General features: G+C 71.1%; 92 protein-coding genes, 1 tRNA gene and 3 pseudogenes (2 of these 96 cut by a window edge). 65 read left to right on the forward strand and 31 right to left on the reverse strand.

The genetic code is table 11. From position 1 onward, the window contains the following. The 3 genes from trpA to lgt form a co-directional block, all read left to right on the forward strand. On the forward strand, nt 1-22 hold the 3' end of the coding sequence (trpA, locus tag ACFYOP_RS09155) for a tryptophan synthase subunit alpha (protein ID WP_356891965.1). Its footprint begins 794 nt before the window's first position; only the last 22 of its 816 coding nucleotides appear in the window; its start codon lies off the left edge, out of view; the stop codon is at nt 20-22. A gap of 33 nt (nt 23-55) precedes the next feature. Further along, nucleotides 56-940: a thioredoxin domain-containing protein gene (locus ACFYOP_RS09160; RefSeq protein ID WP_356891963.1), complete on the forward strand. Its 885-nt coding sequence runs from the start codon at nt 56-58 to the stop codon at nt 938-940. 126 nt (nt 941-1,066) lie between these two features. Continuing rightward, entirely contained in the window at nt 1,067-1,996 is a 930-nt protein-coding gene (gene lgt / locus ACFYOP_RS09165) for a prolipoprotein diacylglyceryl transferase (RefSeq protein WP_356891961.1), read from the forward strand. Nucleotides 1,997-2,080: 84 nt separating this feature from the next. Here the strand turns inward: lgt and ACFYOP_RS09170 are convergent, their stop codons facing one another. From ACFYOP_RS09170 to ACFYOP_RS09200, 7 genes are read right to left on the reverse strand one after another with little or no spacing between them, the layout of a single operon-like run. Beyond that, the gene (locus tag ACFYOP_RS09170; protein WP_356891959.1) at nt 2,081-2,881 is read right to left on the reverse strand and encodes a CoA ester lyase; all 801 of its coding nucleotides are present in this window, start codon (nt 2,879-2,881) and stop codon (nt 2,081-2,083) included. Then, complete coding sequence (locus ACFYOP_RS09175) at nt 2,878-4,083, reverse strand: CoA transferase (RefSeq protein ID WP_356891958.1); 1,206 nt, start codon at nt 4,081-4,083, stop codon at nt 2,878-2,880. Before ACFYOP_RS09175 ends, ACFYOP_RS09170 begins: the two co-directional genes overlap by 4 nt. After that, the gene (gene rbsK / locus ACFYOP_RS09180) at nt 4,080-4,967 is read right to left on the reverse strand and encodes a ribokinase (protein WP_356891956.1); all 888 of its coding nucleotides are present in this window, start codon (nt 4,965-4,967) and stop codon (nt 4,080-4,082) included. Before rbsK ends, ACFYOP_RS09175 begins: the two co-directional genes overlap by 4 nt. Continuing rightward, complete coding sequence (locus ACFYOP_RS09185; protein ID WP_356891954.1) at nt 4,964-6,367, reverse strand: ADP-ribosylglycohydrolase family protein; 1,404 nt, start codon at nt 6,365-6,367, stop codon at nt 4,964-4,966. Before ACFYOP_RS09185 ends, rbsK begins: the two co-directional genes overlap by 4 nt. Further along, nucleotides 6,364-7,566 (reverse strand): ADP-ribosylglycohydrolase family protein, encoded by a 1,203-nt coding sequence (locus tag ACFYOP_RS09190; protein WP_356891952.1) that lies wholly within the window; start codon nt 7,564-7,566, stop codon nt 6,364-6,366. The genes ACFYOP_RS09185 and ACFYOP_RS09190 overlap by 4 nt, the downstream gene beginning before the upstream one ends. Before the next feature lie 56 nt (nt 7,567-7,622). Further along, on the reverse strand, nt 7,623-8,990 hold the full coding sequence (locus tag ACFYOP_RS09195; protein ID WP_356891950.1) for an ADP-ribosylglycohydrolase family protein: 1,368 nt from the start codon (nt 8,988-8,990) through the stop codon (nt 7,623-7,625). After that, the gene (locus ACFYOP_RS09200) at nt 8,987-10,012 is read right to left on the reverse strand and encodes an ADP-ribosylglycohydrolase family protein (protein WP_356891948.1); all 1,026 of its coding nucleotides are present in this window, start codon (nt 10,010-10,012) and stop codon (nt 8,987-8,989) included. The genes ACFYOP_RS09195 and ACFYOP_RS09200 overlap by 4 nt, the downstream gene beginning before the upstream one ends. Nucleotides 10,013-10,227: 215 nt before the next feature. Between ACFYOP_RS09200 and ACFYOP_RS09205 the strand changes: the two genes are divergently transcribed. The 4 genes from ACFYOP_RS09205 to ACFYOP_RS09220 all read left to right on the forward strand — a co-directional run bounded on the left by ACFYOP_RS09205 (nt 10,228) and on the right by ACFYOP_RS09220 (nt 18,544). Further along, on the forward strand, nt 10,228-10,956 hold the full coding sequence (locus ACFYOP_RS09205; RefSeq protein ID WP_356891946.1) for a VIT1/CCC1 transporter family protein: 729 nt from the start codon (nt 10,228-10,230) through the stop codon (nt 10,954-10,956). A 406-nt stretch (nt 10,957-11,362) separates the two neighbouring features. Further along, nucleotides 11,363-15,934: a glutamate synthase large subunit gene (gltB, locus tag ACFYOP_RS09210; RefSeq protein WP_356891944.1), complete on the forward strand. Its 4,572-nt coding sequence runs from the start codon at nt 11,363-11,365 to the stop codon at nt 15,932-15,934. Beyond that, nucleotides 15,927-17,387 carry a glutamate synthase subunit beta gene (locus tag ACFYOP_RS09215; RefSeq protein ID WP_356891942.1) on the forward strand — a complete coding sequence of 487 codons (1,461 nt, stop codon included), beginning with the start codon at nt 15,927-15,929 and terminating at the stop codon, nt 17,385-17,387. Before gltB ends, ACFYOP_RS09215 begins: the two co-directional genes overlap by 8 nt. Nucleotides 17,388-17,827: 440 nt before the next feature. Next, nucleotides 17,828-18,544, forward strand: a complete 717-nt coding sequence (locus ACFYOP_RS09220) for a VWA domain-containing protein (RefSeq protein ID WP_356891940.1) — start codon at nt 17,828-17,830, stop codon at nt 18,542-18,544. Nucleotides 18,545-18,568: 24 nt separating this feature from the next. On the opposite strand, the gene ACFYOP_RS09225 is transcribed toward ACFYOP_RS09220, so the two are convergent. Beyond that, a complete protein-coding gene (locus ACFYOP_RS09225) occupies nt 18,569-18,871 on the reverse strand; it encodes a hypothetical protein (RefSeq protein WP_356891938.1) in 303 nt (100 codons plus the stop codon). Here ACFYOP_RS09225 and ACFYOP_RS09230 point away from each other — a divergent pair. The 3 genes from ACFYOP_RS09230 (at nt 18,870) to ACFYOP_RS09240 (ending at nt 21,553) form a co-directional block, all read left to right on the forward strand. Then, a complete protein-coding gene (locus tag ACFYOP_RS09230; protein ID WP_356891936.1) occupies nt 18,870-19,343 on the forward strand; it encodes a pyridoxamine 5'-phosphate oxidase family protein in 474 nt (157 codons plus the stop codon). The two genes, ACFYOP_RS09225 and ACFYOP_RS09230, sit on opposite strands and share 2 nt — an antisense overlap. 251 nt (nt 19,344-19,594) lie before the next feature. Beyond that, a complete protein-coding gene (locus ACFYOP_RS09235; protein ID WP_005318814.1) occupies nt 19,595-19,798 on the forward strand; it encodes a cold-shock protein in 204 nt (67 codons plus the stop codon). A 102-nt stretch (nt 19,799-19,900) separates the two neighbouring features. Next, complete coding sequence (locus ACFYOP_RS09240; RefSeq protein WP_356891934.1) at nt 19,901-21,553, forward strand: DEAD/DEAH box helicase; 1,653 nt, start codon at nt 19,901-19,903, stop codon at nt 21,551-21,553. A 78-nt stretch (nt 21,554-21,631) separates the two neighbouring features. On the opposite strand, the gene ACFYOP_RS09245 is transcribed toward ACFYOP_RS09240, so the two are convergent. Together ACFYOP_RS09245 and ACFYOP_RS09250 are read right to left on the reverse strand one after the other, a co-directional pair. After that, a complete protein-coding gene (locus tag ACFYOP_RS09245) occupies nt 21,632-22,186 on the reverse strand; it encodes an ankyrin repeat domain-containing protein (RefSeq protein WP_388451218.1) in 555 nt (184 codons plus the stop codon). 69 nt (nt 22,187-22,255) lie between these two features. After that, nucleotides 22,256-23,164, reverse strand: coding sequence for a hypothetical protein (locus ACFYOP_RS09250; RefSeq protein ID WP_356891932.1), 909 nt, complete (start codon nt 23,162-23,164; stop codon nt 22,256-22,258). Nucleotides 23,165-23,468: 304 nt separating this feature from the next. On the opposite strand from ACFYOP_RS09250, the gene ACFYOP_RS09255 reads away from it, so the two are divergent. The 5 genes from ACFYOP_RS09255 to ACFYOP_RS09275 all read left to right on the forward strand — a co-directional run bounded on the left by ACFYOP_RS09255 (nt 23,469) and on the right by ACFYOP_RS09275 (nt 30,573). After that, a complete protein-coding gene (locus ACFYOP_RS09255) occupies nt 23,469-24,236 on the forward strand; it encodes a serine protease (RefSeq protein WP_356891930.1) in 768 nt (255 codons plus the stop codon). Between the two features lie 178 nt (nt 24,237-24,414). Then, a complete protein-coding gene (locus ACFYOP_RS09260; RefSeq protein ID WP_356891928.1) occupies nt 24,415-24,747 on the forward strand; it encodes a chorismate mutase in 333 nt (110 codons plus the stop codon). 54 nt (nt 24,748-24,801) lie between these two features. Then, a complete protein-coding gene (gene pepN, locus ACFYOP_RS09265) occupies nt 24,802-27,330 on the forward strand; it encodes an aminopeptidase N (RefSeq protein ID WP_356891926.1) in 2,529 nt (842 codons plus the stop codon). A gap of 445 nt (nt 27,331-27,775) precedes the next feature. Beyond that, on the forward strand, nt 27,776-29,161 hold the full coding sequence (locus ACFYOP_RS09270) for a pyridoxal-dependent decarboxylase (protein WP_356891924.1): 1,386 nt from the start codon (nt 27,776-27,778) through the stop codon (nt 29,159-29,161). Further along, nucleotides 29,158-30,573 (forward strand): SidA/IucD/PvdA family monooxygenase, encoded by a 1,416-nt coding sequence (locus tag ACFYOP_RS09275; protein WP_356891922.1) that lies wholly within the window; start codon nt 29,158-29,160, stop codon nt 30,571-30,573. The genes ACFYOP_RS09270 and ACFYOP_RS09275 overlap by 4 nt, the downstream gene beginning before the upstream one ends. A 55-nt stretch (nt 30,574-30,628) precedes the next feature. Here ACFYOP_RS09275 and ACFYOP_RS09280 read toward each other — a convergent pair whose 3' ends face one another. Then, nucleotides 30,629-32,440, reverse strand: coding sequence for a 5'-nucleotidase C-terminal domain-containing protein (locus ACFYOP_RS09280; protein ID WP_356891920.1), 1,812 nt, complete (start codon nt 32,438-32,440; stop codon nt 30,629-30,631). Nucleotides 32,441-32,630: 190 nt separating this feature from the next. On the opposite strand from ACFYOP_RS09280, the gene ACFYOP_RS09285 reads away from it, so the two are divergent. From ACFYOP_RS09285 to ACFYOP_RS09310, 6 genes and pseudogenes are all read left to right on the forward strand, one after another. Then, the gene (locus ACFYOP_RS09285) at nt 32,631-33,347 is read left to right on the forward strand and encodes an SIMPL domain-containing protein (protein WP_356891918.1); all 717 of its coding nucleotides are present in this window, start codon (nt 32,631-32,633) and stop codon (nt 33,345-33,347) included. A gap of 138 nt (nt 33,348-33,485) precedes the next feature. Next, on the forward strand, nt 33,486-34,931 hold the full coding sequence (gene pyk, locus ACFYOP_RS09290) for a pyruvate kinase (protein WP_356891916.1): 1,446 nt from the start codon (nt 33,486-33,488) through the stop codon (nt 34,929-34,931). 378 nt (nt 34,932-35,309) lie between these two features. After that, on the forward strand, nt 35,310-35,813 hold the full coding sequence (locus tag ACFYOP_RS09295; protein WP_356891914.1) for a MarR family winged helix-turn-helix transcriptional regulator: 504 nt from the start codon (nt 35,310-35,312) through the stop codon (nt 35,811-35,813). 145 nt (nt 35,814-35,958) lie between these two features. Then, nucleotides 35,959-37,216: pseudogene (locus tag ACFYOP_RS09300) on the forward strand (IS701 family transposase). 2,039 nt (nt 37,217-39,255) lie between these two features. Beyond that, the gene (locus ACFYOP_RS09305; RefSeq protein ID WP_356891912.1) at nt 39,256-39,426 is read left to right on the forward strand and encodes a hypothetical protein; all 171 of its coding nucleotides are present in this window, start codon (nt 39,256-39,258) and stop codon (nt 39,424-39,426) included. A 371-nt stretch (nt 39,427-39,797) separates the two neighbouring features. Then, nucleotides 39,798-40,265 (forward strand): annotated as a pseudogene (locus ACFYOP_RS09310) (transposase); the annotation flags it as partial. Nucleotides 40,266-40,431: 166 nt separating this feature from the next. Here ACFYOP_RS09310 and ACFYOP_RS09315 read toward each other — a convergent pair. Further along, nucleotides 40,432-40,514: transfer RNA gene (locus ACFYOP_RS09315), tRNA-Leu, on the reverse strand. A 93-nt stretch (nt 40,515-40,607) separates the two neighbouring features. On the opposite strand from ACFYOP_RS09315, the gene ACFYOP_RS09320 reads away from it, so the two are divergent. The 6 genes from ACFYOP_RS09320 (at nt 40,608) to ACFYOP_RS09345 (ending at nt 47,314) form a co-directional block, all read left to right on the forward strand. Next, a complete protein-coding gene (locus tag ACFYOP_RS09320; RefSeq protein ID WP_356891910.1) occupies nt 40,608-41,273 on the forward strand; it encodes a response regulator in 666 nt (221 codons plus the stop codon). 531 nt (nt 41,274-41,804) lie between these two features. After that, entirely contained in the window at nt 41,805-42,962 is a 1,158-nt protein-coding gene (locus ACFYOP_RS09325) for a branched-chain amino acid ABC transporter substrate-binding protein (protein ID WP_356891908.1), read from the forward strand. Nucleotides 42,963-43,096: 134 nt separating this feature from the next. Further along, on the forward strand, nt 43,097-44,020 hold the full coding sequence (locus tag ACFYOP_RS09330) for a branched-chain amino acid ABC transporter permease (RefSeq protein ID WP_356891906.1): 924 nt from the start codon (nt 43,097-43,099) through the stop codon (nt 44,018-44,020). Next, complete coding sequence (locus ACFYOP_RS09335; RefSeq protein WP_356891904.1) at nt 44,017-45,375, forward strand: branched-chain amino acid ABC transporter permease; 1,359 nt, start codon at nt 44,017-44,019, stop codon at nt 45,373-45,375. The genes ACFYOP_RS09330 and ACFYOP_RS09335 overlap by 4 nt, the downstream gene beginning before the upstream one ends. 80 nt (nt 45,376-45,455) lie before the next feature. Continuing rightward, nucleotides 45,456-46,550 carry an ATP-binding cassette domain-containing protein gene (locus ACFYOP_RS09340; RefSeq protein WP_356891902.1) on the forward strand — a complete coding sequence of 365 codons (1,095 nt, stop codon included), beginning with the start codon at nt 45,456-45,458 and terminating at the stop codon, nt 46,548-46,550. Continuing rightward, nucleotides 46,547-47,314: an ABC transporter ATP-binding protein gene (locus ACFYOP_RS09345; protein ID WP_356891900.1), complete on the forward strand. Its 768-nt coding sequence runs from the start codon at nt 46,547-46,549 to the stop codon at nt 47,312-47,314. Before ACFYOP_RS09340 ends, ACFYOP_RS09345 begins: the two co-directional genes overlap by 4 nt. A 107-nt stretch (nt 47,315-47,421) precedes the next feature. On the opposite strand, the gene ACFYOP_RS09350 is transcribed toward ACFYOP_RS09345, so the two are convergent. Together ACFYOP_RS09350 and ACFYOP_RS09355 are read right to left on the reverse strand one after the other, a co-directional pair. Continuing rightward, entirely contained in the window at nt 47,422-47,883 is a 462-nt protein-coding gene (locus ACFYOP_RS09350) for a hotdog fold thioesterase (protein ID WP_356891898.1), read from the reverse strand. Between the two features lie 71 nt (nt 47,884-47,954). Beyond that, nucleotides 47,955-50,234 (reverse strand): FdhF/YdeP family oxidoreductase, encoded by a 2,280-nt coding sequence (locus ACFYOP_RS09355; protein WP_356891896.1) that lies wholly within the window; start codon nt 50,232-50,234, stop codon nt 47,955-47,957. 135 nt (nt 50,235-50,369) lie between these two features. On the opposite strand from ACFYOP_RS09355, the gene polA reads away from it, so the two are divergent. Next, nucleotides 50,370-53,078, forward strand: a complete 2,709-nt coding sequence (gene polA / locus ACFYOP_RS09360; RefSeq protein ID WP_356891894.1) for a DNA polymerase I — start codon at nt 50,370-50,372, stop codon at nt 53,076-53,078. A gap of 138 nt (nt 53,079-53,216) precedes the next feature. Here the strand turns inward: polA and ACFYOP_RS09365 are convergent, their stop codons facing one another. Next, nucleotides 53,217-54,074 (reverse strand): DUF4184 family protein, encoded by an 858-nt coding sequence (locus ACFYOP_RS09365; protein ID WP_356891892.1) that lies wholly within the window; start codon nt 54,072-54,074, stop codon nt 53,217-53,219. 211 nt (nt 54,075-54,285) lie between these two features. Here ACFYOP_RS09365 and ACFYOP_RS09370 point away from each other — a divergent pair, with 211 nt between their 5' ends. The 3 genes from ACFYOP_RS09370 (at nt 54,286) to ACFYOP_RS09380 (ending at nt 57,314) form a co-directional block, all read left to right on the forward strand. Further along, a complete protein-coding gene (locus tag ACFYOP_RS09370) occupies nt 54,286-56,040 on the forward strand; it encodes a lytic transglycosylase domain-containing protein (protein WP_356891890.1) in 1,755 nt (584 codons plus the stop codon). A 137-nt stretch (nt 56,041-56,177) separates the two neighbouring features. Continuing rightward, the gene (locus ACFYOP_RS09375; protein ID WP_356891888.1) at nt 56,178-56,315 is read left to right on the forward strand and encodes an SPW_0924 family protein; all 138 of its coding nucleotides are present in this window, start codon (nt 56,178-56,180) and stop codon (nt 56,313-56,315) included. Nucleotides 56,316-56,324: 9 nt separating this feature from the next. Next, entirely contained in the window at nt 56,325-57,314 is a 990-nt protein-coding gene (locus ACFYOP_RS09380; RefSeq protein WP_356891886.1) for a DUF3068 domain-containing protein, read from the forward strand. A gap of 106 nt (nt 57,315-57,420) precedes the next feature. Here the strand turns inward: ACFYOP_RS09380 and hrpB are convergent, their stop codons facing one another. Further along, the gene (gene hrpB, locus ACFYOP_RS09385) at nt 57,421-59,922 is read right to left on the reverse strand and encodes an ATP-dependent helicase HrpB (RefSeq protein ID WP_356891884.1); all 2,502 of its coding nucleotides are present in this window, start codon (nt 59,920-59,922) and stop codon (nt 57,421-57,423) included. Nucleotides 59,923-60,077: 155 nt separating this feature from the next. Beyond that, nucleotides 60,078-60,902 (reverse strand): class I SAM-dependent methyltransferase, encoded by an 825-nt coding sequence (locus ACFYOP_RS09390; protein WP_356891882.1) that lies wholly within the window; start codon nt 60,900-60,902, stop codon nt 60,078-60,080. Between the two features lie 365 nt (nt 60,903-61,267). Between ACFYOP_RS09390 and rpsA the strand changes: the two genes are divergently transcribed. From rpsA to ACFYOP_RS09410, 4 genes are all read left to right on the forward strand, one after another. Further along, a complete protein-coding gene (gene rpsA, locus ACFYOP_RS09395) occupies nt 61,268-62,770 on the forward strand; it encodes a 30S ribosomal protein S1 (protein WP_356891880.1) in 1,503 nt (500 codons plus the stop codon). A 319-nt stretch (nt 62,771-63,089) separates the two neighbouring features. Next, nucleotides 63,090-64,028: a PAC2 family protein gene (locus tag ACFYOP_RS09400; RefSeq protein ID WP_356891878.1), complete on the forward strand. Its 939-nt coding sequence runs from the start codon at nt 63,090-63,092 to the stop codon at nt 64,026-64,028. Between the two features lie 49 nt (nt 64,029-64,077). Beyond that, nucleotides 64,078-64,695, forward strand: a complete 618-nt coding sequence (coaE, locus tag ACFYOP_RS09405; RefSeq protein ID WP_356891876.1) for a dephospho-CoA kinase — start codon at nt 64,078-64,080, stop codon at nt 64,693-64,695. Nucleotides 64,696-64,744: 49 nt separating this feature from the next. Further along, entirely contained in the window at nt 64,745-65,107 is a 363-nt protein-coding gene (locus ACFYOP_RS09410; RefSeq protein WP_356891874.1) for a tetratricopeptide repeat protein, read from the forward strand. A gap of 43 nt (nt 65,108-65,150) precedes the next feature. Here ACFYOP_RS09410 and ACFYOP_RS09415 read toward each other — a convergent pair whose 3' ends face one another. After that, nucleotides 65,151-65,411 carry a DUF6343 family protein gene (locus ACFYOP_RS09415; RefSeq protein WP_356891872.1) on the reverse strand — a complete coding sequence of 87 codons (261 nt, stop codon included), beginning with the start codon at nt 65,409-65,411 and terminating at the stop codon, nt 65,151-65,153. 205 nt (nt 65,412-65,616) lie between these two features. Here ACFYOP_RS09415 and ACFYOP_RS09420 point away from each other — a divergent pair, with 205 nt between their 5' ends. The 3 genes from ACFYOP_RS09420 (at nt 65,617) to ACFYOP_RS09430 (ending at nt 70,326) form a co-directional block, all read left to right on the forward strand. Continuing rightward, nucleotides 65,617-66,063, forward strand: a complete 447-nt coding sequence (locus tag ACFYOP_RS09420) for a DoxX family protein (protein ID WP_356891870.1) — start codon at nt 65,617-65,619, stop codon at nt 66,061-66,063. 151 nt (nt 66,064-66,214) lie between these two features. Beyond that, on the forward strand, nt 66,215-69,049 hold the full coding sequence (locus ACFYOP_RS09425; RefSeq protein WP_356891868.1) for a DEAD/DEAH box helicase: 2,835 nt from the start codon (nt 66,215-66,217) through the stop codon (nt 69,047-69,049). After that, a complete protein-coding gene (locus ACFYOP_RS09430; RefSeq protein WP_356891866.1) occupies nt 69,046-70,326 on the forward strand; it encodes an SWIM zinc finger family protein in 1,281 nt (426 codons plus the stop codon). Before ACFYOP_RS09425 ends, ACFYOP_RS09430 begins: the two co-directional genes overlap by 4 nt. An 18-nt stretch (nt 70,327-70,344) precedes the next feature. On the opposite strand, the gene ACFYOP_RS09435 is transcribed toward ACFYOP_RS09430, so the two are convergent. Then, a complete protein-coding gene (locus ACFYOP_RS09435; protein WP_388451182.1) occupies nt 70,345-70,857 on the reverse strand; it encodes a DUF3574 domain-containing protein in 513 nt (170 codons plus the stop codon). Between the two features lie 302 nt (nt 70,858-71,159). Between ACFYOP_RS09435 and ACFYOP_RS09440 the strand changes: the two are divergent. From ACFYOP_RS09440 to ACFYOP_RS09455, 4 genes and pseudogenes are all read left to right on the forward strand, one after another. Continuing rightward, nucleotides 71,160-71,537, forward strand: a pseudogene (locus ACFYOP_RS09440) (class I SAM-dependent methyltransferase); the annotation flags it as partial. A 16-nt stretch (nt 71,538-71,553) separates the two neighbouring features. Beyond that, nucleotides 71,554-71,730 carry a hypothetical protein gene (locus tag ACFYOP_RS09445; protein WP_356892161.1) on the forward strand — a complete coding sequence of 59 codons (177 nt, stop codon included), beginning with the start codon at nt 71,554-71,556 and terminating at the stop codon, nt 71,728-71,730. Between the two features lie 238 nt (nt 71,731-71,968). After that, the gene (locus tag ACFYOP_RS09450; RefSeq protein WP_356891864.1) at nt 71,969-73,339 is read left to right on the forward strand and encodes an amidohydrolase; all 1,371 of its coding nucleotides are present in this window, start codon (nt 71,969-71,971) and stop codon (nt 73,337-73,339) included. A 157-nt stretch (nt 73,340-73,496) separates the two neighbouring features. Further along, nucleotides 73,497-74,207 carry a chaplin family protein gene (locus ACFYOP_RS09455; RefSeq protein ID WP_356891862.1) on the forward strand — a complete coding sequence of 237 codons (711 nt, stop codon included), beginning with the start codon at nt 73,497-73,499 and terminating at the stop codon, nt 74,205-74,207. A 15-nt stretch (nt 74,208-74,222) separates the two neighbouring features. On the opposite strand, the gene ACFYOP_RS09460 is transcribed toward ACFYOP_RS09455, so the two are convergent. Continuing rightward, complete coding sequence (locus tag ACFYOP_RS09460; RefSeq protein ID WP_356891860.1) at nt 74,223-74,885, reverse strand: DUF2293 domain-containing protein; 663 nt, start codon at nt 74,883-74,885, stop codon at nt 74,223-74,225. 371 nt (nt 74,886-75,256) lie between these two features. Between ACFYOP_RS09460 and ACFYOP_RS09465 the strand changes: the two genes are divergently transcribed. Together ACFYOP_RS09465 and ACFYOP_RS09470 are read left to right on the forward strand one after the other, a co-directional pair. Continuing rightward, nucleotides 75,257-75,580, forward strand: coding sequence for a cupin domain-containing protein (locus ACFYOP_RS09465; RefSeq protein ID WP_356891858.1), 324 nt, complete (start codon nt 75,257-75,259; stop codon nt 75,578-75,580). 18 nt (nt 75,581-75,598) lie between these two features. Beyond that, nucleotides 75,599-76,237 (forward strand): uridine kinase, encoded by a 639-nt coding sequence (locus ACFYOP_RS09470; RefSeq protein ID WP_356891856.1) that lies wholly within the window; start codon nt 75,599-75,601, stop codon nt 76,235-76,237. 55 nt (nt 76,238-76,292) lie between these two features. Here ACFYOP_RS09470 and ACFYOP_RS09475 read toward each other — a convergent pair whose 3' ends face one another. From ACFYOP_RS09475 to ACFYOP_RS09495, 5 genes are all read right to left on the reverse strand, one after another. Continuing rightward, entirely contained in the window at nt 76,293-77,174 is an 882-nt protein-coding gene (locus ACFYOP_RS09475; RefSeq protein ID WP_356891854.1) for a PfkB family carbohydrate kinase, read from the reverse strand. Next, entirely contained in the window at nt 77,171-78,082 is a 912-nt protein-coding gene (locus ACFYOP_RS09480) for a pseudouridine-5'-phosphate glycosidase (protein WP_356891852.1), read from the reverse strand. The genes ACFYOP_RS09475 and ACFYOP_RS09480 overlap by 4 nt, the downstream gene beginning before the upstream one ends. A gap of 67 nt (nt 78,083-78,149) precedes the next feature. Next, nucleotides 78,150-79,436, reverse strand: coding sequence for an MFS transporter (locus tag ACFYOP_RS09485; protein ID WP_356891850.1), 1,287 nt, complete (start codon nt 79,434-79,436; stop codon nt 78,150-78,152). Between the two features lie 40 nt (nt 79,437-79,476). Continuing rightward, a complete protein-coding gene (locus ACFYOP_RS09490; RefSeq protein WP_356891848.1) occupies nt 79,477-80,007 on the reverse strand; it encodes a methylated-DNA--[protein]-cysteine S-methyltransferase in 531 nt (176 codons plus the stop codon). Between the two features lie 45 nt (nt 80,008-80,052). Next, entirely contained in the window at nt 80,053-80,931 is an 879-nt protein-coding gene (locus ACFYOP_RS09495; RefSeq protein WP_356891846.1) for a glycerophosphodiester phosphodiesterase family protein, read from the reverse strand. Nucleotides 80,932-81,227: 296 nt separating this feature from the next. On the opposite strand from ACFYOP_RS09495, the gene ACFYOP_RS09500 reads away from it, so the two are divergent. The 6 genes from ACFYOP_RS09500 (at nt 81,228) to ACFYOP_RS09525 (ending at nt 89,347) form a co-directional block, all read left to right on the forward strand. Continuing rightward, nucleotides 81,228-82,103, forward strand: a complete 876-nt coding sequence (locus ACFYOP_RS09500) for an MHYT domain-containing protein (RefSeq protein WP_356891844.1) — start codon at nt 81,228-81,230, stop codon at nt 82,101-82,103. 60 nt (nt 82,104-82,163) lie between these two features. Next, complete coding sequence (gene uvrB / locus ACFYOP_RS09505; protein ID WP_356891842.1) at nt 82,164-84,290, forward strand: excinuclease ABC subunit UvrB; 2,127 nt, start codon at nt 82,164-82,166, stop codon at nt 84,288-84,290. A 154-nt stretch (nt 84,291-84,444) separates the two neighbouring features. Continuing rightward, entirely contained in the window at nt 84,445-85,023 is a 579-nt protein-coding gene (locus tag ACFYOP_RS09510; RefSeq protein ID WP_005318943.1) for a TerD family protein, read from the forward strand. A 170-nt stretch (nt 85,024-85,193) separates the two neighbouring features. Then, nucleotides 85,194-87,146 (forward strand): TerD family protein, encoded by a 1,953-nt coding sequence (locus ACFYOP_RS09515; RefSeq protein ID WP_356891840.1) that lies wholly within the window; start codon nt 85,194-85,196, stop codon nt 87,144-87,146. Between the two features lie 270 nt (nt 87,147-87,416). Continuing rightward, nucleotides 87,417-88,421 (forward strand): TerC family protein, encoded by a 1,005-nt coding sequence (locus ACFYOP_RS09520; RefSeq protein ID WP_356891838.1) that lies wholly within the window; start codon nt 87,417-87,419, stop codon nt 88,419-88,421. 215 nt (nt 88,422-88,636) lie between these two features. Continuing rightward, nucleotides 88,637-89,347: an alpha/beta family hydrolase gene (locus tag ACFYOP_RS09525; RefSeq protein WP_356891836.1), complete on the forward strand. Its 711-nt coding sequence runs from the start codon at nt 88,637-88,639 to the stop codon at nt 89,345-89,347. A 15-nt stretch (nt 89,348-89,362) separates the two neighbouring features. Here the strand turns inward: ACFYOP_RS09525 and ACFYOP_RS09530 are convergent, their stop codons facing one another. Both ACFYOP_RS09530 and ACFYOP_RS09535 read right to left on the reverse strand, forming a co-directional pair. Further along, on the reverse strand, nt 89,363-90,019 hold the full coding sequence (locus ACFYOP_RS09530; protein WP_356891834.1) for an MBL fold metallo-hydrolase: 657 nt from the start codon (nt 90,017-90,019) through the stop codon (nt 89,363-89,365). Between the two features lie 20 nt (nt 90,020-90,039). After that, complete coding sequence (locus ACFYOP_RS09535; protein WP_356891832.1) at nt 90,040-90,723, reverse strand: maleylpyruvate isomerase family mycothiol-dependent enzyme; 684 nt, start codon at nt 90,721-90,723, stop codon at nt 90,040-90,042. Nucleotides 90,724-90,919: 196 nt separating this feature from the next. Here ACFYOP_RS09535 and uvrA point away from each other — a divergent pair, with 196 nt between their 5' ends. Together uvrA and ACFYOP_RS09545 are read left to right on the forward strand one after the other, a co-directional pair. Then, nucleotides 90,920-93,874: an excinuclease ABC subunit UvrA gene (gene uvrA / locus ACFYOP_RS09540; RefSeq protein ID WP_356891830.1), complete on the forward strand. Its 2,955-nt coding sequence runs from the start codon at nt 90,920-90,922 to the stop codon at nt 93,872-93,874. A gap of 409 nt (nt 93,875-94,283) precedes the next feature. Continuing rightward, nucleotides 94,284-94,718 (forward strand): Rieske (2Fe-2S) protein, encoded by a 435-nt coding sequence (locus ACFYOP_RS09545; protein ID WP_356891828.1) that lies wholly within the window; start codon nt 94,284-94,286, stop codon nt 94,716-94,718. Between the two features lie 30 nt (nt 94,719-94,748). Here the strand turns inward: ACFYOP_RS09545 and ACFYOP_RS09550 are convergent, their stop codons facing one another. Beyond that, entirely contained in the window at nt 94,749-95,687 is a 939-nt protein-coding gene (locus ACFYOP_RS09550) for a hypothetical protein (protein ID WP_356891826.1), read from the reverse strand. A gap of 348 nt (nt 95,688-96,035) precedes the next feature. Here ACFYOP_RS09550 and uvrC point away from each other — a divergent pair, with 348 nt between their 5' ends. The 13 genes from uvrC to ACFYOP_RS09615 all read left to right on the forward strand — a co-directional run bounded on the left by uvrC (nt 96,036) and on the right by ACFYOP_RS09615 (nt 112,140). Continuing rightward, nucleotides 96,036-98,021, forward strand: a complete 1,986-nt coding sequence (gene uvrC / locus ACFYOP_RS09555; protein WP_356891824.1) for an excinuclease ABC subunit UvrC — start codon at nt 96,036-96,038, stop codon at nt 98,019-98,021. Next, nucleotides 98,018-98,974 (forward strand): RNase adapter RapZ, encoded by a 957-nt coding sequence (rapZ, locus tag ACFYOP_RS09560; RefSeq protein ID WP_356891822.1) that lies wholly within the window; start codon nt 98,018-98,020, stop codon nt 98,972-98,974. The genes uvrC and rapZ overlap by 4 nt, the downstream gene beginning before the upstream one ends. Next, nucleotides 98,971-100,005: a uridine diphosphate-N-acetylglucosamine-binding protein YvcK gene (gene yvcK, locus ACFYOP_RS09565; protein WP_356891820.1), complete on the forward strand. Its 1,035-nt coding sequence runs from the start codon at nt 98,971-98,973 to the stop codon at nt 100,003-100,005. Before rapZ ends, yvcK begins: the two co-directional genes overlap by 4 nt. After that, entirely contained in the window at nt 99,996-100,985 is a 990-nt protein-coding gene (gene whiA, locus ACFYOP_RS09570; RefSeq protein ID WP_005318962.1) for a DNA-binding protein WhiA, read from the forward strand. Before yvcK ends, whiA begins: the two co-directional genes overlap by 10 nt. 188 nt (nt 100,986-101,173) lie before the next feature. Further along, a complete protein-coding gene (locus ACFYOP_RS09575; RefSeq protein WP_356891818.1) occupies nt 101,174-104,122 on the forward strand; it encodes a M14 family zinc carboxypeptidase in 2,949 nt (982 codons plus the stop codon). A gap of 231 nt (nt 104,123-104,353) precedes the next feature. After that, nucleotides 104,354-105,364, forward strand: a complete 1,011-nt coding sequence (gene gap / locus ACFYOP_RS09580; RefSeq protein ID WP_356891816.1) for a type I glyceraldehyde-3-phosphate dehydrogenase — start codon at nt 104,354-104,356, stop codon at nt 105,362-105,364. A gap of 117 nt (nt 105,365-105,481) precedes the next feature. Continuing rightward, nucleotides 105,482-106,693 carry a phosphoglycerate kinase gene (locus ACFYOP_RS09585; protein WP_356891814.1) on the forward strand — a complete coding sequence of 404 codons (1,212 nt, stop codon included), beginning with the start codon at nt 105,482-105,484 and terminating at the stop codon, nt 106,691-106,693. A 5-nt stretch (nt 106,694-106,698) separates the two neighbouring features. Then, nucleotides 106,699-107,475 (forward strand): triose-phosphate isomerase, encoded by a 777-nt coding sequence (tpiA, locus tag ACFYOP_RS09590; RefSeq protein WP_356891812.1) that lies wholly within the window; start codon nt 106,699-106,701, stop codon nt 107,473-107,475. 134 nt (nt 107,476-107,609) lie between these two features. Beyond that, nucleotides 107,610-107,840 carry a preprotein translocase subunit SecG gene (gene secG / locus ACFYOP_RS09595; protein ID WP_356892142.1) on the forward strand — a complete coding sequence of 77 codons (231 nt, stop codon included), beginning with the start codon at nt 107,610-107,612 and terminating at the stop codon, nt 107,838-107,840. Between the two features lie 135 nt (nt 107,841-107,975). Then, nucleotides 107,976-108,311 carry an RNA polymerase-binding protein RbpA gene (locus ACFYOP_RS09600; RefSeq protein WP_003957010.1) on the forward strand — a complete coding sequence of 112 codons (336 nt, stop codon included), beginning with the start codon at nt 107,976-107,978 and terminating at the stop codon, nt 108,309-108,311. Nucleotides 108,312-108,483: 172 nt separating this feature from the next. Beyond that, nucleotides 108,484-110,133 (forward strand): glucose-6-phosphate isomerase, encoded by a 1,650-nt coding sequence (pgi, locus tag ACFYOP_RS09605; RefSeq protein WP_356892140.1) that lies wholly within the window; start codon nt 108,484-108,486, stop codon nt 110,131-110,133. Between the two features lie 4 nt (nt 110,134-110,137). Next, a complete protein-coding gene (locus tag ACFYOP_RS09610; RefSeq protein ID WP_356891810.1) occupies nt 110,138-110,638 on the forward strand; it encodes a PH domain-containing protein in 501 nt (166 codons plus the stop codon). After that, a complete protein-coding gene (locus tag ACFYOP_RS09615) occupies nt 110,635-112,140 on the forward strand; it encodes a PH domain-containing protein (RefSeq protein WP_356891808.1) in 1,506 nt (501 codons plus the stop codon). Before ACFYOP_RS09610 ends, ACFYOP_RS09615 begins: the two co-directional genes overlap by 4 nt. A gap of 425 nt (nt 112,141-112,565) precedes the next feature. Here the strand turns inward: ACFYOP_RS09615 and pgl are convergent, their stop codons facing one another. The 3 genes in view from pgl to zwf are tightly spaced (each overlapping or abutting the next) and all read right to left on the reverse strand, a layout consistent with a single transcriptional unit that may run on beyond the window. Then, on the reverse strand, nt 112,566-113,351 hold the full coding sequence (gene pgl, locus ACFYOP_RS09620; RefSeq protein WP_356891806.1) for a 6-phosphogluconolactonase: 786 nt from the start codon (nt 113,349-113,351) through the stop codon (nt 112,566-112,568). After that, nucleotides 113,348-114,367 (reverse strand): glucose-6-phosphate dehydrogenase assembly protein OpcA, encoded by a 1,020-nt coding sequence (opcA, locus tag ACFYOP_RS09625; RefSeq protein WP_356891804.1) that lies wholly within the window; start codon nt 114,365-114,367, stop codon nt 113,348-113,350. The genes pgl and opcA overlap by 4 nt, the downstream gene beginning before the upstream one ends. Then, on the reverse strand, nt 114,364-115,343 hold the 3' portion of the coding sequence (gene zwf, locus ACFYOP_RS09630; protein WP_388451221.1) for a glucose-6-phosphate dehydrogenase. 544 nt of this gene lie beyond the right edge of the window; 980 of the gene's 1,524 nt are visible here — the last part of the coding sequence; its start codon lies off the right edge, out of view — the gene reads right to left on this strand; its stop codon occupies nt 114,364-114,366. The genes opcA and zwf overlap by 4 nt, the downstream gene beginning before the upstream one ends.

A 115,343-nucleotide genomic window follows, 5' to 3' on the forward strand; every position in this document is an offset into this window, starting at 1 on the left:
GGGTGTGCGCGGGACGGCGTAGCTCGTACGAGTGGATCAGGGACCGGGGAGGCGCATGGGCGCCTCCCCGGTTCGTTTGCGGGGTGTGAGCGAGAACCAAGAGCCAAAGCGGGTCGCCCGCGAGCGACTCCAGCAGGAACGGGCGCGGGAGAAGGCGCGCGAGAAGCGACGCAGGACCCTGATCGTGGCGTCGGCCGTCGTGGCGGTACTCGGCCTGGCCGCGGTGATCGGCCTGGTCGCCGCCAACAGCGGCAAGGACGACGACGGTGCGACGGAGGCCGGGCCGCTGCTCGCGCCGAGCGGTGCGCAGGGGGAGGAGCAGCTCGCGATCCCCGTCGGCGCGACCGACGCCCCGTCCACCCTCACGGTGTGGGAGGACTTCCGCTGCCCGGCCTGCGCCCAGTTCGAGAACGCTCTGCGGGAGCCGATCCACGAGCTGGAGCAGGCCGGCCAGATCAAGATCGAGTACCACCTCGCCACCATCATCGACGGGAACATGGGCGGCAGCGGCTCCCTGCGCGCGGCGAACGCGGCGGCGTGCGCGCAGGACGCCGGAAAGTTCGTCGAATACCACGACGTGCTGTACATGAACCAGCCGCCGGAGCCGGACGACGCCTTCGCCGACAACGGCAGGCTGATCGAGCACGCGGGGAAGGTCGAAGGGCTCGACACCCCGGCGTTCCGCAGCTGTGTCGAGGAGGGCAAGCACGACGCCTGGGTCGAGAAGTCGAACGCGGCGTTCCAGGCCGGCGGCTTCCGGGGCACGCCGACCGTGCTGCTCAACGGAGAGTCGATCTTCCCGACGAAGGGCAAGGAGCAGATCTCCGTCGCCAACTTCAAGAAGTGGGTCAAGGAGGCCAACATGAACAAGCCGCCGGGCAGCCGGCGTCCGGCGACGCCGGGTACGGACGACGCGAGCCCGTCGGCCCCGGCCTCCTGACGCCCGGCCGCGCTCGGCCCGCCGTGGTCAGGGCGGCCCCGCCCCGGACAGGCACGGGCTCGTTACCCAGAAGTTGCCGGGCGGGTTGCCGTCGGTCCCGCCCGGCAGGGTAGCGTCGGACCTGCCATGGACATCGCCTACATTCCCAGTCCGTCGACCGGAGTGATCCATCTTGGACCGCTTCCGCTGCGCGGCTACGCGTTCTGCATCATCATCGGCGTCTTCGTAGCCGTCTGGTACGGCAACCGGCGCTGGGTCGCCCGGGGCGGCAAGGCCGGGACGGTCGCCGACATCGCCGTCTGGGCCGTGCCGTTCGGCCTGGTCGGCGGTCGCCTCTACCACGTGATCACCGACTACCAGCTGTACTTCAGCGAGGGTGAGAACTGGGTCGACGCCTTCAAGATCTGGGAGGGCGGCCTCGGTATCTGGGGCGCCATCGCGCTCGGCGCGGTCGGCGCCTGGATCGGCTGCCGCCGGCGCGGCATCCCGCTGCCCGCGTGGGCCGACGCGCTCGCTCCCGGTGTCGCCTTCGCACAGGCCATCGGCCGCTGGGGCAACTGGTTCAACCAGGAGCTGTACGGCCGCGAGACCGACCTGCCCTGGGCGCTGAAGATCACCGAGGGCGCGAACCGCGAGCCCGGCCTCTACCACCCGACGTTCCTGTACGAGTCCCTGTGGTGCATCGGCGTCGCCCTGCTGGTCATCTGGGCCGACCGGCGCTTCAAGCTGGGCCACGGCAGGGCGTTCGCGCTCTATGTCGCCGCGTACTGCGCGGGCCGCGGCTGGATCGAGTACATGCGCGTCGACGACGCGCACCACATCCTCGGCCTGCGGCTGAACGTCTGGACGTCCATCCTGGTCTTCGTCCTGGCGGTCACGTACATCGTGATCTCGTCGCGGCTGCGGCCGGGGCGCGAGGAGATCGTGGAGCCGGCGGCGGTGGAGTCGTCCAAGCGTGAGGATGACGACGCGTCTTCTTCGGAGGCGGACGAGGCCGGTACGGCGGAGTCCGAGGACGCGCCTGCGGACGCGGCGGAGTCCCCCGGCAAGCCGTAACGCCGGCGGGGGTCCGGGGGCAGCGCCCCCGGTTCGGGAAGGGGCGGGTAGGGGACAAGGCTCGCGCAGCGGACCCGCCCCCCGTCACCCCGCCTCCCGTTCCGCCAGCGCCAGCGTCCGCCGCGCCGTCGCGACCACCGCCGCGTCCACGAAGCGCCCGTCCGGCAGCGCCAGCGCACCCGCGTCGGACGCCGCCGCCTTGATGATCTCCTCGGCCGCCTGGATCTCGTCCCGTGTCGGCCGGAAGGCCCGTTCGATGACCGGCAGCTGACGTGGGTGGATGGCCGCGCGGCCCAGGAAGCCGAGGGACCGGCCGTGGGAGCAGGAGGCGTAGAGGCCGTCGAGGTCGAGGATGTCGGGGAAGACGGACTGGGACGGCGGCGCGAGACCGGCGGCCCGGGCAGCCATCACCGTGCGGGTGCGCGGCCAGTCGAGACCGGCGTCGCCGCGCAGACCGAGGTCCGCGCGGAGGTCGGACTCGCCGAGCGCGATGCCGGCGACCGCCTCGTGCGCGGTGGCGATGGCGTACGCGTGCTCCACCCCGAGCGCCGACTCGATCAGTGCGTACAGCGGGACGCCCGGCGCGCGGCCCGCGATCTGCTGGATGTCAGTGGCGTATGCGACCTTGGGGATACGCAGTGCACTGAGGCCCGGCAGCTCCGCGAGGGCCTCGACGTCATGGGGGGAGTTGATGCGGACATGGACGGGGAGAGGCTGCGGGTCCGACAGCAGTTCGACGGTGGCGTCCAGGGCGTAGGGCTTGCGCCCCTGGGCGACGGCGTCCTCCAGGTCGACGATGACGATGTCGGTCTCGCAGGCGAGCGCCTTGCGCACCGTTTCCGGGCGGTCGCCGGGGGCGTAGAGCCAGGTGAGAGGGATGGTCACAGCGCTCCCTGGGTGCGTAGCGAGGCGATGTCCGAGGGGGTCATACCGAGTTCGGCCAGGACGTCCTCCGTGTCGGCGCCGTGCGACCGGCCGGCCCAGCGGATGGAGCCGGGCGTCTCCGACAGCCGGAAGAGCACGTTCTGCATACGCAGCGGGCCCAGCTCCGGGTCCGGGACCTCGGTGATGGTGCCCAGCGCGCGGTACTGGGGATCGTCCATGACGTCGCGGATGTCGTAGACGGGAGCGATCGCGGCCTCCGCCTTCTCGAAGGCACAGGTCGCCTCCTCGCGGGTGCGGCGGGCGATCCAGCCGCCGACGGCGGCGTCGAGTTCGTCGGCGTGCTCCGCGCGGCCGCTGCCGGTGGCGAACCAGGGTTCGTCGACGAGCTCGGGCCGGCCCACCAGGCGCATGACGCGTTCGGCGACGGACTGGGCGGAGGTGGAGACGGCGAGCCAACTGCCGTCGGCGGTGCGGTAGATGTTGCGCGGGGCGTTGTTGCGGGAGCGGTTCCCGGTGCGCGGCTGCACATATCCGAGCTGGTCGTACCAGAGCGCCTGTGGTCCCAGCATCGCCAGGATCGGTTCGATGATCGCCATGTCGACGACCTGGCCGCGGCCGGTGGCGGTGCGGGCGGCGAGCGCGGTCATGACGGCATAGGCGGAGGCGAGCGCGGCGACGGAGTCGGCGAGACCGAAGGGCGGCAGGGTCGGCGGGCCCTCCGGTTCCCCGGTGGCTGCGGCGAAGCCGCTCATCGCCTCGGCGAGCGTCCCGAAGCCGGGCCGGTGGGAGTACGGGCCGAACTGCCCGAAGCCGGTGATCCGGGTGAGGACCAGCCGGGGGTTGGCCGCGCTCAGCTCGTCCCAGCCGAGCCCCCATTTCTCCAGGGTGCCGGGGCGGAAGTTCTCCACGACCACGTCCGCGGTCGCCGCGAGCCGCAGCAGCGTGTCCCGGCCGCCGGGGGCGGACAGGTCGAGGGTGATGGTCCGCTTGTTGCGGCCGAGGACCTTCCACCACAGGCCGATCCCGTCCTTGGCGGGGCCGTGGCCGCGGGAGGGATCCGGGCGGGTGGGGTGCTCCACCTTGACGACGTCGGCGCCGAAGTCGCCGAGCATCGTGGCGCACAGCGGGCCGGCGAAGAGGGTCGCGAGGTCGAGGACGCGCAGTCCTTGCAGCGGAAGGGAGGAGGACGACGGCGCGGTCATGAGGCGGCGTCGATCTCGGACCGGTACGGCATGGAGGAGGACGCTCCCGGGCGCTGCACGGACAGGGCGGCGGCCGTGCATGCCCAGGCCAGGCACTGCGCGACGGGCCTCTTCTCGCCGAGCGCCACGGACAGGGCGCCGACGAAGGTGTCACCCGCCGCGGTGGTGTCCACGGCGGTCACGGAAGGGGCGGGCACGGTGATGGGTCCGCTGCCGCGCGCCGCGTACAGACAGCCCGCCGCGCCCAGGGTGATCACCACCTCGGGGACCTGCCGCAGCAGTTCCTGCGCCGCGGAGTGCGGGTCGGCGACGCCGGTGAGGGTGGCCGCCTCGTGCTCGTTGGGGACGAGGAGATCGGTGACGGCGAGGAGTTCGGGCGGCAGCGGCTGCGCGGGGGAGGGGGTGAGGACGGTCCGCACCCCGTGGCGGCGGGCGGCCTCCGCGCCGTCGAGCACGGCGCTGAGCGGGAGTTCGAGCTGGAGGAGGAGGGTGTCGCCGCCGGCGATGAGGGCCTCCTCCCCGGGGGCGAGGGAGGTGACGGTGCCGTTGGCGCCGGGGATGACGACGATCGCGTTGCCGCCCTCGTCGTCGACGACGATGTGCGCCGTGCCCGAGGGGCCCTCCGCGGTCCTGAGCAGGTCGGTGTCGATGCCGCAGGATTCGAGCGTGTGCCGCAACTGCTGGCCGAACGGGTCGGAGCCGATCGCCCCGATCATGGCGACCTCGCCCCCGGCACGGGCCGCGGCGACGGCCTGGTTGGCGCCCTTGCCGCCGGGGATCGTGCGGAACTCGCGTCCGGTGACGGTCTCCCCGCGCTGCGGCGCGTGCGCGACGAAGGCGACGAGGTCCATGTTGGTGCTGCCGAGCACCACGATGCCGGTCATGGGCGGAGGGCCTCCTTGAGCGTGAGTCGGGCGAGGGCGTCGAAGCCGGCGCCGTCGAAACCGGCGACCGAGGTCGACAGCCGGTTCTTCAGCGGGGCGGTCCAACGGTCGGGCAGGGCCTCGGGGTGTCCGGCCAGCAGCCCCGCGAGGGAACCGGCCGTCGCGCCGTTGGAGTCGGTGTCGAGTCCGCCGGAGACGGCGCGGCAGATGGAGCCGGTGAAGTCCCCGTCGGCGTGGCTGAGGGCGGCGACGAGGAGCGCGGCGTTCGGCAGGACGTGCACCCAGTGGTACGCGCCGTACGCGCGGTGGACGCAGTCGACGGCGTCGGCGAAGTCCGTGTGCGTTCGGGCCGCTTCGACGCCGAAGCGTACGGCCGCGGCGAAGCGCGAGCGGGGCGGGACGACGGTGAGGCCCGTGGCGATCGCCGCGTGGACGTCCACGCGGCCGGTGGCCGCGGCGGCGAGGGCGGCCGCGGTGAACATGGCGCCGTACACCCCGTTCGCGGTGTGGGTGAGCGCCGCGTCCGGGTACGCCTGGGCGGCGGCGGCCGTCGGGTTGCCGGGATTGGTCCAGCCGTGGACGTCGGCGCGGATGGCGGCGCCGATCCACTCCCGGAACGGGTTGCGGTGAGCGGCGGTGAGCGGAGGCTCGATGCCGCTGAGCAGGTTGCGGTAGGCGACGCGTTCGGCGGTGAACGTCCGCCCGGCGGGCAGCTCGTCCAGCCAGAGCCGGGCGAGATCGGCGGTGGTGAAGTCCCTGCCGTGGCGCCGGAGCAGCAGCAGACCGAGCAGGGGGTGGTTGAGGTCGTCGTCCTCCGGCATCCCGTCGATGTTCTCGGCGAGCGAGTTCCCGGCGCTGCGCCGGTTCCAGGGGTGCGCGGCCGCCAGGTCCGCGGGCAGGCCCCTGGCGGTGAACCAGGTGGTGAGCGGCCAGTTACCGGTGGCGCGGGCGATGTCGCGGATCGCGTGCAGCGGCAGTTTCTCGACGGGCTTGCCCAGCAGGCAGCCGGCGGCGCGCCCGAGCCAGGCGGCGTGCAGCGCGTCCTGCGACACCGGAAGCGTGTCCGGGTCGGGCCGCATCCTCTCCGCCGGCAGCCCGTCGGGCGCGGCCGCCCAGGCGGGGGCGGCGTCCTCGATCGCGGACAGCGACGTGGGCTCGTCGCGGGCCAAGGGGGAGGGAAGGGCGTCCAGTTCGGACAGCAGCGTCTCCGCCAGCGCCCGCAGCGCCGGGGCCGCCCCGGCGGGCGAGGCGCCCGCGCGCTCCGGAGCGGGTGCGCCGCCCGCCGCCAGCCAGCGGTCGCGGACGGCTGCCGCGTCCCTGCCGTCCTCCTCGGCCTGGCGCAGTTCGTGGCCGATCAGATCCTCCGGCTGCACCCAGGTCACCCGCAGCGCGCCGGTCATCGCGCGGTGACCGTCAGGGACGCGAACGCCGCCTCGTGGGCCCGGCGGCGTTGCGTGTCGCGGGCGTAGATCTCCCTCGTCACCGCCGCCAGTTCGGCCGCCGGCGCGTGCAGGTCGACGCGGCTCGCCTCCGCGACCCGCTCCGCCCACTCCGCGGGCACGGCCGCCGCGCCGTGCAGCGCTCCGGCGATCGCGCCCGCCATCGTCGCGATGGAGTCGCAGTCCCGGCCGTAGTTGACGGACGACAGGACCGTACGCCGGTAGTCGCCCTCGCCCACCAGCAGCATGCCGAGCGCGATGGGCAGTTCCTCGATGGAGTGGAGGCGCGAAGGGCGGCGGGCGCCCAGCGACGGGGTCCGGTAGTCCGGGCCCACGGTGTCGAAGGGCGCGACCGCCGCCCGCAGCGGCGTCAGCGCCGACTCGAAGTCGGTGTACCGCGCGGCCGTTTCCGCGACCGACTCGATCGCCGCCTGGGTGCCGTCCTTCGCCAGCGACGCCGCCGTCTCGACGACCGACGCGGGCGTGGCGCCCGGCAGGCACGCCGCGGCGACGGCCGCCGCGAACACGCCGGCCGCCTCCCGCCCGTACGACGACTGGTGCGCGCCCGCGATGTCGACGGCCTCGGCATACGCGGCCGCCGGGTTGGCCGCGTTGACCAGACCCACCGGCGCCATGTACATCGCCGCGCCGCAGTTGACGATGTTGCCCGAGCCCGCCTCACGCGGGTCGTGGTGCCCGTAGTGCAGCCGGGCGACGAGCCACTTCTCGGCGAGGAACAGCCGCTGCAGCGGGATCGCCGCTGCCTCGAGCTCCGGGATCCAGCGGGGGTTGGCGATGAGGTCGGGGACGAGATGGTCGGCCACGGCGTACGCGTCGAGGTGGTCGCGGACCGTGGCGTACACCCCGATCAGCGCGTGCGTCATCAAGGTGTCGTCGGTGATGTGGCCGTCGCCCTTGTGGTACGGGGCGATGGGGCGGGCGGTGCGCCAGTCGTCCCCGTGCCAGGGGCCGACGATGCCGGTGATCCGCCCGCCGTGGCGCTGAAGGATCTGCTCGGGCGAGTAGCCCTCGACGGGGCCGCCGAGAGCGTCACCGACAGCCGCTCCGACCAGGCTGCCGGTGATCCGGTCGTCGAGGGGGAGAGTCGGGGAGGCCGCCGCCTGCGCTGCCGTGCCGGGCGCCGCCGTAGTCGTCGTCATGCCCGAATTGTCCACCTGGGGCGGCCGTGTTCGGCGTACCGCGCGCCGGGTTTCTGCTAACCGGTGCCCGGCGGCGGGCTGCTCGCAGGTTCGGCCGCATGTCCGGTCGCGGGGCGCCGGAGCGCGGCGTCGAGCTGTGCCGCGAGTTCGACGAGATCCGTTCCGGCGAGGCGGGGCAGGGCGCAGCCCGCGAGCGTTCGGCAGGCGTCCCGCCAGGTGGCGGGCAGGGACGCGCCGCCGCCGAGCGCCCCGGTCAGCGCGCCCGCGAGAGCGGGCGCGGAGTCCGCGACACGCGAGAGGCACACGGCTGCCGGGACCGCCTCCGCGACCCGGCCGCGCGCGGCGGTGGCGAGGGCGAGCGCGACCGGCACGGTCTCCGCGGCGGCGATGCCGTAGCTGTAGACGTGGTCGACGATCTGGTGCTCGAGCAGCGGTACGAGTTCGAAGGCGCCCGCCGCGTCGTGGGCCAGCTTGACCGCGTGGTGCGCGTTGCGCCCGATCTCGGTGGCCTCGGGGAGTTCGGCGAGCGCGGCGTCGACGGCGTCGTCCACGTCCGCGCCGCCGAGCGCGGCGGCGACGGCGGCGGCCATGGCGCGGGCGCCGTGCACCCCGTCGCCGTCCTGCGTGTACCGCGCGTCGAACTCGGCGAGCACGGCGGCCCCGAGCGGGTCGCCCGGATGGACCGCGGCGAGCACGACGGCCCGCACACAGGCGGCGTCGTCGAAGTAGTGCGGGTTGTCGTGACCGGTCGCCGGGGGCCGCAGACCGGTCGCCAGATTGCCGAGCCCTGCGTGCACGGAGATCCGGGCCCGCAACGGCAGCACGGCGGACTCGACCTCGGGGGCGCGCTCGGCGGCCGCGGCGACCTGCCTGGCGAGGGAGTTCCACGCGAGGTCGATCGCGGCGCGCATCCGGCGGGCCGGGGGCAGATTCCGGAACGGCTCGCCGGTGGCGGCGAGCACGGTCCGGGCTGCGAAGGCCGCCCATTCCGCGTCGTCGGAGGGGCCGAGCCGCAGCGGCTCCGGCGGCTGGTTGAGCGCGATGGGGACGGGCAGCGTCGTCGTGGCGTTCTGCTCGGCGAAGGTGTCGAGCTCACGGGTGAGACGCCGGGTCCACTCGGGCATACGCGCGGCGCGGTGCCGGGCGGCCGGCCACCCGGCGGCGTCACCGGCGGCCAGCCCGAGGAGCAGCCCCTCGATCCGGCGCGGACCGCCCGCGGTCGCGGACTCCGCCAGGCCGGCGCCGCGCGTGGTGGGCCGGGCGGTCGGGGAGCCCCCGACGGCCCGGTCCGCGAGTGTCCGGTGTCCGGTCGCGGCGGTCCCGGCGCTGGGGCGGTCGTGGGTCGCCGTGTGCGTGAGTCGTGTTCCGGCGTCGGCGGTGGCGGCCTCCGCGTCGCCCGGCGCGGGGCCGGGGCCGGGCGTCATGGTGTGCCGCCCGGGTCGTCGTCCGGGGTCAGCAGGTCCGCGACGTCCAGGACGTGGTAGCCGCGCATCGACGGGAGGCAGCTGCCGCGGACCGGCGCGATTGCCGACGCCCAGCTCTCGGGGATCGCCGCCGAGCCGGCGACCGAACCGGCCAGCGCGCCCGCGACCGCCGCGGTGGTGTCCGCGTCGCGGCCCATGTTGACCGCCGTCAGCACCGACGTGCGGAAGTCGCCCCGCGCCGCCGCGAACGCGCCGAACGCGAGGCCGACCGCCTCCGGCGCCAGGTCCGTCCACGGATAGCCGCCGATGACGACCGCCGAGCGGACCGCCCGCTCCATGGACAGGGTGTCCGGATACGTCCGCCCGGCGGCGACGATCGCGCGGCGCATCGAGCGAGCGGTCCAGGAGTCCATGGGGACGACGGACAGCGCCGCCCCGATCACCCCCGCCGGTCCCGCGCCGCCCATCGCCGCCGCCACTCCCGCCGCCACGGCGCGGCCGCCGTAGATGCCCTCGCCGTCGTGGCTGACGCTCCCGTCGATCGTGACCAGCCGTGCCGCTTCGGCGGGCCGGCCGGCCGCGAAGACGCCGAACGGGGCCGCGCGCATCGCCAGGCCGTCGCTCCAGGCGTGCCGGTGCTGGGCGGAGATCGGGGCGGCGAGGCCCCGTCGGAGGTTCTCCAGGGTGCCGCGCTCGCTGAAGCCCGCGCCCCGGAACGGCCCTTCGTCCAGGTCCGCGATCCAGTGGTGCCAGGCCGCCTCGACATGGGCCACGGTGAGCGCGGAGCCGTGCCGGGCGAGCAGCAGGCCGGAGAAGATCGCGTACTCGGTGTCGTCGGTGCCCGCGGGGTCGTCGCTCACGAAGCCCTCGATACGGCCCCACCGGCGGCGGATCTCCGAGGGCCGCATGTTCTCCGCGGGGGCGCCGAGCGCGTCGCCGACCGCGAGGCCGAGGAGTGCGCCGCGGGCCCGGTCGGACCGGGTGGTGACGGGACCGGAACCGGATGCTGTCAGCACTGCCATGAAGGTCCCTTCGCGCGCGCGAGCCTTGTTTCCGGATCTGTGCCACGAGCCGCCCGACCTGAGCCGAAGAAACGTTTCTGTCACTCGCTTCGCCCATCCCTCGGGCCCAGGTAAGTAAAGCCTGCCTTGCTGGTACGCCCCTTACATTCGGCGTATCTTCGAGGACGTCGAAGGGGGGCGGGGCCGACCGGGCGCCGCCGGAGAAGGGGAGAGCCGTGTCCATCATCGAAACCGAGGCCGCACTTCACGTGGCGCACCGCGACAACCACACCCACCGCGATGTGAGCGGCGGCTGGCTGCGCCCGGCGGTCTTCGGGGCGATGGACGGACTGGTCTCCAACCTGGCGTTGATGACCGGTGTCGCGGGCGGTGCGGTCTCGCAGCAGACCATCGTGATCACCGGCCTCGCCGGTCTCGCCGCGGGCGCGTTCTCGATGGCCGCCGGCGAGTACACCTCCGTGGCCTCACAGCGCGAGCTGGTCGAGGCCGAACTGGACGTGGAGCGCCGCGAGTTGCGCAAGCACCCGGTCGACGAGATGGAGGAGCTCGCGGCGCTGTACGTCGCCCGGGGCGTGGAGCCCGCGCTCGCCCGCGAGGTCGCGATGCAACTGTCGAGGGACCCCGAGCAGGCGCTGGAGATCCACGCCCGTGAGGAGCTCGGGATCGACCCCGACGACCTGCCCTCCCCGGTCGTCGCCGCCGTCTCCTCCTTCGGGGCGTTCGCCCTCGGTGCGCTGTTGCCCGTGCTCCCGTATCTGCTCGGCGCCGGCGCGCTGTGGCCCGCGGTGCTGGTGGCTCTGGTCGGTCTCTTCGCCTGCGGCGCCCTGGTGGCGAAGGTCACGGCCCGCAGCTGGTGGTTCAGCGGGCTGCGTCAGCTGGCCCTCGGTGGTACGGCCGCCGCGGTCACCTACGGCCTCGGCACGCTGATCGGCGCCGCCGTGTAGGCCATCGCGTCCTTCCTCCCCGCGCCGCACCGGCTCTCCGCGAGCCGGTGCGTTCGCGTTTTCCGGCCCGGTCGCGGACCCTGTGACGTACGCCCTGCCGCGAAATGGCCCTTGGGTGAGACACTATGCAAGGCGCAACATAAGTAGCCGTTACTCGGTGGTTTCGATTCCGAAACCCCGGGGCATGAGCCGTAAGCGCTGTGGGCAACGAAGCCTGTTCTGCGCAGGTCCTCCGGATGCCGATCTGTCCGTTGCGGCCCATTGCACCGCCTGTGCGGTGTCCGCATGCTGGAATGAGCTATCCGCTTTCCGAGAAGCACTCCATCATGTAACCTGCACGAAATTTCGCGGAGGGCCAACGTCGTCCCTCGGCACTGCACATGCCACGACGACGACGGGAGAGCCAATGCGTTCCGACGCCTGGTCGCCCATGGACGGTCGCCCCGCCCCCCAGGGGATGTACGACCCCCGTAACGAACACGACGCCTGTGGTGTCGGGTTCGTGGCCACCCTCACCGGTGTTGCCAGCCATGAGCTGGTCGAGCAGGCGCTGACCGTACTGCGGAACCTCGAGCACCGCGGCGCAACCGGCTCCGAGCCCGACTCCGGCGACGGCGCGGGCATCCTGCTCCAGGTCCCGGACGCCTTCCTCCGCGAGGTCACCGACTTCGAACTGCCCGCGGCCGGCTCCTACGCCGTCGGCATCGCCTTCCTCCCGCCCGGCGCCGAGGACACCGACGCCGCCGTCTCGAAGATCGAGACGATCGTCGCCGAAGAGGGCCTGACCGTCCTCGGCTGGCGCGAGGTCCCCGTCACCCCGGACCTGCTCGGCAACGGCGCCCGCGCCACCATGCCCGCCTTCCGTCAGCTCTTCGTGGGCGACGGCAGCAGCGAGGGCATCGCGCTGGACCGCAAGGCGTTCGTGCTGCGCAAGCGCGCCGAGCGCGAGGCCGGTGTCTACTTCCCGTCGCTCTCCGCGCGCACCGTCGTCTACAAGGGCATGCTGACCACCGGCCAGCTCGAGCCCTTCTTCCCGGACCTCTCCGACCGGCGCTTCGCCACGGCCGTCGCGCTCGTCCACTCGCGGTTCTCCACGAACACCTTCCCGAGCTGGCCGCTGGCCCACCCGTACCGCTTCGTCGCGCACAACGGCGAGATCAACACGGTCAAGGGCAACCGCAACTGGATGCGCGCCCGTGAGTCGCAGCTCGCCTCCAAGCTCTTCAACTCCGGCGCCGGCAAGATCGACCGGATCTTCCCCGTCTGCACGCCGGACGCCTCCGACTCCGCCTCCTTCGACGAGGTCCTGGAGCTGCTGCACCTCGGCGGCCGTTCGCTGCCGCACTCGGTGCTGATGATGGTCCCCGAGGCGTGGGAGAACCACGACTCCATGGACCCGGCCCGGCGCGCCTTCTACCAGTACCACTCCACGATGATGGAGCCCTGGGACGGCCCTGCCTGCGTCACCTTCACCGACGGCGTCCAGGTCGGCGCGGTCCTCGACCGCAACGGACTGCGCCCCGGCCGCTACTGGGTCACCGACGACGGACTCGTCGTCCTCTCCTCCGAGGTCGGCGTCCTCGACATCGACCCCGCCAAGGTCGTCCGCAAGGGCCGCCTCCAGCCCGGCAAGATGTTCCTCGTCGACACCGCGGAGCACCGCATCATCGAGGACGACGAGATCAAGTCGGCCCTCGCCGCCGAGAACCCGTACCAGGAGTGGCTGGAGGCCGGCGAGATCGAGCTCGAGGACCTTCCCGAGCGCGAGCACATCGTCCACACCCACGCGTCCGTCACCCGCCGCCAGCAGACCTTCGGCTACACCGAGGAGGAGCTGCGCGTCATCCTGGCGCCGATGGCCCGCACCGGCGGCGAGCCGCTCGGCTCCATGGGCACCGACTCGCCGATCGCGGCCCTCTCCGAGCGCCCCCGGCTGCTCTTCGACTACTTCACCCAGCTGTTCGCGCAGGTCACCAACCCGCCGCTGGACGCCATCCGCGAGGAACTCGTCACCTCGCTGCACTCCTCGCTCGGTCCCCAGGGCAACCTGCTGGAGCCGACCGCGGCGTCCTGCCGCAGCGTCACGCTGCCCTTCCCGGTGATCGACAACGACGAGCTGGCCAAGCTCATCCACATCAACGCCGACGGCGACATGCCCGGCATGAAGGCCGCCACGCTGTCCGGCCTCTACCGGGTCTCCGGCGGCGGCGACGCGCTGGCCGCCCGTATCGAGGCCATCTGCGGCGAGGTCGACACCGCCATAGAGGGCGGCGCCCGTCTGGTCGTCCTCTCCGACCGGCACTCGGACGCCGAGCACGCGCCGATCCCGTCGCTGCTGCTCACCTCCGCCGTGCACCACCACCTCATCCGCACCAAGCAGCGCACCCAGGTGGGCCTGCTGGTCGAGGCCGGCGACGTCCGCGAGGTCCACCACGTCGCGCTGCTCATCGGCTACGGCGCCGCCGCGGTCAACCCGTACCTGGCGATGGAGTCGGTCGAGGACCTGGTCCGCGCCGGCACCTTCATCGAGGGCCTCGAGCCCGAGCAGGCCATCCGCAACCTGATCTACGCCCTCGGCAAGGGCGTCCTGAAGGTCATGTCCAAGATGGGCATCTCCACGGTCGCCTCCTACCGCGGCGCGCAGGTCTTCGAGGCCGTCGGTCTCGACGACGCCTTCGTCGACAAGTACTTCAACGGCACCGCCACCAAGATCGGCGGCGCCGGCCTCGACGTCGTCGCCAAGGAGGTCGCCGCCCGGCACGCCAAGGCTTACCCGGTCTCCGGCATCGCCGCCACGCACCGCGCGCTGGAGATCGGCGGCGAGTACCAGTGGCGCCGCGAGGGCGAGCCTCACCTGTTCGACCCGGAGACCGTCTTCCGCCTGCAGCACGCCACGCGCAACAAGCGGTACGACATCTTCAAGAAGTACACGGACCGCGTGAACGAGCAGTCCGAGCGGCTGATGACGCTCCGCGGCCTCTTCGGCTTCAAGTCGGGCCGCGAGCCGATCTCCATCGACGAGGTCGAACCCGTCTCCGAGATCGTCAAGCGCTTCTCCACCGGCGCCATGTCGTACGGCTCCATCTCCCAGGAGGCGCACGAGACGCTGGCCATCGCGATGAACGAGCTGGGCGCCAAGTCCAACACCGGCGAGGGCGGCGAGGACCCGGAGCGCCTGTACGACCCGGCGCGACGCTCGTCCATCAAGCAGGTCGCCTCCGGCCGCTTCGGCGTCACCAGCGAGTACCTGGTCAACGCCGACGACATCCAGATCAAGATGGCCCAGGGCGCCAAGCCCGGCGAGGGCGGCCAGCTGCCCGGCCACAAGGTCTACCCGTGGGTCGCCAAGACCCGGCACTCCACCCCGGGCGTCGGCCTCATCTCCCCGCCGCCCCACCACGACATCTACTCCATCGAGGATCTGGCCCAGCTGATCCACGACCTCAAGAACGCCAACCCGGCCGCCCGCATCCATGTGAAGCTGGTGTCCGAGGTCGGCGTCGGCACGGTCGCCGCCGGTGTCTCCAAGGCCCACGCGGACGTCGTCCTCATCTCCGGCCACGACGGCGGTACGGGCGCCTCCCCGTTGACCTCCCTGAAGCACGCGGGCGGCCCCTGGGAGCTCGGCCTCGCCGAGACCCAGCAGACCCTGCTGCTCAACGGCCTGCGAGACCGGATCGTCGTCCAGACCGACGGCCAGCTCAAGACCGGCCGCGACGTCGTCATCGCCGCGCTGCTCGGCGCCGAGGAGTTCGGTTTCGCGACCGCGCCGCTCGTCGTCTCCGGCTGCGTCATGATGCGCGTCTGCCACCTGGACACCTGCCCGGTCGGCATCGCCACCCAGAACCCGGTGCTGCGCGAGCGGTTCTCCGGCAAGGCCGAGTACATCGTGAACTACTTCCGCTTCATCGCGGAGGAGGTCCGCGAGATCCTCGCCGAGCTGGGCTTCCGCAGCGTCGAGGAGGCCGTCGGCCACGCCGAACTCCTCGACACCGAGCGGGCCGTCGACCACTGGAAGGCCCAGGGCCTCGACCTCGAGCCCCTCTTCCACGTGCCCGCGCTGCCCGACGGCGCCGTGCGCCACCGGACCGTCGAGCAGGACCACGGACTGGAGAAGGCCCTCGACAACGAGCTGATCGAGCTCGCCGCGGAGGCGCTGAGCGCCGCCACCGCCGAGGACGCCCAGCCGGTCCGCGGCCAGGTCGCCATCCGGAACATCAACCGGACCGTCGGCACCATGCTCGGCCACGCGGTGACGAAGAAGTTCGGTGGCGCGGGCCTGCCCGACGACACCATCGACATCACCTTCACCGGCTCCGCCGGCCAGTCCTTCGGCGCGTTCGTGCCGCGCGGCATCACGCTGCGCCTCGAGGGCGACGCCAACGACTACGTCGGCAAGGGCCTGTCGGGCGGCCGGATCGTCGTCCGCCCCGACCGGGGCGCCGACCACCTGGCCGAGTACTCGACCATCGCGGGCAACACCATCGCCTACGGCGCCACCGGCGGCGAACTGTTCCTGCGCGGTCGCACCGGCGAGCGCTTCTGCGTCCGCAACTCCGGTGCGCTGGTGGTCTCCGAGGGCGTCGGCGACCACGGCTGCGAGTACATGACCGGTGGTCACGCGGTCGTCCTCGGCGAGACCGGCCGCAACTTCGCGGCAGGCATGTCCGGTGGCATCGCGTACGTGATCGACCTCGACAAGGACAACGTCAACTCCGGCAACGTCGGTGCGATCGAGGCCCTGTCGGACAGCGACAGGCAGTGGCTGCACGACGTCGTGCGCCGCCACTTCGAGGAGACCGGCTCGACCGTCGCAGAGAAGCTGCTGGCCGACTGGACCGTGAACGCGGAACGGTTCAGCAAGATCATCCCGACCACGTACAAGGCCGTGCTCGCCGCCAAGGACGCCGCTGAGCTCGCCGGTCTCTCCGAGCAGGAGACCACCGAGAAGATGATGGAGGCGGCGACCAATGGCTGACCCCAAGGGCTTCCTGACCACCGGGCGCGAGGTCGCCGAGACCCGCCCCGTCGAAGAGCGCGTCAAGGACTGGAACGAGGTCTACGTCCCCGGCTCCCTGCTGCCGATCATCAGCAAGCAGGCCGGCCGGTGCATGGACTGCGGCATCCCGTTCTGCCACAACGGCTGCCCGCTCGGGAACCTCATTCCCGAGTGGAACGACTACGCCTACCGCGAGGACTGGGCCGCCGCCTCCGAGCGGCTGCACGCCACGAACAACTTCCCGGAGTTCACGGGCCGCCTCTGCCCGGCTCCCTGCGAGTCGGCGTGTGTCCTCGGCATCAATCAGCCGGCCGTCACCATCAAGAACGTCGAAGTCTCGATCATCGACAAGGCATGGGACACCGGCGACGTCACTCCGCAGCCGCCCGAGCGCCTCTCCGGCAAGACCGTCGCCGTCATCGGCTCCGGCCCGGCCGGCCTCGCCGCGGCCCAGCAGCTCACCCGCGCCGGCCACACCGTCGTCGTGTACGAGCGCGGCGACCGCATCGGCGGACTGCTGCGGTACGGCATCCCCGAGTTCAAGATGGAGAAGGTGCACATCAACCGGCGTATCGAGCAGATGCGCGCGGAGGGCACCAAGTTCCGCACCGAGGTCGAGATCGGCCGTGACATGCCGGCGGACGCGCTGCGCCGCCGCTACGACGCGGTCGTCGTCGCGGCCGGTTCGACCGTCTCCCGCGACCTGCCCGTGCCGGGGCGTGAGCTGAACGGCATCCACTTCGCGATGGAGTACCTGCCGCTCGCCAACAAGGTGCAGGAGGGCGACTTCGTGTCCCCTCCGATCACCGCGGAGGGCAAGCACGTCGTCGTCATCGGCGGTGGCGACACCGGCGCGGACTGCGTCGGCACCGCCCACCGGCAGGGCGCGGCGTCCGTCACCCAGCTGGAGATCATGCCCCGGCCGGGCGAGGAGCGGAACGCCAACCAGCCGTGGCCGACCTTCCCCATGCTCTACAAGGTCACCTCCGCGCACGAGGAGGGCGGCGAGCGGGTCTACTCCGTCTCCACCACCCACTTCGAGGGCGACGAGGACGGCAACGTCCAGGCCCTGCACCTGGTCGAGGTCGCCTTCGAGGACGGCAAGCTGGTCCAGAAGCCCGGCACCGAGCGGAGGATCCCGGCGCAGCTCGTCACCCTGGCGATGGGCTTCACCGGCATCGACCGGTCCAACGGCATGGTCGAGCAGTTCGGACTCGACCTCGACGAGCGCGGCAACGTGGCGCGGGACGCGGACTTCGCGACCAACGTCGACGGCGTCTTCGTCGCGGGCGACGCGGGCCGCGGCCAGTCGCTGATCGTGTGGGCGATCGCCGAGGGCCGCTCGGCGGCGCGCGGCGTCGACCGCTACCTGACGGGCGCGAGCGCCCTGCCGGCACCGATCCGCCCGACGGACCGGGCGCTGACGGTCTGACCGTCCGCCCCCTCTATACGTCCCGTACAACGGCGTGCGGAACTGAACACGGCGCCTGCCATGTCCCCGACCGGACCGGCAGGCGCCGTGGCGCGTCCGGACGCGGGACGGCGCGCGGTGTCTGGGTGCCGGGCCCGGTGATCGGCTCGGGTCGTCCCGGACCCGGTACGGCGCTCCGCGCGGTGGCCTCAATGTCCCCCTACGGCCTGGCGGCCGTGGGAGGCGCCCTCCGGCTGCGCTGGATACGCCGCTGCCCGGCGACCAGCGGGCTTGGCCCTGCCCCCGGGGGCTGGTGTGGCGGCAACTTCGGCCTCGCCGGCGTTTGAGGCGCGGGGTTCGGGGCGGAGCCCCGACGAGACCGGTGCGTTGCAAGCCCTCCGACGAACCACCCCGGGGGGATATCGTCGGACCGCTCGTACGGTCCGACGAACGGAGCCCGCATGCCCGTCAGCCTCCACAAGCTCGAGCAGACCGCCCCAGCCCTCGTCAGCCTCTACAAGACCGCCGGCGTCTCGCTCCAGAAGCACGGGCTGCACGGGCAGCGCGCCGCCGTCTATCTGGTGGTCGACTACTCCGGGTCGATGAGGGAGTACTACAAGGACGGCAGCGTCCAGGCCCTGGCCGACCGGGTCCTCGGGCTCTCGGCCAATCTCGACGACGACGGTACCGTGCCCGTCGTGTTCTTCTCGACCGACGTCGACGCGGTCACCGACATCGCGGTGGAGAACCACCGCGGCCGGATAGACGAGATCGTCTCCGGCCTCGGGCACATGGGGAAGACCAGCTACCACCTGGCGATGGACGCCGTCATCGACCACTACCTGGACAGCGGCGCCACCGACCCCGCGCTCGTCGTCTTCCAGACCGACGGCGGGCCGATCAACAAGCTCGCCGCCGAGCGGTATCTGTGCAAGGCGGCCCGGCTGCCGCTGTTCTGGCAGTTCGTCGGCTTCGGCAACAAGCGCAGCTCGCAGTTCGACTTCCTGCGCAAGCTGGACGACCTGCCCGTCCCCGCCAAGCGCCCCGTCGACAACGCGGGCTTCTTCCACGCCGGGCTCGACCCGCACCGGGTACCGGACGCGGAGCTGTACGACCGGCTGGTCGGCGAGTTCCCGCAGTGGCTGGCGGCGGCCCGAGCCCAGGGCATCGTCCGCTGAGCCGGGCCGCCACCGCGGCCGGCGCTACGGTGAAGGGAAGTCGTACCGATGCACCGGCATGATCTCGGGAGGCGCGGCAGCCGCCGTGAGTCCCATGCGTTCGGCGACGGGCATCATCACCGTCGCGAAGTTGTTCATCGCCTCCTCGGACTCCCACAGGTGGTAGATCCCCAGACCTGAGGTCTTCGGTACGCAGACATGCACGAGACAGCCGGCGAACGTGTCGCCCGGTTCCGCGCGCAGCTTCCAGCACGCTTCACCCGCACCGGCACCCCGCCGGAAAACACGACAGGAGATGTCCGGTTCACGCGCTTCTATGGGAGTCATGACGTCTTCCACGTGGGCCGCACTCCGGGCGGCCGAGCCCGCGTTCGCCGAGGCCGTGCAGCGCCGTTTCGAGCGGTATCGGCATCACGTCCTGGCCACGCTCCGCAAGGACGGTTCGCCGCGTCTGACCGGGCTGGAGGTGAACTTCCGCTTCGGTGAGCCGTGGCTCGGGATGATGCCGGGCTCGCTCAAGGCCCGGGACCTCGCGCGCGACCCGCGTTTCGCCCTGCACGCCAATCCGGGGCCCGGCGACTCGATGGACGGCGGGGACGTACGGATCTCCGGGCGGGCGTACGAGGTGACCGAGCCGGAGGCGAAGGCGCGCTTCGTCGCGGAGGTGGAGCCGCCCGAGCCGTTCCAGCTGTTCCGCATCGAGCTCCAGGAGGTCCTCAGGACGTCAGTGGAGGGCGATGAGCTGGTCTTACGGTCCTGGGGCCCCGGAGGCGCGCTCCGCACCAGGCGGCGCAGGTGATCCGGGGCCGGCGTGATCGGCCAGGCCGGATCCCGGCGATCATCCGGCGTGTCAGAGTCGCCCTTCTGGGGCTCCGGCGTGCTACGGTGATGTAGTTGCAGTTTTGGTACCCATGAACTTTGTGTGCGCCTGACGGGAATGCTTCCTCAGGCGCACATTATTGTTTCCGGCTTCTCCGGATGGGAGTCAAGGCGCGACGGGAAATCCACGAGGTGTGGATTTCCGGCTTGCCCCTGTTTTAGGAGAATGACATGGCTACTGGAACCGTGAAGTGGTTCAACTCGGAAAAGGGCTTCGGCTTCATTGAGCAGGACGGCGGCGGCGCCGACGTCTTCGCCCACTACTCGAACATTGCCACCTCGGGCTTCCGCGAGCTCCAGGAAGGCCAGAAGGTGACGTTCGACGTCACGCAGGGCCAGAAGGGCCCGCAGGCGGAGAACATCCTCCCGGCCTGATCGCCGGGCGCGTATCTCGCAGCTCTGCAGCCGGGGCCCGCACCTTCGTCGGTGCGGGCCCCGGCTCTTGCTGTCCACAGGCCCCAGGAAGGCACATTCCGCATGAACCGCTCCGAACGACCGGACCGATCAGCCGCCAGAAGCCGCACCAGCGGTGGCAATCGGCCCGGTGCCGGAAACCGACACGGCTCGGCGAAGAAATCCGGCTCCACAAAGGCGAGCAACCGCAGCGTGGCGGCCCCGCAGGAATTCACCCTGCCGGAGACCGTCACCCCCGCGCTGCCCGCCGTCGCGGCGTTCGACGAGCTGGACATGCCCGCCGCCCTGCTGAAGACCCTCGCGGCCCAGGGCGTCACCGAGCCCTTCCCCATCCAGGCCGCCACCCTCCCCAACTCTCTCGCCGGCCGCGACATCCTCGGGCGCGGCCGCACCGGCTCGGGCAAGACGCTCGCCTTCGGGCTCGCGCTCCTCGCCCGTACCGCCGGACGCCGGGCCGAGGCGCGGGCGCCCCTGGCGCTCGTCCTCGTACCGACCCGGGAACTCGCGCAGCAGGTCACCGACGCCCTCGCGCCGTACGCGACCTCGCTGCAGTTGCGGCTCGCGACCGTCGTCGGCGGTATGTCGATCACCAAGCAGGCCGGTGCGCTGCGGCGCGGCGCCGAAGTGGTCGTGGCCACGCCCGGGCGGCTCAAGGACCTCATAGAGCGCGGCGACTGCGCACTCGACGCCGTCGCCATCACCGTGCTGGACGAGGCCGACCAGATGGCCGACATGGGCTTCATGCCGCAGGTCACCGCCCTGCTGAAGCAGGTCGAGCCGGACGGTCAGCGGATGCTCTTCTCCGCGACCCTCGACGCGAACATCGACCGGCTGGTGCGGATGTTCCTCACCGATCCGGTTGTGCACTCGGTCGACCCGTCCGCGGGCGCCGTCACCACGATGGAGCACCATGTGCTGCACGTGCTGGACGAGACCGACAAGAAGGCCGTCGCCACGCGCATCGCCGCCCGTGACGGCCGGGTGATCCTCTTCGTGGACACCAAGCGCAGCGCCGACCGGTTCGCCAAGCGGCTGCTGGCCAGCGGTGTACGGGCGGCCGCCCTGCACGGCGGCCGGTCGCAGCCGCAGCGCAACCGGACCCTGGACCAGTTCAAGACCGGTCAGGTCACCGCGCTCGTCGCGACGAACGTCGCGGCGCGCGGCATCCACGTCGACGACCTGGACCTGGTCGTCAACGTCGACCCGCCCGTCGACCACAAGGACTACCTGCACCGCGGCGGCCGCACCGCCCGCGCGGGCGAGTCCGGCAGTGTCGTGACGCTGGTCCTGCCGGAGCAGCGCCGCGAGATGACCCGCCTCATGTCGAACGCGGGCATCAGCCCGCGCACGGCACGCGTCAAGTCCAGCGACGAAGAGCTCAGCAGGCTGACCGGGGCACGTGAACCGTCCGGTGTGGCGGTGACGATCGAGATCCCGCAGCAGGCCGCCGCGCCCGCCGCGAAGAGCGGCGCGTCCGCGTCGCGCCGCCGCCGGCCCGCCCGGCGACGGATCGAGGGAGCGGCGGAGACGCCGTCCCGTACGTCGCGGGGCACGTCGGCCGAGGCCAGGTCCCACGGCCGCGGTCCGTCGGGGGAGACGCCGCCCCGCACGCCGCGCAGGTCCGCCGGACAGAGCGAGTCCGCGGGCGGCTCGGGCCGCCGTGGCGGCACGCGCGGCGGCCGCGGCCGCGGAGCCGGCCGGGGCGGATCGGCCTGACACGACGGGCTCCGGGGACCGCTCACGGCACCCCGGCCGTCCGGACGCCCGGGTGCGCCACTGGCCGGCGCGCCCGCGTCAGGGCCGGCGGGGGAGTGCGCCGCCGAGACGCCTGCCGCAGACGTTCGTCGCTGAGGTGCCGTACCGCGCCGGCCGCCGTGTCGTGCGCGCAGCCCTCCGGGTCCTCGTCGGCGCCGCACCGTCGAGGGTGAGCCGCGGCGGGGCGCGAGCACCAGCGGCGGTTCGTCGCCGGGGCCGGGCAGACCGGGGTCGGCGCCGTACGCCGGCAGTCTCGACCGTCTCCGTACGGCCCTGGCGCACCGCCCGGACCATCGGGATCAAGCCGAGCGGCTCGGGCCGGTCGGGCGCGGCGCCCGCCGCGAGCAGCGCCCGTACGGCCCGCGTGTGTCCCCAGACCGCGGCCGCGCACAGCGGCAGGCCGTCGCCATCGGGGCCGCAGGGCCGGTCGGGGTCGGCGCCCGCGGCGAGCAGCGCCCGCACGATGCCCGGCTCCTCGCCGGCGGCCGCGTACAGCGCGGTCCGGCCGTCCTCGCCGGTGCTCTCCGCGGGGGCACCCGCCCGCAGCAGCCGTACGCCGGCGTCGTCGTCACCGGCGTACCCCGCCTCGAACAGTTCCCCCGTGCTGCCGGTTCGTCCGCCGACCGTCGGTTCGTCATGGGTCCGGCCCCTACGGAGACGGGGTCAGGTGTCGCATTCGAGGATCGTCCCGCACAGGCCGCAGCGAGCCCGGACCCGTCCCCGCACCGGCACCCGGATGCGCTGGTGGCACGTGGTGCAGGGGAAGGAGACCCGCAGTCCGTCCGGCCCCCGCTCGAAGGCGTACGCGAAGGTTCCCGCGGCCCGGTCGGCCGGGTGCTCCCGGGCGTGGCGGCGGTCCTTGGCGTAGCGGAGGCGGCCCAGCCGGCCGGCGGTGGTCAGCGGGGGCCGCTGCGCGTCGAGCAGCGCACGGGCGCGGCCCTTCGTGTACGCGTGGTACGCCTGCGGGCTGGTGAACCAGGTCCGCGGGTCCTCGCCGAAGGCCATCGCCCGCCCGGCCAGGACGTAGCCGAACTCCTCCGGGGTCAGATAGCCGAGCTTCTGGCTGGAGAGGGCGTCCTCCCGGAAGGCGTCCAGCAGCAGCCACCCGGCGCCCAGGTACGTGGTCACGGTGTCGGTGAGGATCTCGTTGTCGCGGGTGCCGGGGAATGTCAGCCCGAGGCGGTGCAGCAGCACATGCGTGATCTCGTGCGCGAGGGCGGCGCCGATGTCCCGCCGGTGCGTGCGGAACCGGTTGTTCAGCTCGATGAAGTACTCGGGCCCCGCGGTGAGTTCCACGCTCGCCGCGTGTTCCATCTCGCGGAAGCTGACGATCACCCGGGCGTCCGGCAGCCGCAGATGGTGCACGAGGGCGCGGGCCACGCGCTGCGCGCCCAGATACAGGTCGTCGTCGTCCGCGAAGGCCACGTCGGCGGGGAGCACACTGGGCGCGTACGTCAGCACGCTCTCGGGGGAGAGCCGCCGGTACAGCGCCGTGATCGCCGACCGCACGGTGTCCAGATGCGGAAAGCCGTGCACGACCTCGCTGACGTTCGCCACGTCCCGTACCCCCATGCACGCCGGCGGTTGCTGCGCCTGCCCGGGCCGGCGGCGCCCTGAGGCGGAGGCCGCGGGTCCGGCGGTCCTGAGGCTCCATGGTGCTGAGCACCACGACGTGGCAACTCTACGGCCCGGACGGGGCCGCGCGGCGTCCGCGGCGCCGGGGGACTGGCCGAAAGGTGCTTCTTGTGCGTCCGCTGAGCGGGTCCCATACTCCGGACAACGCCTTGTCGGGCGCATGTCATACGCACTGCCGTGCCGACCGGTGTCTGTCGGGCGTTCCCCTCAACCCCCCACGAGAGGCACTCCGTTGAAGCTCATGAGCACGCTCAAACGATGTCTCGCGGCCGGTGCGGTCCTGCTCGCCGCCGTCAGTCTCCAGCCCGCCTCCGCCTTCGCCGCCCCCTCGGAACCCCAGCCCGTCGTCGGCGGCTCCCGCGCCGCCCAGGGTGAGTTCCCGTTCATGGTCCGGCTCTCCATGGGCTGCGGCGGCGCCCTCTACGCCCGGGACATCGTGCTCACCGCCGCCCACTGCGTCGGCAGTTCCGGCAACAACACCGGCATCACCGCCACCGCCGGCGTCGTGGACCTCCGCAGCTCGAGCGCCGTCAAGGTCCGCTCCACCAAGGTCCTGCGGGCCCCGGGCTACAACGGCACCGGCAAGGACTGGGCCCTGATCAAGCTCGAACGGCCCATCGACCTGCCCACCCTGAAGATCGCCGACACCACGGCCTACAACAACGGCACCTTCACCGTCGCCGGCTGGGGCGCGGCCCGCGAAGGCGGCGCGCAGCAGCGCTACCTGCTCAAGGCCCAGGTCCCGTTCGTCTCCGACGCCGACTGCGGGCGGGCGTACGACGATCTCGTCGCCGGCGAGGAGATCTGCGCCGGCTACAACCAGGGCGGGGTCGACACCTGCCAGGGCGACTCCGGCGGCCCCATGTTCCGCAGGGACGACGCAGGCGCCTGGATCCAGGTCGGCATCGTCAGCTGGGGCTACGGCTGCGCCCGGGCCGGCTACCCCGGCGTCTACACCGAGGTGTCCACCTTCGCCTCCGCGATCAGGTCCGCCGCCGCGAACCTGTAGCGGGCCGGCGCGGGGAGGGGCGGGCCCGGCGGCCCGCCCCTCTGCCGTCTCGCCGTGCCGTGCGCCCGCCCCGGCCCCGGCCCCGGCCCCCGTCCCGGCCCCGGCGGCCGGCGTACCCGCGTCCCGGACCCTGAACACCCGCCGGCCTTCCGCCCCGCCCGACGTAAGCTCGCTGACCATGACCACGAGGGACATCGACGACAACGTGCGCGCCGAGCTCGACCGCCTGCGCGAGAGCATCGACAACATCGACGCGGCCGTCGTCCACATGCTCGCCGAGCGCTTCAAGTGCACCCAGCAGGTCGGCCTTCTCAAGGCCGAACACCAGCTGCCGCCCGCCGACCCCGACCGGGAGACCCGGCAGATCGCCCGGCTGCGCCGGCTCGCGGAGAGCGCGAAACTGGACCCGGCGTTCGCGGAGAAGCTGCTGAACTTCATCATCGCCGAGGTGATCCGCCACCACGAACAGATCGCCGACCAGCCGAACCAGAACGGTCCGGGTGTGCGCTGACAGCGCAATCACCACCCCGTGTGCTCGCCCGGGACGATCAGGCAGCATGGGCGCATGTCCGTACTGACGCGCGACGAAGCGCAGAACCGAGCCCGGCAACTCGACGTACAGCGGTACACGATCGATCTCGATCTCACCACCGGCGACGAGAACTTCGACTCCCGGACCGTCGTCCGCTTCACCGCGAAAGCGGCCGGTGACACCTTCGTCGAGATCAAGCCCGCCGAACTGCGCTCCGTCACGCTCGACGGACAGCCCCTCGACCCCGCCCGGCTCACCGGGAACCGGCTCCCGCTCACCGGCCTGACCGCGGGCGAGCACGAGCTGCGCATCGACGCCCGGATGAGCTACTCGCGCACCGGCGAAGGCATGCACCGCTTCACCGACCCCAGCGACGGCGAGACGTACGTCTACACCCAGCTGTTCATGGACGACGTCCAGCGGGTCTTCGCCGCCTTCGACCAGCCCGACCTCAAGGCCGTCTTCCACCTCACGGTCACCGCACCGGAGAGCTGGACCGTCCTCGGCAACGGCGTCGCCACCCACCGCGGCGAAGGCCGCTGGACCTGCGCGCCGACCCCGCTGATCTCCACCTACCTGGTCGCCGTCGCCGCCGGGCCCTGGCACTCCGTACGCACCGAACACGCCGGACTGCCCTTCGGCATCCACTGCCGGCGCTCCCTCGGCCCCTACCTCGACGCCGACGCCGACGAACTCCTCGACATCACCAGGCAGTGCTACGACCGGTACCACGAGAAGTTCGAGGAGCCGTACCCCTTCGACTCCTACGACCAGGCCTTCGTCCCCGAGTTCAACGCGGGCGCCATGGAGAACCCCGGCCTCGTCACCTTCCGCGACGAGTTCGTCTACCGCTCCGCCGTCACCGACACCCAGCGCCAGACCCGCGCCATGGTCATCGCCCACGAGATGGCCCACATGTGGTTCGGCGACCTCGTCACCCTCAAGTGGTGGGACGACATCTGGCTGAACGAGTCCTTCGCCGAGTACATGGGCTACCAGACCCTCACCGAAGCCACCCGCTTCACCGACACCTGGACCGACTTCGCCATCGCCCGCAAGTCCTGGGGCTACGACGCCGACCAGCGGCCCTCCACCCACCCCGTCGCACCCGACCCGGAGGCCGTCCCCGACACCGCCTCCGCGATGCTCAACTTCGACGGCATCTCCTACGCCAAGGGCGCCTCCGCCCTGCGCCAGCTCGTCACCTGGCTGGGCGAGAAGGACTTCCTCGCCGGCATCAACACCCACTTCGCCCGGCACCGGTTCGCCAACGCCACCCTCGCCGACTTCATCGACTCCCTCGCCGCGGCCACCGACCGGGACGTGCACGCCTGGGCCGCGTCGTGGCTGCGCACCACGGGCGTCGACACCCTCACCCCCGCCGTCGCCGACACCCCCGGCGGCTGGACGCTGACCGTCGCCCGCGACGGCAGCCGCCCCCACCGCATCGCGGTCGGCGCGTACGACACCGACCCCATCGACCCCGGCACGCTCGTCCTGCGCGAACGCTTCGAGACCGACGTACCGCACGACGGCGAGCCGCCGGTGCGCCCCGGCCGCCGGCCCGCGCTCGTCGTCCTCAACGACGGCGACACCAGCTACGCCAAGGTCCGCCTCGACGCCGCCTCCTGGCGCACCGTCCTCGCCTCGCTGGCCGGCATCCCGGACGCCCTCACCCGCGCCGTCGTGTGGAACGCCGCGCGCGACATGGTCCGCGACGGCGGCGGCAACTCCCGGGGGGCGACCCCCGGACCCTCGAGCATGACCCCCACCGCCTACCTCGACGCCGCCCGTGAGCACCTGCCGCGCGAGCACGACCTCGCCGTCGTCCAAGGCGTCCTCGCCTTCGCGGCGGGCCAGATCGCCGACTGCTACCTGCCCGCGGAGCAGCGCCCCGCCGCGCTCGCCACCCTCACCCGCATCTGCCGCGACCTGCTGCGCCGCACCGAGGACGGCAGTGACCCCGGGCTGCGCCTGACCGCTGTACGCCACTACATCGACGCCGCGTGCCAGCCCGAGCCCATCCAGGAGTGGCTCACCGAGGGCAGCGTGCCCGGCGGGCCCGAGCTCGACCCCGAACTGCGCTGGCGCGTCCTGCGCCGCCTCGCCGTCCTCGGCGCCACCGACGAGACGGCCATCGCCCTCGAGCTGAAGAACGACCCCAGCGCCACCGGCCAGGAAGGCGCCGCCCGCTGCCGCGCCGCCCTCCCCACCCCGGAGGCCAAGGCCGCGGCCTGGGCCCGCCTCTTCACCGGAGACGACCTGTCCAACTATCTGTTCGCGGCGACCGCGCAGGGCTTCTGGCAACCCGAACAGGCCGATCTGGTACGCGAATACGTGCCCCGCTTCTACCCCGACGCCGTCGCCCTGGCCGCCCGCCGCGGTCCGGCCATCGCGGAAGCGTGCGGCCGCTACGCCTTCCCGGCGCACGCGGTCGACGCGGAGGCGCTCCGGCTGGGCGAGGCGTGCCTGTCCCGGCCGGACATCCTCCCGGCGCTCCGCCGCAAGCTCGCCGACCAGGTCGACGACTTGCGCAGGGCGCTGCGGGTCCGGGAGCTGTGACCTTTCCCCCTCCCCGCCCCTTCCCGAACCGGGCTCCGCCCGGACCCGCGCCTCAAACGCCGGCGAGGCTGGATTCTCCAGCCCGGCCTGGGGGTACCTCCCACGGCCGACAGGCCGTAGGGGGAGTTTGAGGCCACCGCGCGAAGCGCGGTACCGGGTCCGGGCAGAGCCCGGTTTCGGTAAGGGGCGGGGAGGGGACAGCTCCGCGCAGCGGCCTCATCCCCCGCGGCCCCGGGCTCCGGCCCCGCCCGCCACGGCCGTGTACCGCACGGCCCCGCCGGCGCCGCCCCGTAACGCCCCTATACCGCACACGCACCCCCCAACCACCCCCTCCCGCAAGGCAATACCACTTTCGGGTTCTGATCGTTGAGATCTGCGGACGCCCCACCGGGCCCCTCGTCACCGTTGCGGTGACCATCCCGCGTCTCGCCCAAGGACCCGCCTCATGCCGCACACCCCGCCCCTCGCGGGAGGAATCTCCGGCCCCGACGCCCTGCGTCCTCTCCTCGCCCTCGTGCTCGACGCCCTCGGGGAGGGCGCCGTCGCGCGCGGCGGGCCGGTGCCGGCCGGCGGGCCGGGGGCCGTCGCCGCACGGGTGCGGCACGCCGCCGGCGACGTACTGCCCGAGCACGGCGACGGCGCCGCCCACGCCCTGCGCACCCTCGTCCGCGCCGTCGCCCACGGCGCCGCCGACCCCGCCGACCCCCTCTGCGCGGCGCACCTCCACACCCCGCCCCTCGCGCTCGCCGTCGCCGCAGACCTCGCCGCCTCCGCGCTCAACCCGTCGATGGACTCCTGGGACCAGGCCCCCGCCGCCTCCGAACTGGAGGCACAGGTCACCCGTGTCCTCGCCCGCGAGGTGTATCCGGACGGGACCGCTCCGGACGCCCTCGTCACCACCGGCGGCACCGAGTCCAACCAGCTCGCCCTGCTCCTCGCCAGGGAGCGCCACGGACCGGACCGGACCGTGCAGACCGTCTGCGGCGACACCGCCCACCACTCGGTCCGCCGCGCCGCCTGGCTCCTCGGGCTCCCCGAACCGGTCACCACCGACCTCCACGACCCCGCCGCCCTCGACGCCACGCTCGCCGCCCTGACCGCCGCCCACGGCCGCGAGCTCCTCGTCGTCGCCACCGCGGGCACCACCGACACCGGCCGTATCGACCCGCTCCCGGCGATCGCCGACACCGCAGCCCGGCACCGGGCCGAACTGCACGTCGACGCCTCCTACGGCGGCCCCCTCCTCTTCAGCGCCGACCGCCGCCCTCTCCTCACCGGCCTCGACCGCGCCGACTCCGTAACCCTCGACCTGCACAAACTCGGCTGGCAGCCGGTCGCCGCCGGACTGCTCGCCGTACCGGACACGGCCCGCCTCGCACCGCTGGACCACACCGCCGAATACCTCAACGCCGACGACGACACCGACGCCGGCCTGCCCGACCTCCTCGGCCGCTCCCTGCGCACCACCCGGCGCCCCGACATCCTCAAGATCGCCGTCACCCTCAGAGCCCTCGGCAGCAGCGGACTCGGCGCCCTCGTCGACCGCACCTGCGCCGTCGCCAACGATCTCGCCGACCTCGTGGAGAAGCACCCACGGCTCGAACTGTACGAACGGCCCACCCTCTCGACCGTCCTGTTCCGGCCCGCCGGAGCCACCGACGACGAGACCGCCGAGATCCGCCGCACCCTCCTCGTCCAGGGACGCGCCGTCCTCGGCCGGGCCCGCGCCGACGGCCGGCTCTGGCTCAAGGCGACCCTGCTCAACCCCCACACCACGCCCGAGGACCTCGACACCCTGACCCGACTCGTGGAAGGCAGCACACCCCGATGACCGGCACGCCCCCGAACGACCACCTCGACCGCCCCCACGACCTCGTGGGCATCGGCATCGGCCCGTTCAACCTGTCCCTCGCCGCCCTCGCCCACGGCGTCCCCGGCGGCCTCGCCGCCACCTTCTACGAACAGCGGCCCGCCTTCCGGTGGCACCCGGGCCTCCTCATCGAGGGTGCCACCCTCCAGGTTCCGTTCCTCGCCGACCTCGTCACCCTCGCCGACCCGGCCAGCCCCTGGACGTTCCTCAACCATCTGCGCGCCCGCGACCGGCTCTTCCCCTTCTACTTCGCCGAGCGGTTCCACATCCAGCGCGCGGAGTACGACGCCTACTGCCGCTGGGTCGCCGACAATCTCCCCGGCCTCCACTTCGGCCACCAGGTCGACGCCGTCCGCTGGAACGCCGAACGCGACCTCTTCGAAGTCGACTTCACCCAGCTCGACGCCGACGGCGAGGCCGAAGCCCTCGGCCGCGCCCACACCCGCAACATCGCCCTCGGCGTCGGCACAGAGCCCTACGTCCCCGAACCGCTGCGCCCGCTCGCCGACGCCCCCGCCGTCCCGGTCGTCCACTCCGCCGACTACCTCGAACACCGCGACCGGCTCCTCGCCGCCGAACACGTCACCGTCATCGGCTCGGGCCAGTCCGGCGCCGAGGTCTTCCTCGACCTGCTGCGCGCCCGGCCCGCCGGAGCCGAGAAGCTCCACTGGCTCGCCCGCACCGAGGCCTTCGCACCCATGGAGTACTCCAAGCTCGGCCTGGAGCACTTCACCCCCGACTACACCCGGTACTTCCACGCCCTGCCGGAAAGGGTCCGCGACGACCTCGTCCCCCGCCAGTGGCAGCTCCACAAGGGCATCGACGCCGACACCATCACCGCCATCCACGACGAGCTCTACCGGCGCGGCCTCCACGGCGGCTGGCCCGACGCCGTCCTGACCCCCGGCGTCACCGTCCGTACCGCCGGCCGGGTCGCCAACACCCGGGTCGAACTCCACCTCGAACACGTCCAGCAGGGGACCCGCTCCCGGCTCACCACCGACGCCGTCGTCCTCGCCACCGGCTACCGCGAACGCCCGCTCGGACCCCTCCTCGCCGGCCTCGACCCGTACATGCGCCGCGACAGCGCCGGACGCCACCTCGTCGACGCCGAGTTCCGGCTGAAACTGGACCCGGCCGTCACCGGCTCCGTGTACGTGCAGAACGCCGAACGCCACACCCACGGCGTCGGCGCGCCCGACCTGGGACTCGCCGCCTGGCGCAGCGCGAGCATCCTCAACTCCCTCACCGGCAAGGAGCCCTACCCGCTGCCGCGCCGTACCGCCTTCACCAGCTTCGGCCTCGAACGGCGCGAGGCGCCCGGCATCCCCGGCCAGGCGCCCGCACTCGTTCCCCTCGAATCGGAGCGCTGACGGTTCCAGGAACGGGTCCTGGAACCGCCCGAGAACCGGCCAGAGACACCCGCCCCTAGAAGACGGGCACGCCGTCCCGCGTCAGCTTCCAGCCCACCGACGCGAACTCCGCCGGATCGACCGAACCCTTCGCCTGCACCCAGGCGATGATCGTGTTCCGGATCTCCTCCGAGTTCGCCCACAACTGCCGGGCCGTGGCCACATGCGGGAAGTTCCCGCCGCCGCTCGCCCGGTAGTTGTTGACGGCCAGCACGAACCGCGCGGCCGGATCGAGCGGCGCGCCCTCGTACGACAGATGCACGATCCGTGAACCCGCCGGCTTCGCGATGTCGATGTCGTACGTCAGCCCGGACACCGCGTCGTAGTTGTAGTCCGGCGTCCCGCCCGCGTTCGTCAGCCTCGACGTGTCGACCGGGGCCCCCGCCGGGGTCTGCACGTAGTACCGTGCGGAGAACTCCAGGTACTCCTTCAGCTGCGCACCCGTCATCAGCCGCGCCTCGAGGGTGTTCTCGAACGGGTACAGCCCCGCCGCGTCCTTGAGCGTCACCTCGCCGGCCGGGATCACCGCAGAACGGGAGAAGCACGACGCCTGCGACAGCACCGGCAGCGCCGCGTGCTCACCGCCCGCCAGTGCCGCTCTCACCGTCTCCGCCTGGACATGGTTGATCAGGTCGATGATCGGCTCGTCCTTCCAGGGCGCCTGCTCCGTGGACATCGAGGCGGTCGACATGCCGATGACCTGATTGACGTACGCGACGACCTTCGAGTGCTCGTCGCTCAGCAGCCCGGTGATCCGCGGGTCCTCCGCGACCGTGTTCGAGTTCAGGACCTCGGCCCCGACCTTCTCGACCGTCCAGCGGCCCTTCTCCCACACCAGGTCGAAGTCGAACAGCGTCAGCCGCTGGCCCCACTTCAGCGGCTCGGAGAGCACGACCTGAGCGCCCGTCTCCTTATTGGTGACGAAGTACTCCGGTATCTCCGTGTGCGCGTGACCGACCAGGATCGCGTCGATGCCCGGCACCTGCTCGGCGACCAGACCTGCCGCGTTCTCCACGTACGGAAGCTGGTCACCGTACGACGACGTGCCGCTGGAACCCGAGTGCGCCGACACGATCACCACGTCCGCGCCCATCGACCGCAGCCTCGGCACCCACTTGGCCGCCTGCTCCTCCAGACCCGGGAACACCATCTTCCCGCTCACGTTCAGTTTGTCCCAGATCGCGATGCCCGGATTCGTCAGACCGAGGACCGCCACCCGCACATCCCGCCCGTGCGGCGTCCGCAGCCGGTGCATGCTGTACGGCGCGAACGCCGGACGCAGCGTCTTCGCGTCCAGCGCGTTCGCACCCAGCAGCTGGAAGTCGCACTGCTCCTCGAACGTGCGCAGCACCGGAATGCCGTAGTTGAACTCGTGGTTGCCCAGCGCCGCGGCGTCATATCCGATCGCGTTCATCGCCTGCGCCATCGGGTGCACCGGGCCGCGCTTGGCCGTGATCGGGTCGACCTTGGCGTAGTAGTACGACAGCTGGGTGCCCTGGATGGTGTCACCGGCGTCGATCAGGAGCGTGTTGCCACGCCCCTTCTCCTCACGCACCCGGTTCACCAGCGTCGAGATCTTCGCCAGGCCGACGTCGTTGTGGGCCTTGTCGTCGAACTCCCGGTCGGTGAAATAGTCCCAGTTGAAGACGTTTCCATGCAGATCGGTCGTCCCCATGACCGTGAACGAGTACCGCTTGCGCGGACGCCCGCGCCCATGGTCCCCGCCCCGCTCCTCGGCCACCGCCGGTGCGGCGGCGGCACCCGCGACAGCGGCGCCCGCCCCGGCGGCGGCGGTCCGCTCCAGGAACGTCCTACGGTTCAGCGGCATTTCGTCTCCCTCGGTCAACCACATGCACAACGCGCGTAGATTCTGGCCCAGGAGCCCCCCGCCGCAACACCCCCGCCAGGTTGCGATCGGATGTCCGGCACGGTGACGCTCCGGTCGCTGTATCAGCAGCAGTGTCAGACCCGGATGCGAGAGTGGAACGAACAGCCCCTCGCACCAGGGAGCCCCACCCATGACCGACGCCGTCCCGCCCGGCCCCACCGCCGTCCCGTACGCGACCCCCGAACAACCTCGCGTCGCCGTACGCGGCGAGGCGCGCATCGAGTTCGACGCCGAGATCGCCCGCATCGGCATCACCGTCAGCGCCCGCGGCAAGGACCGCCGCGCCGCCCTCGAAGACCTCACCCGCCGCAACTCCGCGGCGCTCGACCTCGTCAAGTCGTACGGCGAGGCGGTCGAAAAGCTCGAGACCGGCGCGTTCTCCGTCACTCCCGAACTGACCGAGAAGGGCCGCGGCGAACGCGTCCGCGCCTACCACGGCCGCGTCCACATCACCGCGGTACTGGCCGACTTCACCGCCCTCGGCGAACTCACCACCCGCCTCGCCGATCTCGAACTCACCCGTGTCACCGGCCCCTGGTGGTCACTGCGCCCCGACTCGCCCGCCCACGGCGAGGCCCGCCGCCAAGCCGTCCGCGAAGCCGTCCAGCGCGCCCGCGAATACGCCGAAGCCATCGGCGGCAGCCTCGCGGCCCTCGTCGAACTCGCCGACATCGGAGCCGAAGCACCCGCGCCCGCCTACGCGATGCCGGCCCCGCCCGGAGCCGTGCGCGGCTTCGCCGGAGCCGCCGCGGCGGAGTCGGCGCCCGCCCTCGACCTCGAACCGAAGCGCCAGACCGTCTACGCGCAGGTCAACGCGCGCTTCACCATGACCCCGCCGAGACTCTGACACCACACCGCCGCTCCGACGCTCATCGGAGCACCCCGGCGCACAATTCAACACTTGTCAATAACGCTTCATGCAAAGGTTGTTGAGTAGTCACACGCGACCAATTCTCTACCCATCGGTAAGACATAGGCTCGAAACATGCGCCGAGCGAAAATCGTCTGCACCCTGGGCCCCGCCACCGACACATACGACCAGATCAAGGCACTGGTCGAAGCGGGAATGGACATCGCCCGCTTCAACCTCAGCCACGGCACCTACGCCGATCACGAGGAGCGTTACCGGCACGTCCGCAAAGCCTCGGACGAAACGGGCCGCAGCGTCGGCATCCTCGCCGACCTTCAAGGTCCGAAGATCCGCCTCGGCCGCTTCCGCGAAGGACCCGTACTGCTCGAACGCGGCGACACGTTCACCATCACCACCGAGGACACCGAGGACACCGAGGACGCCGAGGGCGACCGCCACCTCTGCGGCACGACCTACCAGGGCCTCGCCGCCGACGTCACCCGGGGCGAGCGCATCCTCGTGGACGACGGCAAGGTCGCCCTCGAAGTCGCCGCCATCGACGGCCCCCGCGTCCGCACCACCGTCGTCGAAGGCGGCATGGTCTCCGACCACAAGGGCCTCAACCTGCCCGGCGTCGCCGTCTCCGTCCCCGCGCTCTCCGAGAAGGACATCGAAGACCTCAACTGGGCCCTCGGCATCGGCGCGGACATCATCGCCCTCTCCTTCGTCAGGAGCGGCCGCGACATCGACGACGTCCACCGCGTCATGGACGGGGCGGGCCGCCGCCTCCCCGTCATCGCCAAGGTCGAGAAGCCCCAGGCCGTCGACAACATCGACGACATCGTCGCAGCGTTCGACGGCATCATGGTCGCCCGCGGTGATCTCGGCGTCGAAATGCCCCTCGAACAGGTGCCCATCGTCCAGAAGCGCGCCATCAAGCTCGCCAAGCGCAACGCCAAGCCGGTGATCGTCGCCACCCAGATGCTCGACTCGATGATCGACAATTCCCGCCCCACGCGGGCGGAGGCGTCCGACGTCGCCAACGCCGTCATCGACGGCACCGACGCCGTGATGCTCTCCGGCGAGACCAGCGTGGGCAAGTACCCGGTCGAGACCGTCCGCACCATGGCCCGCATCGTCACCGCCGCGGAAGCGGACGTCCTCGCCCAGGGGCTCCCCCCGTTGACCGAACGCAACAAGCCCCGCACCCAGGGCGGCGCCGTGGCCCGCGCGGCCGCGGAGATCGGCGACTTCCTCGGTGCGAAGTACCTCGTCGCCTTCACCCAGTCCGGCGACACCGTCAAGCGCCTCTCCCGCTACCGCTCCCCGATCCCCCTCCTCGCCTTCACCCCCGACCCGGCCACCCGTTCCCAGCTCAACCTCACCTGGGGCGTCGAGACCTTCCTCGGCCCGCACGTGGAGTCGACGGACGCGATGGTCGCCCAGGTCGACGAGGAGCTCCTCCGGATCGGCCGCTGCCGCCGCGGCGACATCGTGATCATCACCGCCGGCTCACCCCCCGGCGTCCCCGGCTCGACCAATCTGGTCCACGTCCACCACATCGGCGAGAGCGTGAAATGATGTCTTCACCCACGCAGCGGTTCGAGCTTCGGGAAGAGCAGTCGCAGACGCGCCATCGAGCGGAGCGAGAACGGTGTCGAGGATCGCTTTGCCCGCGCTGATCTGGAAAATGCCTACCAGCCACGACTGCTGCTTGCCGTCACCACCGCACATCGGACAGGCCTACTAGTACTCCAGTACGGTTTCGTGATCTACCCGCTGGCTGCAGGGGCGAGCGGTCGTCGGTAGTCGCCACGTCGGGTCGTGGCATGGTGCCGTGTGAGGCTGGGGCGCCCTGAGGATGACGGTGGTCGGCGTTCCGACGCACATCCAGGACGGGTTGCAGTGAATGGCGCATTCCGGCGGTTCAGTGCGCCGGAGGAATGTCGCGTCGCGATCATGGAATCGCTGATAGGCACCCCCACTGACCAGGCGCCGGCGAACCCGGCCGCGACGGATGACATGCTGGCCACCCAACCGATCGGCTACTGGAGCGGCTTGGCCCATGCGACCGTCACGCGGTATCTGCGTGACGCGATGGCCAAGCTCGACGTCACGCAGCCGCAGTACTGGGTACTCAACCGCGTGAACGGCGGCCCTGCGGCGCCGAGCCGCGAGGAGGTCGTCGCGCAGCTGACGCACCTTGCCGACGGCCCGCACGAGATCGCCAGGGTCGTCGACCAGTTGCTCCACCGCGAATGGCTGCGGATCGACGACGGGCAGCGCCTGCACCTCACGGATGCCGGGGAGGCCGCCAGAGCGCGGCTCCGTGAGCTGGCGACCGAGGTACGCGCCGTAGTCCACAAAGGGATCAGCGACGATGAGTACGTGGCCGCGCTGAAGGTGCTTCGCATGATGGTGGCCAATGTCGAGGGCAACGGGGCTTCTGGTAATCCGTTCTGATCTGGCGGTCTCGTGACGAACCCGGCTGGGAACGCGTGCGGCCACCGCGTGATCATCGGGGGTTGTGTGGACTCCTGAAGATCGTGCGGTGGCCGCAGGCCATAGCGTAGACCCTGCCCGCTGGCGAGCGATGTTCGACCAGGTCATGGGCCGGATCGCGGTCCGGTTCGGGCGAGTTGAACCTCGGGCCACGGCCCGCGCCTACCTGCTCGGACTACTGTCGAGCGTCGAGCGGAAGAACTGTTGGCAACTGGCCGAACAGGCCGGCCATGCCCGGCCCGGGCTGATGCAGCGCCTACTGCGCTACGCCCGCTGGGACGCCGATGCCGTCCGCGACGACCTGCGTGCCTACGCCGTCGAACACCTCGGCGCCGACGGCGTTCTCGTGGTCGACGAGACCGGCTTCCTGAAGAAGGGCCGGGCCTCGGCAGGAGTGCAGAGGCAGTACACCGGCACCCCGGGACGCATCGAGAACGCCCAGGTCGTGGTGTTCCTCGCCCTGGCCACCGAGCGGGGAAGGGCCCGGTTGGCTCTACCTGCCCGAGCACTCCTGGTCCGATGATCCCGGACGTCGCACAGCGGCCGGAATACCCGAGACGGTGCAATTTGCCACCAAGTTCCGTCTGGCCTTGGAGATGATCGCTGCTGCGCTGGACGTCGGCATCACCGCCTCCTGGGTGACCGGTGACGAAGCCTACGGCCAGGACCCCCGGCTTCGCGCCGCCCTGGAAGCACGCGGCACCGGCTACGTGATGGCCGTCGCCTGCTCGATGCGGGTGAGGATCAACCACGGCCGCACGCCCATCCGCGCGGACACTCTCGCCGGCCGCCTGCCCGGCACGGCCTGGCAGCGCCACAGCGCCGGAAACGGTGCGAAAGGCCCGCGGTACTACGACTGGGCCTGGATCCACATCGGCACCGACAGCTATCGGCACCTGCTCATCCGCCGCAACCGGTCCACCGGCGAACTCGCCTTCTACCTGTGCTGGTCACCCACCGAGGTACCCCTGTCCGAACTGGTCCGCGTCGCCGGTGTCCGCTGGAGCGTCGAGGAGTGCTTCCAGGCAGCCAAGGGACAGGTCGGTCTCGACCATTACCAGGTCCGTAACTGGACCTGCTGGCACCGGCACATCACCCTCGCCATGCTTGCCCTGGCCTTCCTGGCCGCTCTCACCGCCGAAGCGGCCCCCGAACGGCCTGATGACGCATACCACCCCGCCCGTAGCCCCGATCCGATTACGCTGACCGTCCCGGAGATCCGACACCTACTCGTCGCCGTCTTCGAACAACCAGCCGTGACCGTAGCCAGACTGCTGCACTGGTCCAACTGGCGTCGGCGCCACCAGGCAACAGCCCGACTCAGCCACTACCGACGACGAACCGCTGGCAAACCCGCTGGATAGATCACGAAACCGTACTGGAGTACTAGGCCGTGGATAGCCGACGGCTTGTGGGCGCTTATCGAGCCGTTGCTGAAGCCTTGGCTCGGCTCGGGTTCGCGCCCGTTGGGCGGCCGGTGTGCCTGCAAGACACCCCGGCAACAACATGGCCTGGCAACTACTGCCGTCGTCACGGCGCACAAGGACATGCGGGCAACGTCGATCCCGTTTTCCATGTTGCGATCGACATCGGAACCTCTTGTGACCGCATAGGTCATTGACTCCGGCGTTGGGTCAAGGCCCGACGAAGCAGGCGGTAAGCAGGGGCACCGACACCAGGGAATGCCGCCGCCCACGCCGACCCCGCGCACCGAGGGCAGGGCATGCTGAACAGCACTAGACACTTCTATTCAGTACGTGACATGTTGGCACCCAGATCGAAGCTCCGGTGGTTAGGAGCCACTTGAGAAGGCCCCCGGAACAACCGGAGCTTCGATGCGTTCGACATTGCTCGCCCGACCACTCACAGCGGCCCGACCTGCACTCCAGATTTTGAATCAGTTCTGGATGAGAAATGGGAATCGTAGGCTCGTTATAACAGACACGCTACTTTCATCTCTGAAATGCACGTCTGTTCGCCGGAGCGATGGAATTACTCCGTAAAGTACTTCCACGGAGAACATGCGACCGGGCTGGTGTCCTCTATTCCATCGAAGGTGCACACCTTCATGCGATAGCTGTAGATTTTCTGAACGTCGCGGGTGAACTGGGTATAGGAAGTGGACCCCTTGCCGTTGTAAGAGGAATGAAGACTCACCCAGCCGCTACTGTTAACCTCAAGGTAACCTCGAACGCCGTGACCGTCTGCAAAGTCGTCGTAAACGCGGAAGATGTCGCCATTGTCTACGTGGACCATGGAGCCTGCGGTGTTGACTGGGGACCTTGAGTCCTGCAGGTATACCCATTGATTGCCGCTGTAAGCGACAGCTTCTGTGGTCAATGCCAGGGCGATCGCGGGGGCAGCCGCTATTGCTACGGAACGGAAAATCCAATTCTTCGGCAAGGTAGTCCTTTTATTGTGAATTACCGACAGTCTCTGGGCCGTCGACGTCATGTTTTGCTGCCTCTTCAGTGGAGCCGAAACTGAGTTGCACTCCGCTTGAGCTCCTGCAACGTCAACCATTTCGCATGCTGAAGTTCTGCTGCTTTTCAGGCTCCCCCATATTGACGGAGAGGTGGGTGCTAGGGATTACTCTGAAAACGTCTTCCATGTCGAGCATTTCACAGGAGTGCTGTCCTCTATTCCGTCGACAGTGCATACCTTCATTCGGTATTGCTTTGTGGATAGTACATCGTAGGTGAACTGGGTATAGGAGGTGGATCCCTTGCCGTTGTAAGAGGAATGTACCCGCCTATATCCGCCGGCCGCGGGGTCGAATATATCTAGATGGCCTCGAACGCCGTGACCGTCTGCAAAGTCGTCGTAAACGCGGAAGATGTCGCCATTGTCTACGTGGACCATGGAGCCTGCGGTGTTGACTGGGGACCTTGAGTCCTGCAGGTATACCCATTGATTGCCGCTGTAAGCGACAGCCTCTGTGGTCAACCCCAGGGCGATTGCGGGGGCAGCCGCCATCGATACAGTGCGGAACAGCCAGGTCTTCGACAAGGTAATCCCTTGGCCTCTCACGTTCTGACAACAATTTAGGTTTTCATCATCTAGTGTTGCACTGCAGAAGGTCAATGAGCTCTTTCCGATCTGGCTGGATGAGCGGCTAGTTGGGCTGGATTTGGGCTCCACCTGGTTGAGGGGAGGTGGATCGCTCCGGGGCGCTGAGGTTGAACTTGTGTCGTCGTAGGCGCTGGCGGCTCGTTGCCCGTGCGGTATCACCGAGACATGCGGTATCCACAAGGGGCGGGCTGACGGCCGAACGGCAGTAGTTCCGCGCAGGGGTTATGGCTCAGGCCGGAGGTTCGCCCAGGGCGAGGCGAGCTCAGGGATCACCAAGGGCCTGCGGCTCAGCATCCCTTGGTGCATCGATGGCGGCAGATGTGGGTTGGGCGTGGTCCGCGCGCGTGCGGTCGCAGGGCTGGCGTCGCTGCCGAGGCTGAGCGAGAAGCGGTTCGCCCAGCTGGAGGCGGAGCTGGCCATGGGGCCGGCCGCGCACGGCTGGGAAGACCAGCGCTGGACCCTGAGCCGTGTTAAGACGGTGATCGGCTGGGCTTCCACCTGACCTGCACGGTCCAGGGCGTGCGCAAGTTGTTGGTGCGCAACGGCTGGTCCCGCCCGGTGTCGGCCCGACGCGCGATCTAGTGAGACGACGAGGCGGTGGCCGGGTGGGCAAGGAGGTATGGCTCTGCGCGGAGGAGTCGCTGCGCCCCGTGGAGCCTGGCTCTTCTGCGAGTTGCGCCGTGAGGCGCTGTGGTTCGGCGTGGAGGAGAGAAGCCTTCACCGCCGTAGCAGAGGGGGAGCTGAGGGCAGCCTGATCCGGGTAATGCCGGGGAGGGCGGGAGAGGCCCTGACAAAGCCGAGGCGTGCCAGTACTGCTAGAGGGTGCGGGTCCGGCGATCGGGATGGAGAGGCGTACGAGTGCCCGAGGGCAGCGAGCTCTTGGACGGCTGGCCGAAGGGCATGTGACTGATCGTCCGAAAGGCACGACCCATCGCGCGCCCAGTTGAGAATCACAGACGCGTACGGCATGCGGATCACCTGCTTCGCGACCAACACCCCTGACCGGATGATCGTCGAACTCAAGCTCCGTCACCGGCTGCGGGCCCGAGCTGAGGATCAGATCCGGGCCGCCCAGGCCACCGGCCCCTCCACACGACAGCCCAGAACAGCGTCTGGCTCGAGATCGTCCAGACTGCTCTCCACCTGCTGGCCTGGATGCCCATGCTCGGTCTCACCGGCAAGGCGCGGCCCTTGGGAACCTTGCCGCCGGCGATTCCGCCTATTCCCCGCAGCCACCTAACTCGCCGCCGCAAGATCTTCCGACTCGTCAAGCATTGGCCCTGGGCCGACGAGATCACCGCCGCACTCGAACAGCTCGCGATGCTGCCAAACCCCGGCTGACCACTACGTCCACCGCCCCAACGACAACATCACCCGCCCGGGCAGTGGAACCCGGCATCCAGCCGACGCGACAGCAGGGCCACCAGCCTGCCCGACATCAGCTCCGGAGGGCGTAAGGGCCCACCGACTCTGTCGACGGACCCTTACGAAAGTTCCAGGTAAAGAGTGCCGGGTGCGGGATTCGAACCCGCACGCCCTTTCGAGCAATCGCTTTTGAGGCGATCATGTCTACCCTTCCATCAACCCGGCAAGGTTGTAGATCGGCAGTGTACCGGGTGAGGGTCACCGCCTTCAGCTAGGTAGGCTCTAAGAGCAGTGACCTCCCTCGCCCCAAGGAGTCCCGTGACCGCCCCCGAGTCGCCCCAGCCCATCGAAGACGATGACGACCAGTCGCATGTCCCGCCGCTGACGACCCGTGTCGTCATCGCCGAGGACGAGGCTCTGATCAGGCTCGATCTCAAAGAGATGCTCGAGGAAGAGGGCTACTCGGTCGTCGGTGAGGCCGGTGACGGGCAGCGGGCGGTGGAGCTGGCGCGGGAGCACCGGCCGGATCTGGTCATTCTCGATGTGAAGATGCCCGTGCTCGACGGGATCTCCGCGGCGGAGAAGATCGCCGAGGAGTCCATCGCGCCGGTTCTGATGCTCACCGCTTTCTCGCAGCGCGATCTCGTGGAGCGGGCGCGGGACGCCGGAGCCATGGCCTATCTGGTGAAGCCGTTCAGCAAGAGCGATGTCGTGCCGGCGATCGAGATGGCCGTGTCGCGGTTCACCGAGCTGAAGGCCCTGGAGAAAGAGGTCGCCGACCTTTCGCAGCGGCTGGAGACACGCAAGCTGGTGGACCGGGCGAAGAGCATTCTGCAGACGCAGTACGGGCTGACGGAGCCGGCGGCGTTCCGGTGGATCCAGAAGACGTCCATGGACCGGCGGCTGTCGATGCAGCAGGTCGCCGAGGCGGTCATCGAGGACGCCGAGGAGAAGAAGGCGGCCAAGGAGCAGTCGGGCCAGTAGACGGTATGCGGACGGACGGGACCCTCGGTCACACGGTGACCGGGGGTCCTGTGATGTTCCGGGGGATGTTGTGAAGGTCGTTTTCGATTCGGCCGCGCCGCGGGCCGTTGCACGCTACGGTGTCGCCTCCCGGCAGGGGGACGCCGTCCGGTGAGACGCCGGCGCCGTCCCCGAGGTGTGGGGCGGGGTTCGCCGGGGCATGTTCCGGCCAGTTCCGGTGGCTGGTGGCGACGGAAGAGTCCCTGTTCAGGACCCTTGTCGGCGCATGGAGAAACGTGATGGGGAAGATCACGTAGGACTATGTCGGGAAGTTCTGGATCATTGCTGAGATGTCCGGTCGCCGGTAAGGGGTGTTCTGTTTCCGGCGCATGACTCAGGTCACAGGGCGATCACACATCGTTCGGTCACCTATGCGTGTGCCCGAACGCGCGATTACATTCCCCGCACACCGCACCGATTGGCGGTGTCCTGCGAGGGAAGGTCAACTTCCTCCGCAGACAAGATCGTTCGGGCGGCTCCAAGGGGTTCCTAGTGCTGAACAAGAACATCGTCAGGCTCGCCATACCGCTGGCTGTGGGCGCTCTCGCGCTCTCTGGCTGTGCGAGTGACTCCGGCGCCAGTGGCGACACGCTGAAGATCGCGTTCCAGGGACCGCTCTCCGGTGACAACGTCGCGCTGGGCCAGAACATGGAGCGGGGCATCCAGCTCGCCATCGAGCAGGCCAACGCCAAGGGCGACCTCGGCGTGAAGCTCGAGTACTTCGCAGCCGATGACCAGGGTCTGCCCGAGAAAGCGACGGGTGCGGCGCAGCTGGCGATCGACGACCCGGAGGTCGTCGCGCTGGTGGGTCCGGCGTTCTCCGGCCCCACGAACTCGGCGGCCCCCCTGCTGGGTGACGCGGGTCTGACCGCCATCTCCCCGTCGGCGACCAACCCGGGCCTGACCGACCAGGGCTTCAAGACGTTCCTGCGCGGTGTCCCCAACGACAGCGCCCAGGGCGCCGGCATGGCGGACTACTACGCGAAGAAGCTGAAGGCCAAGAAGGTCTACCTGGTCGACGACAAGTCGGACTACGGCGTGGGCCTGGCCAAGGTCGCCAACGAGAAGCTCACGGCGGCCGGTGTCGAGGTCGTCAAGAAGTCCGTCCCGGCCAAGACCCCGGACTACAGCGCCGCCGCCAAGGACGTCGTCAACTCCAAGGCCGACGCGCTGATCTACGCGGGCTACTACCAGGACGCGGCCCCGTTCGCGGTGAAGCTGGCCGAGGCCGGCTACAAGGGCGCGGCGGTCTCCGGTGACGGCACGAACGACATGAAGTTCGTCGAGCTGGCCGGTGACGCGGCGAACAACTGGTTCCTCACCTGCCCGTGCACGGACGCCACGGTCGAGGCGAGCACCAAGCAGTTCACCGCGGACTACAAGAAGAAGTTCAAGGTCGACCCGGGCACGTACTCGGCCGAGGCCTACGACCTCACCAACTACGTCATCCAGGAGCTGAAGAAGCTGGGTGACAAGGCGGACCGCGCGAGCGTCTACGACGCGCTGTCGAAGGGCTCGTACAAGGGTCTGACGAAGGAGTTCTCCTTCGACGACAAGGGCGAGCTGAAGATCTCGAGCATCTACCTGTACCAGGTCAAGAGCGGCAAGATCGAGTACCAGGGCTCCATCGAAGAGCTGGCAGGCAGCTGATCCGGGCGCCGGGCCGCGTCCACTTCCCGTAGGACGCGGCCCGGCGCCGTCCCCGCACACATGGCGCGGGCCCCAGTTGTGTGCCGATCGCACCACCGGCCCGCCCGCTCAGCTCCCACAAGGAAGTTCGTTCGATGTCCCTTGTTGAATTCTGGGACTATCTGGTCCTAGGGGTGGTGCTCGGCTCCATCTATGCCGTCATCGCCATTGGTTACACCCTCGTCTACGGCGTGCTCCAGCTGATCAACTTCGCGCACAGCGAGGTGTTCATGCTGGGTGCCTACGGCGGTCTCATCGCTCTGACCGTGGTGGTGCCGGGGGATGCTCCCTCGGGTCTCGCCTCGGCCGGGTTCGTGGCGCTCGGTCTCGCGGCCGGTGCGGCCTTCGGCGCTCTCACGGCGTACGGCCTGGAGAAGGTCGCCTATCGGCCGCTGCGCCGCAGAGGTGCTCCACGGCTCATCTTCCTGATCACCGCGATCGGTGCATCCTTCTTCCTCTACAACCTCGCGGGCAAGCTCTTCGGCCGTGACCCGCTGCCGATGCCCTCGGCGTACGAGAACAAGAAGGTTCTCTCCGTCTTCGGTGCCGATCTGAATGTGACGCAGCTGCTGCTGCTCGCGTCGGCCGTGGTCATGATGGTCGGTCTCGACCTGGTGGTGAACCGGACGAAGCTCGGTTCCGGTATCCGGGCCGTGTCGCAGGACGCCGAGGTCGCCGGCCTGATGGGCGTGGACATCGACAAGGTCGTCTCGCGCACGTTCGTCATCGGCGGTGTGCTCGGTGGCGCGGCGGGCTTCCTGTACGGCACGTTCACGCAGGTCAAGTTCGACATGGGCTTCATCCCCGGCATCACCGCGTTCGCCGCGGCGGTCGTCGGCGGTATCGGCAACATCCGCGGTGCCATGCTCGGTGGTCTGATGCTGGGCATCGTGGAGACCCTGACGGTGCCGATCTTCGGTGGTGAGTGGCGTCATGTGGGTGCGTTCGTCGTACTGATCGCAGTGCTGATGTTCCGCCCGACCGGCATCCTCGGCGAGCGTGTGGGGAGGACGGCATGAGTGCGAACACGTCGGTGAAGTCGCCGTCCGCGGCGGCGAAACTGCGCAAGACCGCCTGGTATCAGCAGCCGCGGTTCAAGCGGTTGGGCGCCTTGTTGGCGCTGAGTCTGCTGGTCACGATAATGATCGGCGAGCAGGGTAATACGCGTGATCTGTTCTACTCCGTGAGGACCAGTTTCACCGGAGTGAAGCTGTGGGTCTGCCTGGGTCTCGCCGTGGTCATCTGGCTGGTACGGGAGTTCGGCTCCTCGCAGGTGTCGAAGGCGGCGGAGGGCGCCCGGTCGGCAACGAAGTGGGCTCCGCTGCTTCAGGCGCGGGATGCGGTGCGTACCCAGCCGAAGGTCAAGTGGGCGGTGCTGATCGCCCTGCTGCTCGCGGTGGTGTTCATCCCCGGCCAGCTGACGGGTTTCTGGCAGACGGTGCTGATCGACCAGATCGCCACCTACGCCCTGCTGGCCATCGGCCTGAACGTGGTGATCGGCTGGGCGGGTCTGCTCGACCTGGGCTTCGTGGCCTTCTTCGCGGTCGGCGCCTACAGCGCGGCGTTCTGGACGGGCAGTCTTCCGGTGGAGCCGCCGATCGTCCTGAACAACTTCCTGATCATTCCGGTGGCCGTGGTCACCTGTCTGATCGCGGGTGTGCTGCTCGGTGCGCCGACGCTGCGGCTGCGCGGTGACTATCTGGCGATCGTGACGCTGGGCTTCCACGAGATCGTGTACCTGGTGGCGAAGAACGCCGACGGGATCACCAACGGTCCGGCCGGCGCCCGGCAGGTGCCGAAGTTCTCCGCCTTCGGGTACGAGTGGTCGCTGGAGCGGATGCCGTACTGGTATCTGCTGGTCACGGTGATCGTCATTCTGATCATCGTCTTCACGCGGCTGGAGCACTCCCGGGTGGGCCGTGCGTGGACGGCGATCCGTGAGGACGAGGTGGCCGCCGCGGCCAACGGTGTCGACACGGTCCGCTTCAAGCTGATGGCGTTCGCGATCGGTGCGTCGACGTCGGGTATCGCCGGTGTCTTCTACGCGAGCAAGGTCGGGTACTTCAACCCAGAGAACTTCATCATCCTCAACTCCATCCTGGTGCTGGCCTACGTCATCTTCGGTGGCATGGGGTCGATCCCCGGTGTGCTGCTGGGCGCGGCGATCCTGGTGTGGCTGCCGGAGGTACTCCGCGAGTGGGTGGAGCCGGCCGACCGCTACATGTACCTGGGTGCGCTGCTGGTGGTCATGATGATCTACCGGCCGCAGGGTGTGTGGCCTTCCCGCCGACGGCAACGCGAGTTCAAGTTGGCGCAGGAAGGCGTCGGCGACGCCGATGCGATGACGGAGCCGGCGGGAGGTGCGGTCCGATGACGACGGATGTGACGAAGGGTGCGGCCGCTCCGGCCGGGGGGTCGGGGGCCGGTGTGGACAATGTTCTCGAGGCTTCCGGTGTGACGCTTCGGTTCGGCGGTCTGACGTCCTTGGACAATGTCGAGCTGGGGATGCGCCGCGGTGAGGTGCTCGCCGTGATCGGTCCGAACGGTGCGGGTAAGACCTCGCTGTTCAACTCGCTGACGGGTGTGTACAAGCCGCAGGAGGGGCGGATCACGTTCCTTCCGAGGGACGGCGACAACAAGGAGCTGCTGGGGGCCAAGCCGCACATCGTGAACCGGTTGGGTCTGGCGCGTACGTTCCAGAACATCCGGTTGTTCGCGGCGCTGACGGCGCTGGAGAACGTGAAGATCGCTGCGGAGACCCGGCTGAAGGCCGGTCCGGTGTCGATCATGCTGGGTCTTCCGAACGCCCGTAGGGCGGAGCGGGAGAGCGACGAGCGGGCGCACCGGCTGCTGAAGTTCGTCGGTCTGGAGAGCAAGCTCAACGAGATCGCCGGCAGCCTTTCGTACGGTGATCAGCGCAGCCTGGAGATCGCGAGGGCGCTTGCGACGGATCCGCAGGTGCTGCTGCTCGACGAGCCGGCGGCCGGTACGAACCCGACGGAGAAGCTGGAGCTCGAGCAGCTGATCCGCCGGATCAACTCGGAGCTGGGCGTGAGCGTGCTGCTGATCGAGCACGACATGCGTCTGGTGATGTCGGTGGCGGACCGGGTCATGGTCCTCAACTTCGGCAAGAAGATCGCCGAGGGGACGCCGAGCGAGGTGCAGCAGCACCCGGCGGTGATCGAGGCGTACTTGGGTGTGTCGGCCGAGGCGCCGGGGGCGGCTCCGGACGAGCCCGTGATCGCGGAGCAGCGTGGCCCGGTGGATGCTTCCGCCGAGTCCGCCGAGTCCGCCGACTCCGACGGGGACGAGCCGGCCGGTGACGGGTCGGAGGAGTCGGGTCCGGAAGCCGGGGCCGACGCGGACGACGAGCCGGAGCAGTCCGGTTCCGAGGCCGCCGCGGTCGAGGGCGAGTCCGAGTCCGGTTCGGACGGTGAGCCCGGGTCCGAGGGCGCGTCCGGTTCGGACGGCGATTCCGTTCCGGACGAGACGGCGTCGGACGAGACGGCGTCTGGTGGATCCGCGTCGGACGAGGAGAGCGGCAAGTGAGCACGACGACCGAACTCGAGAAGGGCGCCGGCGGGACCGGCGCCGTGCAGGACACCCTGCTCGAACTCAAGGGCGTCCGGGTGTTCTACGGCGCCGTCGAGGCGATCAAGGGCATTGATCTGATCGTCCGCAAGGGTGAGATCGTCGCCCTGCTGGGTGGCAACGGCGCGGGCAAGACGACGACGCTCCGCACGATCTCCGGCATGCTGCAGCCGCGTCACGGCGAGGTGCTGCTGCATGACGAGCGCATCGACGGCATCAAGTCGCACGAACTGGTGCGGTTCGGCATCAACCATGTGCCGGAGGGCCGCCGGGTCTTCGCGCGGATGACCGTGCGGGAGAACCTGGAGATGGGCGCGTACCGCTTCAAGTCGCCCGACGCGGCCGAGATGGACCGGGTGTTCACGCTCTTCCCGCGTCTGGCCGAGCGGCGTTCTCAGCTCGCCGGCACCTTGTCGGGCGGTGAGCAGCAGATGCTCGCGATCGGCCGGGCGCTGATGGGCAAGCCGGAGCTGCTGCTGCTGGACGAGCCGTCGATGGGTCTGGCGCCGCTGATCGTGCAGCAGATCTTCGACATCGTCGAGGAGATCAACAAGCAGGGCACGACGGTGCTGCTCGTCGAGCAGAACGCCACACAGGCTCTGGGGCTGGCCAACCGCGGCTATGTCCTGGAGACGGGTGCGGTCGCGATGTCGGGTCCGGCGGCGGATCTGCTGGCGGACTCCAGGATCCGGGAGGCGTACCTCGGTGAGGGCGCTGCCTGACGGCCGGTGAATCAGCGGGGCCGGGAAGCCTTCGGGCTTCCCGGCCCTGCTTTTCGTTGTGCCGTGTCCGGCTGTGCCGAGCTTTGCCGCGCCGGGCTTCGTTGTGCTCAGCCCTGGCCGTTGTCGCGGAGCAGGCAGGTGAGACGTGCCGAGCAGACCCGCTTGTCGTGCTCGTCGGTGACCACGATCTCGTAGGTGGCCGTGGAGCGGCCGCGGTGGACGGGCGTGGCGACACCGGTGACGATGCCGGAGCGGGCGCCGCGGTGGTGGGTGCAGTTGAGGTCCACACCGACGGCGATCTTCGAGGGGCCGCCGTGGAGCATGGAGCCGACGGAGCCGAGGGTCTCGGCCAGCACGGCGGAGGCGCCGCCGTGCAGCAGGCCGTACGGCTGGGTGTTGCCCTCGACGGGCATGGTCCCGACGACGCGGTCCGCGGAGGCCTCGATGATCTGGACGCCCATGCGGGTGCCCAGGTCCCCGGCGGAGAACAGCGCGGGGAGGTCCACGCCGAGCTCGGCGTACTCCTCGATGACCGCTTGTGGGAACTTCACGGTGGTCTGCTCGCCCATGGGGCCGGCTCCGATCGTCGTACCGTCTGGTCCTGGTGGTGGTCCGCTCGTCCTACTGGCTGAGCGAACGCTTAGACGGTCGGTGATTGTTCCAGACGTACGATCACGGACTTGCTGGCGGGGGTGTTGCTGGTGTCCGCCGTGGAGTCCAGCGGGACCAGCACATTGGTCTCCGGGTAGTACGCGGCGGCGCAGCCGCGGGCCGTCGGGTAGTGCACGACGCGGAAGCCGGGGGCGCGGCGCTCGACGCCGTCCTTCCACTCGCCGACCAGGTCCGCGTACGAGCCGTCGGCCAGGCCGAGCTCGCGGGCGTCCTCGGGGTTGACCAGGACGACCCTGCGGCCGCCCTTGATGCCGCGGTAGCGGTCGTCGAGGCCGTAGATCGTGGTGTTGTACTGGTCGTGCGAGCGGAGCGTCTGCAGCAGCAGCCGGCCCTCGGGGATCTCGGGGTACTCGACGGGCGCGGCCGTGAAGTTGGCCTTGCCGGTGGCGGTGGGGAAGCGGCGCTCGTCGCGCGGGGCGTGCGGCAGGGTGAAGCCGCCGGGGCGGGCGATCTTCGCGTTGAAGTCCTCGAAGCCGGGCACCACACGCGCGATCCGGTCGCGGATCGTGCCGTAGTCCCGCTCGAACTCCTCCCAGGGGGTGGCGGAGGCGGCCCCGAGCACCGCCCGGGCCATCCGCGCGACGATGGCGGGCTCCGACAGCAGATGGGGGCTCGCGGGCGGGAGGTTGCCCCGGGAGGCGTGGACCATGCCCATCGAGTCCTCGACGGTCACCACCTGCCGGCCGTCGGCCTGGACGTCCTTGTCGGTGCGGCCCAGGGTCGGCAGGATGAGCGCCCGCCGGCCGGTGACGGTGTGCGAGCGGTTCAGTTTGGTCGAGACGTGCACGGTCAGCCGGGCGCGGCGCATCGCGGCCTCGGTGACCGCGGTGTCCGGGCTCGCCGACACGAAGTTGCCGCCCATCGCGAAGAACACCTTCGCCTTCCCGTCCCGCAGTGCCTCGATGGACCGGACGACGTCCAGCCCGTGGTGGCGCGGCGGGGCGAAACCGAACTCCTTCTCCAGTGCGTCGAGGAAGGCGGGGGCGGGCCGTTCGAAGATGCCCATGGTCCGGTCGCCCTGCACGTTGGAGTGGCCGCGCACGGGGCAGACGCCGGAGCCGGGACGGCCGATGTCGCCGCGGAGCAGGAGGAAGTTGACCAGCTCACGGATGGTGGCGACGGAATGCTTGTGCTGGGTGAGCCCCATCGCCCAGCAGACGATGGTGCGGCGCGAGGCCAGCACCATCCGCAGGGCCTGCTCGATCTCCTCGCGGGCCAGGCCGGTCGCGGCGAGCGTGGTCTCCCAGTCGGCGGCCCGCGCGGCTGCCGCGAACTCCTCGAAGCCGTGCGTGTGTTCGCGGACGAAGTCCTCGTCGACCGCGCCCTCGGTCTCGAGTACCAGTCTGCTCAGGAGCCGGAACAGCGCCTGGTCGCCGCCGATGCGGATCTGGAGGAACAGATCGTTCAGCGCGGTGCCCTTGAGCAGGCCGCGGGCGGACTGCGGGTTCTTGAACCGCTCCAGGCCCGCCTCGGGCAGCGGATTCACCGAGATGATCCGGGCGCCGGCGGCCTTGGCCTTCTCGAGGGCGCTGAGCATACGGGGATGGTTGGTGCCCGGATTCTGTCCGGCGACGATGATCAGGTCCGCCCGGTGCAGGTCCTCGAGAGAGACGCTGCCCTTGCCGATGCCGATCGTCTCCGTGAGCGCGGAGCCGGAGGACTCGTGGCACATGTTGGAGCAGTCGGGCAGATTGTTCGTGCCGAACTCGCGGGCGAACAGCTGGAGCAGGAACGCCGCCTCGTTGCTGGTACGGCCGGAGGTGTAGAACAGCGCCTCGTCGGGGGAGTCGAGCGCGCCCAGCTCCTCGGCGATGATCGAGAAGGCCCGCTCCCAGCTCACCGGCTCGTACCGGTCGGCGCCCTCCGGGAGATACATGGGCCGGGTGATCCGACCCTGCTGGCCCAGCCAGTACCCGCTGCGGTTCGCGAGATCGGGCAGCGGGTGCGCCGCGAAGAACTCGGGCGTCACCCGGCGCAGCGTCGCCTCCTCGGCGACGGCCTTCGCGCCGTTCTCGCAGAACTCCGCGACGTGGCGCTTCTCGCCCTCGGGCCAGGCGCATCCAGGACAGTCGAAACCGTCCTTCTGGTTCACCTTCAGCAGGGTGCGCGCGGTGCGGCCCACACCCATCTGCTGCTGCGCGACGCGCAGCGTGTGTCCGACGCCGGGCAGACCGGCCGCCGCATGCTGCGGGGCCGTGACCTGCGGGGCGTCCTGGACCGGGTCCCCTGAGGGCGGCTTGCTGGCCATCGCGCTCTCCCTTGAGCCGTGCCGGTGCTGGTGCGTCGATGCTGTCTGTCCGAATCCTGTCACGCCCCTGTGACAGCCGATGCCTGGAGGACGGTGCGGTCAGGAATGTCAGTGGTGCATGGCAGGATCGGGGACGTGGCTGAGACGGCATCGAAGAAGACGGCAGACAACCGACCGCGCCTGCTCCTCATGGACGGGCACTCCTTGGCGTACCGGGCGTTCTTCGCGCTGCCCGCGGAGAATTTCACGACCGCGAGCGGCCAGACGACCAACGCCGTCTACGGCTTCGCGTCGATGCTCGCGAACACCCTGCGTGACGAGGCGCCCACGCATTTCGCGGTGGCGTTCGACGTCTCCCGCAAGACCTGGCGCCAGGCCGATTTCCCCGAGTACAAGGCGAACCGCTCCAAGACCCCGGACGAATTCAAGGGGCAGGTCGAGCTGATCGGCGAGCTGCTCGACACGATGAACGCGCACCGGTTCGCCGTCGACGGCTTCGAGGCGGACGACGTCATCGCGACCCTCGTGACCCAGGCGGAGGCCGCCGGTTTCGAGGTGCTGATCGTCACCGGCGACCGGGACTCCTTCCAGCTGGTCAGCGAGCACACCACCGTGCTGTATCCGACCAAGGGCGTTTCCGAGCTGACCCGTTTCACCCCGGCGAAGGTCGAGGAGAAGTACGGCCTCACCCCGCAGCAGTACCCGGACTTCGCCGCGCTGCGCGGCGACCCGTCGGACAATCTCCCCGGCATCCCCGGCGTGGGTGAGAAGACGGCGACGAAGTGGATCAACCAGTTCGGCTCGTTCGCGGAGCTCGTCGAGCGCGCGGACGAGATCAAGGGCAAGGTCGGGCAGTCCCTGCGCGACCACCTGGAGTCCGTCAAGCTCAACCGCCACCTCACCGAGCTCGTGCGTGACGTGGAGCTGCCCAAGACGGTCACCGACCTGGAGCGCGAGCCGTACGACAGGACGGCGCTGAAGGGCTTCCTCGAAGTCCTCGAGATCCGGAACCCGAGCCTGCGCGAACGGCTGCTCTCGGTCGACCCCGGCGCGGCGGACGAGGAGCCCGCGGCCCCCGAGGCCGGTGTGGAGCTCGACGGCAGCGTGCTGGGCGCCGGCGAGGTGGCGTACTGGCTGGAGCAGCACGGCAAGCAGCCGCTCGGCGTGGCCACCGTCGCGGCGTGGGCGCTGGGCGTGGGCAGCGTCAGCGAGGTCGCGCTGGCCGCCGCGGACGGCAAGGCGGCCTGGTTCGACACGACCCAGCTCGACGAGTCCGACGAGCGGGCCTTCGCCGCCTGGATCTCCGACCCGTCCCGGCCGAAGGTCATGCACAACGCCAAGGACGCGCTGCGGGTCTTCCCCGAGCACGGCTGGGGCATCGCCGGCATCACCATGGACACCGCCCTCGCGGCCTATCTGGTCAAGCCCGGGCGCCGGTCCTTCGCGCTGGACGCCCTGTCGGTCGAGTATCTGCACCGGGAGCTGGCCCCGGCCGCCGCGGACGGGCAGCTGGCCTTCGGCGCCGACGAGCAGGCCGAGGCAGACGCGCTGATGGCCCAGGCCCGGGCCGTGCTCGACCTCGGTGAGGCGTTCGGCGAGAAGCTGAAGGAGGTCGGCGCGACCGACCTGCTGCACGACGTGGAGCTGCCCACCTCGCTGCTGCTCGCCCGGATGGAGCGCAGCGGCATCGCCGCCGACCGCGCCCACCTCGAGGCGATGGAGCAGCAGTTCGCGGGCGCCGTTCAGCAGGCGGTGAAGGAGGCGCACGCGGCGGTGGGCCACGAGTTCAACCTCGGGTCACCGAAGCAGCTGCAGGAGGTCTTCTTCGGCGAGCTGAACCTGCCGAAGACCAAGAAGACCAAGACGGGCTACACCACCGACGCCGACGCGCTCGCGTGGCTGGCCGCCCAGACCGAGCACGAGCTGCCGGTCATCATGCTGCGCCACCGCGAGCAGGCGCGGCTGCGTTCGACGGTCGAGGGCCTGATCAAGACCATCGCCGCCGACGGCCGGATCCACACCACGTTCAGCCAGACCGTCGCCGCGACGGGGCGGTTGTCGTCCACCGACCCGAACCTGCAGAACGTGCCGGTCCGCACCGACGAGGGCCGTCTGATCCGCCGCGGGTTCGTGGTGGGCGAGGGCTTCGAGTCCCTGATGACCGCGGACTACAGCCAGATCGAACTGCGGGTGATGGCCCACCTTTCGGAGGACGAGGGCCTGCTCGAGGCGTTCACCTCGGGGGAGGACCTGCACACGACGGTCGCCTCCCAGGTCTTCTCCGTGGAGCGGTCCGCCGTCGATGCGGAGATGCGGCGCAAGATCAAGGCCATGTCGTACGGACTGGCGTACGGGCTCTCCGCGTTCGGCCTCTCCCAGCAGCTGAACATCGAACCGGCCGAGGCGCGGGTCCTGATGGACACGTACTTCGAGCGCTTCGGCGGGGTGCGGGACTACCTGCGGCGGGTCGTGGACGAGGCCAGGGCGACGGGGTACACGGCGACGATGCTGGGTCGCCGGCGCTATCTGCCCGACCTCACCAGCGACAACCGGCAGCGGCGGGAGGCCGCGGAGCGGATGGCGCTCAACGCCCCGATCCAGGGCACGGCGGCGGACATCGTGAAGGTCGCCATGCTGAACGTGGACCGGGCGCTGACGGAGGCGAAGCTGTCGTCCAGGCTGCTGCTTCAGGTCCACGACGAAATCGTGCTCGAGGTGTCTCCGGGGGAGCGCGAGGAGGTGGAGGCACTGGTGCGCCGCGAGATGGCGTCGGCGGTGTCGCTGCGGGCTCCCCTGGACGTCTCGGTGGGCTCGGGTCCCGACTGGGAGTCGGCGGCGCACTGACGTGGGCGGACCCCGGGCCGCCGGGCCCGGGGCCGCTGCGGGGCGGGTCCGTTCCGGGGCGGGTCCGTTCCGGAGAGGGCGGTGAGTGGCGCCCCGGTGAGTGGCGCTCGTCTTACGCGTGTGGTGAGCGGCGCTCGTTCACGCGACGCCCGCGCGGTCGGGTTCGGCGGTGTCCCGCGGGTCCGCTTCGGCCGGCCGGCGACGGCGTTCCCGGAGGCGTACCGCCGTCGCGTACAGCACCAGGCCCACCGCGAGCCCGGCCCCCGCGCCGAAGCACGCCGTCGGGATGATGTCGAGCGGCGTGTCGATCCCGCCCCAGTACCGGTACCAGCGCACACAGCGGTGCACGACGCCCGCCGCCACGCACACCACGAGCAGGCCGGCCGTGAGCAGCCGGGCCCGGCGGCCGAGCACCGGGACGGGCGGTGCGGGCACAGCCGGCGCGCGGCGCAGCGCGGTGCTCAGGAACCACACCAGCGCGACCAGCGCCGCCGCCGAACTGCCGTACTGCGTGTACGTGTAGAGGGGAAAGCCGGCGACGGGCTCCGCGAGCATCGGCACCGCCCGCACACCCCACCGGTCGAAGTGGGTGAACGCGTCCCACACCACATGCGTGCTCGCCCCGGCGACCGCCGAGACGTAGAACCACATCGCGGTCGCCAGCGGCGGCCGGCCGGCCGCGGGCCGGCCCCGCAGCAGCGCGTACGCGCGTCCACGCCATGGCGCCGGCAGCAGGGCCACCAGCGGGTCGCGCATCAGCAGCCAGAGGGCCACGAGCACCGCGGTGATGGCGACGTCGACCGTCAGCACGCCGAGCGGCCCGTGCGTCACCGCCCCGAACTCCATCGCACCGGGAAGGACGCTGGCCGCGAAGTACGTCGTGTCCGGCGCGAACGAGCCCAGCACGAGCGCCGAGGCGAACAGCGGCCCACGGGCGGTCCCGTCTCTGCGGATGCCCGGTAGTACCGCGGCGGCGTGGCTGAGTGTGAACGGCATGGCGATGCCCCCTGTGACCGTTTTTGATCAGTGCTGATCAGTATGCGTGATGCCCTGGTGGGGACACGGGTCCGGAATCCAGGAAGAGCAGGTCGTGGCGAAGTGGTGAAAACGGGTCAGGGCACGGTGTCCGGATGTCGCACCGTGCACTAGGGTCACGTGAGTCCGCGCTGGGGAGTGCGAACAGCCGCTGACGGGGAGGGAACCACAGATGGCAGCGCAATTCGGCCGCCGACTGCGCAGGGGAGCGACGACGACGGCCGTGGCCGCCGCGGCGGTGGCCGCGCTCTCGGCGTCACAGGCGCCGGGCGTCACGCCGACCGCTTCGGGCGCCGGGCAGGAGGCGTCGGAGGCGACTCCGGTGCCGGGCACCCCGGTCACCGGCAACTCCCCGTACTACACCGACCTTCCCCCGCTGAACACGCCCGACAAGCCCGACACTTCGGTCGTTCTGCCGGAACTCGGCGCGGGTGAGGCCGGTATACCCGCCTCCGTCCTCGCCGCGTACAAGCAGGCCGAGCGGACCATCGCCGCGTCGGACCCGGCCTGCCGGCTGCCCTGGCAGCTGCTCGCCGCGATCGGCAAGGTCGAGTCCGGCCAGGCCCGCGGCGGCCGGGTGGACGCCAACGGCACGACGCTCGCCCCGATCCTCGGTCCTGTCCTCAACGGTGTCGGCTTCGCGAACATCAAGGACAGCGACAACGGCGCCTACGACGACGACCCGGTGTACGACCGCGCCGTCGGGCCGATGCAGTTCATCCCGCAGACGTGGCAGACCTGGGGTCAGGACGCCAACGGGGACGGCCGCAAGGACCCGAACAACATCTACGACGCGGCGCTCGCCGCTGGGCGCTACCTGTGCGCCGGCGGCCGGGACCTCGGCAACAAGGCCGACCTCGACCAGGCGATCCTGGGCTACAACCACTCGCGGGAGTACCTGCGTACGGTGCTGTCCTGGTTCGAGTACTACAAGCGTGGCACGCACGAGGTCCCCGACGGCCAGGGCCGGCTGCCGGTGGGCGACGGTCCCGACAGCTCGGGTCCGCTCCCCACCCCGACCCCGCCGCCGAGCACGTCGAAGCCCGCGGCGAAGCCCAAGCCGAGCCCCGATCCGTCGGAGCCGGCCCCTGCGCCGAAGCCGACACCCCCGCCGACGCCGACCCCGCCTCCGACCACCACACCGCCGCCGGCGCCCGCGCCCGTGACACGCATCGAGGACGCCGGCACCGGGCCGCTGACGGCAGTGGCCGGCCGCGAGTTCGCCGAGCGGGCCACGGTCCGCGCGGAGAACGCCAAGGGACAGCCCGTCGCCAAGGTCGCGGTCCGGTTCATGGTCGTCGGGGACACCGACGCCCGGTTCGCCGGTGGACGGACGGACGTGGTGGCGGCCACCGGCGCCGACGGCACGGTCAGCGCACCGGCGCTGATCGCCGGCGAGCGGACCGGTGACTTCTCGGTGCGGGCCACGGTCGTCCAGCGCTCGCTGCCCGGCGTCGAGTTCACGGCCACCGTCACCGAACGGGAAGCGGACACTCTCGTCCGGACCGACACCGCGGCGCTCGAGGCGACCACGGGCGGCGAGTTCGCCGATGTCATCCGCGTCCGGGCGGCCTGCGACGGCGCGGCCGCATCCGGTGTCGCCGTCACGGCCACGATGATCGTCTCCAAGGACGACGCGACGGTGAACGACAAGGGCCCGTACTTCAAGAACGCCGACGGGACGGTCGTCCGCACCCTCACCGGGCTCAGGACCGGCGCCGACGGAGTCCTCGAACTCCCCAAGGTCTTCACGGACGAGGCCGAGGGCACCTTCGTGCTCCGGCTCACGGCTCCTGGCGGTGGAAGCCTGGACATCGAGCTGAAGGTGACGGCGCCGGCGACGGAGGCCCCCGCCCCCTCCCCTTCCCCCGCTCCCTCCTCGTCCCCGTCCCCGTCCCCGTCTCCTTCCCCTTCGCCAACCGCCTGACCGCCTGACCGCGCGAGCGCCGCCCTTTCCCGGACGCCGGGAGCGGGGCGGTGCTTCGTGTTCTCTTCTCCCGGCCCGGTTGCTACGGTGCCCCAGACCTGACGCACTATCAGTTCTGTGTCTCCGGGAGGCAGAGCATGCGCGCTCTCGTCGCCGCCGCGATCGGACTGGCCGCCGCCCTCGCCCTCGTGCTGACCGTCACGGCGATCGGCGCGCCCGCCGGCGAGACCTCGCCCGAGCCGCTGCTGACGACCGTCCCCGGCCCGAAGAGGTAAGGGGAAACCGTGCGCCGCAGAGCAGGCCTCGTACTCGTGGCCCTCGCCGTCTTCTTCACCGCCCTCGCACCCCTGCTGCGCTGGTACGCCTTCCCCCGGCTCGCCAAGGTCCCGGCGGGCCAGTACCAGGAGATGGTCCTCGAGGCGAAACCCGCCGTCCTCCTCGACTACGGCACCCTCGAGTCGAAAAACGTCGAGAAGCTCACCATCGTGCAGACCCTCAAGGGCAACGTCGAGGAGTCGGAACGGATCGAGCGGACCGCGGGACGCGACGTCGTCGTGTGGGACTCCCTCTCCCACATCCAGGGACCCGACGGCAGGATGGTCTCCCAGATCCCCGAGCGCTACATCTTCGACGCGCACACCCAGGAGCCCGTGCATGCCACCGGCGAGTCGGTCGACGGCGACCCGGTCCGACGCGAGGGCATCGAGTTCAAGTGGCCGTTCCTGACCGAGAAACGGGACTACGTGTACTTCGACGCCCAGGCCCGCGCCTCCGCCCCCATCCACTACAAGGGCACCCGGCAGTTCCGCGGTCTCGAGGTCTACTACTTCGAGCAGACCATCCCCTGGACCAAGGTGCCCTTCCCGAAGAAGATGCCCGTCCCCGGCATCGACGCAGCCACCCTGGAGGAGCAGACCGGCACCACGCGCTGGTACACCACCAAGCGGATGTTCTGGGTCGAACCCGTCACCGGAGCCCCCGTCAACGGCGAGGAGATCCACAAGGAGGAGCTGCGCGGCGGCTCCCTGCTCGGCGACCGCGACAAGGTCACCGCGTTCGCCGGACACGTGAAGATACGGCCCGACTACGTCGACTCCACCGTCGAACTGGTCACCTCCCAACGCCGTCTGGTGCTTGTGCTGACGTCCTACCTGCCGTGGGGCTTCCTCGTCCTCGGTGGCAGTCTCCTCGGGCTCGCCCTGTGGCTCGAGGCGCGCGCCCGCCGCCCCGGCACCCCAGTGGCAGAGCCCGCTCCTGAGCCGGCCACAGCCTGAGCCGGGCCACAGCCCGAGTCGGGCCGGACCCCGGTGGGCCGCCCCGTCAGGCGCGGTCCGGGCCGCCCCTGTGAGCCGGCCCGAGGCGGCCCGGGCCCTCGGCCGGTCAGGGTCTCAGTCGGGCCTTGGTGAACCGGGTCGGCTCCGCCGCGGCAGGGTCCTCGGGCCAGGGATGCTTCGGGTAGCGCCCCCGCAGCTCCGCCCGCACCGCCCGATAACCCTCCCGCCAGAACGACGCCAGGTCGGCGGTGACCGCCGCTGGCCGCCCGGCGGGGGACAGCAGATGCACCAGCACCGGCACACCGGCGACCGCGGGCGTCTCGCGCAGCCCGAACAGCTCTTGGAGCTTCACCGCGAGCACCGGCTGCTCCCCGCTGTAGTCCACCCGTATCCGGGACCCGCTCGGCACCTCGATCCGCTCCGGCGCGAGATCGTCCAGCCTGGCCGCGTCGCCGGTCGCCCACGGCAGCAGCCGCCGCAGCGCCTGCCCCGCCTGGATACGTCCCAGATCCGCCCGCCGCCGGGCACGGGACAGCTCCGGCTCCAGCCATTCGCCGGCCGCCTCGAGCAACTCGCCGTCCGACATCCCCGGCCACGGCGGGCCGGACACCCGGTGCAGGAACGCCAGCCGCTCGCGCAGCCCACGTGCGTCAGGCGTCCAGTGCAGCAACCCGAGCCCCTCGCGCCGCAGCCCCTCCAGCAGCGCTTGGCGCACGAGCGCCGCATCGGGGTTCCTCAGCGGCCGTACGGAAAGCTCGACGGCGCCGAGCCGCTCCACGCGCCGGGCGGTGACGTCCCCGTCCTCCCAGTGCACCTCCTCCCCATCCGTCAGCAGGTGCGAGGCGGCAGCGCGGGCGCTGTCCTCGTCGAGCACGGCGGCCAGCCGTATGCGCGCGGACGCGGCGGTGGCGGGGCGATCGGCGACGGCGACCGCCAGCCAGGGGGTCGCACGCAGCGCCGACCCCGTACCGAGGTCGCCACCGGTGCCGGAGGCCATCAGGAACGCACCGTCGCCGCGCCGCCGGGCCACCCGCTCGGGGAACGCGAGCGCGGTGACCAGACCGGCGACGGCATCGTCCCCGAGCGGTCCCGGCTTCCCGGGCCGCACCTGCCCACCTCCCACGCCGCCGAGTGACGACTCCAGCCGGCGCACCTCGGCCCGCCACCTGGCTCCGTACGCGTCGCCGCCCCGCCGGGCCGCGCGCCAGGCGCCGGCCAGGTCGTCCCCGTACTCCCGCGGCGGTTCCTCGCTCAGCAGCGCCACCACTTCGGCAGCCTGCCGTCCACCCACCTGCCGGGCGCCGTCCAGCAGTGCGCGGGCCAGCCGGGGATGCAGCCCCAGCCGCGACATCCGTGCGCCCCGGTCGGTGGCCCGCCCTGCTCCGTCGACCGCGCCGACCGCGGACAGTACGGAGCGAGCGGCGGCCATCGCGCCCGGCGGGGGAGCATCCAGCAGTGCGAGCCCGGTCGCCGCCGGATCGCCCCAGCACGCGGTGTGCAGGGCGAACGCCGTCAGGTCCGCGACCTTGATCTCCGGTGCCGGGAAGCGCGGCAGCCGGCCGTCCTCCGCCTCCGTCCAGCAGCGGTACACCGTCCCGGGCGCCTCACGCCCGGCCCGGCCCGCCCGCTGCCGGCCGGCAGCCTGCGAGGCCCGTACCGTCGCCAGCGCGCTCAGGCCGCGGGTGTGGTCCGTACGCGGCTCGCGCGCCAGACCGGAGTCGACAACGACCCGCACGCCCGGCACCGTCAGCGACGACTCCGCGACCGAGGTCGCCAGGATCACCCGCCGGCTGTCCCCGCCGGCGAGCACGGCGTCCTGGACCGCGGCCGGCGCCCGTCCGTGCACCTGGAGAACCTCCGCGTCCACCCCCGACAACTGGCTCGCGACCCGGCCGATCTCGCCCACGCCGGGCAGGAAGCACAGCACGTCGCCCGCACGCTCCACGAGCGCCCTGCGCACCACCGACGCCACATGTGCCAGCAGCGCCGGGTCGACCCGCATCCCGTGCGGTGGCCGCACCGGGCGGGCCGGCGGGGCCCAGAACACCTCGACCGGGTGCGCGACGCCTTCGGCCCGGACCACCGGTGCGTCGCCGAGGAGCCTCGCCCAGCCCTCGGCGTCCGTCGTGGCCGAGGCCGCGAGGAGCCGCAGCTCCGGCCGCAGGGTGGCCCGTACGTCCAGCAGGAAGGCGGCGACCGTGTCGGCGTCCAGATGGCGTTCGTGACACTCGTCGAGCATCACGACGTCTACGCCGGCCAGCTCCTGATCGCGTTGCAGCCGCTGGAGCAGCACACCCGTGGTCACGACCTCCACGACGGTCTCGCGACCGACCACGCGCTCACCTCGCACGGTGAAGCCGACGCGGCCTCCCACCTTCTCGCCCAGCAGCCACGCCATCCGCCGCGCCGCCGCGCGCGCCGCTATCCGCCGCGGCTCGGCGACCACGACGCGGGCGCCGGCCTCGGCCAGCACCAGCGGCACCAGCGTGGTCTTGCCGGTGCCCGGCGGCGCGCACAGCACTGCCGTGCCGTGCGCGTCGAGCGCGGCCAGCAGCTCGTCGACGGCATGACGGACGGGGAGACGGTCGATTGCGTCGTTTCGGATCACGGACTCAGTCTCGTACCTCGCGGCCGACGGCGTGCCGGGCTGTCCACAGCCCCGGTGGGCTTGTATGACCATCGCGCTCCACCGGTCCTCCCGGCCCGGCCCGCCCCCGCCGGCCGTCCCGCCGCGGCCGGTCCGGCGCCGTCAGTACCCCAGCCTCAGGCCGGTGGGACCTCCGTCTCGCTCCGCTCGCAGAGGAAGATCGCCGTGCCAGGGATCAGGTTGCCGCGCAGCGGGGACCAGCCGCCCCACTCCTGGCTGTTCCAGGCGGGCCACTCCGGCTCGACCAGGTCGACCAGGCGGAAGCCGCCGGCCACCACGTCCCGCACCCGGTCGCCGAGCGTCCTGTGGTGCTCCACGTAGACCGCGCGGCCCTCGTCGTCCTGTTCCACGTACGGAGTGCGGTCGAAGTATGAGGCGGCCACCGACAGGCCCTCGGGTCCGGGCTCGTCGGGGAAGGCCCAGCGGATGGGGTGCGTGACGGAGAAGACCCAGCGGCCGCCCGGCCGCAGCACCCGTCTGACCTCCTGGAACACCCGGACCGGGTCCGCGACGAAGGGGACCGCCCCGTAGGCCGAGCACGCCAGGTCGAAGGAGCCGTCCCGGAACGGGAGCGTGCCCGCGTCCGCCTCGACCAGCGGCACGCCCCCGCCGATCCGCAGCGCGTGCTGGAGCTGGCGGTGGGAGAGGTCCAGCGCCACCGGCCGGGCGCCCTGGGCCGCGAGCCAGCGCGAGCACTGGGCGGCGCCCGCACCGATCTCCAGGACGTCCAGACCCTTCAGGGATCCGGCGGGGCCGAGCAGCGCGGCATCGGCCTCGTCGAGCCCCTCCGGTCCCCATACGAAGCGGTCGTCGCCGAGGAAGGGGCCGTGCTCGCTCTGGTACTCGTCGGCATTCCCGTCCCACCAGCCGCGGCTGGCCCGGCTGCTCTCCGCGTCGCTCGCATTACGTCGGGTGGCTTCCGGTTCGAAATCTTGGCTCATCGTCACCGTCGTTGTAGTTTTCGTCCCAGCGCGCCGATGCCAGGCCCTCGAAAGAGGCCATCTTGGCCGCGGCGAACAAGAGTTGTGCCGGAATTATGGTGTTCCACCCCGGGTGTGCGCCTTCGCGATTGACCCTGTCCGGCTGCCCCCGTATGCTACAAGTTGCGCTGCGGGCCTGCGTGCCTCGGACCGAGCAGGCCGCGCTCGCATCTGTATGTGTCCCTCGGTTCACGAGGCGCCTCACAGGATCCATTGGATCCATTGTTTGGTGCTTCCAAGGCTGTCCGGCTTCTGCAGCTGCGATACAAGGCTCTCGGCGTAGCAGTACCTACGACTTCAATGTCCGCACCGGAGCCCTTTCCCACATGACGAGCAGCACCGAGACCACCGCCACCACCCCGCAGGTTGCGGTCAACGACATCGGTAACGAGGAAGCCTTCCTCGCCGCGATCGACGAGACGATCAAGTACTTCAACGACGGCGACATCGTCGACGGCGTCATCGTGAAGGTCGACCGGGACGAGGTCCTGCTCGACATCGGTTACAAGACCGAAGGTGTCATCCCGAGCCGCGAGCTCTCGATCAAGCACGACGTCGACCCGAACGAGGTCGTCAAGGTCGGCGACGAGATCGAGGCCCTTGTCCTTCAGAAGGAGGACAAGGAAGGCCGCCTGATCCTCTCGAAGAAGCGCGCCCAGTACGAGCGTGCCTGGGGCACCATCGAGAAGATCAAGGAAGAGGACGGCATCGTCACCGGCACCGTCATCGAGGTTGTCAAGGGTGGTCTCATCCTCGACATCGGCCTCCGTGGCTTCCTGCCGGCTTCCCTCGTTGAGATGCGCCGTGTCCGCGACCTCCAGCCCTACGTGGGCAAGGAGCTCGAGGCGAAGATCATTGAGCTGGACAAGAACCGCAACAACGTGGTCCTGTCCCGCCGCGCCTGGCTCGAGCAGACCCAGTCCGAGGTGCGCCAGACGTTCCTCACCACCCTGCAGAAGGGCCAGGTCCGCTCCGGCGTCGTCTCTTCGATCGTCAACTTCGGTGCGTTCGTGGACCTGGGCGGTGTCGACGGCCTCGTGCACGTGTCCGAGCTGTCCTGGAAGCACATCGACCACCCCTCCGAGGTTGTCGAGGTCGGCCAGGAGGTCACCGTCGAGGTTCTCGACGTGGACATGGACCGCGAGCGTGTCTCCCTGTCGCTGAAGGCGACGCAGGAGGACCCGTGGCAGCAGTTCGCCCGGACCCACCAGATCGGGCAGGTTGTCCCGGGTAAGGTCACCAAGCTCGTCCCGTTCGGTGCGTTCGTTCGCGTCGACGAGGGCATCGAGGGCCTGGTCCACATCTCCGAGCTGGCCGAGCGCCACGTGGAGATCCCGGAGCAGGTCGTCCAGGTCAACGACGAGATCTTCGTCAAGGTCATCGACATCGACCTCGAGCGCCGTCGCATCAGCCTCTCGCTGAAGCAGGCCAACGAGTCCTTCGGTGCCGACCCGGCCTCGGTCGAGTTCGACCCGACCCTGTACGGCATGGCCGCGTCCTACGACGACCAGGGCAACTACATCTACCCCGAGGGCTTCGACCCGGAGACCAACGACTGGCTGCCGGGCTTCGAGTCCCAGCGCGAGGCGTGGGAGACCCAGTACGCCGAGGCGCAGTCGCGCTTCGAGCAGCACCAGGCTCAGGTCATCAAGTCCCGCGAGGCCGACGAGGCCGCCGCTGCCGAGGGTGGCCCCGCCGCCCCGGCCGGTGCCCCCGCGGGTGCCACCGGTGGCTCCTACTCCTCGGAGTCGGACGACAACTCCGGCGCCCTGGCGTCGGACGAGGCGCTTGCCGCCCTGCGCGAGAAGCTGGCCGGCGGCCAGAGCTGACGCTCTGCCCCTGGTAGCTGAACAGCTGAAGTAAGGCCCGCTCCCCTTGGGGGGCGGGCCTTACCGCGTTCGGGGGCCGCGCCTGCTGCCGCGACACACCACCCAAGCCGCCGAACCCGGACGACCGCTGCCCGTACCCACGAACCGCACGTCCGCACGCACGGCCACAAGCCCGCACGGCCCGGCTGCCACGGCCCACGTGAACTGCCCCGCCGCCCCCGGACGTTCGGCGCCGGCGACGCCGGGACACAAGAGGGAACGGGAATGCACACGCGCCGCCGCGCGTTCTTGCCTTCGGACATGAGGAGGAGCGGTAATCGTGCTTGATCCGCAGGATTTGTACGAGTGGGAGCCGAAGGGCCTCGCGGTCGTCGACGTGGCGCTCGCGCAGGAGTCGGCCGGCCTGGTCATGCTGTACCACTTCGACGGCTACATCGACGCCGGCGAGACCGGCGAGCAGATCGTCGACAATCTGCTGGAGACGCTTCCCCACCAGGTGGTGGCACGATTCGACCACGACCGGCTCGTGGACTACCGGGCCCGCCGACCGCTGCTGACCTTCCGGCGGGACCGCTGGGCCGGATACGACACCCCGTCGCTGGAGGTGCGGCTCGTCCAGGACGCCACCGGCGCGCCCTTCCTGCTGCTCTCCGGGCCCGAGCCGGACGTCGAGTGGGAGCGCTTCGCCGCGGCGGTCGCTCAGATCGTCGAGCGGCTCGGCGTACGCCTCGCGGTGAACTTCCACGGCATCCCGATGGGCGTCCCGCACACCCGCCCGGTCGGCATCACGCCGCACGGCAACCGTACGGACCTGACACCGGGCCACCGCAGCCCCTTCGACGAGGCCCAGGTCCCGGGCAGCGCCGAGGCGCTCGTCGAGTACCGCCTGATGCAGGCCGGCCACGACGTGCTCGGCGTCGCCGCCCACGTGCCGCACTACGTGGCCCGCTCCTCGTATCCGGACGCCGCGCTGACCGTGCTGGAGACCATCACCGCCGCCACAGGGCTCGTCCTGCCGGGAGTGGCGCACTCGCTCCGTACGGAGGCGCACCGCACCCAGACCGAGATCGAGCGGCAGATCGGCGAGGGCGACGAGGAACTGGTGGCCCTGGTGCAGGGCCTCGAGCACCAGTACGACGCGATGGCGGGTGCGGAGACACGCGGCAGTCTCGTCGCAGAGACCGTCGACCTGCCGTCGGCGGACGAGCTCGGCCGGGAGTTCGAGCGCTTCCTGGCGGAACGCGAGGGCGACTCCTAGGACCGGCCGGCGGACGGGGCCCTGGGGACGCTCGCGTAGGCTGCGGCGCATGCTGACAGTGGGCCTGACCGGCGGCATCGGTGCCGGCAAGAGTGAAGTGTCCCGGCGGCTCGTCTCGTACGGGGCGGTCCTGGTCGACGCCGACAGGATCGCCCGTGAGGTGGTCGAGCCCGGAACTGCGGGGCTCGCGGCCGTCGTCGCGGCCTTCGGACCGGAAATCCTGGACACCGAAGGCGCCTTGGACCGTCCGAAGCTCGGCTCGATCGTGTTCGCCGACCGTGAGCGCCTCGCCACCCTGAACGGCATCGTGCATCCCCTGGTCGGCGCCCGGTCCCGGGAGCTGGAACAGGCGGCGGGCCCTGACGACGTGGTCGTCCACGACGTACCACTGCTCACGGAGAACAACCTCCGGTCGCTCTACGACCTGGTGATCGTGGTCGACGCGTCGCCCGAGACCCAGTTGGACCGGCTCGTGCGACTGCGCGGGATGACGGAGAGCGAGGCGCGCTCCCGGATGGCGGCTCAGGCCACGCGTGAGCAGCGGCTGGCCGTCGCCGACATCGTCATCGACAACGACGGACCGTTGGAGAAACTGGAGCCCCAGGTCCGCGAGGTGTGGAACGAGCTGACCCGGCGCGCCTCCCGGGAACACCGGCCGACGGAATAGCGCCGGGCCGTCCCGTGTTGGAACGGGGCAGCCAGGGAAGGATGCGAGCGTGTCGAACAGCAACCCGGAGACCCACGTCATCGACTTCCGCGCCGCCGAGCAGTTGCTGGCCGCGCGGGATCCGCGCGGGGCCGTCAAGCTGCTGGACTCCGTGATCGCCGCCCACCCGGAGAACACCGCGGCCCGCCTGCTGCGCGCTCGCGCGTTCTTCGCCTCGGCTCAACTGCGTCCGGCGGAGCTGGAATTCGAGCTGGTCCTCGAGCGGGAGCCGGACAACGCGTTCGCCCACTTCGCCCTCGCCCGCACCTTCGAACGGGCAGGCAGGCCCGAGCAGGCCAAGCGCCACTTCCGCCTCGCGGCCGCCCTGGACCCGAATCCGGAGTATGTGAAGGCCGCCCGTTTCGAGGAGTGACGCCGGAAGGAATCCGTGCGCTGCCGACCCGGTGAGGCCGGACTCAGTCCCGGCCTGGCGGTTCGTACGGCGGGACGTCACGGCCCGGCTGGTAGTGCGAGCCCTGGCGGATGTGACGCACGACCAGGGCCAGATCGACGGCCACGACGAGGAAGAGCACACCGCAGACCACGGCCCACCCGAGCCGTTCGGCGAACGTGAAGGCGACCGTGCCTCCCGCCGTCCAGATCAGGCCCCACACGCCCAGCCAGAAGCGCATCCGCAGGGGACTGCGTGCGGTGATCGGTTCATTCCCAGTACGCATGACGTCGCATCTCCCTCTCCAGGATGCACCCTCCTGCGGGCGGCCGCCCGAGGCCGGAAAACGCCGCGGATTCCTCGTCCCGGGGCGATGACTTCGGCAGCGCACGGCGGTCTGACTGTGTGAAAGCGCCATGGAACCGCGTGACAACGCCATGGAAACGACAGCGCCTTTCGCACCCTTACCGCTCAGGCCCGAGGAGACAGCCATGTCCGCCACCACTTCGTCTGCTTCGCCCACCACCGTCGCCGCCCCGACGAGCACCACCGGGCCCAGCCGGCGCGTACACCTCGCCGTGCGCGCGCTGCAGATCCTCCTCGCCCTGTTCTTCGCGGTCGCCAGTGCGGCCCCGAAGCTCGTGGCGCACTCCTCCGCGACGGAAGGGTTCGACAGAATCGGTTACGGCGACTGGTACATGTACCTGGTGGGCGGCCTGGAGCTGGCCGGTGCAATCGCCCTGGTGATCCCGATCCTGTCCGGGATCTCCGCGATGGCCCTGATGGGACTGATGATCGGCGCCTTCGTCACACAGCTGACCGTGTTCGACGGGCAGAACGCTCTCACCCCGGTGATCTTCTTCGTGCTGCTGGCGGTCGTCGCCCGGGTCCGCCGGCGGCACACCGCACAGTTCGTCGCCCGGGTCCGGAGCCGCTGACGCCAGCCAGAGCGACAGTGAAAGGCCAGGTCACAGCCGGTCACGCCAGTGATGTCAGACCCCGCCCGTAAGGTCGTAATGCGCAGTGCCACTCCGGGCACACACGCATCCGTACGTCCGTGCACGCACTCGCGGGAGAGGAGACGACGCCATGACCTCGGAGCCGGACACCGCAGCCGTCCGCGCCGCGGCCGCCGTCTTCCTGCCCGCCGCACTGCCGCGCGAGGGCCGGATCGCCTTCTGGTCCCCGGACGAGCGTCCGCTGCCCGGTGCGAGCGACGAGATCACTGTCGTCCGCCCGCACCGGGAAGGCGACACGCTCCTGGTCCGGAGCGTCACCGTTCCCGCCGTCGTCATGTCCGTCACCGCGGCCGCGCCGCTGCTGATCGCGGCCCGGCGGCACCCTGCCGCACATCCCGCCGCCGCCTGCTGGGGCGCGGCCGTGCTGCACGCACTGCATCTCGTCGCCCGCGGCAGGCTGCTGCCCGGTCTGACGCCCTCCGACCACGACGCCTGGCGCGCCGGGCCGCTCGACGCCGACGACGTCGCCCAGCTGCGCGCCATCGCCGCCGCGATGCCGTACGAGGCGCACGCCGCTCCTGTCGACGGGGCCGGGCCGCCGCGGCTGGCCGAGCCGGAGTCCCTGGTGCGCGCGTTCTTCGACGCGGTGGCCGACAGCCTGCCGCGCACCCCCGCCGCCGCTTCCGCCGCAGGCGCGCCGTTCGCGGCAGCCGAGCCGCAGCACCTCCCCGGAGCCCGTGAATGGGCGGCCGAGGCGGCGGCCGGGATGGACGCGGGCGTCCGGGTCTCCCTGCGTCTCGACCTGTCCGCGTACGAGCTCTTCGACGTCGCCGCGGACAGCGGCGCGGAGCGCAACGCGGGAGCAGCGGTCGTCCAGGTGCACAGCCTCGCCGACCCGACCCTTGTCATGGACGCCGCGCGGCTGTGGGCGGGAGACGGCGACGAGCACTTCGGGACACGCGCCCGTATCGACACGGTGCTGGCGCTGCGCCGTGCCGCCCGCGCCTGGCAGCCGCTCGCCCGGCTGCTGGAGCGGGACGTGCCCGACGTACTGCCACTGACCGAGGAAGAGCTGTACGAGCTGCTCGGACCCGGCACCGCCCGCCTGGATGCGGCGGGAGTGAGCGTCCACTGGCCGAAGGAGCTCGCGCGTACGCTCACAGCCGCCGCCGTCGTGCGCCCGGCGCCCGGGTCCGCCACCGACGGCACACCGTTCTTCGACAGCGCGGACCTGCTCAGGTTCGACTGGCAGCTGGCGCTCGACGGCGATCCGCTGACCGAGCGCGAGATGGACGCGCTCGCCGAGTCGCACCGCCCCATCGTGCGGCTGCGTGACCGCTGGGTCGTCGTCGACTCCGACCTCGTGCGCAAGGCACGCAAGCGGGAGCTCGGCCTGCTGGAGCCGGTCGACGCCCTGGCGGTGGCGCTGGCCGGTACGGCGGAGGTCGACGGCGAGACGGTGGAGGCCGTGCCGACGGGCGCGCTGGCCGCCCTGCGCGACCGCCTCACCGCCACCACCGCCCCGATAGAGGCGCCCGAGGGTCTGCACGCCACCCTGCGCGACTACCAGCTGCGGGGCCTGGCGTGGCTGGACCTCATGACATCCCTCGGTCTCGGCGGCTGCCTGGCCGACGACATGGGCCTCGGCAAGACCGTCACCGTGATCGCCCTGCACCTGCGCCGCGCGCGTACCACCCCCACGCTGGTCGTGTGCCCGGCGTCGCTGCTCGGCAACTGGCAGCGCGAGATCACCCGGTTCGCCCCCGGCGTCCCCGTGCGTCGGTTCCACGGAGCCGGCCGCACCCTCGACACACCGGAGGGCGGCTTCGTGCTGACCACCTACGGCACCATGCGCAGCAGCGCGGAGGAACTGGCCGCACAGCCCTGGGGAATGGTCGTCGCCGACGAGGCCCAGCATGTGAAGAACCCGTTCTCCGCCACCGCCAAGGCCCTGCGCACCATCCCCACCCCCGCCCGCGTCGCGCTCACCGGCACCCCGGTCGAGAACAACCTCTCCGAGCTCTGGGCGCTGCTGGACTGGACGACTCCCGGACTGCTCGGACCGCTCAAGGCGTTCCGCTCCCGCCACGCCCGCCTGGTGGAGAACGGCGAGGACGACGACGCGGTGGAGCGGCTCGCGCGGCTCGTCCGCCCGTTCCTGCTGCGCCGGAAGAAGTCCGACCCGGGTATCGTGCCCGAGCTGCCGCCCAAGACGGAGTCCGACCATCCGGTGCCGCTCACGCGCGAGCAGGCGTCCCTCTACGAAGCCGTGGTCCGGGAGACGATGGCGGCGATCGAGGCGGCGGACGGCATCGCGCGCCGCGGCCTGGTGATGAAGCTGCTGACGGCGCTCAAGCAGATCTGCAACCACCCCGCCCAGTTCCTCAAGGAGTACGGCACCGAGCACGGGACCGGCGCGACCGCGCGGCTCGCGGGTCGGTCCGGGAAGCTCGCGCTGCTCGACGAACTGCTCGAGACGATCCTCGCCGAGGACGGCTCCGTGCTCGTCTTCACCCAGTACGTCTCCATGGCCCGGCTGCTCGCCGCCCACCTCGCCTCCCGCGCGATCCCGAGCCAGCTGCTGCACGGCGGGACGCCCGTGGCGGAGCGCGAACGGATGGTCGACCGTTTCCAGTCCGGCGAGGTGCCGGTGTTCATCCTCTCGCTGAAGGCGGCGGGCACCGGGCTGAACCTGACCAGGGCCGGCCATGTCGTCCACTACGACCGCTGGTGGAACCCGGCGGTCGAGGAGCAGGCGACCGACCGCGCCTACCGCATCGGCCAGACCCAGCCCGTTCAGGTGCACCGCCTGATCACCGAAGGCACGGTCGAGGACCGCATCGCCGAGATGCTCGCCTCCAAGCGCGCGCTGGCGGACGCGGTCCTGGGCTCCGGTGAGACGGCGCTGACGGAGCTCACCGACCGGGAGCTGGCCGACCTCGTCTCTCTGCGGAGGCCCTCATGACCCCCCGCGCGCACACCGGCACGCGACCCGGTCCACCGGCAGGGCCGCACCACGACGACCATCGCCGGACCTTCCCCGCGCTCGAGCCGCTCGCCGGGCAGGAGACCGCCACGACCTGGTGGGGCAACGCCTGGGTGGAGGCCATCGAGGACACCGCCCTCGACCCGGCGCGCCTGGTGCGCGGCCGTGCCTACGCCGCACGCGGCCATGTCGCCGCGATCACGGTGACGCCCGGCCGCGTCATGGCGTACGTGCAGGGCAGCCGCCCCCGCCCGTACCGCACCGAGATCCGTCTGCGCACCCTCGGCGACGACGACTGGAACGATTTCCTGGCCGCGGCGGCGGCCCGCCCGGACCACATCGCGGCCCTCCTCGACAAGGACGTTCCGCAGGCGCTGGCGAGCGCCGCCGAGCTGCTGCCGACACCGGGCGACCTGATCCCCGACTGCTCCTGCCCGGACGACGGCTACCCCTGCAAGCACGCCGCCGCGCTCAGTTACCAGACCGCCAGGCTGCTCGACGAGGATCCGTTCGTGCTGTTCCTGATGCGCGGCCGCGGCGAACGGGAGATCCTCTCGGCGCTCTCCCGCCGCAACGCGACGCGCTCCGCGGCCGAGCACACAGCCGCGGCGTCCTCGGCCCCCCTGGCGACGGTGCCGGCGGACGAGGCCCTCGCCACCGCCGCCGCGCTGCCGCCCCTGCCGTCGCCTTTCCCCGCCCCGCAGCGGCCGGGCCGCCCCCCGGCGTATCCGCAGGTGCCCGGCGCTCCCGATCCGCTTGCCCTGGACCTGCTGGCCGGCGAGGCAGCCGGGCGGGCCCACACCCTGCTCACCACGGGCCGTGACCCGGTCGCCGATCTCACCCGCTGGCAGGACACCGTCCGGCTCGCCGCCGCCCATCCGGGCTCCGGCCTGACCGCCTCCACCCGCGCCCTGTACCGGGACCTTGCCGCAGCGACCGACCGCACGCCCACCGACCTGGCCCGGGCCGTCGCCGCCTGGCGGCAGGGCGGGCCGGAGGCGCTGTCCGTGCTGGAGGAGCCGTGGGACCCGCCCGCCGGCCCCTTCGACCGGGCGCGCCCGGCCCTGGCCGCCGCGGATTTCCCCGAGTTCCGGCCCTGGCGCAACCACCTCTCGGCACGCTCGCTCCAGCTCCGACTCGGTCGCAACGGCCTCTGGTACGGGTACGAGTCGGACCTCGACCGCGAGGACTGGTGGCCGCGCGGCACGCCCGACACCGACCCCGTAGGGGCGCTCGCCGCGCTCCTGGGGAGGTGACGGCCGTTCGGGAGGAGGTCAGAAGTCGACACGTGTCGGTTCGTCGAGGCGTGCCACCGACTCCTGCCCGTACGCCTGCATGTACGCGTCGCGGATCCGCTCGATCCGCGCGTCACGGGCACGGGCCTCGGCGGCGGGATACAACAGGATCAGCTCGTACGAACGCTCCCGCTCGATGACGCCGTTGGAGTCGCGCCACTGGCCACGCCCCTCCTGGACGGTCAGCCCCTCCGGGAACTCGGGTGTGACGCTCCGGTCGATGAACGCCATGAACTGGGCGTCCGTCACATCGGGGCCGCCCTCCGGCCGTTGCGTGCCGAAGAGGAGCCGCGTCTCGATGTAGGCATCACCCCGTGCTGCCACCGCGGCCGGTGTCCCGGACGCGCTCCGCCCGTCCTCCAGGGTCGCCTGCGCGGCCGGTGCGCCGACGGCCAGAACGGCCACCGCCGCCCCGGCGACGGCCAGTAGGGTGCGCTGTCGTACCGACCGGGGCTTCACCGGTCGGCGGAGAGACTGCGTCGGGGTCGGCACGGTCGAGGTTCCCTTCTTCGCGGCGAGCGGCCGGCGATCCCGCCGGCCCGCGCTCACTCTTACCGCTGGAACACCCCCGCAACCGCGCGAACCCACGCATCGGTCGGAATCCACCCGCATGAGCGCGTCCGGCCACTTCCCCGACCGAGAAGGTGAGTCCGCGGGCGCGGGCCCCTCCTAGAGTCACCCGCATGTCTGATCTCTCCTGCCTCGCCGCCGTCCGGGAGTCGTACGACACGGTCGCCTCCGACTACTTCCAACAGGTCCCGCCTCCGGCGGAGCTGGATCCGCTGTCACGAGGGATGCTGAACGTCTTCGCAGAGGTGGTGCGAACGGCCGGCCTCGGCCCCGTCGCCGACCTGGGGTGCGGGCCCGGCAAAGTCACGGCTTACCTTGCTGAGCAGCACGTGCCCGCGTTCGGCATAGACCTGTCGCCCGCCATGGTCGAGCTGGCCCGTAGTGCTTACCCGGATCTGCGTTTCAGCGTCGGTTCGATGACCTCGCTCCCGATCGGGGACGACGGGCTCGGCGGCATCCTCGCGTACTACTCCACCCACCACACACCGCCGACGTTGCTGCCGGTGGTGTTCGGCGAGTTCCGCCGAACTCTCGCGCCCGGCGGCCTGTTTGCTGCTGGCCGGCCACGTAGGGGACGGCCGGCGTCTACGTCCCACACAGGCATACGGCGGTCATCCGGTGTCCTACGAGACCTACCTGCTGCCGCCCGATCGGATTGCCGAGCTCCTGAAGCAGGCCGGGTTCGTCCTCACCGCACGTCTGGTGGAGGAACCCGACGAAGGGGCTGAGAGGACTTTCGCCACCTTTCTTGCCCACAAGCCGGAACGTCCTGCCCACAAGCCCGAACGGCCATGAGGTTCGTATCCAACCGAGCCGGCCGTTGCCGCGGCGTCGCGGACGCGCTCGCGGCTACCGACTGGGCCGAGCGGGGATGCGCACGCGTCCGGTGTGCCGCCCGGTGGTCCGGTCAACGGCTCGGTGCAATCCCGCCGGTGTACCCCGTGGCGCGCCCCCGACGCGAGCCGCCGAGTCCGGGGCGAGCCTGGGTAGGACCGGGGGAGACGGAACCGGCAACGTCGACGAGGAGTCACGGATGACCGCAGTGGAAGGCGCGGCCCGCCCGGCACGGGCCGATCTCGTGATCGCCGGGTGCACCGCGCTGGTGCACGGTGAGGACGGCCGGATCGACTTCGCCGACGACGCGGCCGTCGTCGTGCGCGGCGGCGTCATCGACGACGTGACGACAGCCGCCGCTGTCGCCGGCCTCGCCGCCACCGAACGCATCGACGCCGGCGGCCAGATCGCCATGCCGGGGCTGATCAACTGCCACACGCACTCGCCGATGGTCGCGCTGCGCGGGATCGCGGAGGACATGCCGGTCGAGGAGTGGTTCAACGACTGGATCTGGCCCATCGAGTCCAACCTCACCGACTCCGTCGTCGAACTGGGCGCGCTGCTGGCCTGCGCGGAGATGATCAGGGGCGGTGTCACCACCTTCGCCGACCACTACTTCGCCATGGACAGGGTCGCCGCGGCGGTCACCCGAAGCGGTCTGCGGGCCAACCTGGGCTGGGCGTACTTCTCCGGCCAGGGCGCCGAAGGACGCGAGCGGTCCCTCGACTTCGCGCTGAGCGCGAACGGGACGGCCGACGGCCGGATCACGACATCGCTGGCCCCGCACGCCCCGTACACGGTCGACGACCACGACCTCGCCGTCACCGCAGAACTGGCCCGCGAGCACGGGCTGCTCGTCCATCTCCACGCGGCGGAGAACAAGGCGCAGACCGACCACAGCCTCGAACGGCACGGACGCACCCCCATCGAGGTCCTGGAGCGGGCAGGGCTGCTCGACACCGATCTGCTCATCGCGCACGGCACCGGTATCACCGGTCGGGACCTGGCCGTGCTGCGGCGCGCGACGGGCCGGGTGGCCGTCGCCACCGCGCCGCGCGGCTATCTCAAGTTCGGCTGGGACACCACCCCCGTCCGGGCGCTCGCCTCCCTCGGAGTGCCGGTAGGTCTGGCGACCGACGGCGCGGCGTCCAACCACACCCTCGACGTCTGGGAGTCCATGACGCTGACCGCGCTCGTGCAGAAGTCGGCGGAACGCGACCCGGTCTGGCTGACCGCCCGGCAGGCGCTCGACCACGCCACCGCGCAGAGCGCACGGGCCGTTGGCCTCGCAGACCGCGTCGGGGCTCTGGCGCCCGGCCGCCGGGCGGACCTGATCCTGGTCGACCTCACCGGCCCGCACACCCTGCCGGTACATGACCTGGCCGCGACCCTGGTGCACAGCGCCCGGTCGTCGGACGTCCGCACCACCGTCGTGGACGGCAAGGTCCTGATGCGGGACCGTCGACTGCTCACGCTGGACGTGCCCTCCGTCGCCGCCGAACTCGCCCGGGAACTACCCGCCTTGGTCCGCCGGCGCGACGGGCGGCGCATCCAGGACTACAACACCTGAGAAAGGGGAGCCCGGCTGCCCGCGAGTGCGAACACCGTCGAAACATGACACACCCGAAGGAGTGAATGCCGCATTCGGCAGAACCCATGTGGTCCGGGCGGCGTTAAGTCCGGTGCGGGCGAGTGCCCGTGGAATCTCTTCTGAAGGCAGGCAACCCATGAGGCAGGTTCACAGAAAGGGCCTGGCGACCGTGATGCTCACGGGCGGCGCACTGGCCATGGCGACGGGTTACGCCCAGGCGGACGCGGGTGCGCACGGTTCTGCCGCCGGATCTCCCGGCGTGCTCTCCGGCAACGGCGTCCAGCTCCCCGTGCACGTCCCGGTGAACGTGTGCGGCAACACGGTCAATGTCGTCGGACTGCTCAACCCGGCCGCGGGCAACAACTGCGCCAACGTGTCACACGGTGACCAGGGCGGCGGCGGAGAGCACGGCGGCGGGACACACGAGGGCGGCTCCCCGGGCGCGCAGGACGGCGCGGGTTCCCACAACGGCGGCGGCGCCCACGCCGACGGCGAAACGGCCCATTCCCCCGGCGTGCTGTCGGGCAACGGTGTGCAGCTTCCCGTCGACGTTCCGGTCAACGTCAGCGGCAACTCCGTGAACGTCGTCGGCATCGGCAACCCCGCCACCGGCAACACGTCGGTGAACGACTCGAGCGAGCCGCCCGCGCAGGACAAGCCGGCCACCCCGCCCCAGGCGAAGCCGGAGAAGCCGGCCGCGCAGGGCGAGGAAGCCCCCAAGCCCGACGGGGCGTCGCTCGCCCACACCGGATCCGACGGGCTCGCGTTCGCCGTGCCCGCCGGCGCGACGATGATCCTCGGCGGCCTCGTGCTGTACCGGCGGTTCCGCCCCTCCCAGGAGTCCTAGGGCCTCTCGTTCGGATCAGGCCGGGTCCACGGGCCGCCGCCAGGACGCCAGCACCGCGTCGATCTCCTGGGCGACACGGGCCCGCGCCTGGTGGCGGGCCACACCTGCCATCAACAGGGCGTCGTACGCGGTGTCGAGATGGCGTACGGACGCGCGCACCGCTGCGGTGACGGCTCCCTCCTCCAGCGAACGGCCCGCCGAGGTACGGCCCACACGCCCGCTGCCGCGGACGGACGTGTGCGAGGCGATGCGAGCGGCACGCTCCTTGGGGCAGCCGGGGAACAGCCGCCCGATCACCGCCGTCAGTTCCGCGGTGAACCGCACGTCCTCGGCGGCCCGGCGCTCCGCGTCCCGCGCACGGCGGCGGGCGCGGGAATCCGCGTCGGCCAGACACGCGGACTCCGCGCGGGCGAGCGCCGGTTCCTCGACGAGCAGCCCTTGGCGCTCGTACCGCCCGCGCCGCCGGCTGAGGCGTACCACCACCGCCCAGAGCGAACTCGCCTGCCGCGCCCGCCTGGTCAGAGCGGCGTCGCCCCTCGGCAGGTACACGAGATGACCGAGGTCCGCGCAGTCCAGGCAGACCGGCGCGCCGGACTCGACGAGATGCATCGCAAGCGGGCCCCTGCGGCACTCCGAGCAGTGCCTTCCCTTCAGCGGCCGGATCACCACCAGGTCCATGCCCGGTACGTACCCAGCGGTTGCGCTCCCCTCCCACGCCGTTCGACCGCGCCGTCCCCGACGGTCGTCGGGAACCGGACCACGGCATGGACGGGGAGCGGGACACGCCTCGCAATACCCCTCCCTCGCCCCGGGTGTTCGTGGCTCGGGGCGGTTTGATCGAGCGATGAACCCAAGGGGAGGGCGCATGCGCGGCTTCACGGTCAGGGGCAAGCGGTTCGACGTGCGGACGGCGCTGCTGCTGACGGCCTGTACGGCGGCCCTGACGGTCTGTACGGCGGCCCTGGCGGTCGTGCCGTCCGCCGCGATCGCGACGCCCGGCAGCGGGGTGACGGGCACGGTCCTCCGCACAGGGCCGCACGGAGGGCAGGGTGGACATCGCGGCCAAGAGCCCCACCGATGTGGTCGTCCGCACCCTCACCACCGAACCCGGCGGCTCGACGGGCTGGCACCAGCACCCCGGCCAGGTCCTGGCCATCGTCGGGTCGGGCACCCTGACCCGGACCCTCGACGACTGCTCACTCGAGGCCACGGAACCGGGCGATGTCGTCCGCGAACCGGCCGGCGCCCGTCACCGCCACACCGGCCGCAACCTCGGGACCGAGCCGGTCGTCGTGTACGTGACCTACTTCGTGCCCGCCGGCAGCCCTCTCTCGACGAGGACACCCCGGCCTGCGCGGACGGGGCCGAGGTGACCGGGCGATGATGGGACCGTGCGACTCGAGGCGATCACCTGGGAGCGGCTGACCGGGCACCTGGCCGACCAGGTCCTGCGGATCACCGCCGGCGACGGCAGCCCCTGGCTGCGCGTCGGCGTCGACGGCGCTCCCGCCGCACGGCCCGAAGAGCTCGCGGGGCGGCTCGCCGAAGCCCTGCGGGTGCGGGGAAGACGCGCCGTCGTGGTCGGGACCGGCGGCTTTCTCCGGTCGGCGTCGCTGCGGTTCGAGTACGGACGCGAGGACCCCGACACGTACTACAGCGGCTGGTTCGACACCGGCGCACTGTGGCGGGAGGTGTTCGGCCCGCTGGAGGCGGGCGGAACCGGCCGGATCCTGCCCGACCTGTGGGACCCGGAGACCGACCGTGCCACCCGCAGCCCGCACGTCGTACTGCCCCCGGGCGGCGTGCTGCTGCTGCACGGGCCGTTCCTGCTCGGGCACTGGTTCCCCTTCGACCTGACCGTGCACCTGCGGCTCTCGCCGGGCGCGCTGGAGCGCCGCACGGACGAGAGCGAACGCTGGACCCTCCCGGCGTACGCGCGGTACGAGGACGAAGTCGGCCCCGGCGCTACGGCCGACGTGCTCGTACGGGCCGACGACCCGCGCCACCCGGCCTGGTCCGGCACCGGCTGACGTCGCCGGTGGAGCAGGGCGGTGTCATCCGGTCTCCGGGCCCGTCCGGCGCGGCTCAGGGCCGGCCGCCGGTCCTTCCCACCGCCTCCGCACCCGCCCGGCACCCCTCCTCCGCCGCCGCAGCGGCGTCGGCGCCCGCCAGCCGCGCCGCCAGAAACGCCCCCGTGAAGGCGTCGCCCGCGCCCGTCGTGTCCAGCGCCTCGGCCGCACACGGCGGCAGGCGGGCCGTGACCCGGCCGGCCTCGGCGAGCAGCGCACCCCGGGCCCCCAGTGTCACCACCGCGAGCGGCACCAGGCGGCTGAGTTTCGCGGCGGCTTCGGCCGGGTCGGGCAGACCGGTCAGGAGCCGGGCCTCGTCCGCGTTCGGCAGCAGGACGTCCACGCCGTCGAGGACCGAGAGCAGGCGCTCGACGCCCAGTTCGGCGATGAAACCGGTGGAGGCGGGATCCACGCTCACCGGCACGCCCCTGCCTCGTGCCGCCGTCATGGCGCTCAGCGCGGCGGCCCGGCTGGTGTCCGAGAAGAACAGATAGCCGGACAGGTGCAGATGGCCGACGCCGTCGAGCATCGACGCGGACCAGTCCGCCGGGCACAGCCGCAGTACCGCGCCGCTGTCGGTGAGGAACGTTCGCTCGGCTGTGGCGTCGACGAGCGCGACGACCGTCGCGGTCGGGACCTCATCGTCGGGCACGAGCAGCGGCACCACCCCCGCCGTACGCAGCCGCTTCGCGTGCCACTCCAGGTCGGCGACGCCCGCCCGGGCGAGCAGCCGCACCTCGCGGCAGCCCCGATGGGCCGCCCAGCACGCCACGTTGGACCCGGCGCCGCCGGGCAGGACACGGATCCGCGCGGCGGTGTCCGTGCCGGGCGCGAGCGGCGTGCTGTACCGGGCGACGACATCGGTGACGACCTCGCCCACGACGAGGAGCCCCGTCACGCGTACGCCGCTGCGATCAGCGCCGCCAGCCGCACATTGCCGCGCACCGCCGCCAGGTTGGCCTCGAGGGACGCTCCGTCGGTGTACCGCATCAGCCGTTCGAGGAGGAACGGTGTGACGGCCTGGCCCGTGACGCCCTCCGCCCGCGCCTCGTCGAGCGACCGTGCCAGCACCAGGTCGTGCAGCGCCGGGTCCAACTGCTCCGCCACCGGGACGGGGTTGGCCACGATCAGTGAGGAGTGCGGCTCGCCGACGGCGTCCTGGGCACGCATCACGGCGGCGGCCTCGGCGGGCGAGCGGACGGTCCAGTCGACCGGTTCGCCGGAGGACGCCAGATAGAAGCCGGGGAACCGGTCCGTGCCGTACCCGATCACCGTCACGCCGAGCGTCTCCAGCCGCTGCAGCGTGGCCGGGACGTCCAGGATCGACTTCACGCCCGCGCACACCACGGTCACGCCGACCCCGGCGAGCAGCCCCAGGTCCGCCGACTCGTCCTGCGTCTCGGTCCAGCCCCGGTGCACACCGCCGAGCCCGCCGGTCGCGAAGACCCGGACGCCGGCCCGGTCGGCGAGGAACGCCGTGGCGGAGACGGTCGTCGCGCCGCTCGCGCCCGTGGCGAGCGCGGGGGCGAGGTCGCGGTGGCCCAGCTTGCGCAGCTCCGGGTCACCGGCGACCCGTTCCAGCTCGGCCTTGGTGAGACCGACGCGGGCTCTTCCGTCGAGTACGGCGACGGTCGCGGGGACCGCGCCGCCGGCGCGGACCAGGGACTCGAGCTCCTTCGCGACGGTCAGATTGCGCGGACGCGGCAGCCCGTGCGCGATGATCGTCGACTCCAGGGCCACGACGGGAGCCCCGGTGCGGAGTGCTTCCCTTACCTCTTCGGACACTATGACTGCGCTCTCGGACATGTCCCATCCCTGGCGCGGCCGAGGCGGCCGCAAACATCAGGGCGGGGCGGCCCCGGCGTCCCGGCCGCTACCCCGGGGCCAGCGCCCGCCGCATCGCCAGTCCCGCCATCGGCAGCAGCAGCAGTGCGCCGATCACGTTCAGCCACCCGTAGCCGGCCTGCGCCACCACCAGCCCCGCCGCCGCGCCGCCGATGCCCGCCGCCGCGTTCATCGTCAGGTCGGACAGGCCCTGTCCCGCCGCCCTCGTGGGCTGCGGGACGGACTCGGTGAGCAGGGTCGAGCCGGCGACCAGCCCCGCCGACCAGCCGAGTCCGAGGACGAACAGCCCGGCCGCGGTCTGCCCGTGACTCGCGCCCGCCGTACCGGCCAACAGCGCGGCCGTGCAGAGCAGGCCCGCCGCGAGGCCGATCACCGCGAGCCGTCCGAAGCGGTCCGTGAGCCGGCCCATCACCGGCGAGAAGGCGTACATGCCCGCGATGTGGCCGCTGATCACCAGGCCGATCAGTTCGATGCCGGCGCCGTGGTGGCTGAGCGCGACCGGAGTCATCGACATGATCGACACCATGGCGGTGTGCGAGACGGCCACGGTCACCAGGGCCAGCCTGGCCATGGGCGACTCGCGTACGGCCTGCAGCCCGGCCTTGAGCGACCGGCCCTTCGGCGAGTTGTCCGTCGGGGACATCGCCCGGGCGGTGAGCAGCGGATCCGGCCGCAGCAGTACGAGGACGAGCACCGCCGACACCAGGAACACCCCGGCCGCCCAGAGGAACGGCCCGGCGGCCGCAGGGATGCCGAGCCCGGTGACACTCCGGCCGGCGGGGGAGGCGATGTTGGGCCCGAGGACCGCGCCGATCGTCGTCGCCCACACGACGGTGGAGATGGCCCGCCCCCGCCGCTCGGGCTCGGCGAGGTCGGCGGCGGCGAAACGGGCCTGCAGATTCGCGGACGACGCGCCGCCGAAGCCGGCCATGCCGGCGAGCAGCAGAGGAAAGCTGTCGATGACGGCGGCCACGACGACCACTCCCGCGCCCAGCGCGCCGATGAGATAGGCGAGGACCAGTCCGGGGCGGCGGCCTCGCGAGGTCATCAGCGCGGCCAGCGGCACGGACAGCAGCGCGGTCCCGGCGACGGTGGCGGTCGGAGCGAGCCCCGACAGCGCCTCGGTGCCGCTGACCTGCTGTGCGAGCACCGCGGCCAGCGCGATACCGGTGGCGACCCCGAGACCGCCCAGAATCTGGCTCGCGATCAGCACCGCGTTGATACGTCGGCGTATCGAGGGCAGATCGGCGGCGGCCGGCACCGCCGCTGCCTTGGGCGCCTCGGGTATGTCAGCGGCGTCGGGGGTCGTGGTCACTGACGCAGTGTGCCAGAACGGACTTCCGGCGGCGGGAGCGTCAGAACAACGGCTGCGGCAGGACACCCTCCAGCGCCAGCAGCTGCCGTTTGGTCTCCAGGCCTCCCCCGAAGCCCCCGAGTCCGCCGTCGGTCTCGACCACCCGGTGGCACGGCACCACGACCGGCAGTGGATTGGACCCCATCGCGGCGCCCACGGCCTGCGCCGCGCCCGGCTGTCCGACGCGGGTCGCGAGGTCCCCGTAACCGACGACCGTGCCGTACTCCACGCCGGACAGCAGCTCCCGCAGCACCTGCCGGTTGAAGCCGGCCGAGAGCGACCAGTCCAGCGGCAGCGCGAAGTCGTGCAGCGTGCCCGCGAAGTAGGCCTCGAACCGGCGTATCGGCTCGGCGAGTCTGCCCGTCGCGTCCTCGACGGGCTCGGCCCCGAGACGGCCCGCCAGCTGTCCCACGGCGCGGTCCCGCACGGCCGGTGAGGCGTGGAACACCACGCTGACCAGGCCGGCGTCGGTCGCGGCGAGGAACAGCGGACCGATGTCCGTGCCGATCACGGTCCACTCGAACGTCTTCATGCGGACCACGGTACGGCCGGCCACTGACAGTCGGGCCGGTTCGGCTCAGCCCACCGCGTCCCGTACGACGTCGGGTTTGTTGGTGATGATCCCGTCCACGCCGAAGCCGGCCACCCGCTCGGCCGCCGCCGCGTCGTTCACGGTCCAGGTGCTGACCCGCAGCGGCTTGCCGTGGGCGCCCTTGAGCGCGTGCACCGCGGCGACGTACTCGGCGGTGAGGGATGTGTGCGAAGGGTTGATCTGGTCGGTGAACGACGCGTACACCGGCAGGTCCGCCACCGCGGGCCTGCCGAGGAAGCCGGTCGTGATGTCGGGCCGCTCGCGGTGGACGGCCCTGACGCTGTCCGCGCCGAAGCTCTGGACGACGAGCCTGCCGCGCACATGGCTCCGGTCGAGCCAGCCTTCCTCGCCGAGCACCCGCAGCGTGTCCCGCTCGATGCCCGGGTAGAGCTCGGGCTTCTTGATCTCCAGCAGCAGTTTCTGCCGGTTCTCGTCCACCCGGTTCAGGTACTGCTTCAGCGTCGGCACCCGGGCGCCGGTCCACTCGGCGCCGCGCCAGCTCCCCGCGTCCAGGGTGGCGATCTCCGCGGCGGTGAAGTCCTTCACCCTCCACGGGGCGCGGGCGGGGAACTTCTGCTCGACGTCGGTGGTCCGGGCGAGTGAGTCGTCGTGGACGACCACGAGCTCGCCGTCCTCGGTGCGCTGGACGTCGTTCTCCACCCAGACGAAGCCCATGGCGTCGGCCAGGTCGACCGCCGCGAGGGTGTTCTCCGGCGCGTAGGCGGAGGCGCCTCGGTGTGCGATCACCTGCGGGCCGTCCGTGGCCGCGGCGGTGTGGTCGGCGCCCGTGGCGGAACCGGGCAGGACCAGCGCGGTGAGTCCCAGGGTCGTGGCGGCCAGTGCGGCGACGGGGCGTGCGTACACGGGTTCTTCCTCACGTCGGTCGGATCACGGACGGGCCGAGAGTGACAGCCTCCGGCCAACGAGGCACAGGCGAAGTATGGCCGGAGGGTGAACGGATCCGCCCTCGGAACCTCTGAGAGGAGGGCCGGGCGGGCGCGGCGGAGCGGACACCGCGCGTCGGGGTCGACAAATCTCCGCCGAGACATTTGCATACACTTCCGCGAGCCGTACCCTCGCCCAGAACCAGACGTTCCCTCAGAGAGCGCGGGGATAGCGGGGGCGGCGGGGGATCGCGCGGGACGAAGGGTGCAAAACGGATGCAGGGCACGGTGGACGGATTCGGCTACGGCTTCGTCACCCCGGTGGCGGCCTATCTGATGGCATGCCTCGGAGGTGCTCTGGGGCTGCGCTGCACCACCCGGTCCCTGCGGGACCGTGGCTCGTACCGGCCGGGCTGGCTGGTGCTCGGCGCGATCGCCATCGGCTCGGGCATATGGAGCATGCACTTCATCGCCATGATGGGCTTCACCGTCGAGGAGATCCCCGTCGGCTACGACAGGGCGACGACCTTCGCCAGCCTGGTCGTGGGCATCGTGATGGTCGGCATCGGCATCTTCATCGTCGGGCAGCGGGGCGCCACCCGGATGTCCCTGGTCACCGGCGGGGCGGTCACGGGGTTGGGCGTGGCCTCCATGCACTACCTCGGCATGGCCGGAATGCGGCTCCAGGGCAGCCTCGAGTACGACACGCTCACCGTCGCCCTTTCCGTGGTGATCGCCGTGGTCGCGGCGACCGCGGCCCTGTGGGCGTCCGTCTCGGTGCACGGATTCCTGGCGAGCCTGGGCGCCGCCCTCGTGATGGGCCTCGCGGTCAGCGGAATGCACTACACCGGCATGGCCGCTGTCAGCGTCCACCTCCACGAGGCCGTCGAGGCGGTCGACGCGGCCGCCGTCGCCGTCGCCGGTGATCCGCCCGCCACGCTCATCGGCCCCATGCTGATCGGGCCCGCGGTGTTCCTGCTGCTCGCCGGGGCCGTCGTGATGTTCGACCCGCTCCTGGTGTCGGGCGGCGAACGGCACGGGCACGACGCCAGGGCCGCGGCGTACGGCATGCCGGCGACGGCGTTCCGTCCCACGGACCGGGCCGCGGAGCGCCGCCGCCGGCGCAGTCACTTCGGGGCGGAACGCTTCTGAGCCGGCCGGTCCGCCGCCGTCCGGGACCCGACTGTCAGTGCGGGGTCGTACGGTTGTTGCATGCGGCCCGTTTCCAAGATCGAACGTACGGTGGCGCCTTTCGAGGTCGTCAGCCCCTTCCGGCCCAGCGGCGACCAGCCGACGGCCATCGCCGAGCTGGAGCGACGTGTCCGTGCCGGTGAGAAGGACGTCGTCCTGCTCGGCGCGACCGGCACGGGCAAGTCGGCGACCACGGCCTGGATGATCGAGAAGCTCCAGCGCCCCACCCTGGTCATGGCTCCGAACAAGACCCTGGCCGCCCAGCTGGCGAACGAGTTCCGCGAGCTCCTCCCGAACAACGCGGTGGAGTACTTCGTCTCGTACTACGACTACTACCAGCCCGAGGCGTACGTCCCGCAGTCGGACACCTACATCGAGAAGGACTCCTCGATCAACGAGGAGGTCGAGCGGCTGCGCCACTCCGCGACGAATTCCCTCCTCACCCGGCGCGACGTCGTCGTGGTCGCCTCCGTCTCCTGCATCTACGGCCTCGGCACCCCGCAGGAGTACGTGGACCGGATGGTGCAGCTCAAGGTCGGCGACGAGATCGACCGCGACCAGCTGCTGCGCCGCTTCGTCGACATCCAGTACACGCGCAACGACACGGCGTTCCAGCGGGGCACGTTCCGGGTCCGCGGCGACACCATCGAGATCTTCCCGGTCTACGAGGAGCTCGCCGTCCGCATCGAGATGTTCGGCGACGAGATCGAGGCGCTGTCCACCCTCCATCCGCTGACCGGCGAGATCCTCAGTGAGGACCAGTCGCTGTACGTGTTCCCCGCCAGCCACTACGTGGCGGGCCCGGAGCGCATGGAGAAGGCGGTCAACGGCATCGAGGCGGAGCTGGAGCAGCGGCTCGCCGAACTCGACAAGCAGGGCAAGCTGCTCGAGTCCCAGCGGCTGCGCATGCGCACCACGTACGACATCGAGATGATGCGCCAGATCGGCTCCTGCTCGGGCATCGAGAACTACTCGATGCACTTCGACGACCGCGACCCCGGCTCCCCGCCGAACACCCTTCTCGACTACTTCCCGGAGGACTTCCTCCTCGTCATCGACGAGTCGCACGTCACCGTCCCGCAGATCGGCGCCATGTACGAGGGCGACGCGTCTCGCAAGCGCACGCTCGTCGACCACGGATTCCGGCTGCCGTCCGCGCTGGACAACCGCCCGTTGAAGTGGGAGGAGTTCAGGGAGCGCATCGGCCAGACCGTCTATCTGTCGGCCACCCCGGGCACCTACGAACTGTCCCGCGGCGACGGCTTCGTCGAGCAGATCATCCGGCCCACCGGCCTCATCGACCCGCAGGTCGTCGTCAAGCCCACGGAGGGCCAGATCGACGACCTGGTGCACGAGATCCGCGAGCGCACCGAGAAGGACGAGCGGGTCCTGGTCACCACACTGACCAAGAAGATGGCCGAGGACCTGACGGAGTACTTCCTCGAGCTGGGCATCCAGGTCCGCTATCTGCACAGCGACGTCGACACGCTGCGCCGCGTCGAACTGCTGCGGGAACTGCGCGCCGGCGAGTACGACGTCCTGGTCGGCATCAACCTCCTGCGCGAGGGGCTCGACCTGCCCGAGGTGTCGCTGGTCGCGATCCTCGACGCGGACAAGGAGGGCTTCCTCCGTTCCGGCACGTCCCTGATCCAGACCATCGGCCGCGCGGCGCGCAACGTGTCCGGTCAGGTCCATATGTACGCGGACAAGATCACCCCGGCGATGGAGAAGGCCATCGAGGAGACCAACCGCCGCCGGGAGAAGCAGATCGCGTACAACACGGAGAAGGGCATCGACCCGCAGCCGCTCCGCAAGAAGATCAACGACATCGTGGCGACCATCGCGCGCGAAGAGGTCGACACCGAACAGCTGCTGGGCACCGGCTACCGCCAGATGAAGGCCGACAAGCCGGGCAAGGGCGCCAAGGCGCCTGTCCCCTCGCTCGGCTCCGGCGCGGGAGCGGGCCGCAAGGGCGAGATCCTCACCGACCGTCCCGCCACCGAACTGGCCGGAATCATCGAGGAGATGACCGACCGGATGCGTGCGGCCGCCGCGGAGCTCCAGTTCGAGGTCGCGGCCCGCCTGCGTGACGAGGTGAGCGAACTGAAGAAGGAACTGCGCCAGATGAAGGAGGCAGGGCTCGCGTGAGCCCACTGCGCCGGGCGTGACGGCCGGACGGGCGCGCTGTGTTGCAAGACCGACACAAAAACAGACGGCCCCGCCGCGCTGTCGGCGTGACTGCGTAGGGTACTTGGACAACCGCACACATGGGCGGTGGCAAATCGCGAGAAGGGGACAGCGCGTGACGGTCAACATGACCAAGGGCCAGGCCATCAGCCTGCAGAAGAGTGACGGGGGCACCCTCACGGCGGTGCGGATGGGCCTCGGCTGGCAGGCGGCACCCCGTCGCGGTCTGTTCGGCTCCCGCACGCGTGAGGTGGACCTGGACGCCTCCGCGGTGCTGTTCGCCGACAAGCAGCCGGTCGACGTGGTCTTCTTCCGCCACCTCGTCAGCGACGACGGCTCCGTCAAGCACACCGGCGACAACCTGGTCGGCGGCGCCGGTTCCGGTGGCGACGACGAGGCGATCCTCGTCGACCTGCAGCGGGTACCCGTCCACATCGACCAGATCGTCTTCACGGTGAACTCGTTCACCGGCCAGACGTTCCAGGAGGTGCAGAACGCCTTCTGCCGCATCGTGGACGAGACCAACGGCCAGGAGCTCGCGCGGTACACGCTCGACGGCGGCGGCCAGTACACCGCCCAGATCATGGCGAAGGTGCACCGCGCCGGCGCCGGATGGCAGATGACGGCCCTCGGCAACCCGGCCAACGGCCGTACGTTCCAGGACCTGATGCCGGCCATCCTGCCGCACCTGTAGACCCGGCAGTCCCGAGTCGCACCGCAGCTCCCGGAGGCACGGCCGCCGGGAGCTGCCCGCATACGGACCGCGCACACGGACAGAGACCGCGCGTACGCGCACCGCACCACAGGTACCGACCGCACGACGCGCAACGACCGCACACAGCAGAGCACTGAGGGGACAGACCGATGACGGCCGAGCTGGTCCGGGGGCAGAACCACCCCCTGCCCGACACCCGACTCGAGATCCGGGTGTCGGCAGGCCACCCGGTCGTCGCCTGCGCCACCTGCTCCGGCGAGCAGGGCACCGCGCGCGAGGAGTGGGTGGCCCACCCCGGCGTACCGGCCCTGCCCGGTGTCGAGGTGCCGGGGGGCGCCGAGCAGTCGCCCCGCTTCGCCGTCGACCTCGCCGCGGTGCCGGGGGAGGTGCAGCAGGTCAACGTGCTGCTCGCGCTCCCCGAGGGCACCGGTGGACCGGACCGCTTCGGCACCACCGCCGCGCCGTTCGTCGCGGTCATGGGCCAGGACGGTTCCGAGCTCGCCAGTTTCACCATCACCGGCCTGGACAGCGAGACCGCGGTCGTCGCGGTGGAGCTGTACCGCCGCCAGGGCGCCTGGAAGGTCCGCGCGGTGGGTCAGGGGTACGCCGGAGGGCTGGCCCAACTCCTGGCCGACCAGGGCCTGGAGGGCGCCGCACGGACGGCGGCGGCCATCCAGGAGGCGGCCGTGCCGCGTGCGCAGCGCGCCGAGCCCGCCCGGGTGAGCACGTCCACCGCGGAGGCCGCGACGCCCACGGCCGGCCCGGACCGGCCGTCCCCGGCGGACGGCACGCCGGCCGACGGCCGCACCGGGCACCCGGCCGCGGCGGCCACCCCTCCGCAGCAGACGCCGGTTCCCGACGACGCCCCGCAGATGCCGGCCGGGCCCATCGACTACGCGCATCCGCGCAGGCAGTCGGCCCCGCCCCCGCCGGCTCCGGCCGCAGGTCCGGCGGAGCCCGGCCGTCCGGCCGCGCCGGTGGCGGGCGATGCCAGCGGCTGGTCCATGGAGGAGCGTCTCTACAACCAGGTCTGGGGCATGTTCGAGGACCTCGCCCGGACCGTCGCCGCGTACCGCAGCGCCGTCGAGTTCGCCGAGTCCCGGATGGACAAGGAGCTCGACCACGTCCTGTCCGACCCGCGCAGCCGCATCGGCAGCACCGGGGACGCCGCCAGGGCCGCGGCGCGCGCGAAGTGCGAGCAGCTGACCGACCAGGCACGCCAGGCACTCGACCGGGACCTGGCCCAGCTGACCGCCGAGTCGGAGGTCGTCGAGCCGGCGCTGCCGCCCGCGTTCGCCCGCTGGGACAACCCCTGCTGGCACGCCTACCGCGTCCCCATGGAGGTCCCCATGGCGCTGCGCCTGGGCGACCTCCATCTCCCGGAGAGCCCCGAGCTGCGTATCCCGTGCCTGGTGCGGCTGCCGCTCGAGCGCGGCCTGTGGGTGGACAGCGGGCGCGCGAGCTCGGATGCCGCGCTGGCGATGGACGAGGCACAGCTGCGGCGGCTGGCCACCGACTCGGCGGTCATGCTCGCCGCCCGCCTGCTGGCGGTGCACCCGCCCGGCGAGTTCACCGTCCACGCGATAGACCCGGCCGGCACGGCCGCCGCGTCGTTGGCGCCACTGGTCGACTCCGGTGCCCTCGCGGGCCCGCCGGCCGCCGGAGCGCAGGGGGTGAGCGCCCTCCTCGCCAAGCTCACCGAGCGGGTCGATCTGGTGACGATGGCGGTACGCGGCGGCGCCGCCGACGCGCTCCCGCCCGACCTCGACACCGGTGAACAGCTGCTGATCGTCAACGACTTCCCGCACGGTTTCGACGACCGCGCGGTCACCCAGCTGCGCTATCTGGCGGACGAGGGCCCGGCCGTCGGGGTCCATCTGCTGATGGTGGCGGACCGCGAGGACGCCACCGCCTACGGCCCGGTCCTCGACCCGCTGTGGCGCTCGCTGCTGCGGATCACCCCGGTCCCCGACGACCACCTCGCCGACCCGTGGGTGCGCCATGCCTGGACGTACGAGCCGATGACCGTGCCGCCCGGCAGCGATGTGCTGCGCCAGGTGCTGTCCCGTGTGACGGAGGCCCGGCGGTCCTGGGGCCGCTGACCCGCAGGCATCTCGTCTGTTCTGCGGGTATCTCGTAGCGCCTGTTGACCAGGCCACTTGGGCTTCGCTTTACCTTTCTCTTTACCTTTCCTTGTCCTTTCATGTACCGTTCTTTGCGCGGAGGGGAGTACTCCCGGCTCGCGGCGTGCCCGTCAATACGGACAGACAGAGAAGTCCCGGGGCGCCGGCCCGCGGCGGTGGACCGCCCGGGTGGAGGAGACCTCCGGCAGCGACAACGCTGATCAGTTGCCGTACGACGCCGGAGGCGCAGTGGACGTTTCTATGACCCTCTGGGTGCTGACCATTCTCGGTCTGAGCGCCCTCATCGCGGTCGACTTCTTCATCGGGCGCAAGCCCCATGACGTATCGATCAGGGAAGCCGGCATCTGGACCGTGGTCTGGATCGTGCTGGCGGTGCTCTTCGGCCTCGGCCTGCTCTTCGCGGGCGAGAGCCAGGCGTCGGGCGAGTTCTTCGCGGGCTTCATCACCGAGAAGTCGCTGAGCGTCGACAACCTCTTCGTCTTCGTCCTGATCATGGCGAAGTTCGCGGTCCCGTCGCACCTCCAGCAGCGAGTGCTGCTCATCGGTGTGCTGATAGCACTGGTGCTGCGTGCCATCTTCATCGCCGCCGGCGCGGCCATCATCGCCAGCTTCTCCTGGGTGTTCTACATCTTCGGCGCGTTCCTCATCTACACCGCCTGGAAGCTCGTCCAGGAGGCTCGCTCCGGCGACGAGGAGGAGGAGTTCGAGGAGAACAGGCTCCTCAGGTCGATCGAGCACCGCTTCGGCGTCGCCGACAAGTACCACGGCACCAAGCTCTTCATACGCAACAACGGCAAGCGTGTCCTGACGCCGCTGATGGTGGTCATGCTCGCCATCGGCACCACCGACGTGCTGTTCGCGCTGGACTCCATCCCCGCGATCTTCGGTCTCACCCAGGACCCGTACATCGTCTTCACCGCCAACGCCTTCGCGCTGATGGGCCTGCGGCAGCTCTACTTCCTCATCGGCGGGCTGCTGAAGAAGCTGGTCCACCTCAGCTACGGCCTGTCGGTCATCCTCGGCTTCATCGGCGTGAAGCTGGTGCTGCACGCCCTGCACGAGAGCGGGGTGCACGTCCCGGAGATCTCCATCCCCTTCTCGCTGGCCGTCATCTGCGGTGTCCTCGTCACCACGACGGTCACCAGCCTGATCGCCTCGAAGAGGCAGGCGGAGCGGGAAGCGGCGAACGCCGTGGAGAAGGACGACGTGGAGAAGAAGAACATCAAGGCCTGACGTCCAGGGGCCGGCGGCCCCGGGCGTGAGCGACATACCACACCCCGCGGGTGCGGACGGCGACAGTCCGCACCCGTCGGGTGTGCGCGGCCCCGATCCGCCACGGCCCCGGCGTCGCATACCGTGATGGAGGCGATCGGCGGTTGCCGGGCGAAGCCCGTCGCGCCCCGACATCCTCGACCGGTAGACCGGTAGACCGGCAGACTCAGGAAGTGATGGCCATCCTCATCCGCAGAGGCACGAAGGACACCGGCACCGCGACCGGGGCGGCGCTGCGCCTCGACCGGTTCGTGACGCCGGCCGCGGCCGCCGTCCTGCTGCTGCACGGCGGCCGCGCCGACGCGCTGGAGCCGCCGCCGGCGCTCAACCTGCCCGGTGCGCGGATGCGGCCCTTCGCCCGGTCCCTCGCCCGCGCCACCGCGGGGCACGGCATCACACTGGGCCGGGTCCGCTACGGGTACCGGGGATGGAACGGCTCACGTGCCGACGCGGGCCGTGACGCCCTGCGGGCGCTCGGCGAACTCGCGGCGACCACCGGGCCCGTACCCACCGTCCTGGTCGGCCACTCGATGGGCGGCCGCGCCGCCCTGCACGCCGCCGGTCATCCGCTGGTGTCGGCGGTGGTGGGACTCGCTCCGTGGTGCCCCGCGGGGGAGCCCGTGGAGCATCTGACCGGCAAACGCGTCGTGCTGCTGCACGGCGACCGGGACCGGGTCACCGACCCGGAGGAGACCTGGGCCTTCGCCGACCGGGCGCGGGCGGCGGGCGCGGAGGTCCACACGCTGTCGATGCCCGGCGGCGACCACGCGATGCTGCGGGGCGCCGCCGACTGGCACACGCTGACCACCGGCACGGTCACGGGCCTGCTGGGCCTCGGCCCGTTCCCGCCGCGTGGCGGGAACGGCTTCACGTCCGCGGCCGGATGACGGCTGCGGCGCGACCTACCAGCCGCGTTCGCGCCACTCGGCGAGGTGCGGGCGCTCCTCGCCCAGGGTGGTGTCCTTGCCGTGCCCCGGGTAGACCCAGGTCTCGTCGGGAAGCGCGGCGAAGAGCTTCTCCTCCACGTCGTCCAGCAGGCTGGTGAACGCCTTCGGGTCCTTGTTGGTGTTGCCCACGCCGCCCGGGAACAGGCAGTCGCCGGTGAAGACGTGCGGGTGGCCGTGCGGGTCGTCGTAGACCAGCACGATCGAGCCGGGCGTGTGGCCCACCAGGTGTCGGGCGGTCAGCTCCACCCGGCCCACCCGGATGGTGTCCCCGTCCTCGACCGGTACGTCGGTCGGCACGGGGATGCCCTCCACGTCGTGACGGCCGGCGTACGTGCGGGCGCCGGTGGCCCTGACCACGTCCTCCAGTGCCTGCCAGTGGTCGCCGTGCCGGTGGGTCGTGACGACCGCGGTGACGGAGTCGTCGCCGATCAGCTGCAGCAGCGTGTCCGGATCGGCCGCCGCGTCGATCAGCAGCTGCTCGCCGGTGGCCCGGCAGCGCAGCAGATAGGCGTTGTTGTCCATCGGTCCGACCGCGACCTTGGAGATCATCAGGTCGGCGAGCTCGTGCACGTCCGCCGGGCCGCCGACCTTCACCGCTCCGCTGTATGTCATGGGTCTCAGCCTATAGCGGCCTACAGCGCCGGCAGCACGGGCAGCGGGCCCCCGGCGGACTCCAGGCCCGTGCCGACGCGGCGGCCCGAGAGCCAGCCCAGCACGTCGGCGGGGGAGCCGGAGACGGTGACGGGAGTGCCCTCCGTGCCGCCGGTCCGCCACTCGCCGCCGCCGGCCACGACACGGGTCGGGGGCACGTCCGCGCGGCCGCTCCAGCGGTCCGCCAGGAAGGCCGTCTCGCGCTCCGTGAACTCCTTGGGCAGGTCCTCGAGCTCGTAACCCACCCCGAGGTCGACATGGTGCAGCTCGACCTCGACGAGACGGCGGAAGGGGACCCTGGCCGCGCGGTCGGTCACGCCGTTGCGCAGCTCGACGGTGCGCTCCCAGTCGCCCGGCGCGGCACCGGCGTCCTCGAAGCGCGCGGCCGTGGCGCGCAGGTCGTCGAGCTGCTCGGAGAGCGTGCGCGGGGCGTCGCGCTCGATGTCGGCGTCGCGGGCCTCGCCTGTGACATACATCGGGCGGCCCTCGAGAACATTTACGAGCGCGTCGGCGTTACGGGAGATGTGGGCGAGCACATGGCCGCGGGTCCAGCCCGGCAACCGTGACGGCCCGGCCAGCGCGGCGTTGTCCAGTCCGGCGGCCGCGGTGAGGAGTCGGTCCGTCGCTTCACGTACAGAGCGGAGGTCGCTCACGGGATCGATCATGAGGTCGACCCTAGCTCCGCCCACTCGATCGGGTGAAGGTGTCGGCACGCGTCCGTAAATCGAATGCGCGTGCTATACGCTCGGTGGAGGCATCCTTGAAAGTCAGGCATTCATCTTCTGGCCGCCCCCGAAGACTGGGTCCCAGTCCGGGACGGGGGCTGTGCCTCCGCTTCTACGTAGAAAGGTGCGGACCGGCGTGGCCGACCGTCTCATCGTTCGCGGCGCTCGCGAGCACAATCTGAAGAACGTCTCGCTCGACCTCCCGCGTGACTCCCTCATCGTGTTCACCGGGCTCTCGGGATCGGGCAAGTCCTCCCTCGCGTTCGACACGATCTTCGCCGAGGGGCAGCGCCGGTACGTCGAGTCGCTCTCCTCCTACGCCCGGCAGTTCCTCGGACAGATGGACAAGCCGGACGTGGACTTCATCGAGGGCCTCTCTCCGGCCGTCTCGATCGACCAGAAGTCGACCTCGCGCAACCCGCGCTCCACGGTCGGCACGATCACCGAGGTCTACGACTATCTGCGTCTGCTGTTCGCGCGGATCGGCAAGCCGCACTGCCCCGAGTGCCGCCGGCCCATCTCGCGCCAGTCGCCGCAGGCCATCGTCGACAAGGTGCTCGAGCTGCCCGAGGGGAGCCGCTTCCAGGTGCTCTCGCCGCTGGTGCGTGAGCGCAAGGGCGAGTTCGTCGACCTCTTCTCCGACCTGCAGACCAAGGGCTACAGCCGGGCGCGGGTCGACGGGAAGACCATCCAGCTCGCCGAGCCGCCCACGCTGAAGAAGCAGGAGAAGCACACCATCGAGGTGGTCGTCGACCGCCTCACCGTGAAGGACTCCGCCAAGCGCCGGCTCACCGACTCCGTCGAGACCGCCCTCGGGCTCTCCGGCGGCATGATCGTGCTCGACTTCGTCGACCTCGCGGAGGACGACCCCGAGCGCGAGCGGATGTACTCGGAGCATCTGTACTGCCCGTACGACGACCTGTCGTTCGAGGAGCTCGAGCCCCGCTCCTTCTCGTTCAACTCGCCCTTCGGCGCCTGCCCCGACTGCACCGGCATCGGCACCCGCATGGAGGTCGACCCGGAGCTGATCGTCCCCGACGAGGAGAAGTCCCTCGACGAGGGCGCGATCCACCCCTGGTCGCACGGCCACACCAAGGAGTACTTCGGCCGCCTGATCGACGGGCTCGCCCAAGCGCTCGGCTTCGCCACGGACATGCCCTGGGCCGGGCTGCCCGCCCGCGCGAAGAAGGCCCTGCTCCACGGCCACAAGACGCAGCTCGAGGTCCGCTACCGCAACCGCTACGGACGCGAGCGCGCCTGGACCACCCCGGCCTTCGAAGGCGCCGTCCAGTTCGTCAAGCGGCGGCACTCCGAGGCCGAGAGCGACTCCAGCAGGGAGCGCTTCGAGGGCTATATGCGGGAGGTGCCCTGCCCGACCTGCGAGGGCACCCGGCTCAAGCCGATCGTCCTCGCGGTCACCGTGATGGAGAAGTCCATCGCCGAGGTCTCCGCGATGTCGATCAGCGAGTGCGCCGAGTTCCTCGGCCGCCTCAAGCTCAACGCCCGCGACAAGAAGATCGCCGAGCGGGTCCTCAAGGAGGTCAACGAGCGGCTGCGCTTCCTGGTCGACGTCGGTCTGGACTACCTGTCGCTCAACCGGGCCGCCGGCACCCTGTCCGGAGGCGAGGCCCAGCGCATCCGGCTCGCCACCCAGATCGGCTCCGGCCTCGTCGGCGTGCTCTACGTCCTCGACGAGCCGTCCATCGGCCTCCACCAGCGCGACAACCACCGGCTGATCGAGACCCTCGTCCGGCTCCGCGACATGGGCAACACCCTCATCGTCGTCGAGCACGACGAGGACACCATCAAGGTCGCCGACTGGGTCGTCGACATCGGCCCCGGCGCGGGCGAGCACGGCGGCAAGGTCGTGCACTCCGGCCCGTTGAAGCAGCTGCTCGCCAACAAGGAGTCGATGACCGGGCAGTACCTGTCCGGCAAGCGGTCCATCGCGACACCGGACCTGCGCCGCCCGGTCGACCCGGCACGCCGGCTGACCGTGCACGGGGCCCGGGAGAACAACCTCCAGGACATCGACGTCGCGTTCCCGCTCGGGGTCCTGACGGCGGTCACCGGCGTCTCCGGCTCCGGAAAGTCGACCCTGGTCAACGACATCCTCTACACCCACCTCGCCCGCGAGCTGAACGGCGCGAAGTCGGTGCCGGGCCGCCACACCCGGGTCGACGGCGACGACCTCGTCGACAAGGTCGTCCACGTCGACCAGTCGCCCATCGGGCGCACCCCGCGGTCCAACCCGGCGACGTACACGGGCGTCTTCGACCACGTCCGCAAGCTCTTCGCGGAGACGATGGAGGCCAAGGTCCGCGGCTATCTGCCGGGCCGGTTCTCCTTCAACGTCAAGGGCGGCCGCTGCGAGAACTGCTCCGGCGACGGCACGATCAAGATCGAGATGAACTTCCTGCCGGACGTCTACGTCCCGTGCGAGGTCTGCCACGGGGCGCGGTACAACCGCGAGACGCTGGACGTCCACTACAAGGGCAAGTCCATCGCGGAGGTCCTGGACATGCCGATCGAGGAGGCGCTGGACTTCTTCGAGGCCGTCCCGACGATCTCCCGCCACCTGCGCACCCTCAACGAGGTCGGCCTCGGGTACGTCAGGCTGGGCCAGCCCGCGCCGACGCTCTCCGGCGGTGAGGCGCAGCGCGTGAAGCTCGCGTCGGAGCTCCAGAAGCGCTCGACCGGCCGGACGGTCTACGTCCTGGACGAGCCGACCACCGGTCTGCACTTCGAGGACATCAGCAAGCTGATCACCGTTCTGTCCGGGCTCGTCGACAAGGGCAACTCGGTGATCGTCATCGAGCACAACCTCGACGTCATCAAGACGGCGGACTGGGTCATCGACATGGGTCCCGAGGGCGGCAACGGGGGTGGCCTGGTGGTCGCCGAGGGCACGCCGGAGCAGGTGGCGGGCGTGCCGGCCAGCCACACCGGCAAGTTCCTGCGGGACATCCTGGACGCGGAGCGGATCAGCGACGCGGCGGCGACCGGGGCGGCGGTGCCGGCGGCGCGGAAGCCGGCCGTGCGGAAGCCGGCGAAGACGGCGGGGCGGGTGGGGCGGGCGCGGAAGGTGTGACATCGGGGTGGGGCGGGGGCGCGTCGGCGGGTGCGGGTGCGTGGCGCCTGCGGCGGGCTGGTCCCCTACCCGCCCCTTCCCGAACCGGGGCAGGCCCCGGACCCCGTACCGCGCTCCGCGCGGTGGCCTCAAACGCCGGCCGGGCTGGATTTGCCGCTGCGCGGCAACCAGCCTGCCGGGGGAACTCCAGCCCCGCCGGCGTTTGAGGCGCGGTTCGGGCGGAGCCCCCACGCGGCGGAGCCGCATATCCGGTACAGCGGGAAGGGGCGGGGAGGGGAACGGCCCCGTGCAGCGGCCACTTCGCCCCACCACCCCGCCGTCGGCAGGGCGATCTCCGCCGGTATCGTCGGGTCTGGCGGTACGCGGCCCCCGCGTTCCGCACCATGACCAGCCGAACCGTGGAGCGCCGATGGCCCCGACCGCCGCCCGCCGTACCGTCCTGAAGGGCGCTGCCCTTGCCGGGGCTGCCGGCGCCGCGGGGCTCGGGGTCGCGGGGTGTTCCACCGAGTCCAAGCTCGGACACGCGGAGAACCCCACCCCCACCGCACCGGTCGATCTCGGCGCCGCGGACGCCGTGCCCGTCGGCGGGGCCAAGCTGTACCGCGAGCAGCGCCTGATCGTGCACTGCCCGGCGAAGGGCGAGTACAAGGCGTTCAGCGCCCAGTGCACCCATGCCGGCTGCGTCCTCGACACGGTGGAGGGCACCGAGGGCAACTGCCCCTGCCACGGCAGCCGTTTCGACGTGACGACCGGCAAGGCGCTGCGCGGACCGGCCACGGTCCCGCTGCCCGAGGTGCCCGTCAAGGCCGAGGGCGGCCGGCTCGTGGCGGGCCCGGACGCCTAGTGGGCCGGAAGGGACGCCGCGCCCGCTGCGTCACTCCCAGTCCCAGCCGATCCCCAGCGTCCCCGGCCGCACGCCCTGCTCGACGAGGTGCACCGTGCGGTGCCGCCCGCTGAGCGGGAGTTCCGTGCGGGGGCCGCGCGGCACTCCCGTGGTGCCCCGCGAGAGTCGACGGCAGCGCACGGGCAGCGGCGCTCCCTCGTCGAAGTGCACCTGCAGCATGTACTGACCGCCCGCGGAGCCGAAGCCGCGTGCGTACTCCGTGGTCCGGCCGCCCGTCCCGTCCTCGAAGCCGTAGCCGAAGACGTACGTGTCACCGACCCGCAGCCGGGTGTCGAAGAGCAGCTCGACGGCCATGACGCCGCTCGCGCGGTCCCGTCGGACCCGCCCGGTGCGGCAGTTCTCCCGGGCGCTGACCTCCACGGCCGCGGGGTCGCAGCCCGGGCCGCCGTGGTGGACGGCGAGGTAGCGGTCGACGCCGTCGCGGTGGACGCGTACGACCTGCTGCGAGTCCCGTCCGAGCAGCTGTCCCCGCGCCCCGATCCGGACCCGCTCGTGGTGGCCGACGGTGTGCAGCCCGCTGTCCGCGGGCGCCGACGGGTCCAGGCCGGCGACGAGCCGTTCCACCGCGCCGGACCGGTCCACGCGTCCGCCGGAGCGTTCGGCCTCCGCGCGGCAGTCCTCCCGGTCGTCGCCCGTGCCGAGCAGCCGGACCAGCGAGTTCCCCGGCAGGCACAGGACGTCCTCCAGCGCGCGCACCGCCCGCAGCGACTCGGGGCGCTGCGGGCGGCGTGCGCCCTGCTGCCAGTAGCTGAGGCTGGTGACGCCGACCTTGATCCCGCGGTGGGCGAGATGGTGCTGGACGCGCTGCAGCGGCAGCCCGCGCACGGCGAGTGCGGCGCGCAGCGCCAGGTGGAACGGGCCGGTGTTCAGCGCCTGCGCCAGATCGGCCTCGGCATGTGCGTGGCCCATACATTCCTCCGGGGAACGGGGACGGAAAGGGGGCAAGGGAAGCGGGCAGGGAAAAGCGGGCAGGGAAGAGAGGGGCAGGGCAGGGCACCGAACAAGGGAAGCGAGAGCCCGTGGACGCCGCGACGGACGGAGGTGGGGTCGCCACACCGGCCCGTGGGCAGCGCCGCGCTTCCCGCAAAGAAGCGGGTTGACGTTCCCCGCATTGAAGCGGGTCGGTCTTTCCCCGACAAGGCTCGCTGCGCATCCGCGTCCCGCGCCCGGCCCGCACCGGCCCCGAACCACCAGGAGTGGTCATGTACCTGGCGGGCCGTACCCGTACTGTCACTGCCCGCCAGTAGGGTGGACGGCATGGCCGACCCCTCCAGCTACCGCCCCAAGCCGGGACAGATCCCCGACTCGCCGGGGGTCTACCGGTTCCGCGACGATCACCGCCGGGTGATCTACGTCGGCAAGGCGAAGAGCCTGCGCTCCCGCCTCGCGAGCTACTTCCAGGACCTGGCGAATCTCCACCCGCGCACCCGGACCATGGTCACCACCGCGGCCTCCGTCGAGTGGACGGTCGTCTCCACCGAGGTGGAGGCGCTCCAGCTGGAGTACTCCTGGATCAAGGAGTACGACCCCCGGTTCAACGTGAAGTACCGCGACGACAAGAGCTATCCCTATCTCGCGGTGACGCTGAACGAGGAGTTCCCCAGGGTCCAGGTGATGCGCGGCGCCAAGAAGAAGGGCGTGCGCTACTTCGGGCCGTACGGACACGCCTGGGCGATCCGCGAGACCGTCGACCTGATGCTGCGCGTCTTCCCCGTGCGCACCTGCTCCGCGGGCGTCTTCCGCAACCACGTGCAGAAGGGCCGCCCCTGTCTGCTCGGCTACATCGGCAAGTGCTCCGCGCCCTGCGTGGGCCGGGTCACTCCCGAGGAGCACCGTGAACTGGCCGAGGAGTTCTGCGACTTCATGGCCGGCCGCACCGGGGCGTACATCCGCCGTGTCGAGCAGCGGATGATGGCCGCGGCCGAGGAGATGGAGTACGAGAAGGCGGCCCGCCTCCGTGACGACATAACGGCCCTCGAGCGCGCCCTCGAGAAGAACGCCGTGGTGCTGACCGACGCCACCGACGCCGACCTGATGGCCGTCGCCGAGGACGAGCTGGAGGCGGCCGTGCAGATCTTCCACGTCCGCGGCGGACGCGTCCGCGGCCAGCGCGGCTGGGTCACCGACAAGGTGGAGAACGTGGACACGGCCGGCCTGGTCGAGCACGCGCTCCAGCAGCTGTACGGCGAGGAGAGCGGCGACGCCGTCCCCAAGGAGGTCCTCGTCCCGGCGCTGCCGGAGGACGCCGACGCGGTCACCCAGTGGCTGAGCGGGCGCCGCGGTGCGGGCGTCTCGCTGCGGGTCCCGCAGCGCGGCGACAAGAAGGCCCTGATGGAGACCGTCGAGCGCAACGCGCTGCAGGCCCTCGGGCTGCACAAGACCAAGCGCGCCAGCGATCTGACCACCCGCTCCCGGGCCCTGGAGGAGATCGCGGAGGCCCTGGGTCTCGACTCGGCGCCGCTGCGGATCGAGTGCTTCGACATCTCGCACCTCCAGGGCGAGGACGTGGTGGCGTCCATGGTCGTCTTCGAGGACGGACTGGCCCGCAAGAGCGAGTACCGCCGGTTCCAGATCCGCGGCTTCGAGGGGCAGGACGACGTCCGGTCCATGCACGAGGTGATCACCCGCCGCTTCAAGCGCTACCTCGCGGAGAAGGACCGCACGGGGGAGTGGATCGGCGACGACGAGCCCGGGCACGAGGCCAAGGACGAGGAGGGCCGGCCGAAGAGGTTCGCCTACCCGCCGCAGCTCGTCGTCGTGGACGGCGGGCAGCCCCAGGTCGCCGCGGCCAAGCGCGCCCTGGACGAGCTGGGCATCGACGACGTCGCGGTCTGCGGCCTCGCCAAGCGCCTCGAAGAGGTCTGGCTGCCGCACGAAAACGACCCCGTGGTGCTGCCGCGGTCGAGCGAGGGCCTGTATCTGTTGCAGCGGGTGCGTGACACGGCACACGACTTCGCCATCCGCTATCAGCGTTCCAAGCGTTCCAAGCGCATCAGGACCAGCCCGCTGGACGCGGTCCCGGGGCTCGGCGACACCAGGAAACAGGCTCTGATCAAGCATTTCGGCTCGGTGAAGCGGTTGCGGCAGGCGACAATCGAGCAGATCTGCGAGGTTCCCGGGATGGGCCGCAAGACGGCCGAGTCCGTGGTCGTGGCCCTGGCGCGGACGGCGCCGTCCGCGCCCGCCGTGAACACCGCCACAGGAGAGATCATTGAAGAGAGCGACGGGGGCAGTACGGCATGACTGAGCACGACGGAGACGGAGCAGCAGACGTGATTACGGGCAACGGCACCGAGCCCGGCACGGAACCCGGCGGCGAGGCCACGGGGGACGCGGCCATCCCGGAGCTGGTGATCATCTCGGGGATGTCCGGCGCCGGCCGCAGTACGGCGGCCAAGTGTCTGGAGGACCTGGGCTGGTTCGTCGTCGACAACCTGCCGCCCGCGCTGATCCCCACGATGGTGGAGCTCGGCGCCCGCTCGCAGGGCAACGTCGCGCGGATCGCGGTCGTCGTGGACGTGCGCGGCCGGCGGTTCTTCGACAACCTGCGCGAGTCGCTGGCCGATCTGGACGCCAAGCAGGTGACCCGCCGGATCGTCTTCCTCGAGTCGTCGGACGACGCGCTGGTGCGGCGTTTCGAGTCGGTGCGCCGCCCGCATCCGCTGCAGGGCGACGGCCGGATCGTCGACGGCATCGCCGCCGAGCGCGACCTGCTGCGCGAGCTGCGCGGCGACGCCGACCTGGTGATCGACACCTCCGGTCTCAACGTGCACGAGCTGCGCGCCAAGATGGACGCCCAGTTCGCCGGCGACGAGGAGCCGGAGCTGCGGGCGACCGTGATGTCGTTCGGCTTCAAGTACGGCCTCCCCGTCGACGCGGACCTCGTGGTCGACATGCGCTTCCTGCCGAACCCGCACTGGGTGCCGGAGCTGCGCCCCTTCACCGGCCTCAACGACGAGGTGTCGAACTACGTCTTCAACCAGCCCGGCGCCAAGGAGTTCCTCGACCGCTACACGGAACTGCTCCAGCTGATCGCCGCCGGTTACCGCCGCGAGGGCAAGCGGTACGTGACCGTGGCCGTGGGCTGCACCGGTGGCAAGCACCGCTCCGTCGCCACCTCCGAGAAGCTGGCCGCCCGTCTGGCGTCCGCCGGTGTCGAGACCGTCGTCGTCCACCGGGACCTGGGGCGCGAGTGACCGGACGCAACCTCCGTCTGCGGCGGCTGCGCAGGTCCGCGCGCTCGCTGTCGCCACGGAAGCGCGGCGCACAGCCCAAGGTCGTCGCCCTGGGCGGCGGCATGGGCCTGTCGGCGTCGCTCACGGCCCTGCGCCGCATCACCGGCGACCTGACCGCGGTCGTCACGGTCGCCGACGACGGCGGCTCCAGCGGCCGTCTGCGCGACGAGCTCGGTGTGCTGCCCCCCGGCGACCTGCGCAAAGCCCTGGCGGCGCTGTGCGGCGACGACGACTGGGGCCAGACCTGGGCCCGGGTCATCCAGCACCGCTTCCAGTCCCAGGGCGATCTGCACGAGCACGCGGTCGGCAATCTGCTGATCGTGGCCCTGTGGGAGCAGTTCGGCGACCACGTCCAGGCCCTGGACCTGGTCGGCAAGCTGCTCGGCGCGCACGGCCGGGTGCTGCCCATGTCGGCCGTCCCGCTCGAGCTCCAGGCGCTGGTACGGGGCCACGACCCGGCGCGCCCGGACGACGTGGTCACCGTGCGCGGTCAGGCGACCGTGGCGCTCACGCCCGGTGAGGTCCAGTCCGTGCACCTGGTGCCGAACGACCCGCCGGCCGTCCCGGAGGCCGTCGCCGCCGTGCTGGACGCCGACTGGGTGGTCCTGGGCCCCGGTTCCTGGTTCTCCTCCGTGATCCCGCACCTGCTGGTGCCCGAACTGCTCGAAGCCCTGATCGAGACGAAGGCGCGCCGGGTGCTCTCCCTGAACCTCGCGCCGCAGCCCGGTGAAACAGATGGCTTCTCACCGCAGCGTCATTTGGAGGTTTTGGGACGACACGCGCCTAAACTCACCCTGGACGTGGTGCTGGCCGACGAGGCCGCAGTGCCCGACCGCGAGTCCCTCGCCGACGCCGCCGAGCGGCTGGGCGCCGCGGTCGAGCTGGCTCCGGTGGCCTCTCCCGACAGCGTTTCGAAGCATGATCCGGAACTGTTGGCGGCCGCGTACGACCGTATTTTTCGGATGCATGGAAGGATCGGCCCATGGCGATGACGGCAGCGGTGAAGGACGAGATCTCCCGGCTTCCCGTCACCCGGACCTGCTGCAGAAAGGCAGAGGTCTCGGCCATCCTGCGGTTCGCGGGCGGTCTGCACCTGGTGAGCGGCCGCATCGTGATCGAGGCGGAGCTGGACACCGGTATCGCGGCACGCCGGCTCAAGCGCGACATTCTGGAGATCTTCGGTCACAGCTCGGAGCTGATGGTCATGGCTCCCGGCGGCCTGCGCCGCGGTTCGCGCTTCGTGGTGCGGGTGGTGGCGGGCGGTGACCAACTGGCTCGGCAGACGGGGCTGGTCGACGGCCGGGGCCGTCCGATCCGCGGGCTGCCGCCCCAGGTGGTCTCGGGCGCGACCTGCGACGCGGAGGCCGCCTGGCGGGGCGCCTTCCTCGCGCACGGTTCGCTGACCGAGCCCGGCCGGTCCTCCTCCCTGGAGGTCACCTGCCCGGGGCCCGAGGCGGCCCTCGCTCTCGTGGGCGCGGCCCGGCGGCTGTCCATCGCGGCGAAGGCGCGCGAGGTGCGGGGCGTGGACCGCGTGGTCGTCCGTGACGGCGACGCGATCGGCGCACTGCTGACCCGCCTCGGCGCGCACGAGTCCGTGCTGGCCTGGGAGGAGCGGCGGATGCGGCGGGAGGTCCGCGCCACCGCCAACCGCCTGGCCAACTTCGATGACGCCAATCTGCGCCGCTCCGCCCGTGCCGCGGTGGCGGCCGGCGCCCGGGTGCAGCGGGCTCTGGAGATCCTGGGCGAGGAGGTGCCCGAGCACCTCGCCGCCGCGGGCCGGCTGCGCATGGAGCACAAGCAGGCCTCGCTGGAGGAGCTGGGCGCGCTCGCCGACCCGCCGCTGACGAAGGACGCGGTAGCGGGCCGTATCCGCCGGCTGCTGGCGATGGCGGACAAGCGGGCGCAGGACCTGGGGATTCCGGGCACGGAGTCGAATCTGACGGAGGAGATGGCCGACGGTCTGGTCGGCTGACCAACCCTGGCATGTAGCTTCACAGCTTTACTGCCGACGCCTCTCGAGGCGTCGGCAGTGTCGTTTCCGAACACGCCCGGGCCGGTGCGGCCCTATTGACATGATCATGGAGAGTCATGAGCCTGTCGCATGCCCGTCATCACGGCGGACACGAGCACTTTCCTGGCAGACAACAGCAAGGGGGGCTTATGAGACGCAGAGCGGGATCGATCCTCGCGGCGGCCTCACTCCTGATCGCGGGAGTATCGGCGGCGCCGATCGCGCAGGCGGACTCCGGGGGCGGGAACGGCGAGGAACTCGCCGTATGGCACGCGGAAGTGAGCAAGGAACAGGTGCCGCTGGTCCTCGCGGCGGGCACCGACGGCCATGAGCTGGGCGAGCGGATCCCCGACCGGGGCACCGCCACCATCGAGCTCCACCTCACCCGGCGGCAGGCCGGCGAACTGCGCGAGCAGGGCGTCGAGATCAGCAGGCACACCATCTCCGACCGGACCGAGAAGCGCCTCGCCGCCGCCGGAGACGGGGTCTTCCGCCCGTACAGCGGCGAAGGCGGCCTCAAGAGCGAGATCCTCGACACCGCGAAGGCCCACCCGGACCTCACCAAGGTCGTCAGCATCGGCAAGTCCGTGAAGGGCCAGGACATCCTCGCCCTCAAGGTCTCCCGGGGCGCCGACCGGCACCGTGACGGCGCCAAGCCGGCCACCCTGTACATGTCGAACCAGCACGCCCGTGAGTGGATCACCCCGGAGATGACCCGGCGGCTGATGCACCACTACCTCGACAACTACGGCAAGGACCAGCGGATCACCGAGATCGTGGACGCCACCGAGCTGTGGTTCGTGCTCTCCGCCAACCCGGACGGCTACGACTACACCTTCAACGGCCCCGAAGAGCGCCAGTGGCGCAAGAACCTCCGCGACAACAACGGCGACGGGAAGACCACCGCGGGCGACGGCGTCGACCTCAACCGCAACTTCCCCTACAAATGGGGCTATGACAACGAAGGCTCCTCGCCGGACCCGTTCGACGAGACCTACCGCGGCACCGGTCCCGCCTCCGAACCGGAGACCCGGGCCATGGACCGCTTCCAGAAGCGCATCGGCTTCGAATACGGCATCAACTACCACTCCGCCGCCCAACTGCTGCTGTACGGGGTGGGCTGGCAGGTCGCCACCCCGACCCCGGACGACGTGCTCTACGAGGCGCTGGCCGGCACACCCGGCAACTCCGCCATCCCCGGCTACCGGCCGCAGGTCTCCTCCGAGCTCTACACCACCAACGGCGAGAGCGACGGCCACGCGGCCAACGTCAACGGGACGATGATGTTCACCCCCGAGATGTCGACCTGCGCCGCCGCCTCCCGCGTCGACCCCGACGACGAGTGGGAGCCCGCGGACTGCGCCTCCATCTTCACCTTCCCCGACGACGAGAAGCTGATCCAGCAGGAGTTCGCCAAGAACATCCCGTTCGCGCTCTCCGTCGCACAGACCGCCGCCCACCCCGACCGGCCGTCCTCGGCGCTCGGACTCGAGGCCGCGGACTTCACCCCGGACACGTTCGCCACCTCCTACGCCCGCGGCGGCGACCAGGAGGTCTCCGTCACAGCCCGCCGGTCCGTGCGCCACAAGGAGCTCAACTACCGGATCAACGGCGGCCGTACGCACGACAAGAAGCTGCGCCCCTGGAAGGGCGGCGAGCGCTACGGCGGCGAGGACAACCTCCACTTCGACGAGTACCGCGCCAGGGTCGAGGACGCCCGCCCCGGCGACCGGGTCGAGGTGTGGTTCAGCGGCCGCACCAAGGACGGCGCACGCACCTCCAGCGAGCGCTTCACCTACACCGTCGCCGAACGCCCGCGCGGTGACACCCTGGTCGTCGCGGAGGAGGGCGGCACGGCCGCGGCGCAGCACACCGCCGCGTACACCCGCGCCCTCGCCGACAACGGCAGGCGCAGCGCCGTCTGGGACGTCGCCACGCAGGGCGCCCCGCACCCGCTGGGAGTGCTGAGCCACTTCGAGACCGTCGTGTGGTACTCCGGCGCCGCGGAACCGTCCTGGGCCACCACGCAGGCCGTGCGCTCGTACGTCAACGAGGGCGGGAAGCTCATCACCGCGGGTGAACATGCCGGCGGCGAGGCCGACCTCGGCAGGGCGCTCAGCGACGACTTCTCGCAGTACTACCTCGGCGCCTTCGGCCGCGCCTCGCTCGCGCGAGTGAACGGCTTCCTCGGCACCGGGCGGCTCTCGGGCGCCTCCGGCGCGCTCGGGGACGCACCGGGCAACCCGCTGGACGCGGCCGGCGCGTACACGATCACCTCCGACACGCTGCCGTCCGATGAGTTCCCGCAGTTCCGCAGCGCGGCCGCGGGCGACTACCCGGGCGCGCGGATGCCGTTCTCGCCGTACGAGGGCGAGTGGTACGCGGCGGCCGCGCACCACAACTCCTCCTGGACGCGACTGTCCCGCACCGTCGACCTGACCGGCACGGCGGCCGGGGAGCAGGCGAGGCTCGACATGCGGCTCAGCTTCAACACCGAGCCCGGCTACGACAACGCCGTCGTGGAGGTCCACACCGTCGGCCAGGACGACTTGACGACGCTCCCGGACGCAGGCGGCGGCACGTCCACCACCGTGCCCACCCAGTGCGACGGCGGCTTCTACATCGACCAGCACCCGTTCCTGCGGCACTACCTCACGCTCGGGCCGGACGGGTGCACGGCCACCGGCACCACCGGCGGCTGGAACTCCTTCACCGGCGCCTCCGACGGCTGGCGGGCGGCGTCCTTCGACCTGAGCGCCTACGCGGGCAAGCAGATCGAGGTCTCCGTCTCCTACATCACCGACCCGAGCGCCGGCGGCCGCGGGGTCTTCGTCGACCAGGCCGGTCTGGTCACCGGCGGCGCGGCGGAGCCCCTGGAGGGCTTCGAGACGTCGCTCGGGCCCTGGCGGGCGAGCGGGCCGCCGGCGGGCAGCCCGGCCCCGCGGGGAAGCTGGGAACGCAGCCAGGACCTCTATCCGTCGGGCTCCGCGGTGACCACGCGGGACACCGTGCTGCTCGGATTCGGCCTCGAGCACCTGCGCGACGCGGGTGAGCGTGCGCGGATCACCGGCGCGGCGCTGAGGTCCCTGCGGCGCTGACGGCCCAGGTCAACGGGCGCGGGGCGGCGGCACATGCGCCCCGCGCCCCGGCGCGCGCAGCGGCGCCCCGGTTTTCCTACTGACGGGTACGGGTCACCGTCTCGCGAACCGGACCGCTGAATGTCACTGCGGGGGCTCCAGAGGGGTAGGGTCGTAGGCGGTCGGGGACATCCCAAAAACAAATTCTCGCCGGCGTCGAAACCCGGCGTTCCTAACGAGGAGATCGGTTTCGTGACGATCCGCGTAGGCATCAACGGCTTTGGCCGCATCGGTCGTAACTACTTCCGCGCGCTGCTGGAGCAGGGTGCAGACATCGAGATCGTGGCTGTCAACGACCTTGGTGACACTGCGACCACGGCCCACCTGCTGAAGTACGACACCATCCTCGGCCGTCTCAAGGCCGAGGTCAGCAACACCGCCGACACCATCACGGTCGACGGCCACACCGTCAAGGTGCTCTCCGAGCGCAACCCGGCCGACATCCCCTGGGGTGAGCTGGGTGTCGACATCGTCATCGAGTCGACCGGCATCTTCACCAAGAAGGCCGATGCCGAGAAGCACATCGCCGGCGGCGCCAAGAAGGTCCTCATCTCGGCTCCGGCCAAGGGCGAGGACATCACCATCGTGATGGGTGTCAACCAGGACAAGTACGACGCCGCGAACCACCACGTCATCTCCAACGCGTCCTGCACCACCAACTGTGTGGCGCCGATGGCCAAGGTTCTGGACGAGAACTTCGGCATCGTCAAGGGCCTGATGACGACGGTCCACGCGTACACCAACGACCAGCGGATCCTGGACTTCCCGCACTCCGACCTGCGCCGCGCCCGCGCCGCCGCGGAGAACATCATCCCGACGACCACGGGCGCCGCCAAGGCCACCGCCCTGGTCCTGCCGCAGCTGAAGGGCAAGCTGGACGGCATCGCCATGCGCGTCCCGGTCCCGACCGGTTCGGCCACCGACCTGGTCGTAGAGGTGCAGCGCGAGGTCACGAAGGACGAGGTCAACGCCGCGTTCAAGAAGGCCGCCGACGACGGCGACCTCAAGGGCTTCCTCTTCTACACGGAGGACCCGATCGTGTCCTCGGACATCGTCGGCGACCCGGCGTCCTGCACCTTCGACTCCTCCCTGACCATGGTCCAGGAGGGCAAGTCGGTGAAGATCCTCGGCTGGTACGACAATGAGTGGGGCTACTCCAACCGTCTCGTCGACCTCACGGTCTTCGTCGGCAGCCAGCTCTGACCTGCACCGCCTGAACCACCACGAGAGCACCACGATGTGAGCGGCAGGGCTCGGGCAGCGCAATGCGGCGCTGTCCGGGCCCTGCCGTGCGTCCAGTCCTCCGAGGAGCCGCAAAACATGAAGACCATCGACCAGCTGCTGGCCGACGGGGTCACCGGCAAGCGGGTATTCGTCCGCGCCGACCTCAATGTGCCGCTCGACGGCACGACCATCACCGACGACGGCCGGATCAGGGCCGTCGTGCCGACCGTCGCCAAGCTCGCGGAGGCCGGCGCGCGTGTCGTCGTCGCCTCGCACCTGGGCCGTCCCAAGGGTGCCCCGGACCCGGCGTTCTCGCTGGCCCCCGCCGCCGCGCGCCTCGGTGAACTGCTCGGCTCGCACGTGGAGTTCGCGACCGACACGGTCGGCGAGTCCGCCACGGCCGCCGTCGCGAACCTCGAGGACGGCCAGGTCGCCGTCCTGGAGAACCTCCGCTTCAACGCCGGAGAGACCTCCAAGGACGACGCCGAGCGCGGCGCCTTCGCCGACCGTCTCGCCGCCCTGGCCGATGTGTACGTCGGCGACGGCTTCGGCGCCGTGCACCGCAAGCACGCCTCGGTGTACGACCTCCCGGCCCGGCTGCCGCACGCGGCCGGCTTCCTGATCGCGACCGAGGTCGGCGTCCTCAAGAAGCTCACCGAGGAGGCCCGGCGGCCGTACGCCGTCGTGCTCGGCGGCGCGAAGGTCTCCGACAAGCTCGGCGTCATCGACCACCTGCTGGAGAAGGCTGACCGGATCCTCATCGGCGGCGGCATGGCCTACACCTTCCTCAAGGCCCAGGGCCACGAGGTCGGCATCTCCCTGCTCCAGCAGGACCAGGTCCCGGTGGTGCTCGAGTACCTGGAGCGCGCCAAGGCCAAGGGCGTGGAGTTCGTGCTCCCCGTCGACGTGCTGGTCTCCACGGAGTTCCCGGACCTCAGGACCAAGGCGCCGGCCAACCCGACCGTGGTCGCCGCGGACGCGATCCCGGCCGACCAGGAGGGTCTGGACATCGGTCCCGAGACCCGCAAGCTGTACGCCTCGAAGCTCGCCGACGCGGCCACCGTCTTCTGGAACGGTCCGATGGGCGTCTTCGAGCACCCCGACTACGCCGAGGGCACCAAGGCCGTTGCCCAGGCGCTCGTCGACTCCCCGGCCTTCACCGTGGTCGGCGGCGGGGACTCCGCCGCGGCCGTGCGGACCCTGGGCTTCGACGAGAAGGCATTCGGCCACATCTCGACCGGCGGCGGCGCCAGCCTCGAGTATCTCGAGGGCAAGACGCTCCCCGGCCTTGCCGCACTGGAGGACTGAACACCTTGACCACGCGTACCCCGCTGATGGCGGGCAACTGGAAGATGAACCTCAACCACCTCGAGGCCATCGCGCACGTCCAGAAGCTCTCCTTCGCACTGGCCGACAAGGACTACGACGCCGTGGAGGTCGCCGTGCTGGCGCCCTTCACCGACCTGCGGTCCGTCCAGACCCTCGTCGACGGCGACAAGCTGAAGATCAAGTACGGCGCCCAGGACATCTCGGCCCACGACTCCGGCGCCTACACCGGCGAGATCTCGGGTCCGATGCTGGCCAAGCTGAAGTGCACCTACGTCGCCGTGGGCCACTCCGAGCGCCGCCAGTACCACGCGGAGACCGACGAGGTCTGCAACGCCAAGGTGAAGGCCGCGTACAGGCACGGCCTGACCCCGATCCTCTGCGTCGGCGAGGGCCTGGAGGTCCGCAAGGCCGGCAATCAGGTCGAGCACACCCTCGCCCAGCTCGACGGTGGCCTGAAGGACGTCCCGGCCGAGCAGGCCGAGTCCGTGGTGATCGCCTACGAGCCGGTGTGGGCCATCGGCACCGGCGAGGTCGCCACCCCCGAGGACGCGCAGGAGGTCTGCGGTGCGATCCGCGGCCGTCTCGCGGAGCTGTACTCGCAGGAGCTGGCCGACAAGGTCCGGATCCAGTACGGCGGCTCGGTGAAGTCGGGCAATGTGGCCGCGATCATGGCGCAGCCCGACGTCGACGGGGCCCTGGTGGGCGGCGCGGCGCTGGACGCCGACGAGTTCGTCAAGATCGTCCGCTTCCGTGACCAGTGAGTAACCGGTGAGTATGCGGTAGCGCCGATCCGGCGTACCCTTGCGGGGGCCTGGGGCTCACACATCGAGCCCGGGGCCCCCGTCGTCCGTATTGAGCCAAGAGAATTGCCAGGAAGTAGGGTCCAGCCGTGGTTATGGGATTCTCGATCGCCCTGATCCTTTTCAGCGGGCTGCTGATGTTGCTCGTGCTGATGCACAAGGGGAAGGGCGGCGGTCTTTCCGACATGTTCGGCGGCGGTATGCAGTCGTCCGTGGGCGGCTCCTCGGTCGCCGAGCGCAACCTCGACCGCATCACCGTCGTGGTCGGTCTGCTGTGGTTCGCGTGCATTATCGTGCTCGGTCTGCTGATGAAGCTGGACAGCTGACCCGGGAATTGAACCCCCGGGGCCGGTGTGTAACTCCAATCACTGGACGAGCGTTGGGCCTTACGTAGACTGGGGCACTCGCGGCGCAGCCGCTGTGAATCGCTGTGCAGCACCATCACGCAGGGAGTTACGACCGTGGCAAGTGGCAACGCGATCCGGGGAAGCCGGGTCGGAGCGGGGCCGATGGGCGAGGCTGAGCGAGGCGAGTCCGCGCCGCGCCTCCGCATCTCCTTCTGGTGCTCGAACGGGCACGAGACGCAGCCGAGCTTCGCCAGTGACGCACAGGTCCCCGACACTTGGGACTGCCCGCGGTGCGGGTTCCCGGCCGGTCAGGACCGGGACAATCCGCCGGACCCGCCGCGCACCGAGCCGTACAAGACGCACCTCGCCTATGTACGGGAGCGGCGCAGCGACGCGGACGGCGAGGCGATCCTCGCGGAGGCACTCGCCAAACTGCGCGGCGAGATCTAGTTTTCCGGTCCGGCCGGCACCCCTGATGAGGGTGCGGGCCGGACTTTCTCGTCACCGGGCCGCTTTCTGTACGCCGCCTTGCCGAGGCATTGCCGGCCGGCCTGATCAATTAGGTTGGGAACCGCAGCGGGGCATGCAGGCAGGTACGAGAAGAAGTGGGCTGATGTCCGAGATGAACGCAGGCAAGACCAGGCTCAACCAGATGCCCGAATGGACGGCTCTCGGCAAGCACCGCGAGCAGTTGGGCGACACGCATCTGCGGGAGCTGTTCGCGGCGGACGCCGAGCGTGGCAGCAGGTACACCCTCCAGGTCGGCGATCTGTATCTCGACTACTCCAAGCACCTGGTCACCGACGAGACGCTGGCGCTGCTGCGCGAGCTGGCCGACGCCACCGACGTCGCCGGGCTGCGGGACGCCATGTTCCGCGGCGAGAAGATCAACACCACCGAGGACCGCGCCGTCCTGCACACGGCGCTGCGTGCCCCGCGCGACGCCGTGATCGAGGTCGACGGCGAGAACGTGGTGCCCACCGTCCACGCCGTGCTCGACCGGATGGCCGCCTTCTCCGAGCAGATCCGCTCCGGCGAGTGGACCGGCCACACCGGCAGGCGCATCAGGAACATCGTCAACATCGGGATCGGCGGCTCCGACCTCGGGCCCGCGATGGCGTACGAGGTGCTCCGCTCCTACACCCAGCGGGACCTGACACTCCGTTTCGTCTCCAACGTGGACGGGGCCGATCTGCACGAGGCCGTACGGGACCTCGACCCGGCTCAGACCCTCTTCATCATCGCCTCGAAGACCTTCACCACCATCGAGACGATCACCAACGCCACCTCCGCCCGCGACTGGCTGCTCACCGGCCTCGGGGCCGGCCCCGACGCCGTCGCCAAGCACTTCGTCGCCCTGTCGACCAACGCGGAGAAGGTCTCCGGATTCGGTATCGACACGGCCAACATGTTCGAGTTCTGGGACTGGGTCGGCGGCCGGTACTCGTACGACTCCGCGATCGGCCTCTCCCTGATGATCGCGATCGGCCCGGACCGGTTCCGGGAGATGCTCGACGGCTTCCACCTCGTCGACGAGCACTTCCGCACCGCACCCGCCGAGGCCAACGCGCCGCTGCTGCTGGGCCTGTTGGGCGTCTGGTACGGGGCGTTCTTCGACGCCCAGTCGCACGCCGTGCTGCCGTACTCGCACTACCTGTCCAAGTTCACCGCCTACCTCCAGCAGCTCGACATGGAGTCCAACGGCAAGTCCGTGGACCGTGACGGCAGTCCGGTCGACTGGCAGACCGGCCCGGTGGTGTGGGGCACCCCCGGCACCAACGGACAGCACGCCTACTACCAGCTGATCCACCAGGGCACCAAGATGATCCCGGCCGACTTCATCGGCTTCGCCAAGCCCGTCCCCTCCCTGCTCGCCGGACTCGTCCCGCAGCACGACCTGCTGATGGCCAACTTCTTCGCACAGACGCAGGCCCTCGCCTTCGGCAAGACGCCCGAGGAGGTCAGGGCGGAGGGCGTCACGGAGGAACTCGTGCCGCACAAGACGTTCAAGGGCAACCACCCGACGACGACCGTCCTCGCGGAAGACCTCACGCCCTCCGTGCTGGGCCAGCTGATCGCGCTCTACGAGCACAAGGTGTTCGTCCAGGGCGCCGTCTGGAACATCGACTCCTTCGACCAGTGGGGAGTCGAACTGGGCAAGGTGCTCGCCAAGAAGATCGAGCCGGTGCTGACCGAGGGCAAGGGCGGCGAACAGCTCGACAGCTCCACGGCGACCCTGGCCGGCAAGTACCGCACGCTGCGCGGTCGCTGAGCCGATGGCGGGGGAGAACGCGGTACGGCTGCGGCCGCCGAACAACCGGCTGAACGAACGGGCCGTGAACTGGTGGCGCACCCAGTGCCTGCTGACGGCCGCCGTCCCGGCCGCCGTACTGGCCGTGCTGGGCGCCTTCGCCGAGCCGGCCAGGACCTGGCTGATGGTCCCGGCCGCCGTCATCGCCGGCGCCGGCCTCGCCGCCACCGCGTTCTTCCCCGCCTGGTGGTACCGGGTGCACCGCTGGGAGGTCACCGACGAGGCGGTGTACGTCCGCACCGGCGCCCTCTGGCAGGAGTGGCGGATCGCGCCCATGTCCCGCATCCAGACCGTCGACACGGTCAGGGGCCCGCTGGAGCAGGCGTTCCGGCTCGCCACCGTCACGGTGACCACCGCCTCCGCCAAGGGCGCCGTCAGGATCGAGGGACTCGACCACGAGGTGGCGGCCGAACTCGCGCAGCGCCTGACCCGGATCACCCGGGCCACGCCCGGCGACGCGACATGAGCGCCCCCGACCCGGACTGGCGGCGGCTCGACGGGCGCACCGTGCTCGTCACCGCCCTGGTCATGACCGGCTTCACGGCCGGCGCCGGACTGCCCACCCTCGTCGGCCTCGCCGGCGGCATGCCGCTGTGGCAGGCCGCCGCCTGGGTGCTCGCCGGGGCCGCGCTGCTGATCGGCGCGGTCACCGGCGGCGACCTGGTGCGCTGGCAGCGCACCCGCTACCGCATCGGCCCCGAGCGGGCGGAGCTCCACACCGGACTCCTCCTGGTGAAACGGCGCTCCCTGGCCCTCGAGCGGATCCGCACCGTCGACCTCACCGCCAATGTGCTGCTGCGCGTCCTCGGACTCGTCAAGGTCCGCATCGGCACCGGCGAGCACACCGGAGGCGGCGAATCCACCCTCGAACTCGACGCGGTCACCCGCGCGGAGGGCGAGCGGCTGCGCCTCGAACTGCTCGCCAGGGTCGCCCCGCACGAGGCCGGCGGCCACCCCGACGGGCCGCTGGCCGTCCTCGACCCGTCCTGGATCCGCTACGCCCCGGTCTCCTTCGTCGCCCCGCTGCTCGGCGGCGCCGCGGTGGGCGCGGTGATGCAGGTCAGCGAATGGTTCGGAGTACGGGGCGCGGTCCTCGCCTGGGTGTGGGACCGCTTCAAGGACACCCCGATCGTCTGGATGATCGTCGTACTCGCCGCCGCCGCGCTGGTCACCGGGATCGTCGGGGCGCTCGGCCTCTGGATCGAGATGTGGTGGAACTACCGGCTCGAACGCGAACCCGGCGGCACGTTGCGGGTCCGACGCGGCCTGTTCACCTCACGCTCCATATCGATCGAGGAACGCCGGCTCCGCGGTGTCGACCTGATCGAGCCGCTGGGCGTCCGCCTCTTCGGCGCGGCCCGGCTGGACGCGGTCGCCACCGGGCTGGTCAACAACGAGAAGGACAAGAAGGCCGACGCCAACGTGCTGCTGCCGGTGGTCCCGAGGGCGCAGGCCGACGAGGTCGCGGCGCGGGTGCTGCGCGAGAACGCGTCCCCCACGGCGCCGTCCCGTCTGACGCCCCACCCGTCTGCCGCCCGCGGCCGCCGGCTGCGCTGGGCACTCGCCGCCGTGCTGCTGCCGACCGGCGTCCTCGCCCTCCTCGGCGTGCTGCTCACGCCGGTGCTGCTGTGGATCGCCGCGGGATGCGCGGCGGTCGGCGTCCCGGCGGCGGTACTCCTCGCCCTCGACGCGTACCGCGCCCTCGGGCACGGCATCACCGGCGACTACCTCCTCACCCGCTCCGGCATCCTCCGCCGCAGCACGGTCGCGCTCCAGCGCACCGGCGTGATCGGCTGGACGGCCCGTCAGTCCCTCTTCCAGCGCCGCGCGGGCCTGATCACCCTGACGGCGACGACGGCGGCGGGCGGGGGAGCGTACGGCGTCTACGACGCGGGGGAGCCGGAGGGCCTGACGTTCGCGGCGGCGGCGGTGCCGGGGCTGCTGGAACCTTTCCTGCAACGCGACTGACGCTGCGTGGGCGTGTTCCCCACCCCGCCCCTTCCCGTAACCGGGCTCTGCCCGGACCCGCGCCTCGAACGCCGGCGGGGCTGGAACTTGCCGGTCTCGTCGGGGCTCCGCCCCGAACCCCGCGCCTCAAACGCCGGCGGGGCCTGAGTTGCCCGGTTCCGTGCCGGGTCCGGAGGCTTGAGCGCCCGCAGGCTGATTTCGCGGAGCGAAATCCAGCCCGGCCTGGAGGTACCTCCCACGGCCGCCAGGCCGTAGGGGGAGATTGAGGCCACCGCGCGGAGCGCGGTACGGGGCCCGGGCTTGCCCCGGTTTCGGGAACGGGCGGGTGGGGAACAGCCCCGCGCAGCGGCCACCCCGCCCCGCCCACAGCGAGAAGCCCGGGCCGCCGCGCGGGCGGCCCGGGCCTCACGGAAACGGGGCCAGGCTTACGCCGAGGCCGGGACGTACAGCGAGCGCGGCAGCTTCGACGCCGCCGCCCCGTCCAGCAGCCACAGCGTCCGGGACCGCCCGTACGCTCCGGCGGCCGGCGCCTGGATCTCGCCCGCGCCGGACAGCGCGATCTCCGCCGCCTCCGCCTTGTCCTCACCCGCCGCGAGCAGCCACACCTCGCGGGCCGCCCGGATCGCGGGCAGCGTGAGCGAGATACGGATCGGCGGCGGCTTGGGCGCCCCGTGGACGCCGACCACCGTGCGTTCCGTCTCCCGTACCGCCGGCAGCTCCGGGAAGAGCGACGCCACGTGCGTGTCCGGACCGACGCCGAGCATCAGCACGTCGAACGTCGGCACCGGTCCGTGGTCCTCGGGGCGCGCCGCCGCGGCCAGTTCCGTCGCGTAGGCCGCGGCGGCCGCCTCGACGTCGGAGCCGTACGGCCCGTCCGACGCGGGCATGGCGTGCACCCGAGACGCGTCCAGCGGCACGTCGTCGAGCAGCGCCGCCCGTGCCTGGGTGACGTTGCGCTCCGGGTCGCCCTCGGGCAGGAACCGCTCGTCGCCCCACCACAGGTCGAGCCGCGACCAGTCGACCGCGTCCCGCGCCGGGGACGAACCGAGCGCGGCCAGCAGGCCGTTGCCGTTGCGGCCGCCGGTGAGGACCACCGACGCGGTGCCACGGGCGGCCTGCGCGTCCACGATCTTCGTGATCAGCCGGGCCGCGGCCGCCTGAGCCATCAGCTCCTTGTCGCGGTGGACGACGAGCTGCGGTGCCGTGCTCATTTGGCCGCCGCCTTCTTGGCGGGGGCGGCCTTCTTCGCGGCCGGGGCCGGGGCCGCCGCCGGCCGCGCCTCCACGGCCACGGCCGGCCCGCCCGTGCCGAGGCGCTCCACGCCGAACCGCAGCGCCGACGAGTACGTGTCGTCCGGGTCCAGCCGGCGCAGCTCCTCCGCGATCAGCTCGGCCGTCTCGCGCCGCTTCAGCGCGACCGCGCGGTCCGGCTGGCCCTCGATGGAGAGCGTCGCCAGCGACCCGTCGGGCCGGTCGAGCACGATGGGGCCGCAGTCGGACTCCAGCCGTACCGAGGTGAGACCGGGGCCGGCGGACGACGTCCGCTTCACCGGTACGTCCAGCCGGTCGGCGAGCCACATGGCGAGCAGCTCGCAGCTCGGGTTGAACTCCTCGCCCTCCACCTCGACGGAGGTGACCTTGCAGGTGACCTGGTCCAGCGCCGCCGCCAGCATGGAGCGCCACGGAGTGATCCGGGTCCACGACAGGTCGGTGTCGCCGGGGGTGTAGGCCTCCGCGCGGGCCGCGAGCTCCCGCACCGGCTGCTCGGCCGAGTACGTGTCGGTCACCCGGCGCTGGGCCAGCGAACCGAGCGGGTCGTTGGCCGGGTCGGTCGGCGCGTTGACCGGCCACCAGACGACGACGGGGGCGTCGGGCAGCAGCAGCGGCAGCACCACGGACTGGGCGTGGTCGACGACCTCGCCGTACAGTCGCAGGACGACCGTCTCACCGGTGCCGGCGTCCGCGCCGACGCGGACCTCCGCGTCGAGCCGGGCCTTGGCCCGGTCGCGCGGGGAGCGCGAGACGCGCTTGATGACCACGAGGGTGCGCGAGGGGTGCTCGCGGGACGCCTCGTTGGCGGCCTTCAGCGCGTCGTAGGCGTTCTCCTCATCGGTCACGATGACCAGGGTGAGGACCATGCCGACGGCCGGGGTGCCGATCGCGCGGCGGCCCTTCACCAGCGCTTTGTTGATCTTGCTGGCCGTGGTGTCCGTAAGGTCGATCTTCATGGCCGACGCCAGCTCCGTCCGTCTCGTGCGAGCATTTCGTCCGCCGCGTCCGGACCCCAGGTGCCGGCCGTGTACTGCGCCGGCTTGCCGTTCGCGTCCCAGAACTGCTCGATCGGATCGAGGATCTTCCAGGACAGCTCGACCTCCTCCACCCGCGGGAAGAGATTGGAGTCGCCGAGCAGCACGTCGAGGATGAGCCGTTCGTACGCCTCGGGGCTGGACTCCGTGAACGACTCGCCGTAGGCGAAGTCCATCGACACGTCCCGGACCTCCATCGAGGTGCCGGGCACCTTGGAGCCGAACCGCATGGTCACGCCCTCGTCCGGCTGGACGCGGATGACCAGGGCGTTCTGTCCCAGCTCCTCCGTGGCGGTGGAGTCGAACGGCGAGTGCGGGGCGCGCTGGAAGACGACGGCGATCTCGGTGACGCGGCGGCCGAGCCGCTTGCCGGTACGCAGATAGAACGGGACGCCCGCCCAGCGGCGGTTGTCGATCTCCAGCTTGATCGCGGCATAGGTGTCGGTCTTCGACTTCGGGTCGATGCCGTCTTCCTGCAGATAGCCGACGGCCTTCTCGCCGCCCTGCCAGCCGGCCGTGTACTGCGCACGGACCGTGCTCTTCGCCAGGTCCTTGGGGAGCTTCACCGCTCCGAGGACCTTGGTCTTCTCCGCCGCGAGGGCGTCCGCGTCGAAGGAGGCGGGCTCCTCCATCGCGGTCAGCGCCAGCAGCTGGAGGAGGTGGTTCTGGATCACGTCACGGGCGGCGCCGATGCCGTCGTAGTAGCCGGCGCGGCCGCCGATGCCGATGTCCTCGGCCATCGTGATCTGTACATGGTCGACGTACGACCGGTTCCATATGGGCTCGAAGAGCGTGTTGGCGAACCGGAGCGCCAGGATGTTCTGGACGGTTTCCTTGCCCAGGTAGTGGTCGATCCGGAAGACCTCGTTCGGCGGAAAGACCTCGTGCACCACCTGGT

It is taken from the genome of Streptomyces sp. NPDC006294 (assembly GCF_042870895.1).
Classification (GTDB): domain Bacteria; phylum Actinomycetota; class Actinomycetes; order Streptomycetales; family Streptomycetaceae; genus Streptomyces.

Bases quoted from the DNA above. Each gene is read 5' to 3' on its own strand.
- ACFYOP_RS09390 (WP_356891882.1), bottom strand. From the start codon at position 60,902: ATGAGCCAAGATTTCGAACCGGAAGCCACCCGACGTAATGCGAGCGAC.
- ACFYOP_RS09375 (WP_356891888.1), top strand. From the start codon at position 56,178: ATGCGCGCTCTCGTCGCCGCCGCGATCGGACTGGCCGCCGCCCTCGCC.
- ACFYOP_RS09420 (WP_356891870.1), top strand. From the start codon at position 65,617: ATGTCCGCCACCACTTCGTCTGCTTCGCCCACCACCGTCGCCGCCCCG.
- ACFYOP_RS09615 (WP_356891808.1), top strand. From the start codon at position 110,635: ATGAGCGCCCCCGACCCGGACTGGCGGCGGCTCGACGGGCGCACCGTG.
- whiA (WP_005318962.1), top strand. From the start codon at position 99,996: ATGGCGATGACGGCAGCGGTGAAGGACGAGATCTCCCGGCTTCCCGTC.
- pgi (WP_356892140.1), top strand. From the start codon at position 108,484: ATGAACGCAGGCAAGACCAGGCTCAACCAGATGCCCGAATGGACGGCT.
- ACFYOP_RS09585 (WP_356891814.1), top strand. From the start codon at position 105,482: ATGAAGACCATCGACCAGCTGCTGGCCGACGGGGTCACCGGCAAGCGG.
- ACFYOP_RS09530 (WP_356891834.1), bottom strand. From the start codon at position 90,019: ATGACATACAGCGGAGCGGTGAAGGTCGGCGGCCCGGCGGACGTGCAC.
- ACFYOP_RS09515 (WP_356891840.1), top strand. From the start codon at position 85,194: ATGACGGCCGAGCTGGTCCGGGGGCAGAACCACCCCCTGCCCGACACC.
- ACFYOP_RS09460 (WP_356891860.1), bottom strand. From the start codon at position 74,885: ATGGACCTGGTGGTGATCCGGCCGCTGAAGGGAAGGCACTGCTCGGAG.
- lgt (WP_356891961.1), top strand. From the start codon at position 1,067: ATGGACATCGCCTACATTCCCAGTCCGTCGACCGGAGTGATCCATCTT.
- uvrB (WP_356891842.1), top strand. From the start codon at position 82,164: ATGCGGCCCGTTTCCAAGATCGAACGTACGGTGGCGCCTTTCGAGGTC.
- ACFYOP_RS09490 (WP_356891848.1), bottom strand. From the start codon at position 80,007: ATGAAGACGTTCGAGTGGACCGTGATCGGCACGGACATCGGTCCGCTG.
- ACFYOP_RS09415 (WP_356891872.1), bottom strand. From the start codon at position 65,411: ATGCGTACTGGGAATGAACCGATCACCGCACGCAGTCCCCTGCGGATG.
- ACFYOP_RS09270 (WP_356891924.1), top strand. From the start codon at position 27,776: ATGCCGCACACCCCGCCCCTCGCGGGAGGAATCTCCGGCCCCGACGCC.
- ACFYOP_RS09275 (WP_356891922.1), top strand. From the start codon at position 29,158: ATGACCGGCACGCCCCCGAACGACCACCTCGACCGCCCCCACGACCTC.
- ACFYOP_RS09225 (WP_356891938.1), bottom strand. From the start codon at position 18,871: ATGACTCCCATAGAAGCGCGTGAACCGGACATCTCCTGTCGTGTTTTC.
- ACFYOP_RS09200 (WP_356891948.1), bottom strand. From the start codon at position 10,012: ATGGCAGTGCTGACAGCATCCGGTTCCGGTCCCGTCACCACCCGGTCC.
- ACFYOP_RS09260 (WP_356891928.1), top strand. From the start codon at position 24,415: ATGACCACGAGGGACATCGACGACAACGTGCGCGCCGAGCTCGACCGC.
- ACFYOP_RS09425 (WP_356891868.1), top strand. From the start codon at position 66,215: ATGACCTCGGAGCCGGACACCGCAGCCGTCCGCGCCGCGGCCGCCGTC.
- ACFYOP_RS09455 (WP_356891862.1), top strand. From the start codon at position 73,497: ATGAGGCAGGTTCACAGAAAGGGCCTGGCGACCGTGATGCTCACGGGC.
- ACFYOP_RS09250 (WP_356891932.1), bottom strand. From the start codon at position 23,164: ATGGGGGTACGGGACGTGGCGAACGTCAGCGAGGTCGTGCACGGCTTT.
- ACFYOP_RS09535 (WP_356891832.1), bottom strand. From the start codon at position 90,723: ATGATCGATCCCGTGAGCGACCTCCGCTCTGTACGTGAAGCGACGGAC.
- ACFYOP_RS09350 (WP_356891898.1), bottom strand. From the start codon at position 47,883: ATGGGCGAGCAGACCACCGTGAAGTTCCCACAAGCGGTCATCGAGGAG.
- ACFYOP_RS09610 (WP_356891810.1), top strand. From the start codon at position 110,138: ATGGCGGGGGAGAACGCGGTACGGCTGCGGCCGCCGAACAACCGGCTG.
- ACFYOP_RS09480 (WP_356891852.1), bottom strand. From the start codon at position 78,082: ATGTCCGAGAGCGCAGTCATAGTGTCCGAAGAGGTAAGGGAAGCACTC.
- pyk (WP_356891916.1), top strand. From the start codon at position 33,486: ATGCGCCGAGCGAAAATCGTCTGCACCCTGGGCCCCGCCACCGACACA.
- opcA (WP_356891804.1), bottom strand. From the start codon at position 114,367: ATGAAGATCGACCTTACGGACACCACGGCCAGCAAGATCAACAAAGCG.
- ACFYOP_RS09575 (WP_356891818.1), top strand. From the start codon at position 101,174: ATGAGACGCAGAGCGGGATCGATCCTCGCGGCGGCCTCACTCCTGATC.
- rbsK (WP_356891956.1), bottom strand. From the start codon at position 4,967: ATGACCGGCATCGTGGTGCTCGGCAGCACCAACATGGACCTCGTCGCC.
- ACFYOP_RS09430 (WP_356891866.1), top strand. From the start codon at position 69,046: ATGACCCCCCGCGCGCACACCGGCACGCGACCCGGTCCACCGGCAGGG.
- secG (WP_356892142.1), top strand. From the start codon at position 107,610: ATGGGATTCTCGATCGCCCTGATCCTTTTCAGCGGGCTGCTGATGTTG.
- ACFYOP_RS09365 (WP_356891892.1), bottom strand. From the start codon at position 54,074: ATGCCGTTCACACTCAGCCACGCCGCCGCGGTACTACCGGGCATCCGC.
- ACFYOP_RS09230 (WP_356891936.1), top strand. From the start codon at position 18,870: ATGACGTCTTCCACGTGGGCCGCACTCCGGGCGGCCGAGCCCGCGTTC.
- ACFYOP_RS09235 (WP_005318814.1), top strand. From the start codon at position 19,595: ATGGCTACTGGAACCGTGAAGTGGTTCAACTCGGAAAAGGGCTTCGGC.
- ACFYOP_RS09500 (WP_356891844.1), top strand. From the start codon at position 81,228: ATGCAGGGCACGGTGGACGGATTCGGCTACGGCTTCGTCACCCCGGTG.
- ACFYOP_RS09175 (WP_356891958.1), bottom strand. From the start codon at position 4,083: ATGACCGCGCCGTCGTCCTCCTCCCTTCCGCTGCAAGGACTGCGCGTC.
- ACFYOP_RS09280 (WP_356891920.1), bottom strand. From the start codon at position 32,440: ATGCCGCTGAACCGTAGGACGTTCCTGGAGCGGACCGCCGCCGCCGGG.
- pgl (WP_356891806.1), bottom strand. From the start codon at position 113,351: ATGAGCACGGCACCGCAGCTCGTCGTCCACCGCGACAAGGAGCTGATG.
- ACFYOP_RS09255 (WP_356891930.1), top strand. From the start codon at position 23,469: ATGAGCACGCTCAAACGATGTCTCGCGGCCGGTGCGGTCCTGCTCGCC.
- ACFYOP_RS09190 (WP_356891952.1), bottom strand. From the start codon at position 7,566: ATGACGACGACTACGGCGGCGCCCGGCACGGCAGCGCAGGCGGCGGCC.
- ACFYOP_RS09355 (WP_356891896.1), bottom strand. From the start codon at position 50,234: ATGGCCAGCAAGCCGCCCTCAGGGGACCCGGTCCAGGACGCCCCGCAG.
- rapZ (WP_356891822.1), top strand. From the start codon at position 98,018: ATGACTGAGCACGACGGAGACGGAGCAGCAGACGTGATTACGGGCAAC.
- rpsA (WP_356891880.1), top strand. From the start codon at position 61,268: ATGACGAGCAGCACCGAGACCACCGCCACCACCCCGCAGGTTGCGGTC.
- ACFYOP_RS09220 (WP_356891940.1), top strand. From the start codon at position 17,828: ATGCCCGTCAGCCTCCACAAGCTCGAGCAGACCGCCCCAGCCCTCGTC.
- ACFYOP_RS09335 (WP_356891904.1), top strand. From the start codon at position 44,017: ATGAGTGCGAACACGTCGGTGAAGTCGCCGTCCGCGGCGGCGAAACTG.
- ACFYOP_RS09330 (WP_356891906.1), top strand. From the start codon at position 43,097: ATGTCCCTTGTTGAATTCTGGGACTATCTGGTCCTAGGGGTGGTGCTC.
- ACFYOP_RS09160 (WP_356891963.1), top strand. From the start codon at position 56: ATGGGCGCCTCCCCGGTTCGTTTGCGGGGTGTGAGCGAGAACCAAGAG.
- ACFYOP_RS09215 (WP_356891942.1), top strand. From the start codon at position 15,927: ATGGCTGACCCCAAGGGCTTCCTGACCACCGGGCGCGAGGTCGCCGAG.
- ACFYOP_RS09370 (WP_356891890.1), top strand. From the start codon at position 54,286: ATGGCAGCGCAATTCGGCCGCCGACTGCGCAGGGGAGCGACGACGACG.
- ACFYOP_RS09285 (WP_356891918.1), top strand. From the start codon at position 32,631: ATGACCGACGCCGTCCCGCCCGGCCCCACCGCCGTCCCGTACGCGACC.
- gltB (WP_356891944.1), top strand. From the start codon at position 11,363: ATGCGTTCCGACGCCTGGTCGCCCATGGACGGTCGCCCCGCCCCCCAG.
- ACFYOP_RS09240 (WP_356891934.1), top strand. From the start codon at position 19,901: ATGAACCGCTCCGAACGACCGGACCGATCAGCCGCCAGAAGCCGCACC.
- ACFYOP_RS09450 (WP_356891864.1), top strand. From the start codon at position 71,969: ATGACCGCAGTGGAAGGCGCGGCCCGCCCGGCACGGGCCGATCTCGTG.
- pepN (WP_356891926.1), top strand. From the start codon at position 24,802: ATGTCCGTACTGACGCGCGACGAAGCGCAGAACCGAGCCCGGCAACTC.
- ACFYOP_RS09545 (WP_356891828.1), top strand. From the start codon at position 94,284: ATGGCCCCGACCGCCGCCCGCCGTACCGTCCTGAAGGGCGCTGCCCTT.
- ACFYOP_RS09550 (WP_356891826.1), bottom strand. From the start codon at position 95,687: ATGGGCCACGCACATGCCGAGGCCGATCTGGCGCAGGCGCTGAACACC.
- uvrC (WP_356891824.1), top strand. From the start codon at position 96,036: ATGGCCGACCCCTCCAGCTACCGCCCCAAGCCGGGACAGATCCCCGAC.
- ACFYOP_RS09185 (WP_356891954.1), bottom strand. From the start codon at position 6,367: ATGACCGGCGCGCTGCGGGTGACCTGGGTGCAGCCGGAGGATCTGATC.
- ACFYOP_RS09525 (WP_356891836.1), top strand. From the start codon at position 88,637: ATGGCCATCCTCATCCGCAGAGGCACGAAGGACACCGGCACCGCGACC.
- coaE (WP_356891876.1), top strand. From the start codon at position 64,078: ATGCTGACAGTGGGCCTGACCGGCGGCATCGGTGCCGGCAAGAGTGAA.
- ACFYOP_RS09295 (WP_356891914.1), top strand. From the start codon at position 35,310: ATGGAATCGCTGATAGGCACCCCCACTGACCAGGCGCCGGCGAACCCG.
- ACFYOP_RS09195 (WP_356891950.1), bottom strand. From the start codon at position 8,990: ATGACGCCCGGCCCCGGCCCCGCGCCGGGCGACGCGGAGGCCGCCACC.